109 protein-coding genes, 3 tRNA genes and 1 riboswitch (2 of these 113 only partly in view) are annotated in these 114645 nt (G+C 68.4%); of the genes, 52 read left to right on the forward strand and 60 right to left on the reverse strand.

Annotation, left to right across the window (positions count from 1 at the left end):
- Both FB475_RS18660 and FB475_RS18665 read left to right on the forward strand, forming a co-directional pair.
- On the forward strand, positions 1–55 hold the final stretch of the coding sequence (locus FB475_RS18660; protein ID WP_141857501.1) for a sensor histidine kinase. It extends 1136 nt beyond the left edge of the window; 55 of the gene's 1191 nt are visible here — the last part of the coding sequence; its start codon lies off the left edge, out of view; the stop codon is at positions 53–55.
- Positions 52–708 carry a response regulator gene (locus FB475_RS18665; RefSeq protein WP_141857502.1) on the forward strand — a complete coding sequence of 219 codons (657 nt, stop codon included), beginning with the start codon at positions 52–54 and terminating at the stop codon, positions 706–708. Before FB475_RS18660 ends, FB475_RS18665 begins: the two co-directional genes overlap by 4 nt.
- On the opposite strand, the gene FB475_RS18670 is transcribed toward FB475_RS18665, so the two are convergent.
- From FB475_RS18670 to FB475_RS18680, 3 genes are all read right to left on the reverse strand, one after another.
- On the reverse strand, positions 705–950 hold the full coding sequence (locus FB475_RS18670) for a hypothetical protein (RefSeq protein ID WP_141857503.1): 246 nt from the start codon (positions 948–950) through the stop codon (positions 705–707). The genes FB475_RS18665 and FB475_RS18670 overlap by 4 nt on opposite strands.
- Before the next feature lie 179 nt (positions 951–1129).
- Positions 1130–1981, reverse strand: coding sequence for a C40 family peptidase (locus tag FB475_RS18675; protein WP_141857504.1), 852 nt, complete (start codon positions 1979–1981; stop codon positions 1130–1132).
- Positions 1981–2172, reverse strand: a riboswitch (cyclic di-AMP (ydaO/yuaA leader). (Overlaps the previous gene by 1 nt.)
- 271 nt (positions 2173–2443) lie before the next feature.
- On the reverse strand, positions 2444–3406 hold the full coding sequence (locus FB475_RS18680) for a pyridoxal-phosphate dependent enzyme (protein WP_141857505.1): 963 nt from the start codon (positions 3404–3406) through the stop codon (positions 2444–2446).
- Between the two features lie 95 nt (positions 3407–3501).
- Between FB475_RS18680 and FB475_RS18685 the strand changes: the two genes are divergently transcribed.
- Complete coding sequence (locus FB475_RS18685) at positions 3502–3864, forward strand: YciI family protein (RefSeq protein WP_141857506.1); 363 nt, start codon at positions 3502–3504, stop codon at positions 3862–3864.
- A 63-nt stretch (positions 3865–3927) separates the two neighbouring features.
- On the opposite strand, the gene FB475_RS18690 is transcribed toward FB475_RS18685, so the two are convergent.
- Both FB475_RS18690 and FB475_RS18695 read right to left on the reverse strand, forming a co-directional pair.
- A complete protein-coding gene (locus FB475_RS18690) occupies positions 3928–4113 on the reverse strand; it encodes a YegP family protein (protein WP_141857507.1) in 186 nt (61 codons plus the stop codon).
- A gap of 72 nt (positions 4114–4185) precedes the next feature.
- Positions 4186–4872, reverse strand: coding sequence for a TetR/AcrR family transcriptional regulator (locus tag FB475_RS18695; RefSeq protein WP_141857508.1), 687 nt, complete (start codon positions 4870–4872; stop codon positions 4186–4188).
- Positions 4873–4967: 95 nt separating this feature from the next.
- Between FB475_RS18695 and FB475_RS18700 the strand changes: the two genes are divergently transcribed.
- The 3 genes from FB475_RS18700 to FB475_RS18710 all read left to right on the forward strand — a co-directional run bounded on the left by FB475_RS18700 (position 4968) and on the right by FB475_RS18710 (position 8193).
- A complete protein-coding gene (locus tag FB475_RS18700) occupies positions 4968–6392 on the forward strand; it encodes a DHA2 family efflux MFS transporter permease subunit (RefSeq protein WP_141857509.1) in 1425 nt (474 codons plus the stop codon).
- 207 nt (positions 6393–6599) lie between these two features.
- Positions 6600–7610, forward strand: a complete 1011-nt coding sequence (locus FB475_RS18705) for a serine hydrolase domain-containing protein (RefSeq protein ID WP_238332216.1) — start codon at positions 6600–6602, stop codon at positions 7608–7610.
- Between the two features lie 121 nt (positions 7611–7731).
- The gene (locus FB475_RS18710) at positions 7732–8193 is read left to right on the forward strand and encodes a GNAT family N-acetyltransferase (RefSeq protein WP_141857511.1); all 462 of its coding nucleotides are present in this window, start codon (positions 7732–7734) and stop codon (positions 8191–8193) included.
- On the opposite strand, the gene FB475_RS18715 is transcribed toward FB475_RS18710, so the two are convergent.
- From FB475_RS18715 to FB475_RS18730, 4 genes are all read right to left on the reverse strand, one after another.
- On the reverse strand, positions 8143–9345 hold the full coding sequence (locus tag FB475_RS18715; RefSeq protein WP_141857512.1) for a hypothetical protein: 1203 nt from the start codon (positions 9343–9345) through the stop codon (positions 8143–8145). The two genes, FB475_RS18710 and FB475_RS18715, sit on opposite strands and share 51 nt — an antisense overlap.
- Positions 9342–10469 (reverse strand): helix-turn-helix domain-containing protein, encoded by a 1128-nt coding sequence (locus FB475_RS18720; protein ID WP_185759301.1) that lies wholly within the window; start codon positions 10467–10469, stop codon positions 9342–9344. Before FB475_RS18720 ends, FB475_RS18715 begins: the two co-directional genes overlap by 4 nt.
- Before the next feature lie 258 nt (positions 10470–10727).
- Entirely contained in the window at positions 10728–11354 is a 627-nt protein-coding gene (locus FB475_RS18725) for a LysE family translocator (protein ID WP_141857514.1), read from the reverse strand.
- A gap of 7 nt (positions 11355–11361) precedes the next feature.
- Complete coding sequence (locus tag FB475_RS18730; protein WP_337678210.1) at positions 11362–12312, reverse strand: phosphotransferase family protein; 951 nt, start codon at positions 12310–12312, stop codon at positions 11362–11364.
- An 82-nt stretch (positions 12313–12394) separates the two neighbouring features.
- Here FB475_RS18730 and FB475_RS18735 point away from each other — a divergent pair, with 82 nt between their 5' ends.
- Complete coding sequence (locus FB475_RS18735; RefSeq protein WP_141857515.1) at positions 12395–13405, forward strand: hypothetical protein; 1011 nt, start codon at positions 12395–12397, stop codon at positions 13403–13405.
- Positions 13406–13800: 395 nt separating this feature from the next.
- Here the strand turns inward: FB475_RS18735 and FB475_RS18740 are convergent.
- The 4 genes from FB475_RS18740 to FB475_RS18755 form a co-directional block, all read right to left on the reverse strand.
- Positions 13801–13876: transfer RNA gene (locus FB475_RS18740), tRNA-Phe, on the reverse strand.
- Between the two features lie 45 nt (positions 13877–13921).
- Positions 13922–13998 (reverse strand) — tRNA-Asp (locus tag FB475_RS18745).
- 58 nt (positions 13999–14056) lie between these two features.
- A tRNA-Glu gene (locus tag FB475_RS18750) sits at positions 14057–14129 on the reverse strand.
- Between the two features lie 136 nt (positions 14130–14265).
- Positions 14266–15441 carry a hypothetical protein gene (locus tag FB475_RS18755; protein WP_141857516.1) on the reverse strand — a complete coding sequence of 392 codons (1176 nt, stop codon included), beginning with the start codon at positions 15439–15441 and terminating at the stop codon, positions 14266–14268.
- Positions 15442–15667: 226 nt separating this feature from the next.
- On the opposite strand from FB475_RS18755, the gene FB475_RS18760 reads away from it, so the two are divergent.
- Both FB475_RS18760 and FB475_RS18765 read left to right on the forward strand, forming a co-directional pair.
- Complete coding sequence (locus FB475_RS18760; RefSeq protein WP_141857517.1) at positions 15668–16495, forward strand: LuxR C-terminal-related transcriptional regulator; 828 nt, start codon at positions 15668–15670, stop codon at positions 16493–16495.
- A 39-nt stretch (positions 16496–16534) separates the two neighbouring features.
- The gene (locus FB475_RS18765) at positions 16535–16885 is read left to right on the forward strand and encodes a metallopeptidase family protein (RefSeq protein ID WP_185759302.1); all 351 of its coding nucleotides are present in this window, start codon (positions 16535–16537) and stop codon (positions 16883–16885) included.
- Here FB475_RS18765 and FB475_RS18770 read toward each other — a convergent pair.
- Positions 16882–17607, reverse strand: coding sequence for a polyprenol monophosphomannose synthase (locus FB475_RS18770; protein WP_141857518.1), 726 nt, complete (start codon positions 17605–17607; stop codon positions 16882–16884). The two genes, FB475_RS18765 and FB475_RS18770, sit on opposite strands and share 4 nt — an antisense overlap.
- Positions 17608–17665: 58 nt before the next feature.
- Between FB475_RS18770 and FB475_RS18775 the strand changes: the two genes are divergently transcribed.
- On the forward strand, positions 17666–18997 hold the full coding sequence (locus tag FB475_RS18775) for an FGGY-family carbohydrate kinase (RefSeq protein ID WP_185759303.1): 1332 nt from the start codon (positions 17666–17668) through the stop codon (positions 18995–18997).
- The gene (locus FB475_RS18780; RefSeq protein WP_141857520.1) at positions 18994–19839 is read left to right on the forward strand and encodes a hypothetical protein; all 846 of its coding nucleotides are present in this window, start codon (positions 18994–18996) and stop codon (positions 19837–19839) included. Before FB475_RS18775 ends, FB475_RS18780 begins: the two co-directional genes overlap by 4 nt.
- Before the next feature lie 201 nt (positions 19840–20040).
- Here the strand turns inward: FB475_RS18780 and FB475_RS18785 are convergent, their stop codons facing one another.
- The 11 genes from FB475_RS18785 to FB475_RS18835 all read right to left on the reverse strand — a co-directional run bounded on the left by FB475_RS18785 (position 20041) and on the right by FB475_RS18835 (position 34738).
- The gene (locus FB475_RS18785; protein ID WP_141857521.1) at positions 20041–22461 is read right to left on the reverse strand and encodes a glycoside hydrolase family 2 protein; all 2421 of its coding nucleotides are present in this window, start codon (positions 22459–22461) and stop codon (positions 20041–20043) included.
- Between the two features lies 1 nt (position 22462).
- Positions 22463–24928 (reverse strand): alpha-mannosidase, encoded by a 2466-nt coding sequence (locus tag FB475_RS18790; RefSeq protein ID WP_141857522.1) that lies wholly within the window; start codon positions 24926–24928, stop codon positions 22463–22465.
- Positions 24925–25524, reverse strand: a complete 600-nt coding sequence (locus tag FB475_RS18795; RefSeq protein WP_141857523.1) for a D-sedoheptulose-7-phosphate isomerase — start codon at positions 25522–25524, stop codon at positions 24925–24927. The genes FB475_RS18790 and FB475_RS18795 overlap by 4 nt, the downstream gene beginning before the upstream one ends.
- Positions 25521–26528, reverse strand: a complete 1008-nt coding sequence (locus FB475_RS18800; RefSeq protein ID WP_141857524.1) for an ROK family protein — start codon at positions 26526–26528, stop codon at positions 25521–25523. Before FB475_RS18800 ends, FB475_RS18795 begins: the two co-directional genes overlap by 4 nt.
- A 2-nt stretch (positions 26529–26530) precedes the next feature.
- Positions 26531–27361, reverse strand: coding sequence for a carbohydrate ABC transporter permease (locus FB475_RS18805; RefSeq protein ID WP_141857525.1), 831 nt, complete (start codon positions 27359–27361; stop codon positions 26531–26533).
- Complete coding sequence (locus FB475_RS18810; RefSeq protein WP_141857526.1) at positions 27361–28329, reverse strand: carbohydrate ABC transporter permease; 969 nt, start codon at positions 28327–28329, stop codon at positions 27361–27363. Before FB475_RS18810 ends, FB475_RS18805 begins: the two co-directional genes overlap by 1 nt.
- A gap of 1 nt (position 28330) precedes the next feature.
- The gene (locus FB475_RS18815; RefSeq protein ID WP_141857527.1) at positions 28331–29701 is read right to left on the reverse strand and encodes an ABC transporter substrate-binding protein; all 1371 of its coding nucleotides are present in this window, start codon (positions 29699–29701) and stop codon (positions 28331–28333) included.
- A gap of 132 nt (positions 29702–29833) precedes the next feature.
- Positions 29834–30892: a LacI family DNA-binding transcriptional regulator gene (locus FB475_RS18820; protein WP_141857528.1), complete on the reverse strand. Its 1059-nt coding sequence runs from the start codon at positions 30890–30892 to the stop codon at positions 29834–29836.
- Between the two features lie 10 nt (positions 30893–30902).
- Positions 30903–32552, reverse strand: coding sequence for an alpha-amylase family protein (locus tag FB475_RS18825; RefSeq protein WP_141857529.1), 1650 nt, complete (start codon positions 32550–32552; stop codon positions 30903–30905).
- 22 nt (positions 32553–32574) lie between these two features.
- Positions 32575–34305, reverse strand: a complete 1731-nt coding sequence (locus tag FB475_RS18830; protein WP_141857530.1) for an MBL fold metallo-hydrolase — start codon at positions 34303–34305, stop codon at positions 32575–32577.
- Between the two features lie 52 nt (positions 34306–34357).
- Positions 34358–34738 (reverse strand): STAS domain-containing protein, encoded by a 381-nt coding sequence (locus tag FB475_RS18835; protein WP_141857531.1) that lies wholly within the window; start codon positions 34736–34738, stop codon positions 34358–34360.
- Positions 34739–34933: 195 nt separating this feature from the next.
- Between FB475_RS18835 and FB475_RS18840 the strand changes: the two genes are divergently transcribed.
- Positions 34934–35665 (forward strand): DNA alkylation repair protein, encoded by a 732-nt coding sequence (locus FB475_RS18840; RefSeq protein WP_238332217.1) that lies wholly within the window; start codon positions 34934–34936, stop codon positions 35663–35665.
- Between the two features lie 9 nt (positions 35666–35674).
- On the opposite strand, the gene FB475_RS18845 is transcribed toward FB475_RS18840, so the two are convergent.
- Entirely contained in the window at positions 35675–37147 is a 1473-nt protein-coding gene (locus FB475_RS18845) for an MFS transporter (protein WP_141857533.1), read from the reverse strand.
- Between the two features lie 5 nt (positions 37148–37152).
- Entirely contained in the window at positions 37153–37863 is a 711-nt protein-coding gene (locus FB475_RS18850; protein WP_238332218.1) for a hypothetical protein, read from the reverse strand.
- 220 nt (positions 37864–38083) lie between these two features.
- Between FB475_RS18850 and FB475_RS18855 the strand changes: the two genes are divergently transcribed.
- The 4 genes from FB475_RS18855 to FB475_RS18870 are packed head-to-tail and all read left to right on the forward strand — an operon-like array spanning position 38084 to position 40848.
- A complete protein-coding gene (locus FB475_RS18855) occupies positions 38084–38899 on the forward strand; it encodes a DUF4397 domain-containing protein (protein WP_238332219.1) in 816 nt (271 codons plus the stop codon).
- A 59-nt stretch (positions 38900–38958) separates the two neighbouring features.
- On the forward strand, positions 38959–39546 hold the full coding sequence (locus tag FB475_RS18860; protein ID WP_141857535.1) for a class F sortase: 588 nt from the start codon (positions 38959–38961) through the stop codon (positions 39544–39546).
- Positions 39547–39570: 24 nt separating this feature from the next.
- Positions 39571–40188, forward strand: a complete 618-nt coding sequence (locus FB475_RS18865) for an L-threonylcarbamoyladenylate synthase (protein WP_141857536.1) — start codon at positions 39571–39573, stop codon at positions 40186–40188.
- 12 nt (positions 40189–40200) lie between these two features.
- Positions 40201–40848 carry a nitroreductase family protein gene (locus FB475_RS18870; protein ID WP_202878362.1) on the forward strand — a complete coding sequence of 216 codons (648 nt, stop codon included), beginning with the start codon at positions 40201–40203 and terminating at the stop codon, positions 40846–40848.
- Here the strand turns inward: FB475_RS18870 and FB475_RS18875 are convergent, their stop codons facing one another.
- Positions 40849–41340, reverse strand: a complete 492-nt coding sequence (locus tag FB475_RS18875) for a DNA polymerase ligase N-terminal domain-containing protein (protein ID WP_141857537.1) — start codon at positions 41338–41340, stop codon at positions 40849–40851.
- A 248-nt stretch (positions 41341–41588) separates the two neighbouring features.
- On the opposite strand from FB475_RS18875, the gene FB475_RS18880 reads away from it, so the two are divergent.
- Positions 41589–41765 carry a hypothetical protein gene (locus FB475_RS18880; RefSeq protein ID WP_238332220.1) on the forward strand — a complete coding sequence of 59 codons (177 nt, stop codon included), beginning with the start codon at positions 41589–41591 and terminating at the stop codon, positions 41763–41765.
- Positions 41766–41841: 76 nt separating this feature from the next.
- On the opposite strand, the gene FB475_RS18885 is transcribed toward FB475_RS18880, so the two are convergent.
- Positions 41842–42741 carry a TIGR03564 family F420-dependent LLM class oxidoreductase gene (locus tag FB475_RS18885; RefSeq protein WP_141857538.1) on the reverse strand — a complete coding sequence of 300 codons (900 nt, stop codon included), beginning with the start codon at positions 42739–42741 and terminating at the stop codon, positions 41842–41844.
- An 88-nt stretch (positions 42742–42829) separates the two neighbouring features.
- On the opposite strand from FB475_RS18885, the gene FB475_RS18890 reads away from it, so the two are divergent.
- From FB475_RS18890 to FB475_RS18930, 9 genes are all read left to right on the forward strand, one after another.
- Positions 42830–43681 (forward strand): LysR family transcriptional regulator, encoded by an 852-nt coding sequence (locus tag FB475_RS18890; protein WP_185759304.1) that lies wholly within the window; start codon positions 42830–42832, stop codon positions 43679–43681.
- Between the two features lie 292 nt (positions 43682–43973).
- Complete coding sequence (locus FB475_RS18895) at positions 43974–46304, forward strand: MFS transporter (protein ID WP_141857540.1); 2331 nt, start codon at positions 43974–43976, stop codon at positions 46302–46304.
- Positions 46305–46384: 80 nt separating this feature from the next.
- A complete protein-coding gene (locus FB475_RS18900) occupies positions 46385–47674 on the forward strand; it encodes an SWIM zinc finger family protein (RefSeq protein ID WP_141857541.1) in 1290 nt (429 codons plus the stop codon).
- Positions 47671–49074, forward strand: a complete 1404-nt coding sequence (locus tag FB475_RS18905; protein WP_141857542.1) for a DUF5691 domain-containing protein — start codon at positions 47671–47673, stop codon at positions 49072–49074. Before FB475_RS18900 ends, FB475_RS18905 begins: the two co-directional genes overlap by 4 nt.
- Positions 49071–50150, forward strand: a complete 1080-nt coding sequence (locus FB475_RS18910) for an ATP-binding protein (RefSeq protein WP_141857543.1) — start codon at positions 49071–49073, stop codon at positions 50148–50150. Before FB475_RS18905 ends, FB475_RS18910 begins: the two co-directional genes overlap by 4 nt.
- On the forward strand, positions 50147–52315 hold the full coding sequence (locus tag FB475_RS18915) for a DUF5682 family protein (RefSeq protein WP_141857544.1): 2169 nt from the start codon (positions 50147–50149) through the stop codon (positions 52313–52315). The genes FB475_RS18910 and FB475_RS18915 overlap by 4 nt, the downstream gene beginning before the upstream one ends.
- Complete coding sequence (locus tag FB475_RS18920; protein ID WP_141857545.1) at positions 52312–53457, forward strand: VWA domain-containing protein; 1146 nt, start codon at positions 52312–52314, stop codon at positions 53455–53457. Before FB475_RS18915 ends, FB475_RS18920 begins: the two co-directional genes overlap by 4 nt.
- Before the next feature lie 10 nt (positions 53458–53467).
- Positions 53468–53755 carry a hypothetical protein gene (locus FB475_RS18925; protein ID WP_141857546.1) on the forward strand — a complete coding sequence of 96 codons (288 nt, stop codon included), beginning with the start codon at positions 53468–53470 and terminating at the stop codon, positions 53753–53755.
- A gap of 42 nt (positions 53756–53797) precedes the next feature.
- Complete coding sequence (locus tag FB475_RS18930; protein WP_141857547.1) at positions 53798–54226, forward strand: GNAT family N-acetyltransferase; 429 nt, start codon at positions 53798–53800, stop codon at positions 54224–54226.
- Here FB475_RS18930 and FB475_RS18935 read toward each other — a convergent pair.
- The 3 genes from FB475_RS18935 to FB475_RS18945 are packed head-to-tail and all read right to left on the reverse strand — an operon-like array spanning position 54223 to position 56000.
- A complete protein-coding gene (locus FB475_RS18935; protein ID WP_141857548.1) occupies positions 54223–54567 on the reverse strand; it encodes a YciI family protein in 345 nt (114 codons plus the stop codon). The genes FB475_RS18930 and FB475_RS18935 overlap by 4 nt on opposite strands.
- Positions 54564–55514 (reverse strand): aldo/keto reductase, encoded by a 951-nt coding sequence (locus FB475_RS18940; protein WP_141857549.1) that lies wholly within the window; start codon positions 55512–55514, stop codon positions 54564–54566. Before FB475_RS18940 ends, FB475_RS18935 begins: the two co-directional genes overlap by 4 nt.
- A gap of 33 nt (positions 55515–55547) precedes the next feature.
- Entirely contained in the window at positions 55548–56000 is a 453-nt protein-coding gene (locus FB475_RS18945) for an SRPBCC family protein (protein ID WP_141857550.1), read from the reverse strand.
- A gap of 103 nt (positions 56001–56103) precedes the next feature.
- Between FB475_RS18945 and FB475_RS18950 the strand changes: the two genes are divergently transcribed.
- Complete coding sequence (locus tag FB475_RS18950) at positions 56104–56649, forward strand: TIGR03086 family metal-binding protein (protein ID WP_141857551.1); 546 nt, start codon at positions 56104–56106, stop codon at positions 56647–56649.
- Here the strand turns inward: FB475_RS18950 and FB475_RS18955 are convergent.
- On the reverse strand, positions 56620–57849 hold the full coding sequence (locus FB475_RS18955; protein WP_238332221.1) for a hypothetical protein: 1230 nt from the start codon (positions 57847–57849) through the stop codon (positions 56620–56622). The genes FB475_RS18950 and FB475_RS18955 overlap by 30 nt on opposite strands.
- A complete protein-coding gene (locus FB475_RS18960) occupies positions 57767–58828 on the reverse strand; it encodes a glycosyltransferase family 2 protein (protein WP_141857552.1) in 1062 nt (353 codons plus the stop codon). The genes FB475_RS18955 and FB475_RS18960 overlap by 83 nt, the downstream gene beginning before the upstream one ends.
- A gap of 695 nt (positions 58829–59523) precedes the next feature.
- Here FB475_RS18960 and FB475_RS18965 point away from each other — a divergent pair.
- From FB475_RS18965 to FB475_RS18975, 3 genes are read left to right on the forward strand one after another with little or no spacing between them, the layout of a single operon-like run.
- Positions 59524–62391, forward strand: a complete 2868-nt coding sequence (locus tag FB475_RS18965; RefSeq protein ID WP_238332222.1) for a S8 family serine peptidase — start codon at positions 59524–59526, stop codon at positions 62389–62391.
- A 45-nt stretch (positions 62392–62436) separates the two neighbouring features.
- Complete coding sequence (locus FB475_RS18970; RefSeq protein ID WP_141857553.1) at positions 62437–62994, forward strand: TetR/AcrR family transcriptional regulator; 558 nt, start codon at positions 62437–62439, stop codon at positions 62992–62994.
- Positions 62991–63848 carry an LLM class F420-dependent oxidoreductase gene (locus tag FB475_RS18975; RefSeq protein WP_141857554.1) on the forward strand — a complete coding sequence of 286 codons (858 nt, stop codon included), beginning with the start codon at positions 62991–62993 and terminating at the stop codon, positions 63846–63848. The genes FB475_RS18970 and FB475_RS18975 overlap by 4 nt, the downstream gene beginning before the upstream one ends.
- 29 nt (positions 63849–63877) lie before the next feature.
- Here the strand turns inward: FB475_RS18975 and FB475_RS18980 are convergent, their stop codons facing one another.
- Complete coding sequence (locus FB475_RS18980; RefSeq protein WP_141857555.1) at positions 63878–64882, reverse strand: LacI family DNA-binding transcriptional regulator; 1005 nt, start codon at positions 64880–64882, stop codon at positions 63878–63880.
- Positions 64883–65022: 140 nt separating this feature from the next.
- Between FB475_RS18980 and FB475_RS18985 the strand changes: the two genes are divergently transcribed.
- The 6 genes from FB475_RS18985 to aceB are packed head-to-tail and all read left to right on the forward strand — an operon-like array spanning position 65023 to position 73154.
- Positions 65023–66336 carry an ABC transporter substrate-binding protein gene (locus FB475_RS18985; protein ID WP_185759305.1) on the forward strand — a complete coding sequence of 438 codons (1314 nt, stop codon included), beginning with the start codon at positions 65023–65025 and terminating at the stop codon, positions 66334–66336.
- Between the two features lie 5 nt (positions 66337–66341).
- Positions 66342–67277: a carbohydrate ABC transporter permease gene (locus FB475_RS18990; RefSeq protein ID WP_238332223.1), complete on the forward strand. Its 936-nt coding sequence runs from the start codon at positions 66342–66344 to the stop codon at positions 67275–67277.
- Entirely contained in the window at positions 67274–68089 is an 816-nt protein-coding gene (locus FB475_RS18995) for a carbohydrate ABC transporter permease (RefSeq protein WP_141857557.1), read from the forward strand. Before FB475_RS18990 ends, FB475_RS18995 begins: the two co-directional genes overlap by 4 nt.
- Positions 68086–69549, forward strand: a complete 1464-nt coding sequence (locus FB475_RS19000) for a glycoside hydrolase family protein (RefSeq protein ID WP_141857558.1) — start codon at positions 68086–68088, stop codon at positions 69547–69549. Before FB475_RS18995 ends, FB475_RS19000 begins: the two co-directional genes overlap by 4 nt.
- The gene (locus tag FB475_RS19005) at positions 69546–71579 is read left to right on the forward strand and encodes an alpha-amylase family protein (protein ID WP_238332224.1); all 2034 of its coding nucleotides are present in this window, start codon (positions 69546–69548) and stop codon (positions 71577–71579) included. The genes FB475_RS19000 and FB475_RS19005 overlap by 4 nt, the downstream gene beginning before the upstream one ends.
- A 9-nt stretch (positions 71580–71588) precedes the next feature.
- Positions 71589–73154: a malate synthase A gene (gene aceB, locus FB475_RS19010; protein ID WP_141857560.1), complete on the forward strand. Its 1566-nt coding sequence runs from the start codon at positions 71589–71591 to the stop codon at positions 73152–73154.
- A gap of 4 nt (positions 73155–73158) precedes the next feature.
- Here the strand turns inward: aceB and FB475_RS19015 are convergent, their stop codons facing one another.
- Positions 73159–73527: a cupin domain-containing protein gene (locus FB475_RS19015; RefSeq protein ID WP_141857561.1), complete on the reverse strand. Its 369-nt coding sequence runs from the start codon at positions 73525–73527 to the stop codon at positions 73159–73161.
- A gap of 72 nt (positions 73528–73599) precedes the next feature.
- Between FB475_RS19015 and FB475_RS19020 the strand changes: the two genes are divergently transcribed.
- Positions 73600–73821 carry a hypothetical protein gene (locus FB475_RS19020; protein ID WP_141857562.1) on the forward strand — a complete coding sequence of 74 codons (222 nt, stop codon included), beginning with the start codon at positions 73600–73602 and terminating at the stop codon, positions 73819–73821.
- A gap of 7 nt (positions 73822–73828) precedes the next feature.
- Here FB475_RS19020 and FB475_RS19025 read toward each other — a convergent pair whose 3' ends face one another.
- On the reverse strand, positions 73829–74599 hold the full coding sequence (locus FB475_RS19025) for a S1 family peptidase (RefSeq protein WP_141857563.1): 771 nt from the start codon (positions 74597–74599) through the stop codon (positions 73829–73831).
- Positions 74600–74719: 120 nt separating this feature from the next.
- Between FB475_RS19025 and glgX the strand changes: the two genes are divergently transcribed.
- From glgX to FB475_RS19050, 5 genes are all read left to right on the forward strand, one after another.
- Positions 74720–76837, forward strand: coding sequence for a glycogen debranching protein GlgX (gene glgX, locus FB475_RS19030; protein ID WP_141857564.1), 2118 nt, complete (start codon positions 74720–74722; stop codon positions 76835–76837).
- Positions 76834–79227, forward strand: coding sequence for a malto-oligosyltrehalose synthase (gene treY / locus FB475_RS19035; RefSeq protein ID WP_141857565.1), 2394 nt, complete (start codon positions 76834–76836; stop codon positions 79225–79227). The genes glgX and treY overlap by 4 nt, the downstream gene beginning before the upstream one ends.
- 1 nt (position 79228) lies before the next feature.
- Positions 79229–80950, forward strand: a complete 1722-nt coding sequence (gene treZ, locus FB475_RS19040; RefSeq protein ID WP_141857566.1) for a malto-oligosyltrehalose trehalohydrolase — start codon at positions 79229–79231, stop codon at positions 80948–80950.
- Between the two features lie 160 nt (positions 80951–81110).
- Positions 81111–81317, forward strand: a complete 207-nt coding sequence (locus tag FB475_RS19045) for a hypothetical protein (protein ID WP_141857567.1) — start codon at positions 81111–81113, stop codon at positions 81315–81317.
- Between the two features lie 202 nt (positions 81318–81519).
- Positions 81520–82332 carry an SAM-dependent methyltransferase gene (locus FB475_RS19050; protein ID WP_141857568.1) on the forward strand — a complete coding sequence of 271 codons (813 nt, stop codon included), beginning with the start codon at positions 81520–81522 and terminating at the stop codon, positions 82330–82332.
- On the opposite strand, the gene FB475_RS19055 is transcribed toward FB475_RS19050, so the two are convergent.
- Together FB475_RS19055 and FB475_RS19060 are read right to left on the reverse strand one after the other, a co-directional pair.
- Positions 82322–84901: a GNAT family N-acetyltransferase gene (locus FB475_RS19055; protein WP_238332225.1), complete on the reverse strand. Its 2580-nt coding sequence runs from the start codon at positions 84899–84901 to the stop codon at positions 82322–82324. The two genes, FB475_RS19050 and FB475_RS19055, sit on opposite strands and share 11 nt — an antisense overlap.
- Before the next feature lie 66 nt (positions 84902–84967).
- A complete protein-coding gene (locus FB475_RS19060; RefSeq protein WP_202878363.1) occupies positions 84968–85738 on the reverse strand; it encodes an aspartate/glutamate racemase family protein in 771 nt (256 codons plus the stop codon).
- 77 nt (positions 85739–85815) lie between these two features.
- On the opposite strand from FB475_RS19060, the gene FB475_RS19065 reads away from it, so the two are divergent.
- Both FB475_RS19065 and FB475_RS19070 read left to right on the forward strand, forming a co-directional pair.
- Positions 85816–86688 carry a LysR family transcriptional regulator gene (locus FB475_RS19065; protein WP_141857570.1) on the forward strand — a complete coding sequence of 291 codons (873 nt, stop codon included), beginning with the start codon at positions 85816–85818 and terminating at the stop codon, positions 86686–86688.
- Positions 86689–86708: 20 nt separating this feature from the next.
- Positions 86709–87173 (forward strand): GNAT family N-acetyltransferase, encoded by a 465-nt coding sequence (locus FB475_RS19070; protein WP_141857571.1) that lies wholly within the window; start codon positions 86709–86711, stop codon positions 87171–87173.
- On the opposite strand, the gene FB475_RS19075 is transcribed toward FB475_RS19070, so the two are convergent.
- From FB475_RS19075 to FB475_RS19105, 7 genes are all read right to left on the reverse strand, one after another.
- Complete coding sequence (locus FB475_RS19075) at positions 87148–87792, reverse strand: TMEM175 family protein (protein ID WP_185759306.1); 645 nt, start codon at positions 87790–87792, stop codon at positions 87148–87150. The genes FB475_RS19070 and FB475_RS19075 overlap by 26 nt on opposite strands.
- A 30-nt stretch (positions 87793–87822) precedes the next feature.
- Positions 87823–89316: an arabinosylfuranosidase ArfA gene (gene arfA / locus FB475_RS19080; RefSeq protein WP_141857573.1), complete on the reverse strand. Its 1494-nt coding sequence runs from the start codon at positions 89314–89316 to the stop codon at positions 87823–87825.
- Between the two features lie 24 nt (positions 89317–89340).
- Positions 89341–90231, reverse strand: coding sequence for a carbohydrate ABC transporter permease (locus FB475_RS19085; RefSeq protein WP_141857574.1), 891 nt, complete (start codon positions 90229–90231; stop codon positions 89341–89343).
- Positions 90228–91109 carry a carbohydrate ABC transporter permease gene (locus FB475_RS19090; protein WP_141857575.1) on the reverse strand — a complete coding sequence of 294 codons (882 nt, stop codon included), beginning with the start codon at positions 91107–91109 and terminating at the stop codon, positions 90228–90230. Before FB475_RS19090 ends, FB475_RS19085 begins: the two co-directional genes overlap by 4 nt.
- 15 nt (positions 91110–91124) lie before the next feature.
- On the reverse strand, positions 91125–92402 hold the full coding sequence (locus FB475_RS19095; protein ID WP_141857576.1) for an extracellular solute-binding protein: 1278 nt from the start codon (positions 92400–92402) through the stop codon (positions 91125–91127).
- 91 nt (positions 92403–92493) lie between these two features.
- Positions 92494–93504, reverse strand: coding sequence for a LacI family DNA-binding transcriptional regulator (locus FB475_RS19100; protein ID WP_141857577.1), 1011 nt, complete (start codon positions 93502–93504; stop codon positions 92494–92496).
- A gap of 22 nt (positions 93505–93526) precedes the next feature.
- Entirely contained in the window at positions 93527–93718 is a 192-nt protein-coding gene (locus FB475_RS19105) for a hypothetical protein (RefSeq protein WP_141857578.1), read from the reverse strand.
- A gap of 84 nt (positions 93719–93802) precedes the next feature.
- On the opposite strand from FB475_RS19105, the gene FB475_RS19110 reads away from it, so the two are divergent.
- From FB475_RS19110 to FB475_RS19125, 4 genes are read left to right on the forward strand one after another with little or no spacing between them, the layout of a single operon-like run.
- Positions 93803–94303 (forward strand): MarR family winged helix-turn-helix transcriptional regulator, encoded by a 501-nt coding sequence (locus tag FB475_RS19110; protein WP_141857579.1) that lies wholly within the window; start codon positions 93803–93805, stop codon positions 94301–94303.
- Positions 94300–95463 carry an MFS transporter gene (locus FB475_RS19115; protein ID WP_141857580.1) on the forward strand — a complete coding sequence of 388 codons (1164 nt, stop codon included), beginning with the start codon at positions 94300–94302 and terminating at the stop codon, positions 95461–95463. Before FB475_RS19110 ends, FB475_RS19115 begins: the two co-directional genes overlap by 4 nt.
- A gap of 9 nt (positions 95464–95472) precedes the next feature.
- Positions 95473–96507, forward strand: a complete 1035-nt coding sequence (locus FB475_RS19120) for an aminotransferase class V-fold PLP-dependent enzyme (RefSeq protein ID WP_141857581.1) — start codon at positions 95473–95475, stop codon at positions 96505–96507.
- Positions 96508–96516: 9 nt separating this feature from the next.
- Positions 96517–96942 (forward strand): MerR family transcriptional regulator, encoded by a 426-nt coding sequence (locus FB475_RS19125; protein ID WP_141857582.1) that lies wholly within the window; start codon positions 96517–96519, stop codon positions 96940–96942.
- Here the strand turns inward: FB475_RS19125 and FB475_RS19130 are convergent, their stop codons facing one another.
- The 9 genes from FB475_RS19130 to alr all read right to left on the reverse strand — a co-directional run bounded on the left by FB475_RS19130 (position 96943) and on the right by alr (position 106557).
- Complete coding sequence (locus FB475_RS19130) at positions 96943–97422, reverse strand: SRPBCC family protein (protein ID WP_141857583.1); 480 nt, start codon at positions 97420–97422, stop codon at positions 96943–96945.
- Between the two features lie 40 nt (positions 97423–97462).
- Positions 97463–98671, reverse strand: a complete 1209-nt coding sequence (locus tag FB475_RS19135; RefSeq protein WP_202878364.1) for a molybdopterin molybdotransferase MoeA — start codon at positions 98669–98671, stop codon at positions 97463–97465.
- Between the two features lie 68 nt (positions 98672–98739).
- Positions 98740–98958, reverse strand: coding sequence for a formate dehydrogenase subunit delta (locus FB475_RS19140; protein WP_141857584.1), 219 nt, complete (start codon positions 98956–98958; stop codon positions 98740–98742).
- Positions 98955–101777: a formate dehydrogenase subunit alpha gene (gene fdhF, locus FB475_RS19145; RefSeq protein ID WP_141857585.1), complete on the reverse strand. Its 2823-nt coding sequence runs from the start codon at positions 101775–101777 to the stop codon at positions 98955–98957. Before fdhF ends, FB475_RS19140 begins: the two co-directional genes overlap by 4 nt.
- Entirely contained in the window at positions 101774–103279 is a 1506-nt protein-coding gene (locus tag FB475_RS19150) for a formate dehydrogenase beta subunit (RefSeq protein WP_141857586.1), read from the reverse strand. The genes fdhF and FB475_RS19150 overlap by 4 nt, the downstream gene beginning before the upstream one ends.
- The gene (locus FB475_RS19155; protein ID WP_141857587.1) at positions 103276–103758 is read right to left on the reverse strand and encodes an NAD(P)H-dependent oxidoreductase subunit E; all 483 of its coding nucleotides are present in this window, start codon (positions 103756–103758) and stop codon (positions 103276–103278) included. The genes FB475_RS19150 and FB475_RS19155 overlap by 4 nt, the downstream gene beginning before the upstream one ends.
- 71 nt (positions 103759–103829) lie before the next feature.
- Positions 103830–104450, reverse strand: coding sequence for a M15 family metallopeptidase (locus FB475_RS19160; protein WP_141857588.1), 621 nt, complete (start codon positions 104448–104450; stop codon positions 103830–103832).
- Positions 104447–105403, reverse strand: coding sequence for a D-alanine--D-alanine ligase family protein (locus FB475_RS19165; protein ID WP_141857589.1), 957 nt, complete (start codon positions 105401–105403; stop codon positions 104447–104449). The genes FB475_RS19160 and FB475_RS19165 overlap by 4 nt, the downstream gene beginning before the upstream one ends.
- Complete coding sequence (gene alr, locus FB475_RS19170) at positions 105400–106557, reverse strand: alanine racemase (protein ID WP_141857590.1); 1158 nt, start codon at positions 106555–106557, stop codon at positions 105400–105402. The genes FB475_RS19165 and alr overlap by 4 nt, the downstream gene beginning before the upstream one ends.
- 99 nt (positions 106558–106656) lie before the next feature.
- Between alr and FB475_RS19175 the strand changes: the two genes are divergently transcribed.
- On the forward strand, positions 106657–107244 hold the full coding sequence (locus FB475_RS19175) for a CGNR zinc finger domain-containing protein (RefSeq protein WP_141857591.1): 588 nt from the start codon (positions 106657–106659) through the stop codon (positions 107242–107244).
- Here the strand turns inward: FB475_RS19175 and FB475_RS19180 are convergent.
- From FB475_RS19180 to FB475_RS19190, 3 genes are read right to left on the reverse strand one after another with little or no spacing between them, the layout of a single operon-like run.
- The gene (locus FB475_RS19180; protein ID WP_141857592.1) at positions 107185–107850 is read right to left on the reverse strand and encodes a GNAT family N-acetyltransferase; all 666 of its coding nucleotides are present in this window, start codon (positions 107848–107850) and stop codon (positions 107185–107187) included. The two genes, FB475_RS19175 and FB475_RS19180, sit on opposite strands and share 60 nt — an antisense overlap.
- 35 nt (positions 107851–107885) lie before the next feature.
- Positions 107886–109034 carry an ROK family transcriptional regulator gene (locus FB475_RS19185; RefSeq protein ID WP_141857593.1) on the reverse strand — a complete coding sequence of 383 codons (1149 nt, stop codon included), beginning with the start codon at positions 109032–109034 and terminating at the stop codon, positions 107886–107888.
- Positions 109035–109058: 24 nt separating this feature from the next.
- Positions 109059–109745, reverse strand: coding sequence for a GAF and ANTAR domain-containing protein (locus FB475_RS19190; protein WP_141857594.1), 687 nt, complete (start codon positions 109743–109745; stop codon positions 109059–109061).
- Between the two features lie 109 nt (positions 109746–109854).
- Here FB475_RS19190 and nhaA point away from each other — a divergent pair, with 109 nt between their 5' ends.
- The 3 genes from nhaA to FB475_RS19205 all read left to right on the forward strand — a co-directional run bounded on the left by nhaA (position 109855) and on the right by FB475_RS19205 (position 113185).
- A complete protein-coding gene (gene nhaA, locus FB475_RS19195) occupies positions 109855–111735 on the forward strand; it encodes a Na+/H+ antiporter NhaA (RefSeq protein ID WP_141857595.1) in 1881 nt (626 codons plus the stop codon).
- A 64-nt stretch (positions 111736–111799) separates the two neighbouring features.
- Positions 111800–112237 carry a rhodanese-like domain-containing protein gene (locus FB475_RS19200; RefSeq protein ID WP_141857596.1) on the forward strand — a complete coding sequence of 146 codons (438 nt, stop codon included), beginning with the start codon at positions 111800–111802 and terminating at the stop codon, positions 112235–112237.
- Between the two features lie 105 nt (positions 112238–112342).
- Positions 112343–113185 carry an SAM-dependent methyltransferase gene (locus FB475_RS19205; protein WP_202878365.1) on the forward strand — a complete coding sequence of 281 codons (843 nt, stop codon included), beginning with the start codon at positions 112343–112345 and terminating at the stop codon, positions 113183–113185.
- Between the two features lie 11 nt (positions 113186–113196).
- Here FB475_RS19205 and FB475_RS19210 read toward each other — a convergent pair whose 3' ends face one another.
- Positions 113197–113697, reverse strand: coding sequence for a tetratricopeptide repeat protein (locus FB475_RS19210; protein ID WP_238332226.1), 501 nt, complete (start codon positions 113695–113697; stop codon positions 113197–113199).
- Positions 113694–114645, reverse strand: partial view of an FAD-binding oxidoreductase gene (locus FB475_RS19215; RefSeq protein WP_141857597.1) — the 3' portion only. 329 nt of this gene lie beyond the right edge of the window; only the last 952 of its 1281 coding nucleotides appear in the window; its start codon lies off the right edge, out of view; its stop codon occupies positions 113694–113696. Before FB475_RS19215 ends, FB475_RS19210 begins: the two co-directional genes overlap by 4 nt.

Here is a 114645-nt window from a genome sequence, read left to right on the forward strand (position 1 = left end):
GGACGACCATCGGCAGGACAGCGAGCCAGTGCTCGTGGACGAAGGAGAACGATGACACGGCTGCTGATCGTGGACGACGAGGCGCTGGTGCGGGCCGGGCTGAAGATGATCCTCGAGTCGGATCCCGACCTCGAGGTGGTCGCCGAGGCCGAGGACGGCGCCGACGCGGCGGCGATGGTCAAGGAGTACCACCCGGACGTGGTGCTGATGGACATCCGGATGCCGCGGCTGGACGGGTTGGCCGCGACCCGCGAGGTGCAGGCGCTGCCGGACCCGCCGAAGATCGTCGTCCTGACGACGTTCGACCTGGACGACTACGTGTTCCGGGCGTTGCAGGCGGGGGCGAGCGGGTTCCTGCTGAAAGACACGCCGCCGCGCGAACTGGTGCAGGCGATCAAGGTGGTCGCGGCCGGAGACGCAATGCTGTCGCCGGCGGTGACCCGGCGGCTGATCGGGCACTTCGCCGGCGACCCGCGGGCCGACCGCAAGCGCGCCGCGCAGGAGCGGATCGCCAAGCTGACCGAACGCGAGCGAGAGGTGCTGATCGAGGTCGGCCGCGGCCTGCAGAACGCCGACATCGGCCGGAAGCTGTTCATGAGCGAGGCGACCGTGAAGGCGCACGTCTCCCGGGCCCTGGTGAAACTCGACGCGACGAACCGCGTCCAGGTGGCGATCCTGGCGTACGAAGCAGGGCTGCTCGACGGCTAGGTCCGCTGTTCGCGCGAGAAGACGTACACGGCGGTGAGGGCTCCGGTGAAAACCGTGGTCCCGATCAGCACCGGGTAGTACCACCCCGGGGCGCCGTGCCAGATGAAGAACTCCTGGCCGGAGAAGAGCACGCGCCAGAAAGGTTTCCCGTTCGCCTGTGCCTTGGCGGACATCGCGTGCATCGTGCCGTACGTCTCCAACGCCACCGTGACGACCCAGAACCCCACGGTCAGGCGCTTCACGCCGGTCAGCTTAGTGAGCGGTGCCGGACAAAAGGAAACCGGTCCGGCCGTCGGAGGGGTGGGGGATCGACGGCTCGAACCGGTTTCGGGTCAGCGTGCCGGGGAGGGACGCTGACGACCGCCCGGCGCCCGCTTGGGGACTGCCTGTACAGGCAGAATGGGCGCCGGCCGGTCAGGACTCAGACCCGCCCGAAGGCGATGCTGCTGGTCCAGATCTTCGCCTTCGCGACCGGGCGACCCGGCTTCGAGGCGTGCCACAGCATGTTGCCGCCGGCGTAGATGCCGACGTGGTACACACCGCCGCCACCGTTGCGGAAGAACACCAGGTCGCCGGGCTTCGCGGCGCTGCGGCTGATGTGCTTGGTCGCGGCGTACTGCTGGCGTGCCGTACGCGGCAGCTTCTTGCCGGCGTACTTGTAGACGTAACCGGTGTAGCCGGAGCAGTCGAAGCCGCGGGTCGTCGTGCCGCCGTAACGGTACGGCGTGCCCTTGAGCTTGGCGGCCTCCCGGAGCACCTTGGCCCGGAACGTCGTCGTACCGCTCGAGGCGCCGTGGTTGCCGTAGAGCACCTTGTGCTTCGCGGCCCAGGTCAGCCGGCCCCAGGTCTTCTTGTCCGTGGTACCGGTGGCCTTCAGGCCCCAGGACGCCTGGAACTTCTTCAGCACCCGGACGGTGCTGCTGCCGAAGTACCCGTCCGGACCCAGGTGCAGGGCCTTCTGGACGTACTTGACGGTCGGGCCGGAGTCGCCGAGCCGGAGGAGGGGCCGGCTCGGGATGCTGGTGTGACCGCGCTGCTGGGCGGCGGTCATGGCGGTCGTCGAGGCAGACGCCGGGGCGGCGGTCGTGGTCAGGCTGAGTGCGGCTCCACCACCGACAGCGAGGCCGACCGAGAGGACGGCGGCTGCGGCCCGGGGAGTCCCCGGACGGGAGGAGCGGCGGTGCTTCGCCAGGGTCCGGCCGGTCGGCCGGTCAGTACTGGACTCAGCGTTGACGGCGCGCGAAAGCGGCGTCCGTCGGGCAGTGACGGGCATGGTTGTCTCCCGACGCCTGTGAAGTTAGCTGTCGGGTTCGGGCTGGGATTCATAGCCCGGTCCGCTCCCGCGGACTTCACCCCAGGGTTTCGACCACTCACGGTCGAGACCCAACTTCCTGGGTCCCCCACCTCCGCCATGGTTGTTCGAGGGGAGCACACGAGCCTGGCGGAGCTCGGCGTTGACTCGTGTGCGATTCGTGTTGGTTACCGAACCGCCGACGACTGTATAACAGAACGATCACGACGCAAACCCTCAGCCCCACAATCTCGTTCTCAAATGGCCCTGAAAGGGCCCCTGACGGCTCAACAAGTGTGGGTGAACAGTGGGTGTCGTGAGCGCGTCTGAGCGGGGCTCAGGCGGGAACTGAGGGGTTCGGTGTGACCTCAGTCACATTCGGTGGTGGCTTTCTGTGACAACGGGCACAGAGGGTGGTCAGGGCACCCTAAAGTCCTTGCGTGTTCAGCTAGTTCCGACCAGCTCGCGGAAGCGTTCCAGGCCCACGTTTCCACCGGAAAGCACCACTCCGACGCGCTCCGGCAGCCCGTGGATCCGCCCGGCAAGCAGGGCGGCCAGGGCGCTGGCCCCGCTCGGCTCGAGCACCACCTTGAGCCGCTCGAAGGCGAACGCCATCGCGGCCACGATCTCCGCGTCGCTGACCAGCTCGAACGACTCGACCAGCTTCCGGTTCACCTCGAACGTCAGCTCGCCCGGCGTCGCGACCGCCTGCCCGTCCGCGATCGTCCGCGGTACGGCGATCTGCTGCCGCTCACCCGCCGCCAATGACCGGGCGTGGTCGTCACCCGCCTCCGGCTCGACCCCGATCATCCGGATCCCCGACGACTTCATCGTCGCGGCGGTCGCGCAGCCGGCCATCAATCCACCGCCACCGACCGGAACGAGCAGCGCACCCAGGTGCCCGACCTCCTCGATCAGCTCGAGCGCGACGGTGCCCTGCCCGGCCATCACGTCGTAGTGGTCGTACGGCGGGATCAGCGTCCGCCCGCGTTCGGCGGCCAACTCGTGGGCCAGAGCGGTCCGGTCCTGCGTGTACCGGTCGTACGTCACCACCTCCGCGCCGTACCCGCGGGTCGCGGCCAGCTTCGTCGGCGGTGCGTCCTCCGGCATCAGGATCACCGCCGGCGTACCGACCAGGCGGGCCGCCAGTGCGACCGCCTGCGCGTGGTTCCCCGACGAGTACGCCGCCACGCCCGCCGCGCGCTGCTCCGGGCCGAGTCGGCTGATCGCGTTATACGCGCCGCGGAACTTGAACGCCCCGATCCGCTGGAAGTTCTCCGCCTTGAGGAACACCCGCGCCCCGACCCGTTCGTCGAGCGTCCGCGAGGTGAGTACCGGCGTACGGTGCGCGACTCCGGCGAGCCGGTCGGCGGCGGCCTGGACATCTGTGAGACTCAGCCCGGTCATGGGAGAAAACTAGGGCATGTCAAGAAGCGGCGTCCCGCTCCGTACTGATGGTTGAAGGCACCCGATCGGCGGGCGCCAGCTCCGAAGGAGACATCGTGAAGTACCTACTGATCCTCAACATCAACACCGAGGTGCTCGAGGCGCTGCCCGAGGAGGAGCAGCAGGCCATCGGTGCCGGGCACCAGAAGTTCATGGACACGATCAAGGCGTCCGGTGAGTTCCACAGCACGGTCGCGCTGACCCAGCCGTCGGAGTCCGCGGTGGTCAAGGTGCGCAACGGCGTGCCGGCCGTGACCGACGGGCCGTTCGTGGAGTCGAAGGAGTTCCTCGGCGGCTTCTACCTGATCGACGTCGAGTCCCGGGAGCGGGCCTGCGAGCTGGCCGCGATGATCCCGGACGCGGGTATCGAGGGGCTCGGCGTGGAGATCCGCGGAGTGGTCTTTTCCGAAGGCGTCTGACTGCTTCGAGCGGAAGGGGGTTTCTCCGGTGCCTCGGAGAAACCCCCTTGTTTTCTTGACGTTTCAGTCGGTCTGGTCGTCGACGTTCGCCTCGGCGGCGTTCCGCTTGATCGAGTCGATGCCGTTCAGCGCGCCGGCCTTGGTCTCGTAGCTCTCGCTGCTGGTGGCGATCACCTCGCCGTTACCCGCCTTCAAGCGGAACCGGAACTCGCCGGACTTGTCCTTGTACAGCTCGAACTTCCCCGCCATTCGATGTACCTCCATAGAGAGTGGTATCGGCTCCGCTTCGGAGCGTAGTCCTCTCCGGCAGGTTCGTCCCGCTCAGACACTCGTTCTCAGCGTAGGCTGGTCGACTACGCCGCGAATGCCGGCGACCACCAGGTCGACGCCGATCGCGTAGTACCGATCGCGGGACGACGGGCAGATCAGCGCGCCGGCGGCCGACGTCACCAGCGGGTACTGCGTGGGCGACAGCGCGCTGAGCGAGGCCCGCTTGCGGCGCAGCGACGCCTCGCGCGCCTCCGGATCGCTCACCTCGCGGGCGACCGGGTCCGTGGTGACGAGCGCGATCAGCGAGCAGATCGACTGCCGGCCGATCTCGGCCGCGTCGTCCACCGAGAAGCCGCCCTCGATCAGCAGCTCCAGTGCCCGCTCGGCCAGTGCCAGACCTGGCGTCGCGACCAGGATCCGCGGCAGCGTGAGGTCCGCCAGCCGCGGATGCGCACGCAGTGCGTCGACGAACGCGGTCAGCAGCGCGTGCAGCTGCTTGTCCCACGGCTCGTCGGTCGGCTCGGGCAGTACGACGTCCGCGAGCAGCCGGTCGCCCAGCGCCGCGAGCAGGTCGTCCTTGTCCTTGAAGTGCCGGTACAGCGCCATCGGGGTGACGTCGTGCTGCGCGGCCAGTTTCCGGAACGAGACCGCGGCCGGGCCCTCGTCGTCGGCAATGGCCAGCGCGGTGTCCACGACGCGCTCCGGATCGAGCCGGCGGGAGGTCTCCTTGGTGATCACGTTGACAAGTCTACACCGTAGACCTAGTGTCTACTCCGTAAGCTTACGGCGTATACATACGGCGTAGACCTGACTAACGGTAATGAGGTACGGCGATGCGACGCAGTCCTTGGGCCACCCTGGCCGTGCTGGCTCTCGCGCAGTTCATCGTGGTGCTCGACGTGACGATCGTGAACGTCGCGCTGCCCCACATCCAGGCGGATCTGAAGTTCTCCGCCGACTCCCTGCAGTGGGTGATCAACGCGTACACCCTGCTGTTCGGCGGCTTCCTGCTGCTCGGCGGGCGGATGGCCGATCTGCTCGGCCCGCGCCGCGTCTTCACCGCGGGCCTCGTGCTCTTCGGCGCCACGTCGCTGATCGCGGGTCTGTCCAACTCGCCCGAGTTCCTGATCGGAGCGCGGGCGGTCCAAGGCCTCGGCGGCGCTCTGCTCTCCCCGGCAGCGCTTGCCATCCTGACGATGACCTTCGCCCACGGCCGCGAACGCAACATCGCGATGGGCGTCTGGGGCGGCCTCGCCGGATTGGGCGGCACGCTCGGAGTCGTCGCAGGCGGCGTACTCGTCGACTCGCTGAGCTGGCAGTGGGTCTTCTTCGTCAACGTCCCGATCGTGATCGCTCTTGTCGTCTTGATCCCGTTCTTCGTGCCTGACCTGCGCCACAGCGTCGGCCGGCGCACCTTCGACACGCTCGGGGCAGTGCTTGGTACTGCTGGGCTGATGGCGGTCGTCTACGGCGTAGTGCGCTCGGAGCCCGCGGGTTGGGGTTCTTTCGAGGTGATCGGCGTACTCACTGCAGGCGTGCTGCTGCTGGCGGCGTTCGTTTTCGTGGAATCACGCTCGGCCGCTCCGCTGGTACCGCTGCGGCTGTTCCGGTCGCGGGCGTTGAGTGTCTCCGGTGCTTCGCTGGCATTGAACGGCGCCGGGTTCCTGTCGATGTTCTTCCTGACCGCGATCTACCTGCAGCAGGTCCGCGGCGACAGCGCGCTCCAGGCCGGCGTCCACTTCCTCCCGATGGGCGGCGCGGCGATCATCGGCGCCGTACTCGCGTCACAACTCGTCCAGCGCCTCGGTACTCGCACGGTCCAGCTGGGCGGTGCCGTCCTGAGCCTCGGCGGTCTGCTCCTGCTCTCACAGGCCGATGCGACCGGCAGCTACGCGAGCCAGCTCCTCCCCGGCCTGATCGTCTTCGGCTTCGGCATCATCGGAGTCGGCGTACCGGGCCAGATCAACGCGGTCTCCGAAGTACGGCCCGCTGAAGCCGGCGCCGCGTCCGGCGTGGTCAACGCGATGTACCAGGTGGGCGGCGCACTGGGCCTGGCGATCGTCACCACCCTCTCCATCACCCACACCACCCACCAACTCACCCACGGCGCCACCCAACTACAAGCCCTCCAGTCCGGCTACGAACGAGGCCTCCTGGCCGCCGCCGTGTTCGCCTTGGCCAACGTCCTCCTCACCCTCGCCACCCCCCAACTCCAACCCACCCAAGCCCAACTAACCGAAGCTACCGTCGCCGCCTAATTGCCCCAGGCAACCATGCTGAGCAGCTGTACGACTTCTCGTACAGCTGCTTTGGCGTTGCTGGAGAACTGGGTGGTTTGTGTAGTCGGCTTACCGGGTGATCCCTGATGTTTGAACGAGCTGTGGAAGGGAGGGTGGGGCAACGGACTAGTGAGGGAGAACGGGATGTTGGCGGCATTGGTGACTGTTGGGGCTTTGGTTTTTGGGATGGGGGGTCCGGCGGGGGAATTGCAGCGGGGGCTTGATGGGGTGGTGGGGATCGGGGCGGTGGCTGAGGTGCGTAGTGGTGGGGAGGTTTGGCGGGGGAGCAGTGGGGTCGCGGAGCTCGGGTCTTCGCGGAAGGTGCCGGTGAACGGACGGTTCCGGGCCGGGAGTATTTCGAAGACGTTTGTCGCCACCGTCGTACTGCAACTTGTCGGCGAAGGGCGGTTGCGGCTCGACGATTCCGTCGAACGCTGGTTGCCCGGCGTCGTACCGAACGGCGCGAATATCACCGTGCGCCAATTGCTCAACCACACCAGCGGATTGTTCGACTACAAGAACACATTGTCGATGCCGCCGAATCCCGAGTTCTACACGTACCAGTACCGCACCTGGACCGCCGCCGAGCAGATCCAGCGGGCGCTCGCGCATCCACCCGTCTTCGACAAACCCGGTACGCAGTTCAGCTATTCGAACACCAACTACCTGCTCGCCGGCGAAATCATCCAGAACGTCACCGGCCGGACGTACGGCGAGGAGATCGAACGCCGCCTGATCCGCCCGCTCGGCCTCGGCGGTACGACGATGCCCGGTACGTCGACGTACCTGCGAGGCCCGCACCTGCACGGGTACGTACCGAAGGACGGCGGGCTGATCGACTTCACCGAGATGAACCCGTCACTGTTCGGCGCGTCCGGCGAGCTGATCTCCACCACGCGCGACCTGAACCGGTTCTTCGCCGCGCTGCTCGGCGGCCGGCTGCTCCCGGCGCCGCTGCTGCACGAGATGAAGCAGCCGGGCGTCGAGGGCGGTACGTACGGCCTCGGGCTGTCCTGGCACCGGACCGCGTGCGGGGTCGAGGTCTACGGCAACGACGGCGACGCGCTCGCGTACCAGGCTTACTCGTACGCGACCGAGGACACCCGGCGGCAGGTCACCATCGCGGTCACGCCGAACTTCAGGACGAACCCCGACGAGTCGGTCGAGGCGTTCGTCGACCAGGCGATCTGCGACTGAAACCGGTCACCGCCGGTGACATTGTGCACTGATCGGTTTGGTGATCCGGCGAAACGGCGACACTGGAGTGGATGCACACGCTGTCCATCTCCCGAAGGGGTCCGGGACCTTGGAACTCGCCATGCTCGGTGCCGATGACTGGCCGCTCGCCCGGGAGGTTCGCCTCCGCGCACTGAAGGACTCGCCGACGGCGTACCTCGCCGACTACGAGGACGAGGTGACCGTCGGTGAAGCCGGCTGGCGCGAACGGTTCCGCCGGATGCAGTGGGTCGTCGCCCGGGACGAGGCCCGCGTCGTCGGGCTGGCGAGTTCGGTCCGGGTGGCCGGGCGGCCGACGTACGAACGGCACATCGAGTCGGTCTGGGTCGACCCGCGGTACCGCCGCAACGGCGTACTGCGGGCGATCCTCGGCCGGCTCGCCGACGAGGAGCCGGACGTCACCGAGTGGCGGGTCTGGGTGCTCGACACCAACGCGATCGCACGGCAGGTGTACGAGCGTCTCGGTTTCAGCCCCACCGGAGAACGTCAGCTGCTAGCAGACGGCTCCGGCCGGCGCGAGATCCGCCTGCGATTCGGTCGGTAGGCCGTACCCGCAGGAGATCCAGTTCGGCAGCTGCAGCTCGGCCAGCGCGTCGCGGTCGTTCAGGCCGGTCGGCAGGTGGTGGTACATCTTCTGCCAGCGCTTCTCGTCCTGCTGCCAGCTGTCGATGAAGTCGGCGCACAGGTCCGGAGAGATGCCGGCGGCAACATTCTGCGCGGTCAGCAGCGACGTCCGCATCCGGTCGTACTCGTCGTGCAGCAGCCGGTGCTCCACCTGCTCGAGCCGGGTGATCGTCTGCTCGATCGTGTCGAGGCGGACGTCCTTGTACTCCTTCCAGTGCCCGGCGCTCATCGCCGTGACGAGGTGGTCGTCGAAACCCTGCGGCCCGCTCTCGAGCGCGGCGTACAGGCCCTCGGCCAGCAGGTCGCCGAACTCCTCGCGGGCGGCGCGCAGCGGATCCGCGAACGGATCGTACTGCAGCTGGCTGACCTCGCCGATCTTCGGCAGCGCCCGCTCCGCGGCGTGCCGGGCGAAGAAGAACCAGTCCTCGTTGTACACATCGGCGAAGAACGACAGGTCCGGGGCGCGCAGGTTGACGCCGAGCGTCGCACCGCTGACGAACACGTCCTGCCGGAACCCGACCCGTCGGCGCGCGTGGCAGACGACCGAGTTGTCCGGGAACTGCCGGCTCACCATCGACGCGACCGGATGCCGGTCGAGCTGGCCGGCCAGCCGCCGGACGTCCCAGGACTTGAGCGCCCGGATGTCGTCGTCGATGAACATGATCTTGTGCCACCCGCGCAGCCGGCCCAGCAGCAGCCCGATGTTGCGCTTCGCGCTGAGATCGCTGGTGCGGTTGGCCGAGGCCTCCTGGAACCGCTCCGCCGACGTCAGCGGCGGCGCGCACGGCGGCCGGTAGTTCTCGGGTACGTCGATGACGAGCGCCTGGGCGCCGAACGTCTTCTTCACCCGCCGAACGACCTGCTCGATCTGCGCCTGGCGGCTGCACAGGATGACGAGCGGTACGTCGAGCCGGGCCGCCAGCGAGATCACGGTCTGCAGCTCGGACGCGGGGCGCGCGGCGGGTACGACGATCGCGTCGGGAGCGGCGTTGGCGGAGGCCGGTAGCGCGGCGGAGCCGTCGCAGAGCAGGCCCGCGTGGGACGACTGGATGTGTCTGGACCGGCGGCTCATTCGTCCTCGTCCTCCGGAGACCACTCGAACAACCGGTTCTCCGGAATCTCCAGGTCCGGCGTGACCGCCTCGCCGTTGACCACCGGTACGCGCATCAGCAGGCCGAAGACGCCGCCCGGGAACCTGTTCGCCAGGTAGGCCTCGTTCCGCTCGCGGACCGAGTCGTCGGTCAGCGTACGGACCGCGCCGAGGACGCCGCGGCTGTAGACGCCGTTGCAGATCGTGATGGTCCGGCTGTGGTTGAACGGGTTGGGGAGCCGGGCGAACAGTGCCACGTCCTCGACGAGTTCGCGCGGGGTGTCGCCGCGCCAGGCGTCCTGGGCCTGCTCGGCCTCGAGCTCGGCCTTCGAAGGAGCCTCTTCGACCACCGGCTCCTTGCTCTCTTCCCAGACCGGCCGGTACTCGCGGCCGTCGCGGGACCGGAAGATCTCACCGTCGGCCAGATCCGGGACCGACATCTGCCGGATCGGCAGGTTGTCGAGGACCCGCAGCAGGCGGCTGGTGACGCGGTTCCAGGCGATGCCGCCGATCAGGATCAGATGGCCGGACAGGTGGTCCGCGCTGACCTCCGACGGCAGCCGGTGCCGGACCCGGAGTTCCGGGTTCGAGGCGCGGACGTGTCCCCACATCTCGATCAGCGCGTCGAGGTCGGCGTACTTGTACAGCTTGGTGAAGTTCGGGTTGTTCTCCTGGCCGAGGCTCGAGCGCCCGTCCTCCGGTACCTCCGGACAGATCAGCGTGATCCGGCCGGACTCGAAGTCGAAGGTGTACGAACTGCTGGACTGCGGCCGTCCGGTCTGGTGCTGGCGGATCTCGTCGCGCAGGTTGACCAGCTCGCGGTGCAGCGAATTGAAGCGCTCGCGGTGCGCGGGCGCCAGCTCCTGCTCACGCGGCACCCGTTTCGGCGCCGGGGAGCTGGCGAAGAGCAGCGCGTACGCACGCAACCGCTCCTCCGGCGGGAGCTTCGGGTTCGACTGCGACTCCCACGAGCTGATCGTCGCCACCGCGACCCGGCCGTCGCCGACGCTCAGGGCGTTCGACAACTCCTTCTGCGTGAGTCGCTCGGACTCTCTTAGCTCACGGAGCCGCCTGGCGAGTCGTACGGCCTCTGGAGAGGGCGCCACTGTCACTCCCGTAATGGTCAACCAAGTGTGGGTGCGCCAACACCCAGCTCTACCGACTTCACCGAGCCCTGCTGTACCGCACGCCTCCGAGGGTTACCCGGAAGCCTTTCCGTCGCACGCCTGCTGGGCCCTGCCACGCGGTTCGTCGCCCCATTGCTCCTGACAAACTGGCGATTGACCGTAGTACACCGTAGCTCTACCGTAGTACCGAAGTCGACCTGAAGCCAACTGAAGCCACACGCCACGCCGCTGACGGGTTCAGACCGCGGGGCGTTCGACGGCGAGTCCGACACCGAAGGCCGTCAGGATCGCGCCGCCGGCGCGCAGAATCACGCGCGTTATCCGCGCATCGCGCAAGAGTTTCGTCGCGGCGCTGAAGACCAGGGCGTAGGAGACCAGCGACAGGAAGCCGATCCCTGCGAACACCGCACCGAGAATCAGGGTGTCGACCGGCCGCGCGCCGTGGTGGATGAACTGCGGGATGACGCTGGTGAAGACGATCACGGTCTTCGGGTTGGACAGATCGCTGACCAGACCTTCGCGGAACGCGCGGACGCGGCTTCGCGGTTTGCCGGTCAGTACTGCCGTATCTGGGGACGTGATGGTTCCACGGGTCAGCAGGAGCTTGATGCCGAGGTAGATCAGGTACGCGGCTCCGACGTATCGGACGACGTCGAAGGCGATCTGCGAAGACACGAGTACGGCGGTCAGGCCGGCAACCGACGCCAAGGCCCACACCAGATCGGCCGTCAGGACGCCCAACGCGGTGACGAGCGCCGGGCCGCGGCCACGAGCGACCGCACTCTTGAGAACGAGCATGACCGCGGGTCCCGGAATGATGACGAGAACCACGGACAGCGCAGCGAATCCGAGTATCGATGACATGAGCGCATTATCGCCGCGCCATCAGCTCGTCGAGGGCCCGATGGCCGCGCTCGACGACCCCTGGAACGACACCGTGACGCCCGTGACCGATGGGGAACTCGAGCATCAGGAGGATCTTGGTCGCCGTGAGTACTGCGGCCCCGTGCCAGCCGACCAGGTCGAGGATCGTCTCCCACAGTCGCCTTCGGACTCCGTCCAGCTGTGGATCCTCGAACGTGTGCCACTGCAGGGTGTTGAGATCCGTTGCCCGTGTACCGCTTCCGGCATTCCCGATATCCACGACCGCCACGACGGCCCCGTCGCGGACGACGACATTGTCGGGCTTGAAATCGGCATGAACCATGTCAGGCGCTTCCCTTGGCGGCGAAGCGTCGGCACACATGCCTCGCAGCCGCTCGACGAGCCCTGACACCCCAGATGAATACCCCGAAAGCCCCGCCACAGCCCTCGACAAGCTCGGGGCCAAGTCCTGACCGAATTCCTGCCCGGTAGCGAGCCGCCAGGCATACGCCCAATGATCGTAGGGCTCGGAGGCTTGACCGGCTTGGAGTTCGTTGATCTCCATCAACTGCTCGACGATGGACGGGGTCAGCTCTTTTACGGGATTCCCATCAACAAAGTCGATCAAGTGCCACACATGACTGTCCGTCGCCCCCACCGCGAGCCAGGCCGGTGTGGGATAACCGCGCCCACGCATGTGCTCGACAATTCGCTGCGCTCGCAATGACTCGTCCAACTGGTCGGAACGCACCCGAGGCCATGCTTTCAGTACCGCCTTTGCCTCGCCGTCCAACTGGACCCGGATGGCCCCAACATCGAGGCCTCCCGGTAGTCGACCGAGAAGACTGACCTCTACCCCAACCGCCCTGCCTACATCATCCAGAACCCCGCGCGGCAGCCCTTCACCTCTCACTGCGGCATCACGAGCTACCTCTCTCCGGCCGATCACCACCAACACGGTAGCCGCCTTGGGGACCGCGGCCCTGACCCGAAGCGGTGGTAGTCGTTGAGCGACCCCCGCCGGAAAGACAGGGACGACGATGACCGACGCGCCTTTCGAAAGCTCTCGGCCGTACTACGAGAGTCGCACGTGGCCGAGCATGTACGGGCGATGGACGTACGCCGCGTTGTGGCGCGACGAGTCCGGTGCGTACAACCTGACCCCGGTCGGACCGTCCGTGCGCTCGCGTGACAACGTACCGCGCTTCGACGGCGACCTGCGGTCGATCGGGCAGAGCAGGCCCGACCCGGCCACCATTTTCGACCGCGATACGCGACCGAACCCCGACGTACGGCCGTCTGACCGGATGCCGGAGGACACTTGGGTGCTGGCGGTGATGTCGGAGAACCCCGGAGAGGTTCCGCACTACCGGTTCACCCCGTGCGGACCTGTGCGCTCGGGCGACCCGCTACCGCTCGTCGAGCGGCTGCACTTAGAACGCGCCGAGGGCCCACTGCGCGCAATGGACAACGGGCTCGGCCGGACCTCGCTCCCGGACGAACTGGCAGCCGATGGCACGACCTTCACTCCGCGGAGCGCCTGGGAGCGAACCGGCGCCCAGCCCTCGTCGAGAAACTGGCGGTACGCGGCGTTCTGGACCGACTCGTCCAGCGAGACACGCGGTGAAGTGCTTCGGTATACGCCATTGGGTGAGCCGCAGCAGACCCGCGACGTGCGACCGGTGTGGGACGGCGGCGTGCGCCCGGTCGTGCCGACACCCGCCGGGATGGAACCCCTTAGGCAGCAGGCATGGTCGTCCGATCGGCTCCCCTCGGACGAGTGGGTGCTGGGCGTCGTGTCCGAGACGCCCGGACAGATACCTCCCGTCACCTTCGCCGTCGCAGGAGACACCCGGTACGGCGACCCGCGCCCTGTGGTGCGCGCCCTACTCCACGAGGCCACGACCGCCCGACCAGCCGCAGACACCACCATCGGCCTGACCGGCGTAGCCCGCGCCGCCGACATCGCCCGCCCAGCAACCACCCCAACAGCAACCCAAGACCCAACCCGCAAACCCAGCCCAGCAAAAGACCCCCGCACCCCCATCTAGTCCGGGCGCCCACCAACTCGCGGAGGATCGCCAGACAACATCGCTGGACGAGCAGGAGAATCGGCCAAGAAACCGCAGGTACTAAAGGTTGGCCAGGTACGCCCTCGAACCGCCGACCTTCCGCCGTCAGCTCGACCGCACATCCCACCGGCGGCAACAGATGGCCTGCTGACACAGGGTTTCCGTCGTACGGCGGTTGTGGCTAGCGGCTGGTGTTGCTGGAATCGCTGGACTCCATCGCCAGAAGATAAGCGCATGAACTTCGACACCACGAGTGAGCGCGAGTTCGCGTGAGCTGGTTCACGGTGTGGGAGGTGGCCGGCGGGGCGGTGGAGGCGCGCGCTACGCGCGCAAAACGCGGGCGGTAGCCCGCAGTTCGCCGAGCGCTGGGTGGATGGTGGTCAGGGGCGGTCTCGAACCGCCGACCTTCCGCTTTTCAGGCGGACGCTCTACCAGCTGAGCTACCTGACCGGGGAGAAAGTTCGGCGGCGGTGTTTGGACACCGCCGCCTTCTCCTGGCGACCCAGACGGGACTCGAACCCGCGACCTCCGCCGTGACAGGGCGGCACGCTAACCAACTGCGCCACTGGGCCTTGCGACTCGATGATCTTACAGCATCTTCGAGCTAGGTTTTGCACCGGCCTTCGGCCGTATCCCCAACGGGATTCGAACCCGCGTTACCGCCTTGAAAGGGCAGCGTCCTAGGCCACTAGACGATGGGGACTCGGACCCGCGGGAGCCGAAGCTCCAGGGACAGCCGTAAGCATAGAGGAGACCGCGCCAGCTTCCAAAACGAGTTCCCGGACAGGCGAAAGGGGGGTGCCGTGCGCCGCAGGTGGTCGGCGCACGGCACCCGGGAATCAGCTGGTCGCGTCAGGAGCGATCAGCTGCGGGTAGTACGCCTTGAACAGCCCGGCGAACGTCTGCGCGGGCAGGATGTGGCCGCGGGGCAGGGTGGTTGCCGCCAGGCCGGATCCCCACTCGGCCGACCGCATCCGCTGGTTCGGCGTTCCGTGGTGGCCGGCGCCGGTGAAGCCGCAGTCGCCCAGCTGGTAGAACATCTGGCCGAAGTCGCGCACGCGCTGCCAGTTCATCGCCTCGCCGCGCGCGTGGGTGAGGAAGTACGCGCTGAACGAGTCCGCCATCAGCTCGGCCCACCGCGACGCCTCAGGCGCCGGCAGGTCGGGGCGCATCAGGCCGTCGGCGTACTGCACCTGGTGGCCGTACTCGTGCCCCAGGATCGCGGCCGGTGCCACGTCGTCGAGGCCGACCAGCTTGAACCCGTCGAGTACGCCGTCGCCGTAAGCGATCCGCCGCGGCGACTTCCCGTACCCGGGGATGTCCTCGCCACCAGGAGCGGCGTACGCGTTGAACGTGAACAGCGGGAGGTCGCCGTACCCCAGCGTCGCGCTGTTGAGCTCCCGGGCGACCAGGTCGGCCGAGACCCGCGACGCGGCCGGGTTGGCGCCGTAGAGCACGGTGAACACCCGGTAGTCACGGTCGGCGTCCAGCATCACCCGGCCGTGTGCCGGGACCAGCTCTATGTCGCTGCTGTCGATGTCCCAGAAGCCCTTCAGGTCCTTGAACGTCTTCTCGACCTTGTGAGTGAACTCACCTCGCGCGCCGTAGGTGAACGGCCCGGTCTGCGGGAAGTAGACCGCGTCCATCAGTGCCATGTCGAAAAGCAGTACGTGCAGCACCGCGAGCCGCTGCTCGAACGTCCAGGTGCTCAGGTCGGGCATGATCGCCGCGACGACCGGCGGGGTCGCGGCTGAGCATTCGTACTGCGTGGGGTCGATCGCCGCGAGCAGGGCGTCCCGCACCGGGCTTTCGCCCAGGCCGAGCCTGGCCCGGCCGGCTTCGGCCGCGGCACGCATCGCGGGCAGGTTGTCGACGACCTGCTGGACCTCGGGGGACAGGTTCTGGGGTACGGCGCTCTGCGCCGCAACGGGGGCGGGCGTCGCGGTCGCGGGGATCGCGACACCGAGCGACAGGCCGACGGCGGCGACTGCCGACCAGACGATGCTCTTTCTCATCAAGTGCTCCTAGGGGGACGGACGGGGGAGAGCGGCATCAGTATCGGCAGCCAGGAGCGGCAACTACGAGGCCCGGCGTTGTCAGAATCCGGCATGGCGGGAATCTGTCGCTCGGTGGTACACAGGGGCATGGAACCGCTGCAGGCGCTGGGTCTTTCGCCCGAAGCGGAAGCCCCTCTACCTCGACCTGCTGCACAACCGCGACGGTGATCACAGCCGTCCCGGTGTGCAGGAGCTGCTCGAGCTGGGACTGGTCGAGCAGGACGGCGACAACGTCGTACTCCGCCCGCCCCGGCTGGCGATGGGTGCGCTGGCGGAGCGGTACAGCCAGCAGGCCGAGGTCGCCCGTGAGAGCGCCGACGCGTACTCCGAGCTCTGGAAGGCGGCCGCCGGCCGGCAGGACTACGTCGAGGTGCTGCCGACGTACGCCGCCTCCCAAGCGGTCCTCAACTCCGTGCAGAAGGACGCCCGGGAGCAGGTCCGGGCGATGACGGTGGGCAATCTCGCGGCCCGCGAGCTGCGGATCGTCGACGGCATGTTCGAGGCGCTCGGCCGTGGCGTCCGGTACGACGTGATCTACGGCGCGCACGTACTCCAGGACGCCAACGCGCTGCACATGGTGCAGTCGTGCATCGAGGCCGGTGAGCAGGCCCGGGTGTTCCCGCACGTACCGCTGAACATCACGATCGTCGACGACCGGTGGGCCCTGGTCGGGGCGCGGGCCGAGGTACGCCGGGGGCCCGAGTTCGTCGCGCTGGTGGTGCACGACTCGCCGCTGCTCGGCGGCCTGGAACGTATCTTCGAGGCGCTCTGGCGGATCGCCGTACCGATCACGGGCGGGACCGAGCTGAACGACGTCACGGCCGGGCCCAGCCTGGAGGCGAAGCGGCTGCTGACGTACCTGAGCGCCGGGCTCACGGACGAGTCGATCGCCCGCGAGTTCGGGGTCAGTGAGCGGACGGTCGCGCGCCGGATCGGCCGGTTGCAGGAGGCGCTCGGCGCGCAGACGCGGTTCCAGCTCGGCGTACAGGCATCCCGCCAGGGCTGGTTGTAGCTCACGACGCGGTCACCAGGCGGTTACTAGGCTGGCACCGTGATCGAGATGAGCCGGGCCGACTTCGAGGTGCTGGTGTCCCAGGCGCTGGACGAGGTACCCGAGGAGCTGGCCGCGCTGCTCGACAACGTGGCGATCTTCGTCGAGGACGAGCCGCCGGCCGGTGAGCCGGAGTTGCTCGGGATCTACGAGGGCATCCCGCTGACCGAACGCGGGCACTACTACGGCGGCGTACTCCCGGACCGGATCACGATCTACCGCAATCCGACGCTGCGGATCTGCGACAGCCTCGACGACGTGGTGGACGAGGTGAACATCACCGTCGTGCACGAGATCGCCCACCACTTCGGCATCGACGACGCCCGGCTGCACGAACTCGGCTACGGCTAACGGCCGAAGAGGAGCTTCCAGGGCATCAGGGCCGACTCGAGCTGGACCTTGAGCGACATCTTGGAGACGCCCTCGGTGCGTTCTTCGAAGCGGATCGGGGTTTCGGCGATCTTCAGGCCGCGCTTGACCGTGCGGTAGTTCATCTCGACCTGGAACGAGTAGCCGTTGCTGGCGATCGAAGCGACGTCGATCCAGCGCAGTGTGTCGGCCTTCCAGGCCTTGAACCCGGCCGTGGCGTCCTTCACGTGCAGGCGCAGGATCGCGTTCACGTAGAAGTTCGCCCACGCGGACAGCGCTCGCCGGTGCCAGCCCCACTCCGCGGCGGCCGAGCCGCCCGGGACGTACCGTGAGCCGATCACGACGCCGGCGTCGGTGGTGCGCAGGATGTCGATCATGGTCGGGATGACCGAGGCGGGGTGCGACAGGTCGGCGTCCATCTGGATGACGATGTCGGCACCCTCGTCGAGCGCGCGGGTGATCCCGGCCACGTACGCACGGCCGAGGCCGTCCTTCACGGTCCGGTGCAGTACGCCGACCTTCTCCGGCGAGGCCTTCGCCAGCTCGTCGGCGACGTCGCCCGTGCCGTCGGGGGAGTTGTCGTCGACGACGAGAAGCTCCAGGCCGGGCAGGTTCAGGTCGGACAGCAGCCCGGCCAGCACGGGCAGGTTCTCCCGCTCGTTGTAGGTCGGTACGACGACCACGATCTTGGCTAGCTCACCCATGACTTTCCTTCGTCGGAGACACCGGACGCTATCGCATCGCCGGTTTAGGGTCGTGCAGGTGACAGCTCTCGGTGTCGATGTCGGTACGACGAACCTGAAGGTGTGCCGAGTTCCCGACGGCTCGGTGCGTTCGGTGCGTACGCCGGACGACGCCGAAGCCCTGCAGCACGCCGTACGGCGATTGGTCGCGGAGCTGTCGGTGGGACAGCAGGTCGATGCTATCGGGATCACCGCGATGGCCGAGACCGGCGTACCGCTGGACCGTGACTTCCGCCCGCTCACCAAGCTGATCACCTGGCGTGACCAGCCCGGTGTCGAGCAGGCCAGGGAGCTCGATCCGGTCGAGCTGTACGCCCGTACCGGCCTGCGGCTCAGCCCGAAGCTCCCCGTGGTGACGTGGCGCTGGCTGCGGGACACGCGGCCCGAGCTGCTCGCGCGGACCCGGCTCTGGACCGGTGCGCCCGACCTGGTCCTGGCCGCGCTGACGGGCGTACACGCGATGCACCTCACGCATGCGCAACGCCTCGGGGCGCTCGATCTCCGGAGCCGGCAGTGGAACGAGGAGCTGCTCCGGTACGGCGGTCTGGACCGCTTGCCGGACGTAGTCGAGCCGATGACGGTCGCCGCGACCACTCCGAACGGTGTGCCTGTGGTGCTCTGCGGGCACGACCATCTGGTCGGCGCCTGGTCCGCCGGAGTGCGGCATCCAGGACAGGTCGCGGACTCGCTCGGTACGGCGGAGGCGATCATCACACCGAGCCAGGGCCTCGTACTGGACGACGTACTCCGGCAGCAGGGCATCAGCACCGGCTGGTACGTCGACGGGGTACGCGGGTGCGCGGTGTCCGGCAACGGGGCAGCGGGCGGCCTGGTCGAGCAACGGCTCGCCTCGCTGAACCGCGAGTACGACTGGCTGAACGACGTACTCGAGCCCGTTGGTGCGCCCAGCGAGCTGAGCATCGCCCCTTACCCACAGGGCCGCCAGGCGCCGTCGCCGGATCCCACTCCGACGTACGACGCGACGCGGCCGGTGGACGATCCGGCCGAGGAGATGCGGGCGCTGGTGGACGCGCTGAGTTTCCACGCGCGCTGGATGGCCGAGGAGCAGACGCGGTTGCTCGGGATCGATTGGCAGAGCACGGTCGCATTCGGTGGTCCGGTACGGCTGCGTGGCTGGATGCTGCGCAAGGCCGCCGCGTCCGGTGGGCGCGCCTTCGCCGTCCTCGACAGTCCTGCGACCGCCGCGGAAGGAGCGGCGCTGATGGCGGCGGAGGTGGTCACGGGGCAACCGGCGGAGCCGTTGCAGGCAAGGACTTTCGAGGTTTGTCCACAGCTGACCGAGCAGTGGGATGGCGCATTCTGGCATCGATTCCATAAGGTGGTGCCATGAGCCTGGATGCACTCGCGTACCCCGACGGCACCTTCGCGATGGTGGCGATGGACCAGCGTGAAAGCCTGCGCACGATGCTGGCCGGGCACGGCCGGCCGGACGACGCCGAGGCGATCCGTTCGTTCAAGGCGGCCGTCGCCGAGCACCTCGCGCCGCTGGCGTCCGGCTTCCTGATCGACCAGGGGTACGACGCACCGCCGCGACCGGGCTGGATCCTGGCGGCCGACGCACTCACACAGGACCGTGGCGGTCCGGTGACGGACACCCACCTGGACGAATCGATCGATCCGGCTGCGGCCCGGGAAGCCGGTGCGGTCGCGCTGAAACTCCTCGTGATCTGGAAACGGGACGACCAGCAGACCCGGCGCCTCGAGATGGCCGCGGAGTTCGTCCGCCGTTGCACCGACGCAGGCCTGCTCTCCGTTCTCGAGCCGGTCGCACAACCGGCTGCCGATGAGCACGACTTCGACCTGGACACGGCGATCCTGGAGGCCGCCGAGGCGCTCGCGCCGGTTCGCCCTGATCTCTACAAGGCCCAGGTGCCTAGTCGCGGCCTGGGGGACGAGGCTGCCATCGTCGACACCTGCCGGCAGCTCACCGAAACCGTGCAGGGCCCGTGGGTCGTCCTGTCGAACGGTGTTGCGCGCGACGACTTCCCGCGAGCGGTGGAGCTCGCCTGCCGCGGCGGCGCCTCCGGCACCTTGGCCGGACGGGCGCTGTGGACACCTGCCCTCGAGACCGCCGACCCGTCCGCGGTCCTGGCGACGACCTGCCGCGACCGCCTCGCCCTGATCGCGGACATCGTCCACCGGCACGCGAGGCCCTGGCAGAAGGCGGTGTGACCCGAGGCGTAGTACCTTTCAGCCAGTGCGGGGAACCGTCCGGCGCCGGCACCTCGAAGCGGAGGCGCGCATCGATCGGCTCGGGCCCGTGGTAGCGCACTCTCAGCCGGATGACCTGTTCGTCAGGGTCCCCCGGCCGGACGTGCAATTCCGTGGTCCAGTCGTCCTCGCTCAGCGGCGATCCGTCACCAGCTTCCAGAGTCAGTCGCATCGAACCAATCTTTCGTCGAGACCCAGGCCGTCAACTGCGATCAGCCGGTGACCACCTGCCGCCTCCCACCGCACGTCGAGCACCCGCTCCTCGCCAGGAAGCAGGACGAACCCGCTGTCCGAGACGCGCAACCATCCGGCGGAGTCGTCGGACAGCGGCCGTCCGTCGCGCACCCGGACGAAGGGCGCGACCGGCCCGGCGACATGCCGGACCACCAGGCGATCGTCCACCAGATCGACCTCGATCTCGGGGTGCCAGTCGAGCAGCTCCGCGAAGTCGTCGGAGCCGGTCAGCACATACCGCCTCGACGTCCGTACCTCACCCGCCGTCAGCATCACCTCGACCACGAACGGCCCCGGCGGCGTCGGGGCGATCAGCTCGCCGACGTCCGGTGAATCGACGTCCTTGTAGCTGACCTCGGCAAGCACCGAGCCGTCCGGAGCGATGAGGCGGGCGGTAACTGTGGCCGGCTCGATCGGCTGATCGGCGTGGAACCACAGTGGCAAACGGAGCTCGCCGGACCAGGATTGCCGCGCGCAGGTCGCGCCGACGAGGACAGAACGGTAGGCCGCGGCCACCGCGAAGTACGCGGGCTTGGGTTCCCCGGCGTGAGTGACCGCGGCCGTGCACCAGGCGTTCGGATAGGGCTCGTTGAACTGCCACGGGAGCGTCCCGACGCAGCGCGGCCAGCGGCGGCGATGTGCCTCGACGGCGTACCCGAGACCGTCACGCTGCAGGAACTGACTGGCCAGGCCGAGGGTGTCGACGTCCTGGATGCGGTGGCCGAATGAGGCCTGGACCAAGGATTCGTTGTTCCACCAGCGTCCGAGGTGATCCCACACCGGGCGGCCCCGGGTCGGCAGCCGGCGGTCGGCCTCGGGAATCACCCGGGCGAGCGTGCGCGGCATCGTCATCCCCTCGACGCCGAACTCGCTGAGCAGCTGTGCCGTACCGGCGTCGTACAAGGTGTAGTGGTCCCGCAGACCCTGGTGTTCCCACGGTCCGTGCACGTCGTGCTGGTCGTCCGGTGCGTCGCGGATCAGGTCGAGCCGGTTGAGGAACGCCGGCCCGCTCGGCGAGGTCGGCAGCCACAGCCGCTCGGGATCGAGCCGACGTACGACGTCGCCGAGCGCCGTCAGTACCGGGGCGTCCGCGAGCGGTTCGCCCTCGCCGGCCTGGAGTTCGTTGCCGGCGCCCCAGATCACCAGCGACGGATGATGTTTGCGGGACGGCACGAGCTGCTCCGCCTGTGCCCGCATCAACGCGACGAACTCCAGATCGTCGGACGGTGTCGACGAGATCCCCGAACTGGACTGCGAGAACTCCTGCCACACCATCAGACCGCGCCGATCGCAGGCGGCGTAGAAGTCGGACGTCTCGATCAAACCGCCGCCCCAAACGCGCAACAGGTTCACGCCGGCGTCGACGGCGAGATCGAGAAGATGCGCGAGCCGTTCCGGTCGCGGTACGCCGTAGCTGAGGTCGAGCGGCACCCGGTTCCAGCCCTTGGCGAAGACCTGCGTGCCGTTGATCTCCATCCCGTACGGCGCGGCGTCTCCGGACGCGCCCGCGGCCCGGAAGAACCGCACCGTCCGGAACCCGATGTCGAACTCGCGCCGATCGCTGACGAGTCCGCCCGAGTACGCCGTAGCGGTCAGGTGGTACAGGTACGGCGTACCACTGCCGTTGGGCCACCACAGCTGGGGATGCTCCACCCGCAGCACACGATCGCCGGTCGCAACCACCGCACCGGCGGCGTCGGTCAGCACCAGCTCGACGGTTTCGTTGCCGGAAGCATCGACCGTGACGTGGTCCGGGCCGATGTCGACGCCGGTGATCCGGGCCGGTCCGGTCAGCTCGACGTACACGGACTGCCAGATGCCCTGGTGGACGAGGCGCGGGCAGAAATCCCAGCCGTACGTCATCCGGGACTTGTGCACGCGGACGCTCGACGTGTGCCCGACCTGCGGCTCGCTCACCGGCGCCGGCTCCACGACGATCACCAGCACGTGATCGGACGCGTCCCGGAGCAGCTCCGTGACGTCGAACCGGGTGGCGACGAACATGCCGTCGACCCGTCCGAGCTCCTGACCGTCGAGGTAGACGACCGCGCTGTGGTCAACGCCGTCCAGGCACAGGTGCGCCTGCCGATCGCCCGGTGGATCCAGGTGGAACTCGTGCCGGTACGCCCAGTGCCGATCGGAGACCCACTCGATCGCGCGGGTGTTCAGGCCCGCATACGGATCCGGTACGACGTTCGCGCGCCACAGGTCGTCGACGACGCTGCCCGGGACCCGCGCGGGCAGCCACGCGTCCCGGTCTCGCAGCGGCCCCCAGACGCGATGGTGTTGCCACTCGTCGCCGAGGAACCCCCGGACCCGCCAGGGCGCCCGGTCGAGAGGTATCCGCATCTCATGCGCTCGGGATCGGCGGCGGGCGGCTCGGGTCCCACTCGATCAGGTCGACCTCGGTCGCGACGGCACCGGCGTCCGCGGGAAGTCGTAACGTCTTCACCTCGTGCGGCCCGAACCTGGTCTCGATCGATCGGCCCAGGAACGGTACGTCGATGGTGACCTCGGCCGCCGTCCCCGCCGTCTCGTACGCGCGCAGGATCGTGGCGCCATCGTTGTCCTCGGCACGCTTGAGGACCGCGACGACGATCTGATCGCTGCCGTTGACGCTCAGGTAGGACTCGGACGACGGCAGCGGTCCGTCGTGGAAGCACTCGATCAACGGGGTCGCCGGCTGATTCAGCTCGGCGGCGTGGCGGACCACAGCGGCCGCGCGCCAGTCTCCGGCGTGGGGGAGCAGTCGGTACGTGAAGCGCTGGATTCCCTGGTCGAGGTACTCGTACACGCCGTCGTCGTCCAGCCGTCGCGGATCGTGCCAGGCGTACACCGGCGACCGGACCGCGGTCATCGCCAGCACCGACCGCCCGTCGACCGTCCCGTCGACGGCGAACGAGTACTTGCCGTCGTTCAGCACGGCGACGCCGCCGTCGTTGCCGGAGACATCGACCCACGCGTGCGACGGGACCTCCTCGCGGTTCTGCTCGCGCACGAGCGACCCGTACGGAATCTCGTGCGTCGCGACCGCGTCGGTGACTGCGAACGGAAAGCACAGCTTGAGCGCCTTCAGTCGCTCACGCCAGTCCACTGTCACCCGGACCTCGACCGCGGCCGACTCGGCGTCGAGCACGAATTCCTCGACCAGGCGGGATTCGCCGTACGCCGACTCGACCCGGATCAGCTGCCGCACCGGGCCGTCCGCGAGCCGCCGGACCCGCTGGACCTTGAAGGCACCCTCCGTCTTCCACAGCGACCGCACCCCGTGGCTCCAGGTGTCGGTGTCGTCGTCGATCACCTGCGCGTGCGGAACCCCGGAGGCCAGCAGATTCGGACCGTCACCCGCGGCGAGCTTCTTCAGCCACCCGGTCCGCCGGTCGATCTCCGCGCGCACGATGCCGTTGTCCAGGGTCAGCCGGTCGTCGGCAGCGGCGCCGAGGTGGTACGACGCGTCACCGGGCCGCATCGTGAACAGCTGGTACCCCAGTGGCGGAACGCTGGCCCGGAAGGCGATCCGGCGCCGCCCGTTCGCCGTCGCCGCGGACCGGACCTCCTGTACGTCGAGCTGCCGACCGTCGAGGCCTTCGCGCAGCTCGATCGCGCCTCGCAGCGGGGCCGGGTACCCGAGCTCGAGCTCCACGGTCGTGGACACCGGCCACGCGTGCGGGTTGAACACCGCGACCGGCACCATCGCGGACTCGGCCGGGATGTCGATCTGCCGTGCGATCGACTGGATCGAACGATTCGCCAGCCGGCCTGCGATCGACTTCGCCTCGCCCAGCTGGTCGCGGGCGTCGTCGTACGCCGGCTCGATCGCGGTACCCGCGGCGATGTCGTGGAACTGGTTGAACAGCACCTGCTTCCACGCGTGCCCGAGCTCGCCGGTCGCGTCCGGCATGCCGCTCACCGTCGACGCGATCGTGGACCACTTCTCGGCCGCGAGCAGCGCCTGCTCCGCCAGCCGGTTCTGTCGCTTCACGCCGGAGTGCGCCGCGTAGCAGCCGATCGCGTGTGGTTGCAGCTCGGTCGGGTGCACCGGCAGACCGTCGAAGGTGCGTGCCTCGTCGAAGAACCGGCGCATGGTCGACGGGAACATCTCCGGGTACAGGTCGCGCTGGGCGAGCTGGTTGATCGACTCGATGTTCTCGATCGTCGGGCCGCCGCCGTGGTTGCCGACGCCGTAGAAGACCATCAGTGGTTCGGTGGTCACCGGCAACTGCTGGAGCGCCTTGGTGACGTGACCGGAGATCTCGCCGCCGGGTGAGCAGTACTCGTGCGGGATCCGGTAGGCGAGCACCTGCGAGCCGTCGGCCGACTCCCACCAGAACTTCTGGCCCGGCAGCTCCCGCTCGTGCGCCTGCGGTCGGAGAAACGCATACGAGTCCAGACGCGCCTTGCTGAGCAGTTGGGGGAGGTTGGCGTTGTGGCCGAACGGGTCGACGTTGCACCCGACGGTCGCGATCACGCCGAGGTGCTCGGCCAGCCAGCGCTGCGAGTACAGCGCGTGCCGGGCGAACGCCTCACCGCCCGGGATGTTGCAGTCCGGCTCGACCCACCAGCCGCCGACGATCTCGAACCGGCCCTCGGCCACCCGCTTGCGGATCCGGTCGAACAGCCCCGGATCGTGTTCGGCGATCCAGCTGAAGTACGCGACCGAGTCGGCGGTGAAGACGTAGTCCGGATACTCGTCCATCCGGTCGAGCGCGGACCGGAACGTCGCGCGCACTTCCTGATAGCCCTCCTGCCACTGCCAGAGCCACACTGCGTCGATATGGGCGTTGCCGATCATGTGGAGCGGTCCACGGGGGGTCATGCAGGCTCCTGGGGGTCGGAGTCGGAGGCCCAGCGGTCGACGAGTTCGCTGACCAGGTGGAGGGCGAGAACGTGCATTTCCTGGATCCGGGCCGTCTCGTCGGCCGGTACGACGACCGCCAGGTCGGCGTCCGCCGCGAGGTCCTTGCCGCGCTGCGAGGTGAACGCGACGGTGCAGGCCCCGTTGGCCCGGGCCGCCGCGAGGCCTTTGACCACCGTAGGCGAGGTCCCGGACGTACTGAAACCGACGACCATGTCCTGCGGGCGCACCAGCGCGGTCACCTGCCGGGCGAACACGTCGTCGTAGGCGTAGTCGTTGGCGATGCAGCTGACCACGGCGGCGTCGCCGATCAGCGCGACCGCGGGCAGTGGGCGGCGTTCGCGCAGGTAGCGGCCGATCAGCTCGCCGGCCAGATGCTGCGCGTCCGCTGCGGATCCGCCGTTGCCGAACGTGTAGAGCACGCCGCCGGCGTCCAGGCGCCGGATGAGCTCGTCGGCCACCGCCTGGACCTCGGGCAGTTGGGCCCGCATCGCCGCGGCTACCTCCGAGTGCCGGTCGAGCTGACCGTCGAGGAGTCCCTGCAGGCGGGTGGTCATGATTCTCCCAGTCGTTCGTAGGCGATTGCGGCCGCGCCGAGCACGCCGACCGCCTCGCCGTGCCTGCTCAGGACGACGTCACAGGCCGCCGCGGCCGGCGGCATCGCTTGCCGCAGCGCCGCCTCGCGGACGGGGTCGAGCAGTTGCGCCCCGGCCCGGGTGACGCCACCGCCGAGGACGACGAGCTCGGGTTCGCAGACGTTGATGATCACCGCGACCATTCGCCCGAGCATCGCGGTCGTCTCGTCCCAGACCGCCCGTGCGATCGGGTCGCCGGCGCGCGCGTGGTCCGCGACGTCCTTGGCGGTGATCGCCAGTCCGGCCAGGGTCGAGTCGGAACCTGCCACGGCCTCGGCGGCGCGGCGCGCGATCGACGTACCGGAGACGTAGGCCTCGGCGCAGCCGCGGGCGCCGCAGCCGCATTGCCGGCCTTGCCAGTCGACCACCACGTGGCCCAGCTCGCCGCCCTGCCGGGCGGCGCCCTGGAACAACTTGCCGGAGGCAACGATGCCGCCACCGAAGCCGGTGGACACGGTCAGGTAGACGAGGTTCTCGACACCCCAGCCGCTCCACCGGTACTCGCCGAGCGCGGCCGCGGTCGCGTCGTTCTCCACGTACGTCGGCAGGCCGAACCGCTCCGCGACGAGCGCACCGAGCGGCACCGCGTCCCAGCCGGGCAGGCCGGGCGGTCCGAGGATCACCCCGGTCGCCGGATCAAGCGGCCCGCCACAACCAACCCCAACCGCCGCCAACGGCACCTCGGCAGCTCCCCGGCTGGACCCGCCGGCCTCCACCGCGCCGGCGGACCCCCGGCCCGACCATCCGGCTTCGATGGCTGCCTGTTCGCCGAGGTCGAGCAGACGTTTGACGACCGCGGTCGGGCCTTCGCCGACCGCGGTCTCGATCTGGCAGTAGGACTGGATGGTGCCGTCACGGGCGACGACGCCGGCGGCGAGCTTGGTGCCGCCGACGTCGAGAGCGAGGACGGGCTGTTGCTGGGTCACACTCAACCTTTCTGCGCGGTCGTGGCCACGCCGTCCAGGATGTATCGCTGGCCGAAGGCGAACAGGACGATCATCGGCGCCACGGCGAGAACGCTGGCCGCGATGGCGATCTCCCACTCGTAGTGCCCCGACAGGGCGAAGGAGTCGATGATCTGCTTCAGGCCCCGCGGCATCGTGAAGTAGTCCGGGGTCTGCAGGTAGATCAGCGGTTTCAGCAGGTCCGACCAGCTCGCCTTGAACTCGAAGACGAACACGATCACCAGGGCGGGCTTGCACAGCGGGAACGCGATCCGCCGGAACAGGCTGAAGTACCCGCAGCCGTCGACCCGGGCGGCCTCGAACAGCTCACGCGGGATGCCCAGGAAGAACTGCCGGAGCAGGAACACGTAGAACGCGGAACCGAACAGGTTCTGCGCCCACAGCGGGATCTGGGTGTCGATCATGCCGAGCTTGTTCCAGATCAGGTAGACCGGGATCATCGTCACCGCGCCGGGCAGCATCATCGTCGACAGCAGGATGCCGAACGCGATGTTCCGGCCGCGGAAGCGGAAGTACGCGAAGCCGAACGCGACCAGCGCACTCGACAGCGTCACGGTCGCGGCGGCCATGAAGCCGACGGTCAGCGAGTTCAGCAGCCAGCGCAGCACCGGCGCGGCGTCCCAGACCTTGACGTAGTTCGACGGCTGGAAGATCTCGGGGATCAGCCGGTTGTCGAAGACCTGTGACCGCGGCTTCAGTGACGCGGACACGAGCCACACGAGCGGATACACGAAGGCGAGGGTCGCCAGCGCCAGCAAGACGAAGAACGGTAGACGTCTCCACGGAACGGTCATCAGCGGTCCCCGTGGTAGTACACGTAACGGTTGCCGATCCGGACCTGGATGAACGTGATCAGCATGATGATCACGAACAGCAGCCAGGCCATCGCCGACGCGAAGCCCATCTTGAAGAACTGGAAGGCGTTCTGGAACAGGTAGACCATGTAGACCAGCGACTCGTCCGAGGCGGTCGCCTTCTGCTGCGGGCCGTAGAACATCGTGTAGGCCTGGTCGAACATCTGCATGGCGGCGATCGTGTGCGTGATCACCGTGAAGAACAGCGCCCCGGAGATCATCGGCACGGTGATCCGGAAGAACCGGGTCACCGGACCGGCACCGTCCAGCTCGGCGGCCTCGTAGAGCTGCTTGGGTACGCCGTTGAGCGCGGCCAGGTAGATGATCACGGTGCCGCCGACGGTCCACAGGCTGACGATCGCGAGCGACGGTTTCAGCCAGTTCGGATCGGCGGTCCAGTTCGGTCCGTTGATGCCGAACCAGCCGAGCACCTTGTTGATCAGGCCCTGCTGGCCGTTGAGCAACAGCAGGAACATCGCGCCCGCGGCGACCGCGGGTGTCATCTCCGGCAGGTAGAAGGCGGTCCGGAAGAAGCCGCCGGCCTTGCCGACCCGCTGCAGCATCATTGCCAGCGCCAGCGCGAAGATCGTGCCGAGCGGGACGAACATCGCGGCGTACACGAAGGTGTTGCTGAGCGACTTGAGCACCCGCGGGTCGTCGAACAGCTGGCGGTAGTTGTCCAGCCCGACCGCGTGCGGTGCCTGGATCATCTGGTAGTCGGTGAACGACAGCACCAGGCTGGCGATCATCGGTCCCGCGGTGAAGACCACGAACCCGATCACCCACGGCGAGATGAACAGCCAACCGGCCCGGTCCTCCCGCTTCGCGAGCGGGCTGCGCTTCGGTCGCCGGCGGGGCGCGGGCTGGGTCTGCCCGCTCCCCGCCGAACGCTCGACGGTTGTCGTCATGTCAGCCCTGGCTGACCTTGTCGTAGGCGGCCTTGGCGTCCGCCTGCGCCTGGTCGAGCGCGGCCTGCGGGGTGGCGGAGCCGGCCAGGGCCTTGGCGACCGCGCTCTGCCAGGCCGCGTCGATCTCCGCGCCGGCCGGTGACGGGTTCAGCGGCTTCGCGGTCTCCAGCACGTCGTAGCAGTTCTTGATCGCCGCGTCGAAACCGGCATCGCCGGTGGGCTTCAGGTACTGCGCCTTGATCTCGTCGTCGGCCACCTTGTTGCCGGTGAACAGGCCGGTGAAGAAGGTCTTGTCCTTCGCGACGGTCTGCATCCGCGCCTCGGCCGCCTTGTGCCAGGTCGCGATCGAGGTCATCGTCTTGGCCCACTGGCAGGCGGCGTTCGGGTTCTTCGCGCCCTTCGGCACGACCCAGGCGGAGCCGCCGAGCATGCTGATCGGCTTGCCCTGCCGATCCGTGAACGGCGTCGACTGCAGCTGCAACCCGTTCGGCCGGGAGTCCAGGAGAACGTTCAGGTACCAGTTCTCGATCGGGAAGGCGGCCAGCTGGTCCTTGGTGAACTGGTTCTTGGCGCCGAACAGGTCGAAGGTGTCGCGGAAGGTCTTGAAGTTCGCCCAACCACCCTGGTCGTTGATCAGCTTGATCGTGTATTGCAGGGCCTCGACGGCCTTCGGGTCGTTCAGGTTCGGCGCGCCGCCAGGCTTGACCAGCTCGGCGCCGTTGGCCATCGCCCAGAGCGGGAAGAACTCGGGCATCTTCGGGTCGAAGCCGATCCGCGCGGGCCGGCCGTTCTTCGCCTTGTAGAGCTTCTTCACGGTCTGCTCGAGCTTGTCCCAGTCGGCGGTCTGGATGTCGCTGACCGCGACGCCCGCGGACTTCAGTGCCGGGACGCTGATCAGGTTGGTCGAGACGCCGTAGAACTCCGGGATGCCGTAGGTCTTGTCCTTCAGCTTGACCTCGTTCATCGCCGCTTCGCGATATTGTGTGGTATCGATTCCATTGTTCTTGATGCAGTCGTCCAGCGGCTGGATCGCGCCCTTGGCCGCATACGTGCCGACCAGCTTGCGGTCCATGTACACCACGTCCGGTGGGTTGCCGCTGGACACCGCGGTGAGGAACTGCTGGGCGTCGAAGTCGCCCTTGTTGTTCTGCACGGTGACACCGGGGAAGGCGGTCTTGAACGCGGTGACGCGCGACTGGGCGACCTCGTCGTCACCGCCGAAACCCATCACCTTCAGGGTTCCGGTCGGGGTCGAGCCGGCCGAGCTCTGGTCGCTGCTTCCGCCGCCGGCGTCCTTCTTCCCGACCCCCGCGCAGGCGGTCAGGGCCAGCGCACCGGCCGCGAGCACCACGGGAAGGCGAAGGTGCTTCATTGATTCTCCTCACGTCGACAGGGGGACGAGCGGCGGAAAATGTGGCATCGATGCCACATTTCCGGATTGCACGAACCGTAAGTGCGCGGAGCACACCCCGTCAAGGCGTCGATGAACAGCCTGTGGACAACGTCAGCGAGGAGCCGGACCGGTCGACCCGCGGACGACGAGCCGCGCCGGCACCTTCACGATCCGGCGGCGCGGCGGGAGTTCGCCGCGGATCCGGGCGAGCAGCAGCCGGGCGCAACTGCGGCCCATCTCGACGGTGCTCTGGTCGACCGTGGTCAGGGCCGGCTGGACCAGCGACATCCACGGCACGTCGTCGTACGCGGCCAGGCTGAGCTGGCGCGGGATCTTGATCCTGCGGTCCTTCAGCTCGGCCAGGGCACCCTGCGCGAGCACGTTGTTCGCCGAGATGATCGCGGTGACGTGGTGGTCGTTCAGCAGCTTCCGGGTCGTCCGCCGGGCCGCGTCCGCGTCGAAGCTGGTGTAGGCGATCAGGTCCTCGTCCACCTCGAGGTCGTGCGCGGCGTGCGCAGCCCGGAAGCCGGCCAGCCGCCCGGCGCCCGTGGACCACTTGGTCTCGTCGATGAGCATCCCGATCCGGGTGTGGCCGAGCCCGATCAGATGCTCGGTCAGCTCCTCCGAACCGGTCTTGTTGTCGCTCAGCACGACATCGCTGTTCGACCGTCCCAGCTCCCGGTCCGCGCAGACCACGTGCACGCCGTTGTCCTGCAGCACCTGCGGGCACTTCGCGGTCACCGGTGTCACGATCACGCCGGGCACCCGCATCGCCAGCAACGTCTCGGCGGCCTGCAGCTCCTCGGCGGGGTCACCGTTGTCGTTGACGAGCACCATCTGGTACTCCGCCGCGCGCAGCTCCTCCTCGATGCCGGCCGCGAGGTCGGCGTAGAACGGGTTCCGCAGGTCCGAGATCAGCACGCCGATCGAGGTCGACGTCCGGCTGCGGAGGTTGCGCGCGTTGTGGTCGGTGACGTACCCGATCCGCTCCGCGGCCGCCCGGACCCGCGCCCGTACGGCAGGAGACGCGTACCCCCGGGTGTGCAGGGCCCGGGACACCGTCGACGGTGACACCCCGGCCTCCCGGGCGACGTCCTGCACCGTGGGACGCCGTACCGGTTGCTGTGCCGGCTGTGACACTGCACGCGCGGCCTGCCCCCGGGGACTCATGGTCCGAAGTCTAGATGCTCCGTGCCGCCCTGTACCGGCTCCAGGTGTCGTTGACAGCGTCGAAGTCCGCTGCGCGGAAGTCGTACAGGTCGGTGTCGGTACCGTCCACGTAGTACAGCGCAGGCACGCCCAGCGAGTCCTGAATCTCCAGGTAGGCGAGCCATTCCGCATGGCTGGGCATCATCCAGCCATCGGTGTCCACACCAAGCTCTGGTAGTACGGAACGAACCACACCGGCTCGGTAGCTCATGTGACGAGCCACATATCCCGGCTCGGCCGAGTGGTCGTGCAGTACGTCGTTCAGCCGGATCATGTCCGTCACGTCGCGGAACGCCGGGTTCGGGGTGTGCGTGACCACCAGGGCGTCCGGCTTGACCCGCTTCGCGGTGTCGTAGACCAGGCGGAGCTGCTCGTGCAGCAACGCCGTACCCCAGCGAGGCCCGGCATGCCGCAACGATGAACCGGACGGTGTCCGCGCGGTGAAGTCGATCTTGAACCCGTCGGCGTCCAGACCATCGGCCGACAGCATGTACGTGACCGCGTCGGTGATGAGCTCGATGCAGTCCGGGGCCTCTGGGTCGAGCCCGACAGGTGCACCGGACACATCTGTCACGCAGGCGCTGGCCGGGGCGCCCTCCTCGTCCCAGGCCTTCCACCACAGCAGTACCCGCTGCCCGGCCGCGTGCCGAGCCGCAATCCAGCCCTTCAGATCGGTCCACTTCGACGGGTCGGGCCGGCAGGTCGCGTACGACGCCTGCCATTTGTCGTCGATCACTACGGTCTCCGGGACGATCCCCTGCTTGGCCAGAGTCGCCAGGAAGGTGTCGTAGTTGGCCTGAGTCGCCAGCGGTTGCGGCGGCTGATCCGTCCGAACCCCCAACGCACACTGAGCACCCCAGCCGCAGAAGATCGTCCCGGACCACCACTCCGGTCGCTCAGCCGGACGTGGGGGCACGGCGCCTGCCTCGTCCAGCAACGCGCGGTGCCGCACCAGCACGTCCTCCGGCGAGCTACCACCCAGCTGGACGACGAGCAGCGGCGTCGTGAACGTACCGTCGACCGCGGTCTGGCCCTCGTAGTCCAGCTGCAGACTGAACCCCGCAGTCACCGGCCGGTAGTGGTAGCTGGTGAAGTTCTGTTCCGCGATCGGAGCGACCAGGCTGAAGCCGATCCACTCCGCGGCGTCGGCCGTCGCCGCGAAGCACCACGGAGCCGGAGTGAACAACCAGCGCTCGATCCCCGGCTCGCCACCCTCACCGCAGACACTGATCGTCGCCGGCTCGACCGCCTCCCGGACGACCCGGGTCGGATGGTCCGGATTGGGCGAGTACACCTTCTGCAGCCCCGAGCCGCTCGGCAGAAACCCACGAGGAGTACGGCGGCCGCCCAGCAGATGGACGTCGGTCAACCGGCCCTGACCGGTCACCGTCGTCTGCGTCTCGATCCGGTCCGGCAGGAACCGCGTGGTCGTCACCCTGCTCTCCCAGGCCGAACTGCGGGCGGTCGCTGTCCACACGCCGGCAGCCGGCGACTCGACCACCAGCGAGGCGCTCTCGTCGAGCCCGCCGATCGTGTCGAGGGACGCGAACAGCCGCAGCCGGAACAGCTCCTGTCCGTGCCGGCTGACGGTGGCGAACGCCTTCTGGAGGTCAACGTCCACGGAGTAGTCCACAGGGTTCCTCTCAGGAAAGGTGTACGTCGATGAGCGCCTCGGCCAGCTGACCGAGGTAGAGGCCGTCCCGCGTGATCCCGGCCGCGATGCGCGCCCGGCGTACCGGTTGATCCACCCGCGGGATCACCACGAACTCTCTGGCGTCGACGCGGCGGCACTCCCACCCCGCCGGCACCACGAGATCGGCCGGCACGCTGACCTGCACGGTGAACGGCTGCCCGTTCACCGCGTCGATCCGGTACGGCGAGATCCGCACGGGACCCGTGAAGACCGGGTCGGACGGTGGCAGCAGTGCCCGGTGCGCCCGGGCGACCTCGTCTCCCAGCCGGGTCAACTCGTCGAGGTACGGCGGAGTCACGGGCAGCGGGTCCCAGTGCCCGGAGATCATCAGCTCGGGCTGCAGCCGCTGGTAGAGCGCAGCGGACGCCGCGTAGTCGTCCGCGGCGAAGGCGTTCGCGTACTGGAAGTTCGGGATCTCGGCGACACCGTCAGGTGACCAGGTGCCGGTCTGCTGATCGCCGGTCGCCAGTACTCGTCGACCGTCCGCTTCGAACTCGATGGCGGAGGCGTAGAGCGTGTGACCGGGCAACGCATGCATGGACAGCTCGTACTCGCGCCAGCGGATCCCGGCGCCGTTCTCGATGTGTCGCGCGCACGGGATCGGCTCGTACCAGAGACAGGGCAGGTCGTAGTGCGTCGGGTTCTCCAGGACGTGTGCGACCGGAGCAGAGGCCCACACCTCGGTGCCGTGTACCTCGCGCAGCAGGTTGAAGGCGGCGACGTGGTCGTCGTGGTAGTGCGTCGGGATCGCGACCTCGACGCGCTCGATGCCGTAGTCCCGGTGCAGTGCGCGCAGACTCGGCAGCCACGGCCGGACGACGTGGCGCGGACCACCGGTCGGGATGTTGGTGGTCAGGTCGTAGCCGTAGTCGATCAGCAGTGCCGTACCGGAGTCGCTCAGCAGCGCGTAGCTCCGAGACTCGCTGGTGCGGTTCATCAGCAGGTGCGGGCTGAGCGCGACGTACGGATCCTCGAGCTTGTCGAGCAGCCCGTACGGTGTCCCGAGCCGTACGGTCATCAGGTCCTGCAGCGCCGCACAGGTCGACTTCACGGCGGTCGACGGATCGTCCATCCGGATGCCGTGGCTGGGCAACAAAGCCCGTGGCTGGTGGTCCAGCAGTTGTACGAGCGACGCCATCGTCATCGCTGCGCCCTCGAGACCGACGTACGACCACTGCAGCGCCGCGGCCGACCACACCTTCCCCGGACTGTGGATGAGGTCACCGGTGAACGCGTAGCCGTCGATGAGATAGCTCACGCTGCCCGGGGTGTGGCCAGGTGTCGGCAGTGTCTGCACCGACAGATGGCCGATCTCCGAGGTGCTGTAGTCCTTCATCACACCGGCGACCGGGACCGACGAGAGTAAAGAGAAGCGGTCCGTGTGCAGATCGTAGTTGTTGGTGAGATTCCGTCGCTGCCAGTGATGGTCGGCGTCCGCGATCAGCTCGGCCTCGTTCTCCGGCACCCAGATCCGTGTCCCGCTGGCTGCCAGCAACGGCAGTCCCTCGACCTGGTCACGGTGGTGATGGGTGACGAGTACGTCGGTCACCACGTCCACGCCGTACGACGCCAACTGCTCGAGCCAGCGCCCGCTGCCGGCGTCGATCGCCACGGCGGACCGGGTCGCCGGGTCGGCCAGGAGGTACACCAGGCAGGTGTCCTCGATGGTGTGCACAATCACGGAGGCACCCTACGTGCACACCTGGAATCGATTCCACTCCGGCCGGAGCCGGTCACCGATCGGCGAGCGCCTCCGTGACCGTGCCGTAGATCCGGAACTGCCCGCCGAGACCGGTGACGGTGAGCGGGCGGTCGACCGGGCGGCCGACGCCGACCAGGGCCAGCGTGATGTTGTGCCGGCCCGCCAGGTTGCGGGCCTCGACCAGGTTGCCGAGGCCGGCCGAGCTGCAGAACGTGACGGCGGACACGTCGATCAGCACCAGCCGGGCCGGCGGTGCGACCGCGGCCCGGATCGCCTCGGCGGCGAACTCGGTGCTGGCGATGTCGATCTCACCGGACATCCGGATCAGCAGTACGCCGGGCTCGAGTTCGTCGGTGACCGCGTCGAACGTGGTCTTGATCATGCCGTCCCGCGGCTCGGGAATGCTGGTCACGCGGGTTTCTCCCCCGGGTAGCGCCACGAACGCGGGTCCTGGCGGAACGGAACTGCCCTGCCCCCACACCGTATGCCTGATCGCGCAGGCGTCACAACGGTTCCGTTAACGATGACCCCGGAGCGTGACCTCGCCCGGATGTAAGCGCTGTCAGCGATGTCGGAGTCAAGCAAACCGATGATAGACAAGGCGCTTGTGGACACGAAGCAACTGCTCGCCGAGGTTGACGCGGCGGCCGACCCGACGACGGCGGTGATCCTCTCGCGCTACTTCAAGCTCGGGCCGGGTGAGTACGGTCACGGCGACCGGATGATCGGCGTGAAGCTGTCCACGATCCGCGGCATCCTCAAGCCGTACCTGCGCGCCGGGCTCCCGCTCGACGAGCTCGAGCAGGCGCTGACCAGCCCGATCCACGAGCACCGCCTGACCGTCCTGTGCCTGCTGGCCGACCGCGCGACACAAGCCCTCAAGCCTCGTACGGCGAACCCGGCCGAGCTGCACGCGTTGTACGAGATCTACCTGCGCGGTACGCCGTACATCAACAACTGGGACCTCGTCGACTGCAGCGCACCGCAGATCGTCGGCGGGTACCTTCTCGACAAGCCGCGCGACCCGCTCTACGAGCTCGTCCGCTCGACGTCGCTGTGGGAACGGCGGATCGCCCTGGTCGCCACGCAGTACCTGATCAACCGCGACCAGACTGCCGACACGTACAAGCTGTCCGCCGAGGTGCTCGGGGACCGGGAGGACCTGATCCACAAGGCGTCCGGGTGGATGCTCCGCGAGGCCGGCAAGCGCGTCGACGAGGCCGAGCTGCGCGCGTTCCTCGACGAGTACGCCACCCGGATGCCGCGCACGATGCTGCGGTACGCGATCGAACGACTGGACCCGGACAGCCGCAAGCACTACCTGGCCTTGCGGCGATAAGTCGACAAATCAGTTCGATGTCCGGCTGTACGGCGGAGCCTCGAGCGCGCAGTGCACGTGATGGTCGACACGATGGACCCGCCGCGGCGTGCCGCGCTCGCCGAGGGTGAACCAGGCGATCGCGCCACCGGCCGCGGCCAGCACCGCGGAGATGATCAGCGCGTTGCCGAATCCGTTGTGGAAGGCAACGGGATTGCGGTACGAGTCCCCGGTGATGCCGGCCGCCATCGGGATCGCCGCGACCGCCATCAGCTGGGCCGACCGCGCGACCGCGTTGTTCACGCCGGACGCGATCCCGGCGTGATGGTCCTCGACCGAGGACAGCACGGTCGCGGTCAGCGGCGCGACGGTTGCGACGAGTCCGAGCCCGAGGAGTACGACGCCGGGCAGTACGGCGGTGACGTAGCTCGAATCGGCGTCGATCCGCAGCATCAACAGGAAGCCTCCGGCCATCAGCACCGGGCCGACCGTCATCGGGATCCGCGCGCCGATCCGGTCCGCCAGGCCGCCGGCGTACCCGGACAGGAAGAACATCAGGAACGTCATCGGCAGCAACGACGCGCCTGCCCAGAGCGCCGAGTAATGCAGTGCGGTCTGCAGATAGACCACGACCAGGAAGGTCGCCGTACCGAGTGCGCCGTACACGACGACCGTGACCAGGTTCGCGCCGGTGAAGCGGCGGTTGGCGAAGATGTTCAGCGGCAGCATCGGATGCGTGCCGCGCCGTTCGGCCACGACGAAGGCGGCGAACGCGACAACCCCGATCGCCAGACTGGTGACGACCATCGGGTCGCCGAAGCCGTGGTCGCCCGCGCTGATCAGGCCGTACGTGAGCCCCGCCAGGCCGACCGTGGCCAGGATCGCGCCGTTGAAGTCGAGCTTGCCGGCGGCCTCCTCGTCGCGAGTCTCGGGGACGTGTCGCAGCGTGACCAGGACGGTGACGAGTGCGATCGGTGCGTTGATCAGGAAGATCAGCTGCCAGTACCCGCTGTCGACCAGCGTGCCGCCGACGAACGGGCCGACCGCGGCGGCCACCGAGGTCAGCCCGGACCAGGTGCCGACCGCTTTGCCGCGATCGGAGTGCTGGAACGTGGTCTGCAGGATCGCCAGGCTGCCCGGCGTCAGCAGCGCACCGCCGATGCCCTGCAGGACGCGGCCCGCGATCATCACCTCCAGGTTCGGCGCGAACGCGCAGACGACCGACGCGGCCGCGAACCAGATCACCCCGACCACGAACGTCCGCCGCCGTCCGAGCCGGTCGCCGAGCGAACCGCTGAGCAGGACCAGCGAGGCGAGCATCAGCATGTACCCGTTCACGATCCACTGAAGGCCGGCCATGCCCGCGTCGAGGTCCCGGCCCATCGCCGGCAGCGCGACGTTGACGACCGTGCCGTCGAGGAACGCCATGCCCGACCCGAGCGCCGTCGCGGCCAGCACCCACCGGCCGCGGGGCGTACCCAGGGCAATCCGCTCATCACTCATGTAGGTCAGCGTGGCAGATCGAGTTGCAGTACCACGAGGGCCTTGGCGGCCGGGATGTCCGGCCTGACCATCAGGTGGGGTGGATCGCCCACCGCGCAGCGCGGTTCGCTCAGCAGCGGGCAGACCGCGTTGAGCAGGCCGCTGGTCACGGTGATGGTTGTCGGCAGCGAGCCGTCGGTGTTCGCGGTCAGCGGCCGGATCGCCGCGCCGGCGCGGTTCGTCGCCGACGGCGAGGCGAACACCGTGGAGCCGGACAGCCGGTACGTCAGTTGGAGTTCGGCGGCCGCCACGGTCAAGGGGATCAGGTCGGCCCCGGGCACGCTGGTGGTCTCGAGCGGTACGGACTGGTCGTCGGCGACCACCTTGAGGTTGGTCACCTGCGGCTTGGTCGGCGCCATCATCCCGGGCAGTTGGTCACCGGAGGCGGGCAGCTGCAACTGCAACATGTCGGTCGGGCGCGGCAGCAGCACCCGCTCGGTGATGTCGAACGACCCGTCGCTGTGCGGTACGACGGTCAACTCGACGCCCGGCTTCGTCTGCGGGCTCGTAGTGGTCCCGGACGCAGGCCCGGTCGGGCGCACGGTGCCCAGACCGGGACTCGGTGCGGTCGGTCCGGGCGTGTTCGCTGAACAGGCCACGGTCGCGCTGTACCCCAGCACCAGCGCGACCGTGGCCAGGTACCAGGCCCGCTCGTGCACCCCCGATGTCACCCCCACGTAGACGGACCGGGGCCACCTTTTGCAAGATCGATTCGTCCTCTGGCGGCCGGGTCGAGCAGGTGTTTAGGATACGCCTGAATTCGTGGGTACGGACAATTATGGCGGTATTTTCCGGTGCACGAAGAGGGGGAGACAAATGCGGAGACGGAGTGTGTCCGAGCAATTCCGCGCGGTATGCGGGAATTTATCGAGAATTCCCGGTCCGGTAATTCGAAGAGTGCTGCCGCTGCTACTCGCGGCGATGGTCGCGGCGGCACCCGTGATGTTCAGCGCGCCCGCGGAGGCGGCCGCCGGCGCCAATCTGTACTTCGTCCAGGGCCTGCCCGGGAAGACGTTGGACATCAGCGTGGACGGGCGTCAGGTCGCTGCCGGTGTGGCGGGTGGCAAGCTGGTCGGGCCGTTCGCGGTGGCGGCCGGGAAACGGATGATCACCGCGAAGCAGGGCAGCCAGACGGTGATCCAGCGGGAAGTGACGGCCGCGGCCGGGGCGAGCCTGGACGTGGTCATTCATCAGCCGGTGTCGCCGAGTGGCGCGCCGCTGTTGACGACGTACCCGAACAAACTCACCGCGGTACCGAAGGACAAGGCCGGTTTGCGGGTCGCGCATGACGCGGCGGTAGGTCCGGCCGACATCCGGGTGAACGGAAAGGTCCTTTTCCAGAACGTCGCGAACGGGGAATCACTCGACGTGGTGGTTCCGGCCGCGACCTACAAGGTGGAGATCGTGCCGACCGGCGCGACCTCGCCGGTGGTGCTCGGGCCGCTCGACCTGCCGGTGAAGGCCGGTTACCTGACCCGGGTGTTCGCGATCGGTGCGCCGAGCCAGAAGACGATGACGGTCGCGCTCGGCACGATCAAGGTGCCGGCGTCCGGGTCGGACAAGCCCGGTGTGGTGAACACCGGAACCGGTGGACAGGCGGCAGGGCTCAACCAGGTGCAGAGCCCCGCTGATCAGTCCGGACTGTGGATCCTGGCATTCCTCGCGCTGCTCGGGATCGTGGTCGTGACGGGGCGGAAGGTGGTACGTCGCTGAAGCAAGGGCTCCTGGGTACGGCGCTGTGCTGTCTCGCCCTGGCCGGGTGCTCGGCCGGGGTGGGCAGCGCCGCGCCCGCACCCACGACCACGTTCGGCTTCGCGACCACCGGTACGCCGTCCGTCCCGCAGCCGAGTACGCCGCGCACCGCGCCGCCGGGCGGGATCGGTACACCCGCGCCCAGCCAGCGGATCCGGTTCGTACCGGAGCAGGTCGTGCTGCCCGGTGGCGCGAACGCATCGGTGCTCACGGCAACTACCGTGAACGGTCAGCTGCAGGTGCCGGCGAAGGCGCAGAACGTCGGCTGGTGGGACGGCGGCGCCGAGGCCGGAGATCCGTACGGCTCGGTCGTGCTGGCCGGTCACATCGACACGAAGACCCAGGGCCTCGGGTTCTTCGCCCGGTTGCTCGACGTACGAGTCGGTGAGGTCGTCGTACTACGCGGCTCCGGCCACGTGGCGTCGTACCGGGTCACCTCGATCGCCTCCGTGCGCAAGGACGCCCTCGCCACGAAGAGCGGCGCCTTCGACCAGACGACCGCCCACCGCCTCGTCCTGATCACCTGCACCGGCGCCTACAACCGCTCCCAAGGCGGCTACCAGGACAACCTGGTGGTGACCGCCGCACCGATCGGCCTGGCGCAGTGAGGGCATGCCCTAAGCTCGGCCGTCATGGCCAGGTATTTCGATATCCATCCGGAGAACCCTCAGCGGCGGTCGATCGGGCAGGTGGTGGAGCTGCTGCGGGCGGACGGGTTGATCGCGTACCCGACCGACTCCTGCTACGCGCTCGGCTGCCAGCTGGGGAACCGGGACGGGATCGACCGGATCCGGACGATCCGGCAGCTGGACGACCGGCACCACTTCACGCTGGTGTGCGAGAACTTCGCGCAACTCGGGCAGTTCGTGCACATCAGCAACGCGGTGTTCCGGTCGATCAAGGCGGCCACGCCGGGCAGCTACACGTTCATCCTGCCGGCCACCAAGGAGGTGCCGCGGCGACTGCTGCACCCGAAGAAGAAGACGGTCGGCGTGCGCATCCCGGACCACGTCGTCACCCAGGCGCTGGTCGCCGAGCTCGGTGAGCCGCTGGTCTCCAGCACGCTGCTGCTCCCCGGCCACGAGGAGCCGATGACGCAGGGCTGGGAGATCAAGGAAGAGCTCGACAACCAGATCGACGCCGTCATCGAGGGCGACGTCGGCATCGAACCCACGACCGTGATCGACTTCTCCGACGATGCCCCCGAGGTGGTCCGCGTCGGCGCGGGCGACCCGGCTCCGTTCGAATGAGAGCATCGACCGGTGACGTACACACTCGACCTGAACCCCGATGAGCTGCTGACCACCACCCGGACCGTTCGGAAGCGACTGGATCTCGAGCGGGCGGTACCGCTGGAGGTGGTCAAGGAATGCATCGAGATCGCGCTGCAGGCGCCGTCGGGGAGCAATCGGCAGACGTGGCACTGGGTGGTGATCACGGACGCCGAGAAGCGTGCCGCGGTCGGGGAGTACTACCGGCGGGCTGTGGAGAAGTACCTCGAGGGCCCCGGCGCGGCCGGGAAGCTGTACGCCGACGACCCGGTCCGCGGGCCGATCCAGCGCCGCATCGGAGACGGCGTCGCGTACCTGGGTGAGCGGATGGGCCAGGTGCCCGTGCTGGTCATCCCGTGCCTGCAGGCGGCCAAGCTGTCCGCCGGGAACCAGTCCGGGTTGTGGGGCTCGATCTTGCCGTCCGCGTGGAGCTACATGCTCGCGGCCCGCGCCCGCGGCCTCGGTACCGCGTGGACGACGCTGCACCTCACGTACGAACAGGAAGTCCAGGAGCTGCTCGGGCTGCCCGAGGACATCCGCCAGACGGTGCTGATCCCCACCGCGTACTCGATCGGGACCGATTTCAAGCCGGCACCGCGCCAGCCGCTGGACGACGTACTGCACATCGACGGCTGGTGATCAGGAGGCGGCCATCTCCTCGATGGTGAGGCCGCTCAGCACGGACCGCGGCTCGGTGACGGTCAGGTCGAGTCCGGGATCGGCGTCCGCGTCCTTCACCTTGACCAGCAGCCAGTCGCCGTTGGTCCGGGTGAACGCCCAGGCGCCGTTCAACTTGACGCCGTGCAGTTGCACCTTCAAGTGTCCGCGTTCGATCGCCTCCGCCGGGTCGATGAGCCGGCGCCGGTCGTCGCGGGTGAGGTTCGTGTAGACGCCGGCGTCCCAGACGATCACCGCACCGCTGCCGTACTGCGCGTCCCGGTGCACGCCCTCGTACGACGCGTACTCGAGATCGTGGTCGGTGGTGAACACAGCCAGCCGCTTCACGATCGGATCCAGCGAGGGCCCCCGCGGCACCGCCCACGACTTGAGCACCCCATCCACCTCCAACCGCACGTCGTAATGCAACCGCCTGGCATCGTGCAGTTGCACCACGAAGATGGGACTGGTCACGTGGCCTCCCGTCCTGGACTGAGGAGCGCAGGGAGCGTAGCGACTGGAGCGACGAGGGAAGGACGGGAGTCACAGCCACGTGACCCGCCGCGACGGAGTCGCGGCATCAGTGCAGACATGAGGCTCCGTACGATTTCGAGTTACGGCTAACGGTCGGTCATCTTGCGGTTGTAGGCTTGCGTCTGGTTGGGAAGCCAGCCCCTCAAACCTCCTCTTCCATCATCCGCCCCTGTCCCGAAGCAGGTGCCATGCCCGTAGCCCCTTCCCCGGCGCGGCCGATCGCCGTGCAGATCCTGATCGGCGGCCGCTGGATCGCCGGCCAGGAGCTGGGCCGCCGGACCGGGACGGCCGGGACCGACGAAGTTCTCGTCAGTCACCACGGCCATCTCGTCTGGGTCGACCACAGCTCGGTCCGCTCCTCCTGACCGCTGAAAACCCTTTCCCTAAAGGGTTTCAGCAAAAGCTTTCGCAACCAGGTTACCGATCACGACGCCCGGTCAGTTACACGTAGTCGAGCGCGAACCTGACGGTGCGCCGCAGCTCCGCGTCGGTGCCGACCGGGCAGAAGAGGAACTCCGTCGTACCCGCGTCCTTGTACTGCTGGAGCTGCCTGGCCACCGCCTCCTCGTCGCCGACCACCGCGGTGTCCTCCGGCCCCGCGTTGCCGCCACGATCAAGGATGGCGCGGTACGCCGGCATCGAACCGGCGGCGCCGTAGTGGTCCCGGATCCAGCCGCGGGTGGCGTCCGGGTCGTCGGTGACCGCGACGCAGGTGCCCGCGACGACCTGCGGCTCCGGGCGGCCCGCGGCGGCTGCGGCCCGGTCGAGCGTGGGGCGGATGAAGCCCTCGATCACCTGCGGGGTTGCCCAGCTGGTCGTCGTACCGGCGGTCAGCTCGCCGGCGGTCCTGAGCATCCGCGGGCCGAGGGCCGCCAGGATGAGTTCGGGTGCCTCCGTTCCGGGGATGGTGACCTGGCCGCGGGCGGTCACCCGCTCACCCGCGTACTCGGCCGGCTCACCCGTGAGCAGCGGGCCGAGCGCTTCGACGTACTCGCGGACGTACGCAGCGGGGCGGTCCATCGACAGGCCGAGCATGCCCTCGACCAGGTGCGGGTGGCCCGAGCCGAGCCCGACCGTCAGCCGGTTGCCGATCAGCGCCTGCACACTGAGCGCCTGCGCAGCGAGCGCGAGTGGATGCCGCGGGTACACCGGCGCGACGCCGACCGCGTACCCGATCGTCGTGGTGTACGGCGCGACGCCCGCGATCAGCGTCAGCGCGTCCCAGCCGAGCCGCTGGCTGAACCAGATCCGGTCGATGCCGGCGTCCTCGGCGGCCTTCGCGGCGGCGCCGAGCTCGTCGATGGTCTTGCCTTCTTCGTCGATCCACAGTCCGATCCTCATGTCGACCAGTGAACGGTTGATCGGACCGCCGACCCAGACGCAGTTACGCTGTGCAGCGATAAGGAATCGTGATCGCCGGGGGTGCCCGATGGAGCTGCGGCAACTGCGGTACTTCGTCACGGTCGCCGAGGAACTGCACTTCGGCCGGGCTGCCGAACGACTGAACATCGTCCAGCCCGCGGTCAGCCAGCAGGTCGCCCGGCTGGAACGCGAACTCGGCCTGCAACTCCTCGACCGCTCCTCTCGCCACGTCCGCCTCACCGGCGACGGCGAACGCATGCTGCACGAAGCGCGCGCGGTCCTGGCCGCCGCCGACCGGGCGACAGAAGTAGCCGCCGCCCTGGCCGCCGGCACATCCGGCGTCCTGCGCATCGGCACCGCTCCCGGCCTCCGCGACCGCCTGGAACGAGGCCTGACCGGCCTTCGAAAGCAAACGCCGGACCTTGCCGTCCAACTCAGTTCTGGGACCACGGCTGAGCATCTGGCCGCGCTGCGTTCGGGGGAGTTGGACGTCGCGTTCGTCCGCGGCGAGGTGGTGGCCGCCGACGTACAGGTGACCGAGCTGTGGCGCGACCCGCTCTCGGTGCTGGTACCAACCGCGTACCGCGCGGACGACGGGGTGAAGCTGATCGACCTCGCCGCCCTGCCGCTGCGGTTGCCCGACGACGCGTGGCTGCGCGACCACCTGGTGGCCGCATGCCGGGACGCCGGGTTCGAGCCGGTCCTCGGGCGGCCGATCGACGACTTCGAGGCGGCGGTCGTGGAGATGTCGACCGGCTCGCCGGCCTGGACGGTCGTGTACGGGACTGCCTGTGAAGCCGCTGAAGGTGCCTTGTGGATGGGACTGCTCAATCCACCCAGAACTGCCCCGGGGAATCTGCTGACCTTGGCGGGCCGGTCCCCGGAGTGCCTGCGGGAGCTGATCGAGGCGTTCAGGTGAGAAGGTCTCCGGCGGGCCCTGACAGCTCCGCCGGAGACCGGGGGGTGTTGATTACTCAACAAGCACCGGATCGTACGGCGGAAATCGCCTTCCGAGGAGCCCTCGTCTCATAATTCATCCGACAAGCATTTGATGCCTCCCGGTGACGAGTTGCTGACGGCGCGGGATTAAAGTTGGGAGTTGCAACCAAATATCGGGCTGGGTGAGGATCCCAAGTCAGCCGTTTCCGCCCCGGGACAGTGCGTACCGCGCTGCCCCGGTCGACGCGTCCCGCCGTACGAAACGGAAGCTGATGTCTGCCACCCAGACCACGCACTACCGCTCCAGGTTCGCCGATCCGGAGGAGCCTGCACCGGCCGCGCCACCGGCTGCCGCGGCCGGCAATCCCGAGCTCTCGCACCGGGAGATCCTGGAGATCCTCGCCGGGCTGCTCGCGGCGCTGTTCACCGCGGTGCTCAGCTCGACGATCGTCAGCAATGCGCTGCCGACGATCATCGCGGACCTGGAAGGAACCCAGACGCAGTACACCTGGGTCGTCACCGCCAGCCTGCTCGCGATGACCGTCTCCACGCCGGTGTGGGGCAAGCTGTCCGACCTGATCAGCAAGAAGCTGCTGGTCCAGCTCGCGATCGTCACGTTCGTGATCGGCTCGATGCTGGCCGGCGCCTCGCAGAACGTACCGTTCCTGATCGGCGCCCGGGTCCTGCAGGGCCTCGCGATGGGCGGGCTGATGGCGCTCGCGCAGGCGATCGTCGGTGCGGCGATCCCGCCCCGCTCACGCGGCCGGTACTCCGGCTACATGGGCGCGGTGATGGCGCTGGCCACGGTGAGTGGTCCGCTCGTCGGCGGTGTCATCGTCGACACCTCGTGGCTGGGGTGGCGCTGGTGTTTCTACGTCTGCGTACCGCTCGCCGTGGTGTCGCTGATCGTGCTGCAGAAGTTCCTGCACCTGCCGGTCGTGAAGCGGCGCGTCCGGATGGACTACCTCGGAGCGATCCTGATCGCGGGCGCGGCCAGCCTGCCGCTGATCTGGGTGTCGTTCGCGGGCGAGCACTTCCCGTGGTGGTCGTGGCAGACCGGTGCGTACCTCGGCGGTACGGCGGTGCTCGCGATCCTGGCCGTCGTCGTCGAGACGCGCGCGGCCGAGCCACTGGTACCGGTACGGGTCGTGCGCGAGCGGACGACAGCGCTGGCGATCCTCGCGAGCCTCTCGGTGGGACTCGCGATGTTCGGCAGCGCGGTGTTCCTCGGCCAGTACTTCCAGGTCGCCCGCGGGTACAGCGCGACCGAAGCGGGGTTGCTGACGATCCCGATGATGTTCGGGTCGTTCCTCGGGTCGGTGGGGTCGGGTCAGCTGATCACCCGGTTCGGGAAGTGGAAGCGGTACCTGGTCATCGGCGGGCTGTTCCTGACCGCGGGCCTCGGCGTACTCGGCACGATCGACCACGAGTCGCCGTACTGGTACGTCGGGCTGGGGATGCTCGGGATGGGCATCGGCATGGGCATGACGATGCAGAACCTGGTACTCGCGGTGCAGAACACCGTCGACGTCAGCGAGGTCGGGGCGGCCTCGGCGACGGTCACGTTCTTCCGCAGCCTGGGTGGTGCGGTCGGGGTGTCGGTGCTCGGCGCGGTCCTGGCGACACGGGTGACCGACCTGATCACCGAGCACCTTCGCGCCCTCGGCCCGGCCGCTGTCGCCGCTGCCCAGGGCGGGTCGGGCAGCGTCCTCGACGTGAACGCGCTGCCGGCTCCGGTGCAGGAGATCGTGCGGCACGCGTACGGCGACGCCACCGGACGGATCTTCATCATCGCCGCCGGCGCCGCCGTGGTCAGCCTGCTCGCTATGTTGTTCATCCGTGAGGTCCCGCTGCGCCGTACGGTCGCGATAGGGGCATCGGAGGAAGCCTCGTCGGAGGGGCCGGTGCGCGAAACCGTTCCGGACGACCCTGCTGAGCGGGCGGCCGTGATCGCGCTGGACGTGATCACGTCGGCCGAACGTACGGCCCGGGAACGTGAGCGCGAGGCCAGCGAGCGGGTACAGGCCGCGGCGAACACGATCCGGCAGATGCGGACCGACGTCGCGGACCTGTTCACCCGGGTCGACCAGCAGATCGCGGAGCTCGAGAGCAGCCTGCCTGTTGCGGAGATCCCGCAGCCGGTCGCCACGATCCTGGACGCGCAGCGCCCGGCGGGTGAGCTGGTCGACGAGCTGCGCAGGTACGAACTGAGCGTCCTCAGTGCCAGCCAACGCACAGCCGACCACCTCCGCGAAACGGCACGCAACGACGCCGAGGCCGTCCGCTCGACTGCCCAGGCCGACGCCGAGAACTTCCGTACGGCAGCCCGCACCGAGGCCGAGAACCTGCTGGCCGAGGCTCGCGCCGAGGAACAGGAGATCCGCAGCCGCATCGCCGAGCTCGAAGCCGTCGAACGCCGCCTGCTCGGCACCATCCGCGACAACCTCTCCGACACTCCCGCTCCGCCTGCCGCTCCGGCGCCATCGGCCCACCCGGACGGGCGGCCCGCGCACGCACCCAGCACCCACCAGACCCATGCCCCCACCCACACCACCGGCAACGGTTACCCGGAAGAACACCAGCACCGCCAGCCCTTCGGCTGATCAGCCTGTTCTCGCCACCCACCCAGCGGCTGTCGGGGGTGGGTGGCAGGATTTGGGTACTGCCGGGTGTGAGGAGTGGTGTGGGTTCGTGGGACGTGGAACAGGTGCTTGGTCTGGCGTCTGATCCTGCGTCCGCGAAGGCCGGTCAGGGGCTGGCCCGCCCGGAGAAGTGGTCGTCCACCGGCGCGACCGACCGCGCCCTGTGGGGCCTGTGTCAGGGCAGCGGCAAACAGCCGTACCAAACAGCGGTCGAACTGGCCGGACCGGCGTACAAGTGTTCTTGTCCTTCGCGGAAGTTCCCGTGCAAGCATGCGCTCGGGTTGATGGTGTTGTGGGCGCGGGACGGGGTGCCGGCGGGGGAAGAGCCGGAGTGGGTGTCGGGGTGGATCGATCAGCGGGCGGCGCGGACGGAGCGGAAGCCGGGCGAGGTGGTGGATCCGGTGGCGGCGCAGGAGCGGGCGGCGCGGCGAGCGGATCGGGTTTCGGCGGGGCTGGCGGAGTTGGCGGGGTGGTTGGACGACCAGGTGCGCCAAGGGCTCGGCGCGTTCGACCAGCGCGCGTACGGCGAACTGAACCGGCTCGCCGCGCGCATGGTCGACGCACAGGCCCCCGGCGTGGCAGGCGCCGTACGCCGAGCGGCAAACGTCGTCGGACGCGGCCACGGCTGGCCGGGTGAACTACTCGAGGAGCTCTCGCTCATCCACCTGATCGTCTCGGCGCACGCGCACCTGCCCGACCTGCCACCGTCTCTCGCCGACACCGTGCAGACCCGCATCGGCTGGCCGACCGAAACCGCCCGGGTACTCGCGAACGGCGAGAAACTCCACGACGACTGGCTGATGCTCGGCCGCGTCGTCGAACCCGACGACCGGCTCACCGTCCGCCGCGTATGGTTGCGCGGAGCAACTACCGGGCGGATCGGGCTGATCCTCACCTTCGCCGCCGCCGGTCGCCCGCTCGACCCGCTCCCGGCCCGCCCCGGCGAGTACGTCCCCGGCGACCTCTCGTTCTACCCCGGCGCGCTCCCGATGCGCGCGCTCCTCACCCAGACCGATCCGCGGACCCCGGCCCCGCGCCCTACCGGTCGCACCGTCCGCCAGGCGTTGGCGTCGTACGTCGAAGCCCTCGCCGCCGATCCGTGGAACGAACGCTGGCCGCTCGTCCTGCAAGACGTCCGCCCCGCGCGCCACGGCGAGGGCTGGGCGCTGGTGGACGAAGCCGGCGACGGACTGGAGATCCAGGCCGGCTGGGATCCGCTGAAACTGCTCGCGGTGTCCGCCGGCGACCCGATCACCGTCGCCGCCGAGTGGAACCGCGCCGGCCTGCGGCCGATGACCTGCTGGCATCTCGACCGGCCGGTGACGCTGTGAAGGGCTGGGACGGGCTGGTCAGCTCGATGCTGCTGGGCACGGACCGGCGCCCGGCGGACTTCGACGAGCTGCCGGAGCCGGTACGCGAACGCTTGGGCGACGGTGGTCTGCTCGATGCAGCCGCGCTCGCGACCCTGTACAAGCGGGCGGGGCGGAAACCGCTGCGCGACCTCAAGCCCTTGGAGGCGGCGGGTGGCGAGGACCGGCCGTTGCCGCGGTCCGGGGCGGTGCGGCGGTTGGCGGCGATGCTCGGCGGGTTCCAGACCGCGGCGCTGGGCGAATGGTTGCGGACGGCCGACGCGAACGGGTGGGGCGTACCGCCGGAGCAGTTGCCGGCGCTGGCGGACTTTGCGCGCAACAGGCCCGAGTACCGTCCGCTGGTGATCGCGGCGGCCGGCCGGCGGGCGCGCTGGTTGGCGGAACTGAACCCGGAGTGGCGGTTCCTGTACGCGGCGGATGTCGAGAGCAACGATCCGGAGTTGTGGACGCACGGCAACGCGGTCCAGCGGCGTACCTGGTTGCGCGCGTTGCGTTGGCGGGATCCGGCGGCTGCGCGCGAGGCGCTCGCCGAGGTGTGGCCGAGCGAGTCGGCGCTGACGCGGACCGAGTTCCTCGGGTTGTTCGCCGAGGAGCTATCGGCGGCGGACGAGGAGTTCCTGGAGGCGGCGCTCGACGATCGGTCGCGGGAGGTACGCCGGGTCGCGGCGCGGCTGCTCGCGCGGTTGCCGGGGTCGCAGTACGGCGTACGGATGGCGGCTCGTTTGCATGCGCATCTCACGGCGACGCAGGGTGTGCTGGCGGTGGAGCTGCCGCGGACGCTGACGCAGTCGATGGAGCGCGACGGCATCGACTCCCAGAACCCGGAAGGCATTGGCAAACGGGCCTGGTGGTTCCACCAGATCGTTGCCAACACACCCCTTTCGGAGATGGATCTCACCTGGCTGCAACTGCCGGTCGAGGGTTGCGCCCCTGAGTTACTGCAGTCAGCCTGGACCGAAGCCACAATCCGCGAAGGCGCGGCGCAGTGGGCGCGGGAGCTGTTGGTGGCGAATGCCGACACGGGGAGTAGGAATCCGGCTGAGCTCCTGCGGCTGCTGCCGCGGGAGGAGTGGGCGCAGGCCGTCGAGGCGTTGCGGAGCACCGTGGATGTGACGGAGTTGGTGGGCGGATTGACGGTGCCGTGGCCGCCGGCGCTCGGCGCGATGATTCTTGACCAGCTGGCAAAGGTCGGCACCAACCGGGCCTGGGCGCGGCTTGCGAGTATTGCCGCGCGGGCCGTACCACCCGACGTACTCGACCATCCGATCACCCGCGAACCCACCGGCGACGAGGACACCTGGCGCCGCCGCCTCGTGGAAACCCTGGCCTTCCGCCGTGAAATGTACGAGGAGCTGACATGACCGAGGTACTGCGCCCGCATGCGGAAGTCGAGTATGCCGACGAGTTGCGGGCTCTGCGTGCGAACGATGACAAACCACGCCCGCCCGCGTGGGAGCTGTCGCCGAGTGCGGTCGTCACGTATCTGCTCGGCGGGAAGGCGGGCGACACCGAGGTCTCCCCGAAGTACGTCGGTCCGCGCCGGCTGATCGAGGTCGCCGTCGCCACCCTCGCGACCGACCGCGCGCTGCTGCTCCTCGGCGTACCGGGCACCGCGAAGACCTGGGTCAGCGAGCACCTGGCCGCGGCGATCAGCGGCGACTCCACCCTGCTCGTGCAAGGCACCGCGGGCACCGCCGAGGAAGCGATCCGCTACGGCTGGAACTACGCCCAGTTGATTGCCCAAGGCCCCAGTGAGGCGGCGTTGGTACCGAGCCCGGTGCAGCGCGCGATGACCGAGGCGAAGATCGCCCGGATCGAGGAACTGACCCGGATGCCGTCCGACGTGCAGGACGCGCTGATCACGATCCTGTCCGAGAAGACGCTGCCGATCGCCGAGCTGGCCACCGAAGTCCAAGCCCGCAAGGGTTTCAATGTCATTGCCACCGCCAACGATCGGGACAAAGGCATCAACGAACTGTCCAGCGCACTGCGCCGCCGGTTCAACACGGTCGTCCTGCCGCTGCCCGATTCCGCCGAGGACGAGGTGGAGATCGTCTCCCGCCGGGTCGCGCAGCTCGGTTCCGCGCTCGAGCTGCCGCAGCCCGACGACGCGCTCGACGAGATCCGCCGGGTGGTGACGATCTTCCGCGAGCTCCGCTCCGGCCGCACCGAGGACGGCCGGACGGCGGTCAAGTCCCCGTCCGGCACGCTCTCCACCGCCGAGGCGATCAGCGTCGTCACCGGCGGCATCGCGCTCGCAGCGCACTTCGGCGACGGCGTACTGCGCCCCACTGACGTCGCCGGCGGCATCCTCGGCGCGGTGGTCAAGGACCCGTCGGCCGATCGTGTGGTCTGGTCGGAGTACCTCGAAACCGTCGTCCGGGAACGCGACGACTGGGCACCGTTCTACCGGGCCTGCCGAGAGATCTCCGGATGACCGTTCACCTCCTCGGGATCCGCCACCACGGGCCGGGCTCGGCGCGCGCCGTCGCCACCGCGCTGGCCGAGCTCGCGCCGGACATCGTGCTGATCGAGGGGCCGCCGGAGGCGGACAAGCTGGTCGAGTTGGCCGCGTCGGAGGAGATGGAACCGCCGGTCGCGCTGCTCGCGTACGCCGTCGACGATTCGACCCGGGCGGCGTTCTGGCCGTTCGCCGTCTTCAGCCCGGAGTGGCAGGCGATCAAGTACGGGCTGGCCGCGGGGGTGCCGGTGCGGTTCTGCGACCTGCCCGCGGCGCAGCAGTTCGCGTCGTCGGGCGGGCGGTCCTCGTCGATGGACCCGATCGGCACGCTGGCCGCGGCCGGTGGGTACGACGACCCGGAACGCTGGTGGGACGACGTGATCGAGTCCCGCCGCGACGGCGCCGAACCGTTCACGGTGATCGCCGACGCGATGCGCGAACTCCGCCACGGCGAGGAGGCAACGGGCCGGGAAGCCCAGCGCGAGGCGTACATGCGGACCGTGATCCGCAAGGCCCAGCGCGAAGGGTTCGAGCGGATCGCCGTGGTCTGCGGCGCCTGGCACGTACCCGCCCTGGAGCTACCGTTGCCTCCGGCAACACATGACCAACGGATCCTGAAAGGCCTGCCCAAGCGGAAGATCGCCTGCACTTGGGTCCCGTGGACGCACGGCCGGCTCGCGGCGACGAGCGGGTACGGCGCCGGCATCACCTCGCCTGGTTGGTACCACCATCTGTTCACCGCCCCTGACCAGATCACCACGCGCTGGCTGACGAAGGTAGCTCAGGTACTGCGTGCCGAGGACCTGCCCGTGTCGAGCGCGCACGTGATCGAAGCGGTCCGGCTCGCCGACACGCTCGCCGCCATGCGCGAACGTCCGCTCGCGGGCCTCAGCGAGGTCACCGAAGCCACGCGCGCAGTCCTCTGCGGCGGGAACGACGTACTTCTCGACCTCGTCACCCGCGAGGCGGTCGTGGGTGAACTGCTCGGATCGGTTCCCGGTGAGACGCCGCAGGCGCCGGTCGCGGCGGACTTCGCGGCGCACGCGCGGCGGTTGCGGATGAAACGGGACGCGACCGAGCGGGTGATCGAGCTCGACCTGCGGAAGCCGAACGACCTCGACAAGTCCAGACTCCTGCACCGGTTGCGTATCCTCGGGGTGCACTGGGGCGTACCGGCCACGGACGAGCGCCGGGCCCAGGGCACGTTCCGCGAGATGTGGCGGTTGGCATGGGACCCCGGCCTGGAGGTGGAGCTCGTCGCGGCCGGTGCCCATGGTACGACCGTGCTCGGCGCCGCAACGACCGTGATGCTCAAGGCCGCCGACTCGACCACGCTGGCCGACGTCACTGCCGCGCTCGAGAAGTCGCTGCTCGCGGACCTCGCCGACGCGCTACCGCCTTTGCTGCAAGGCATCGACACCCGCGCCGCGGCCGACGCCGACGTCGGGCACCTGATGGCGGCGCTCCCGTCGCTGGCACGGGCTTCGCGGTACGGCGACGTACGCGGAACCGATACGGCCGGACTGGCCGCGGTCGCCGGGCGGATGGTGTCGCGGGTGTGTGCGGGCCTCGCACGGACCGTCCACGGACTCGATCCGGACGCCGCTGCCGCCGTACAGGAGCTGATCGACGGCGTCCAGGACGCGACCGCGTTGCTCGCCGAGGAGGTGCGGGCGGAGTGGCTGGACACCTTGCAGGGGTTGAGCGATCGCGCCTCGGTACCGCCGCTGATCCGCGGGCGGTTGACGCGGTTGATGCTGGACACGTCGCGGTTGCCGGATCATGAGGTAGAGCTTCGGCTTGGCAGGTCGCTGTCGCCCGGTACGCCGACGGCGGACGCGGCCGGGTACGTCGAGGGCTTCCTCGCCGGTGGCGGGTTGTTGCTGGTGCACGACGAGCGGTTGCTCGCGTTGGTCGACGCGTGGCTGGGTGGAATTCCGGACGACGCGTTCGTCGAGGTGTTGCCGTTGTTGCGGCGTACGTTCGGTACGTTCGCGGCGCCGGAACGCCGATCGATCGGCGCCCGGGCGCGGGTGCTGGCCGACCCGTCGTCCGTTGTTGTTGCTGACGACAACGACCTGGACGCCGAGCTGGCGGTTGCGCCGTTGCCGGTGGTGGCGCGCTTGCTGGGGGTCGGATGAACGACGAGCGAATGCGCCGCTGGCGGCTGGTGCTCGGCTCCGAGGCGGAGGAGGAGACCGGTACGACGCTGTCGTCCCAGGACCGTTCCGTCGACGCCGCGTTGGCCGCGTTGTACGACGCCGGCGAGAGTTCCGGGACGCAGCGGGCCTCCGGGTTGGGGTCGTCCGCGCCGCGGGTGGCCCGATGGCTCGGCGACATCCGGCAGTACTTCCCGAGCACTGTCGTCCAGGTCATGCAGCGGGACGCCGTCGAGCGGCTCGGCATCACCCGGATGCTGATGGAGCCGGAGCTGCTCGGCGCGGTCGAGCCCGACGTCCACCTGGTGACCACGCTGCTGGCGTTGAACGAGGTGATGCCGGAGGAGACCAAGCAGACCGCGCGCGAGGTGGTCGGCCGGGTCGTCGCCGAGCTCGAGGCGCGGCTGGCGGAGCGGACCCGCGCGGCCGTGACCGGCGCGCTCGACCGGGCCGGGCGGACGGCCCGGCCGCGGCATTCCGACATCGACTGGGACCGGACGATCCGGGCGAACCTCAAGCACTTCTCGCCGGCACTCGGGACGATCGTGCCGGATCGGCTGGTCGGGTACGCGCGGCGCAACCACAGCGTGCAGCGGGACATCGTGCTCGCGATCGACCAGTCCGGGTCGATGGCGGAGTCGGTCGTGTATGCGTCGCTGTTCGGCGCGGTGCTCGGGTCGATCCGGACCTTGCGGACGTCGCTGGTCGTCTTCGACACGGCCGTCGTCGACCTGACCGATCAGCTGGAGGATCCGGTCGACGTGCTGTTCGGGACCCAGCTCGGCGGTGGGACGGACATCAACCGGGCGCTCGCGTACTGCGAGGCGCTGATCACCAAGCCCGCGGACACGGTACTGGTGCTGATCTCGGACCTGTACGAGGGCGGCGTCCGGGAAGAGATGCTGCGGCGGACGCGTTCCTTGGTGGAGTCCGGCGTACAAGTGATCGCGCTGCTGGCGCTCGCGGACTCGGGTTCACCGTCGTACGACGCCGAGAACGCGGCCGCGCTGGCGGACCTCGGCGTACCGGCGTTCGCGTGTACTCCGGACAAGTTCCCCGACCTGATGGCCGCCGCCATCCGCCACGAGGACATCGGCGGCTGGGCGGCCACCAACATCACTTGAGAGGATCTCGATGTCGACCGTCGAACTGACCCGTTTCCGCGTCCTGCCGGCCAACACGGCCGAGCTGCTCGAAGCACGCGCGGACATGCTGAAGGACTTCGAGGCGGACCGGGCCGGCTTCCTCGGCGCGCGCCTCGTGCAGCTGCCGGACAACGAATGGCTGGACATCGTCGACTGGGCGACCCCGGAGGACTTCGCCGCCTCTCGGGAGAAGGGCGCGAACCTGCCGGGTATCGCCCGGTTCTTCGCCGCGATCGACTCGCTGGTGGTCGCCGAGGAAGGCGTCAGCGCGCCGTAATTCGCCTGACAGGCCGGGGCGGGCGGTGCGACCGTGAGCGGCATGGAGATCACCGAGATCGGGCCGGACGAGTACGACCGGGCCGCCGAGTTGTGGGAGGCGTCGGTGCGGGCGACGCACGCGTTCGTCACCGAGGCGGACCTGGACGTCTTCCGGCCGCTCGTCCGCGCGTCGTTCGGTGAGATCGCGCAGCTCGCCGGCCTCCGGGACGGCGAGCGGCTGGTCGGGTTCATCGGGGTCGAGGACGGGAACGTCGAGATGCTGTTCCTCGACCCGTCGTTTCGCGGTCGCGGCGGCGGGAGCCTGCTGCTGCGGCACGCGTTCACGTCCTTCGCGGCAACCACAGTCGACGTCAACGAGCAGAACCCGCAGGCCATCGGCTTCTACGAACACCACGGCTTCCGTGTCGTGTCACGCAGTACCCACGACTCCACCGGCAAGCCCTACCCGATTTTGCATATGAAGGTCTAGTCAGCGACCTCGAGGATGTCGATCGGGGTGTAGGGATCGGCCTCGGCGAAGCGGAGTGCCCAGCGGACCGCTTCCTCCTTGGAGTCGACGCGGATGATCGAGACGCCCGCGACCAGCTCCTTGGTCTCCGCGAACGGCCCGTCGATCACCCGAGGCTGCCCCGGCACCGGGAACGTCACCCGCGCCCCACGGGAGCTCGGCATCAGCCCCTCGCCGAGCACCAGCACCCCGGCCTGACGCATCTCCTCGAGCACCGCGTCCGCGCGCTCCAGGATCTCCGGATCCGGCGGCTTCCCGGCCTCCAGATTGTCGTTGGTCTTGTGCAGCAGCATGTACCTCATAGCGCTGACCTTAGTGCGCTCCAGAACGCCGGCGGGATCTCGAGCGCATGCCACGCCACCGCGTCGGCGATCTCGCGCGGGCTGCGTGCACCCACGAGGACGGCCGGTACGGCGGGATGCGTCAGCGGGAACTGCAGCGCAGCGGCCAGCAGGGGTACGTCGTACCGTCGGCAGAGGTCACGCAGTACGTCGATCCGCCGCAGTACGTCCCGCGGGACCCGCGCGTACCCGTCGGGCGTGCCGTGTGCGGTTTCCGCGAGTACCCCGCCCTGGAACACGCCGGCCGCCAGCACCGCGACGCCGTACTTCTCGCACAACGGCAGCAGTTCGTCGGCGCCGGTCTGGTCGAGCAGCGTGTACCGCCCGGCGAGCAGGACGAGGTCCGGGCCGCCGTCGGTCTCGCGCAGGAACCGCGCGGCGACGTCGGCGTGGTTGACGCCCAGCGAGATCGCCCGGATCGTGCCGCGCCCGCGCAGTTCGCAGAGCGCCCGGAACGCCTCGGTCGCCGCACGTGGGAAGTCCAACTCCGGATCGTGGACGTGGAGCACGTCGACGCGATCGATCCCCATCCGCTCCAGGCTCGCTTCGAACGAGCGGATCGTCGCGGCGTACGAGTAATCGAGCCGCGGTCCGACCCTGGGCGGTGGCTCCGCCCAGATCGGCTGCCCGTCCGGGCCGCCCGGCTCGATCAGCCGGCCGACCTTCGTACACAGGACGAACTCGTGCCGCGGCCGCCCGCGGAGCGCGAGCCCGGCGCGCTGCTCGGACAGGCCGTACCCGTACAGGGGCGCGGTGTCGAAGAGCCGCACGCCGAGCTCCCAGGCGCGATCGATCGTCGCCACCGCCTGCCGCTGCGGAACGGGTGCGAACATCCCGCCGACGGACGCGAGCCCCAGGCCCAGCTCACTGACCCGCAACCCCGTCCGCCCCAGCTCCACCGTCCGCATACCTCCAGACGGTAGAAGGCGCCACCGACAAGATCAGCGCGGTACGTCTCCGCGCCACGCGCCCGTCTCGCCGGGACGCTCCTCGATGAACTTCTTGAACCGCTCCAGGTCACCCTTCACGCGTCCCTCGATCACACCGAACCGGTCCGCGACCTTTTCGACGAACCCCTCGGGGTCGATCTCCATCTGCGCGGTGACGCGGGTGCGCTGCGGTGTCAGCTCGTGGAAGGTGATCACGCCGGCGTGCTGCGGCCCGGAGTCGGATCGCCAGGCCACCCGTTCGTCCGGGTGCTGCTCGGTGATCGTCGCGTCGAACTCCCGCTGCGCGCCGCCCACCTTCGTCACCCAGTGGGTGTGCGTGTCGTCGAGCTGGCGAACCTCTTCGACACCCTCCATGAACTGCGGGAACGACTCGAACTGGGTCCACTGGTTGTAGGCCGTCGTGATCGGTACGTCGACGTCGACGGACTGGGTGATGCCACTCATCGTGCGTTCCTCCTCGTTCGTTCGTGGAACGATCCCGGTACCCGGTCGGCACTGTCATATGCCCGGTCTTCCGTGCGGCCTGGTCAGGCGTCACCATGCGGGGATGGGTGAGATCGCGGAGCGGTACCGCCGGCGGGCCGACGCCTTCGAGCGGAAGGTCGCCGCGGTCAGGGCGGACCAGTGGGCGAACCAGTCGCCCTGCGCCGGCTGGACGGCGCGGGACGTGGTCGAGCACGTGGTGTCGCTGCACGCCACGATGCTGCCGCCGGTCGCGCGCAAGCTGGAGCCCGCCGACCACCCACTGACCGCATTCCAGGAGGCGCGCGCCGCGATCGAGGACGTGCTCGACGACCCGATCGCCGCGCTGACCGAGACCGACACCCCGACCGGCCGGATGACGACCGAGCAGCACATCGACTCGGTGGTCTCCGACGACTTGGTGGTGCACGGCTGGGACCTCGCCCGCGCGACCGGCCAGGACGAGCTGATGGACCCGGTCGACATCGAAAGGCTCTGGGCGATCGCGGTCGCGATCCCGCCGGAGCTGATGGAGAAGTACCGCGAGAGTGTCTACGGCGCTGAAGTACCGGTTGCGGCGGACGCGCCGCTCCAGGACCGTCTACTCGGGTTGCTGGGCCGTGAGCCGTGAGAGGTCGCTGGGCGCGTAGTAGCTGCCGGGGTCGTCGCACAGCGGCGCCTGGGTGAGCTGCGCGGGGTCGTGCATCAGTAGAGCGTGGCCCTTGGCGACAGCGGGCTCCAGGTACTCGTGGCCGGGGAGGTGCGCCACCGCCGTACGGCAGCCAAGCGCCATGCCCTCGAAGAGTGCTGTGGTCGAGACGCCGACCTGGTAGGTCGCGGTCGCTAGCAGGTCGAGTGTGCTGCCGCCTGTGGACAGCTGGACGTTGTCGGGAATCGTGTAGTCGTCAGAGCGTTCGCTCGGGTGCAGCCGGTACAGGACCTCGATGTCCGGGTGCTGCTTGGCGACAGCCTCCGCGGTGTGGATCAGTTCCGCACCGATCGTGCCTTGGGAGAGGAACACGGCCTGGTTCTTCTTGAGGCCTGGCTTCGGTAGGAACGCGGCGCCCATCACCTCGGTGCGCATGCCCGCGGGGAGATCCGCGACGTCGGTCCAGTACGAGCCGAAGCACCACAGCTCGTCCGGCTGATCCGCGACTGCCGGGCGTCCCGGGTAGCTGTAGCCGAGATGGAACGGGCTGATCGCGCCGTGCTGCAGCTCGACCACGCGGATCCCGAGGTCGCGGGCAGCGCCGACGATGTGCTGGTGGAAGTACGCGACGACCAGGTACACCGTCTTGATCCGGTGCTTCTTCAGCAGCGCCCGGTAGAGCACTCGCAGTCTTGCGTGCTTCGGTATTTCGCGGGCTAGAAGCGCACCGATCGGGACTCGGACACCGGTCAGTTTCTGCAGCGCTTCCTGGATGCCGCGGTCGTCGACGGTCCGGCGATGCAGTGCGCCGGCGGCCGAGGTGAAGAAGTCGAGGTTCTTGCTGCCGTCGAGTGGTACGCCGTTGATGCCGGAGTCGAGGATCAGGGCGTTGTCGCCGAGGATCGCGCGGAGCTCGTCGGTGTAGATCTCGACACCGTTCGGTTTCCGCGGGTGCGGTACGACGAGCGCGTCGTACCGGCCGGGGAACGGGCTGCGGGTGACGATGCCGCTGACGTGTTTGCCGACCAGGGCGGCCTTGTCGTACGGCGTACGACGTACCGGATGGGGTGCGCCGTGGATGCGCGCGCGGCGGGTCAGCTCATGGAAGACGCGCATCCGGATGATCGGCCAGGGATGCATCCCCTTCAGCTGCCAGCTCAGCAGCTCCAGGTCGCGCTCCACCGTCCAGATCGCGCGGCACAACTCCGCCACCGTCGGCGGAGTGCTCGGCACCGTGCCGTTCCCGGTACTCGTCATGGTTGATCCCAACTATCCCGGCGAGACTACCGACGCCCGAGAAGAACCGGCGGACTGCCTTCAGCAGGTGCGTCTTCCGCCCGAGCAGCAGCCCGGCGAGGGCGAGCCCGAACGCCGAGATCACCCGGGCCGAAGCATAGGCCAGCACGAGGACGTAGCTGATCACGCCCGGGCGGATCAGCAGCCGGCTGATCGTGTCGCCGCTGCCGGAGCGGAAAGCACGCCGTACCAGCCAGCGCAGTGTCGTCCGGGCCTCCGGGACGTCCTCGGCGATGCACGCCTCCTCGCACCACACGATCCGGAACCCGGCGCGGTGCACGCGGAGGAAGAAGTGCAGATCGCTGGAGCCGGTGTACCGGAACGCGGGGTGGAAGCCGGGCGTGACAGCGTGGTAGACCCTGCGGCTGACCAGCGTGTTGTTGGTGTACGCCTTCCGCAGTTCCTCGCCGGTGGTGTGCCGGCCGGTGGAGTCGTGCACGTCGCTGTACGCGTTCCACTGGGGCGCGCCCGGGGGCAGGTTGCCCTTCACGGGGCCCGTGACCACGTCGGCGCCGGTGGTCTCCCACGCCTGGAGCAGCGTCTGCAGCCAACCCGGCGGCGCGACCTCGTCGTCGTCCACGAAAATCAGCGCGTCGTCGTTCCAGCAGAGCTCCACGGAGCGCTCGCGGGCGAAGGGGATCCCCGGCTCCGGTTCCACCACCGATTCGATCGGGTACGGCGTACCGCGCCCGAACTCCCGTAGCACCTGAGCCGCCGACCCCTCCGCGTCGTTGTCCACCACGACGATCCGGACCGAGTAATCCGACCCCGGCGCCAACTCCTGCGCCTGCAAACTCGTCAACAACCCCCGCAACAGAGCAGGTCGCCTGAAGGTAATCACCGCAATGGCGACGCAGGTGCTCATGGCGCCCGAGACTATCGGTCCCACCCAGCAACCGCCCATCCACCAGGTGTGACATCCCTCCAACCCCCCGCAAAAAGGACGCCGCTCCGCGGCGGTAGTTCTTTGCGCCTTCGGCGGCCGTGGAGGTGGTTGCGGTGTGCCGCGCCGCCGCGAGGTGGTGTGGTGGGTGGGTGCTGCTGGTGTCTCCGGAGCGGACGCCGCTTCGCGGCGGCTGTCTTTTGCGCCTTCGGCAGTACGGGGAGGTGGTGGCGGGGTGCTGCGGTGCCGCGAGGTGCTGTGGTAGGGGGGCAGGGGGGCGTGGTGCGGCGTACGGGGGTCGGGGCTGTTCAGTGGAAGTGGGTGGGAGCCGGCAGGGCCGCCCACATGGCGGCTTGTGTGACTGCTGGCGGGTTGTAAAGCGCTAGCGATGAAGTAACCCGGCAGCCGCGCCCACCGCGCCGCCGCCGTGAGGGGGTGGTAGGACGAGCGGGTGCGGGGGCACGAGGAGTCGTGGGCGCGCGAGGTCGGTACGCGCGCCCGCGCGCACCTGTTGATGCGGATCCGGCCCGGTCACGTTGGGCTGGCGCTCGGACATCTCGGTCCGGACACGGTTGCCGACGGGCCGCGCGATCCTGTAACGCCGAGGTGCCTCCCAACGATTGAGGACTGGACCGAATGTGGTCTTTTCCGCCCTGTCGAAGCCCTTGGGGGTTGTGGTGTTCAGTAAGCGTTTGCTGCGGCTGGTCGTGCCCGCGGCGATGATCGCGGGGGGCGTGGTTGTCGTCACCGGGTCGGGCGGGTCGGCGGCCGAGCCGAAGCCGTACCGGCCGGCCTTCGCCGCCGGGCACCACGGTGCCAAGTCGGAGTTCGAGCCGAATTCGGTGTTGATCAAGTTCAAGCCGAAGGCGTCCTCGTCGGCGCGGAAGGCCGCGGTGTCGAAGTACGGCGCGACGGCCGAAGACTCGGTGGCGTCGAAGGTCGTGAAGCTCAAGAGCGACGTACCGGCGCCGGAGCTGCTCAAGAAGGTCAAGGCCGACCCGACGGTCGAGCTCGCCTCGCTGAACTACAAGCGCTACGTCTCGGCCGTTCCGAACGACGAGTACTACGCCACTGATCAGAAGACGTACCTCAACACCGTCCGCATGCCGCAGGCGTGGGATCTGTCGAAGTCCACCGGCAGCCAGATCGTCGCCGTCCTCGACACCGGCGTCGACGCCGGTCATCCGGATCTGGTAGGTCACCTGGTCCCGGGTTACAACGCCGTCTCCAGCACTCGGCCGAACCCGGTCGACGACAACGGCCACGGCACGATGACGCTCGGCATCATTGCCGCCGCCGCGAACAACGGCGTCGGCGTCGCCGGCGTCGGCTGGAACGTCAAGGCAATGCCGGTCAAGGTGATGGGCGCCGACGGCAGCGGCTACGACTCCGACATCGCCGAAGGCATCGACTGGGCCGTCGCCCACGGCGCCAAGGTCATCAACATGTCCCTCGGCGGCCCCGACAACGACCCGGTCCTGTACGACGCGATCAAGCGTGCGTACGCCAGCGGTGTCGTGACCGTGGTCGCTGCTGGGAACGACGGTAGCGGCGACCGCCAATACCCGGCCGTGTACCCCGAGGTGATCGCGGTCGCGGCGACCGATGCGACGGGTTCGCTGACCGACTTCAGCTCGTTCGGCTACTGGTTGGACATCGCGGCACCTGGCGTGGACATCCTGAGCACCGGACCGCGGAACCTGACTCCCGCGGGCTACGAGCCTTACTGGTACTGCACCGGCACCTCCTGCTCGACGCCGATCGTCGCCGGCGTCGCGGCGCTGGTACGGAACAAGTGGCCGTCGCTCACGCCGGCACAGGTCGCGCAGCGCCTCGAAGGGTCCTCCCGGGACGCAGGGCCGCGCGGCATCGACGACTACTACGGTTACGGCAACCTCGACGCGTACGCCGCGCTCGGCGGCCGCTTCGCCCCGGACTTCCCGACGGCGGTCGCGGATGGTAACGACCAGCCGATCCGCGCGCAGAAGCTGACCGGCTTCGGCTCGACCACGGGTGCGCTCGACTCCGAGGGTGACGTGGACTGGTACTCGATCGACCTCGCCGCGGCCCAGGACGTGCATGTCGCGGTCACCGGGCCCAGCTACGACGAGCGCACCACCTACTCGAACGTCGGTCCGGTCGTCGATGTCTACGACACAGATCTGCAGTTCCTTGGCCATGCGGAGAACGAGTTCCCGGTGGTGGACCCGGTCAAGGGTCCGCTCTGGGGTCCGCTGACCGCGGCGGTCGACGTCAAGTCGGGCGCGGGTACGACGTACGTTGCCGTCCGCAACTACAACGGTTCGAAGGTGACCCGGCCGTACAGGCTGACGCTGGCGAGCAGCACTTCGGGCGTGACCGCCACTGGCTGGGCGTACGGGCTCCGGGACGTGTCCCCGGCGAACCGGGCGTCCGGTGTGCCGGCGTCGGTGACCCCCAAGGTGACGTTCGCGCGGGACATGGACGCGGCCTCCGTGACCGGGTCCATGGAGCTACGCGACGCCGGCAACAACACGTATGTCAGCGCGTCCACCACCTACGACGCTGCAACGCGGACGGCCACGATCACCCCGCAGCAGCCGCTCCTCGACAACCACTCGTACGTGATCGAGTGCACGTTGTACCTCATGGACGCGAACCGCACGCAGGTGCAACCGTTCCACACGGTCTTCACCACGGCTGACCTCGCGCCGAAGGCGTTGACCACGTTCACCGGTAGTGGTGCGTACCTGGCCGCCAGCCTGGCCTGGACGATTCCGCCGACGAACGACCTTGACGAGGTGATCGTTCGGCGGAACGTTGGGAGTAAGGCGCCGACGGCTACGACCGGGACGCTCGTGTATGCGGGTATGGGTTCTTCGGTGAAGAACACCGGGCTCGCGCAGAACACGACGTACACGTATGGGGCCTGGGTGCTTGACCGGACCGGGCACTACAGCCCGATCGCGGTGAAGCAGTTGCTGGGGATGAAGTCGGGGATTGCGGTCACGTCGACGTTGGTCACGTATGGCGGGGCGGTCACCATAAAGGGCAGTACGTTGCGGATCGACAACAGGGCGTACGCCGGGCTGCCGGTGAACGTGTACGTCCGTCCGAAGACGTCGTCGAAGTTCACGTTGCTCGCGGCGTTGAAGACGTCGTCCACCGGGACCCTGGCGGTCACCGCGAAGCCGACGGTGTCGTCGGTGTACATGCTGACCTTCCCGGGTAACGCCGACCTGATGGGCACCCGGACCGCCGACGTCACCGTCCAGGTGCGCCCGGCCATCTCGGCTGTGCTGTCGCCGACCGCCATCAAGCTGGGCAAGACCACCGCGTTCAGCGGCTACGTCGCCCCGGCGCACGCCGGCAAGCTCGTCTACCTCCAGCAGTACGGCAACAAGGTCTGGAAGTCGATCGCGTCGGTGAAGCTCAGCACCTCCGGCAAGTACGCCTTCGGCATCAAGCCGGCCGTCCGCGGCCAGATCGCCTACCGCGTCTGGTTCCCGGCCGACGCGGACCACGCCACCAACTACAGCCCGACCAAGATCGTCACCGTCAGCTGAGACAGGCGGCCACCTCCTCGCTGTACCTCTGGGTACAGTGAGGGGGTGGAGACGGTCGAGCGGTTGATTCGTAGTACGCAGGAGCTGTTGTGGGAACGCGGGTACGTCGGTACCTCGCCGAAGGCTATTCAGCGGGAGGCGGGGGCCGGGCAGGGGAGCATGTATCACCACTTCGCCGGGAAGGCGGAGTTGGCGAAGGTGGCGATCGAGCGGTCGGCGGAGGAACTGCGCGCGGCCGCAGCGGAACAGCTCGCCGGTGACGGTACGGCGGGGGAGCGGATCGGTGCGTACCTGAGTCGCGAGCGGGACGTTCTGAAGGGGTGCCGGGTCGGTCGGCTGACCGCGGACCCCGAAGTCGTCGCCGATCCGGAACTCCGGAAACCGCTCGCGGAAACCTTTGCCTGGTTGCGGGAACGGATCGCCGAAGTGGTTGCTGAAGGCAAGCAGAACGGAGAGTACCCGGAAACGCTCGACCCGGAGCGGATCGCGGCGACGATCGCCGCCGTCCTGCAGGGCGGGTACGTACTCGCCCGCGCGGCCGACTCCACCGAACCGTTCGACCTCGCGGTGAACGGCCTGATCGACCTGCTGGAGGCGATGTGAAGATCGGCGCGGTGTTTCCGCAGCTCGAGATCGGCGCGGACCCGGCCGTGGTCCGGGACTGGACGACGACGGTCGAGGCGGCCGGGTACAACCACGTGCTCGCCTACGACCACGTGCTCGGCGCGGACCCGGCGAACCGGCCCGGCTGGACCGGGTATACCGACAAGTCCTTGTTCCACGAGGTTTTCGTGCTGTTCGGGTACCTGGCGGCGATCACGACGACGCTCGAGCTCGTCACCGGCGTACTCGTCCTGCCGCAGCGGCAGACCGCCCTGGTCGCGAAGCAGGCGGCCGAGGTCGACGTACTGAGCGGCGGCCGGTTGCGGCTCGGTGTGGGCATCGGCTGGAACCAGGTCGAGTACGACGCGCTCGGCGTACCTTTCGAGAAGCGCGGCGCCAGGCTCACCCAACAGGTCGACCTGCTCCGCAAGCTCTGGGCCGACCCGGTGATCTCGTACGACGGCAGGTTCGACCACGTCGACGAGGCCGGTCTGAACCCGCTGCCCGGCCGCGAGATCCCGATCTGGTTCGGCGGTACCGCGGACGCGGTACTTCGCCGTACCGGCCGCATCGGCGACGGTTGGATGCCGCAGTCCGCCCCGGACGAGAACGCCCGCCGTCAGATCGCCCTGATGCGGCAATCGGCCGAGGCTGCGGGCCGCGACCCGGCCACCATCGGCATCGAGGCCCGCCTCACCCTCGGCGCCGTACCCGAAGAGGACTGGCGCTCCTTCGCCGACGGGTGGCGCGACCTCGGCGCGACCCACCTCTGCGTCAACACGATGAACCTGGGGCTGACGCGCCCGGAAGACCACGCCCAGGTACTCCGCGAGGTACTCCCGAAACTCGGTTAGTGTCCTGAGCCGGCAGTTCGCCCCAGGACCTAGTGGCGGTTCGCGGTCGAGCCGCGGATCGCCAGCGGGCAGGGCAGCGTCACCACCTCGGTCGGGCGGTCCGGGTCGTTGATCCGGTCGCGGAGCAGCTGGATGCCGGTCTCGACGATGCCGTGCACCGGCTGATCCACGGTGGTCAGGTCGAACGCCTCCCACGCGGCCATCTCGGTGTTGTCGAAGCCGACCACCCAGACGTCGTCGGGCACCCGAGCGCCGCGCGCCCGTGCGCCGTCGAGGACGCCGAACGCGAGCAGGTCCGTGACCGCGTAGATGGCGGTCGGTGGCTTCTTCCGGGAGAGCAGCTTGATCGCCGCGGCGTGCCCAGCGGAGTGCGGTACGTCGACCGAGACGACGTTGCCCGGCTTGATCTTCACACCGGCGTCGGCGAGCGCCGCGCGGAAGCCGAGGTCGCGGTCGCGGGAGGTGTTTCCGGTGTGGGTCAGCGTCACCAGGCCGATGTCGGTGTGCCCGTGGTCGACCAGGTACCGGCCGGCGTCGTACGCGCCCTGCCAGTTGTCGCCGACCACTTGGTCGCAGTCCAGCCCGTCGATGCCGCGGTGCAGTAGCACCGTCGGCGTTCCGGAGGCGAGCGCCATCGTGTGCAGCTTCGAGTCGTACGTCGCCGACGTCAGCAGGAACCCGTCGACGAAACGTTGCTGCAGCACCTCCGCGATGGTCTCCTCCTGGTCGTGCTCGATGTTCCAGAGGATCATGTGCAGACCCATCGAGCTGAGCACCCGGCCGATCTCGTCGAGCAGCTCTGCGTGGAACGGGCTGGTCACGCGGGTCATGAAGACACCGATGGTGTCGGTCCGGCCGGTCTTCATCGCGCGGGCCAGCGCGTTCGGTGTGTAGTTCGCGTCCTTCAGGACCTGCAGGACCCGCTCGCGGGTCTCCGCGGTGACCTTCGGGCTGTTGGTCAGCACCCGTGACACGGTCGCCTGCGACACCCCGGCCATACGTGCCAGATCGCGGCTGGTTGGTGGTCGTGACATCTGTCGCCTCCGTGGATTCCAGGATGTGAACCCTACTCAAGAGTCTGCGCTCGAGCCGTTGACCGGGCCGATCGAGCTGTGTATACGTATTCATTGGTCGAATGTATACGTATTCATCCCTACGTGGATGGGAGATTCCGGTGCAGACACAACTCCCTGACCTGAACCGCCGCAGGTTTCTCGCCGGACTGACGGGACTGACCGCGGGAATCACGGCCGCCGGACTGCTGGCCGGCTGTGGTGGCAACGGCAACGCGAGCAGTGGTGGCAAGAAGGGCCTGACGTTCCTCAACTGGGAGCAGGTCAAGGGCAACCCGCTGGAGCAGGCGATCCAGGCGTTCGAGAAACAGTCCGGAACGCAGGTCACGATCCAGCCGGCGGTGACCCAGGAGTACGACACCAAGATGCGCACGCTGATCGCGGGCGGCAGCCCGCCGGACGTGATGCGGATCAACGACGACTTCGTCCGCGGCTTCTCCCAGCAGGGCGCGCTCCTGGACCTGAAGCCGTACATCGAGAAGGACAAACTGGACACGTCTCAGTTCGCCAAGGAGACGTTCGACTTCCCGGTGCAGCCGGACGGCTCGCACACCGCGTGGGTGCTCGGGTACGAGCCGCGGCTGATCTTCTACAACGTCGATCTGTTCAAGGCGGCCGGCGTACCGCTGCCGCCGACGACCTGGTCGTCCGACGGCTGGACGTGGTCCGACTTCGAGGACCGGGCGAAGAAGCTCACCGACCCGGCGAAGAAGCAGTACGGCGCGCTCGTCTACCTGGACACCGGCTACGAGCAGACGTTCACGGTGAACCACGGCGGCCAGACCGGCATCTTCTCCAAGGACGGCACGCAGTTCACGCTGGCCGGGTCGAAGGAGACCGAGGCGCTGCAGTGGGCGACCGACCTCACCTGCAAGGACAAGGTCCAGCCGCCGTGGTCGGCGTTGCAGCAGGACAACGTGCAGAACCAGATGTTCGCCCAAGGCAAGATCGCGATGATGTTCGCGACCTTCGGCACGGTGCCGTACATGCGCCAGACCATCAAGGACTTCACCTGGGACGTGGCTCCGCCGCCTGCCGACGTGGAGCAGAAGACCGAGTCGAGCGTGATCGTGTTCTGCATCCCGAAGAAGGCGAAGAACCCGGACGCGGCCTGGGACCTGTTGAAGTACCTGGCGAGCGAGGAGGGCGGCAAGATCCTGCTCCAGGGCGGAGCGTTCACGCCGATCAACCTGCAGGCCGCGGCGCAACTCGCGCCGAACGGTAAGGCGCCCGCGCACATCGGGTTGTTCGCCGAGGCGGCGAAGCACCTGACCGCGACGAACCAGACCAAGAACACGATCGGCGCCCGCGAGCTGTACCGGCCCGCGCTGGACCCGGCGTACAACTGCGAGAAGCCGGTCGCCGAGGTTCTGCAGCAGGTCAAGCCACAGGTGGAGAACGCCTTGAAGGGTTGATGTCGATGGCAACCATCACGATGGCCCGCGACACCGCCGGCCCGATCCGTCGGGCCGAGATCCGCCGGGCGCGACGCAAGCAGAACCTCACCGGCTGGCTGTTCATCAGCCCGATCGTGGTCGGGGTGGTGGCGTTCCAGTTCTTCCCGATCCTGGTCTCGATCGGCGCCTCGCTGACCGACTGGAACGGTATCTCCGCACCGAGGTTCGTCGGCCTGCACAACTTCGCCGACCTGTTCGGCAACGATCCGCTGTTCGTGCAGACGTTCAAGAACACGGTGTACTTCACGCTGGCGAGCATTCCGCTGACGATCGGCATCGGGCTGGTACTGGCGTTGTTGTGTGCCCGCCCGATCCGTGGCGTTGCGTTCTTCCGGACGGCCTACTTCGCGCCGTACGTGACGAACGTGGTGGCGATCGGGTTCGTCTGGTTCTGGTTCTTCCAGCCGGACGACGGCGTGATCAACGGACTGCTCAACCAGCTCGGGATCCACGGCCCGCAATGGCTGTCGAGCTCGAGCTGGGCAATGCCCGCGGTGATCATGGTCAGCGTCTGGCAGGGCATCGGCTACCCGATGATCATCCTGCTGGCCGGCCTGCAGGGTTTGCCGAGCGAGTTCTACGAGTCCGCGAAGCTCGACGGCGCGAGCGCGGGGCAACGGCTGCGGTTCATCACGTTGCCGTTGCTGACACCGCACTTCCTGTTCCTGCTGATCACGCAGTTCATCTCGTCGTTCCAGGTGTTCGGGCTGATCTACGTGATGACCAAGGGCGGTCCCGGCCATGCCACCAGCGTCTACATCTTCAACATCTACCAGAACGCGTTCAGCTACGGGAAGGTCGGCTACGCCTCGGCGATGGCCTGGATCCTGTTCGTGGTGATCGCGGCCGTCACCTACCTGCAGTGGAAGCTGCAGAAGAGGTGGGTGTTCTACACATGAGAATCGTCTCCAAGACATCGCAGTACGTCGTGATGTCCTTGTTCGCCGTCGTTTTCCTCGCGCCGCTGGTGTGGATGATCAGTGCGTCGCTCAGGCCGGAGGCCAAGGTGCTGAGCGTGCCGCCGAAGTTCCTGCCGACGGACGCGCACTGGGACAACTACCGGCAGGTGTTCGAGCTGATCCCGGTGTTCCTCTGGAACAGCGTGAAGCTCGCCGGGCTGAACGTCATCGGGATCCTGATCGTCGCGTCGATGGCCGGCTACGCGTTCGCGCGGCTCAGGTTCGCCGGCCGGGACGCCGCGTTCATGGTGCTGCTGGCGACCTCGATCATCCCCGGTATCGCGTACCTGATCCCGCAGTACATCGTCTTCCGCCAGATCGGGTGGGTGGACACCCAGTACCCGCTGTGGGTGCCGAAGGTGCTCACACCGGTCTTCGCGACGTTCCTGATGCGGCAGTCGTTCCTGACCGTGCCGGAGGAGCTCGAGGACGCCGGCAAGATCGACGGTGCCTCCACGTTCGGCATCTACTGGCGGATCATGCTGCCGCAGACCAAACCGGCACTGGCCGCGATCGGGGTGTTCACGTTCCTCGAGTCGTGGAACGACCTGTTCGGGCCGCTGATCTACATCAACTCCGAGAACCTGCAGACGCTGCCGGTGGCGCTCGCCCAGTTCCAGGGCGAGTACTTCACCCAGGTCAGTCTGCTGATGTGCGGTGCGACGGTGTCCGTCGTACCGGTGATCGCTGTCTTCCTCTTTGCGCAGCGCTATTTCATCCAGGGCATCACGATGACAGGAATGAAGGGGTGAGCACCGTGCCGGATCGGCTCGTTGCCATGCAGATCGGAGCCATCTCGTTCGTCGACGAAGGCGTCGACCGGACACTCGACATCCTGGCCGAACGCGGCGCGGTGAACGCGCTGTTCCTGGCCACGCCGACCTGGACCCGGGGAACCGGTGGCCGGCAGATCCCGGGGCACCCGATCCCGGACCACGGTGTCCAGGAGTACGACCTCGGCTGGGTCGGCGGGAACTACGCGACGCCGCACCCGCAGTACTACGGAAACACCGTGCTCGGCGCGGCCGGAAAAGCGCCCGAACATCCGGAATTCGACCTGCTCGGCGACGTCATCCCGAAGGCGCGCGAGCGTGGCATGCAGTCGTTCGCGTGGATGGAGGAGAGCGGCGGTGCCCGCGAACTGCGGACGTATCCTAACTTCGCCAAGGTGCTCGAGGTGGACGCCTGGGGCCGGCCGGGACGGCGACCGTGCTTCAACAACCCCGACTACCGCAACTGGCACCTGGGTTTCGTCGAGGATTATGTGCAGAGCTACGAGCTCGACGGTCTCGCGTGGTGCTCGGAGCGGCCGGGGCCGTTGAACATGCTGATGCAGGGCACGGTCGACGTGTCCGAGATCGGCTGCTTCTGTCCGCACTGCCGGGCCGTCGGCCGTGAGCGCGGCATCGACGTGAACCGGGCGATGCAGGGGTACCGCGAGCTGGTCGACTGGAACCAGCGGGTCGGGGCCGGCGAGCGGCCGGTGGACGGCGCTTTCGTGACGTTCTGGCGGATCCTGCTGAACTTCCCCGAAGTACTGGCCTGGCAGACGTTGTGGACCGAGAGCCAGCGGCAGCTCTACCGGGACATCTACGGGGTGGCGAAGGCGATTTCCGCCGAGGTGCAGGTGGGTTGGCATGTCTACCACAACATCTCGTTCAGCCCGTTCTATCGCGCCGACCAGGACTACACCGAGATGGCGAAGTTCTCGGACTTCATCAAGGTGGTGATCTACAACAACTGCGCCGGGCCGCGGTTCTTCACCTGGGTGAAGAGCATCTGCGGCGCCCTGTTCGCCGACGCCGAGCCGGAAGACGTGTACCCGTTGATGATGAAGCTGCTGCAGCTCGACGAGGGTTCGTACGAGAAACTGCCCCAGACAGGCTTCACCGCGGACTACGTGCGGCGGGAGACCGAACGAGCCGTCGCCGGCGTCGGTGGTCAGAGCAAGATCTACCCGGGCATCGACATCGACATCCCGGTCGGGGTCGCCCGGCAGCGCGGGCTGGAGACGCCGCGCGACGTCGGTACCAAGATCAACTGGGACGACAACGAGGGTGAGCTGACCCGGTGCACCCGGGAGTCGGTCCGGGACGCGACGCTCGCCGCGTTCGCCGGCGGCGCTGAAGGCGTCGTACTGAGCCGGAAATACTCGGAAATGCTGCTGGACAACCTTTCCGGCGCGGGAGACGCGGTCCGGGGACTGTCGTGAAACCCTGGTACCGAAGGACTTTCCGGTGGGCACAGACGAACCTGACCGAGAAGGACCCGGCCCGGTACGACGCCGAGTGGTGGCGGGAGCAGTGGCGCCGGACGAAGGTACAAGGGGTGATCGTCAACGCGGGCGGCATCGTCGCGTACTACCCGAGCAAGTTCGAGCTGCAGCACCGGGCGGAGTACCTCGGCGACCGCGACCTGTACGGCGAGATCGTCGAGCTGGCGCGCGCGGACGGGCTGACGGTGCTGGCGCGGATGGACTCCAACCGGGCGCACCAGCCGTTGTACGAAGCCCATCCGGACTGGTTCGCGATCGATGCCCAGGGCAACCCTTATCGAGCCGGTGAGCTGTACGTCGCCTGCGTGACCGGGCCGTACTACAAGGAGTTCCTGACCGGCATCCTCGAGGAGATCATCGAACGGACCGCTCCGGACGGAATCACCGACAACAGCTGGAGCGGTCTCGGCCGGGACTCGATCTGCTACTGCCCGAACTGCCGGGAAAGCTTCGGCGAGGATCTGCCGCGGGCGGTCGACTGGGCTGATCCGGTCTACAAGCAGTGGATCCGGTGGAGCTACGGCCGGCGGCTCGAGGTGTGGGACCTGAACAACGCGGTGACGACCAGGACAGGTGGTCCGGACTGCCTGTGGATCGGGATGAACGGCGGCGATGTCGTTGCCCAGAGCAAGCGGTTGCGGGACGACGAGGAGATCTGCCGGCGGGCGCGCATCTTCCTGCTGGACTCACAGTGGCGGCACGACGAGTCCGGGTTCCAGGCGAACGCGGATTCCGGAAAACGGCTGCACGGCTTGCTCGGGTGGGACACGCTGATCCCGGAGAGTACGGCGATGTACGACGCGGGGACACCGACGTTCCGGCTTGGAAGCAAACCTGAGCCGGAGGCGCGGCTGTGGGCGATCGAGGGCTGGGCCGGTGGGATCCAGCCGTGGTGGCACCACATCGGGTCGGTGCACGAGGACCGGCGGCAGTACGCGACCGCCCAACCGTTGTTCGAGTGGCACGCGGAGCACGAGGAGTACCTGATCGACCGGGAGCCCGTTGCTACGGTCGGGTTGCTGTGGAGCCAGTTGAGTGTGGATTTCCACGGCAAGGACGCGCCGGTCGAGGTCAGTCAACTGCCGTACCGGGGTTGGGTGGACGCACTGGTCAGAGCGCGGATCCCGTACCTGCCTACGCACGTGGTGAATGACAGGTTCGACGTACTCGTGGTGCCGAACGTGGGTGTGCTGACCGATGAGCAGTGCGCTCAGCTGGCGGCGTATGTGGCGGGCGGTGGAAAGCTCGTCGTGACTGGGGAATCCGGGCTCTACGACGAGTGGGGTGATCGGCGGGACCGTTGGGCGCTGGGTGAACTGCTGGGCGTCCGGCATCAGGGAAAACGGTTCGGTGACGGCTCGGTCGGCGACTGGGAGACGTACGACTCGCACAGCTACCTGCGGATCGAGGATCGCGCCGTTTTCGACGGAGACACCGACATCCTGCCGTTCGGTGGGCAGCTCGAGGTGGTGGAGACGGACGCCAGGAAAGCGCTGACCTGGATTCCGCCGTTCCCGATCTACCCGCCGGAGAAATCGTGGATGGCGGAGCCGCGGACCGCCGTACCGGCGCTGGTCCTCGGTGAGCGGACGGCGTACCTGGCGGCGGATCTCGACCGGCTGTACGCGAAGCACCATCATCCGGACCACGGCCGGCTGCTCGCGAACCTGGTACGTCACGACGGCATCCCGCTGCGCGTCGACGGCGCCGGCGTACTGGACTGCCAGCTGTACCGGCAGGGCGACCGGCACATCCTGCACCTGGTCAACCTCGACCAGGGCGGTGCCTGGCGCGGCCGTCTCGAGGAGCTCACGCCCGCGGGACCGTTCGCGGTCTCGGTCAGGGTGAAGGCGTCCCGGGCGCAGCTGCTCGTCTCACGAGAGCAGGCGGACGTGCAGCAGCGCGACGGCTGGATTACGGTGTTGGTATACCGGATAACGGATCACGAGATCGTCGTTCTCAGTTAGGAGTCCCCTGTGTCAGTCGACGTCACCGGCCCGATGCACGAGCGGTACGACGAGATCCTCAGTGAGCGTGCGCTCGGGTTGATCGAGACGCTGCACCGGGCGTACGACGGGCGTCGGCGGGAGCTGCTCGAGCGGCGGGCCGAGCGGGTCGCGGCGATCGCGGCCGGGACGGAGCTCGGGTTCCTGCCGGAGACGAAGGACATCCGGGACGATCCGGACTGGCGCGTCGCGCCGCCGGCTCCGGGGCTGGTCGACCGGCGGGTGGAGATCACCGGGCCGACCGATCGGAAGATGACGATCAATGCGCTGAACTCGGGCGCCAAGGTGTGGCTGGCCGACCAGGAGGACGCGAACACCCCGACCTGGGAGAACGTCGTCGGCGGCCAGCTGAACCTGCTCGACGCGATCACCCGGAAGATCGACTTCAGCACCGACACCAAGACCTACGCACTGAAGCCGGACGACGAGCTCGCGACGATCGTCGTCCGGCCGCGCGGCTGGCACCTGCCGGAGAAGCACATCCTGGTCGACGGTGAGCAGACGTCCGGCTCGCTGGTGGACTTCGCGCTGTACTTCGCAGCCTGCGCGCAGCTGCAGCTCGACCGCGGCCAGGGACCGTACTTCTACCTGCCGAAGATGGAGTCGCACCTCGAGGCGCGGCTGTGGAACGACGTGTTCGTGACCGCGCAGGAGGCACTCGGGATCCCGCGTGGGACGATCCGCGCGACTGTGCTGATCGAGACGTACCCGGCGGCGTTCGAGATGGAGGAGATCCTCTACGAGCTCCGCGAGCACTCCGCCGGCCTGAACGCGGGCCGCTGGGACTACATGTTCAGCGTGATCAAGACGCATCGCACCAGCGGCAAGGCGTTCCAGCTGCCCGACCGCAACAGCGTGACGATGACCGTGCCGTTCATGCGCGCGTACACCGAGCTCCTGGTCCGGACCTGCCACAAGCGTGGGGCGCACGCGATCGGCGGCATGGCGGCGTTCATCCCGAGCAAGGACCCGGCGGTCAACGAGGTCGCGTTCGCGAAGGTCGAGGCCGACAAGACCCGCGAGGCCGGCGACGGCTTCGACGGTTCGTGGGTCGCACATCCGGGCATGGTGGAGACCTGTAAGGCCGTCTTCGACAAGGTCCTCGGCTCCGAACCCAACCAGCTCGACAAGCTCCGTGAGGATGTCTCGGTGACCGCCGAGCAGCTGCTGGACGTCGCGGCCACGCCCGGCGAGGTGACCGAGGAGGGCCTGCGCAACAACGTCAGCGTCGCGATCCAGTACCTCGCCGCGTGGCTCGAGGGCACCGGCGCGGTCGGCATCTTCAACCTGATGGAGGACGCCGCGACCGCGGAGATCTCCCGCTCACAGATCTGGCAGTGGCGCCGCAACGAAGTCGTCCTCGACACCGGCGACACCGTCACCACCGAACTCGTCGAACGAATCGCCGACGAGGAAATCGCCAAACTAGGCACCCCCGACCACTACACCGCGGCCCGCTCCCTCTTCCTCGAAGTAGCCCTAGCCGACGACTACGTCGACTTCCTGACCCAACCCGCCTACGAACGCTTCAACTGAGGGCTTAGCGCGGTGCGTCGACGTTGACGGTGGGGATTCCGCCGCCTGCTCTTGCGATGACGGCGAGGGACGGGGTGCGGCCTGGGTTGCTTTCGCGGTGGATGGTGAAGGCGGGGACGTGGACGAAGTCGCCGGCGACCGCGTCCAGGTAGTTGTCGGAGCCTTCGAATTCGAGGCGTAGGACGCCGGAGACGATGTAGAGGCTGCTCTCGTTCTTGTCGTGGTGGTGCCAGCCGGAGATCGCGCCGGGCTCGGTGACGACCTGGCCGGCCCACAGGATCGGCAGTTCGAAGGCCCGCATCCGGAGCATGCCGGACGTCGGGTCGGCGGCGACCAGGTCGCCGGCCTTGATCACACGAACAGGTTCAGCCATACCGTCAGTCTGCCGTGGCGGCGCTCCGGCGAGAAGGCCGGTGTGCAGAGGTCGAGGCCCTAGGCTGCTGAGATGGCACATATCGTGTTGCGGGTTCGGCTCGTCAGCGGTGACCAGCTTGATGTCACCTACGAGGAGGCCGATGTGGCGGATGACGAGGTGGTCGAGCGCGCCGTGGCAGCGCTGGCGAGCGATGCCGGTGTGCTCCGGTGCAGACATGGTGACCGGCTTCTCGTGTTGTTCGCGCGGGGAGTCGCCGGGTTGGAGCTCGCGCCGCGAGGCGCGGTCTTGTGACTCGGGCTCAACGATCCTGCCGAAGCTGCGCCTCGAGTGCTTTGGCGACGGGTGCGATCTCGGCGTAGACGCCGGGGTTGCCTGGTTGGGCGCAGCCTTCGCCCCAGGACACTACTGCCAGCAGCCGGCCGTTGAGGACCAGCGGTCCACCGGAGTCGCCCTGGCACGCGTCGGTGCCGCCTTGCAGATACCCGGCGCAGACGTTCGTCGCAGCGGCGTACCCGTTCGCGACGTAGCTCTTGTTCGCCAAGCAGGTCTTGTCGCCAAGGTCCGGTACGGCGGCCTTCTGCAGCGTCTCGTCCGGCCCGGTGTCCTGCGTCTCGCCCCAGCCGTAGACGGTCGGTACGGCGCCCGCCGCGTCAGCCCGGGCCCGCGTCTCCAAGGGCAGCACCGGCACCCCGGTGAACGGCTTCGCCAGCGTCAGTACGGCGATGTCGTATCGGTTGTTCTTCGTGTTGTACCCGGGGTGGATCCACACCTTGCTGATCGCCGACACCCGTCCGACCGTGGGGTCTCCGAGGTCGGCCCGGCCCTGCACCGCGTAGTACGTCGAGGTCGCCTCGTCCATGCAGTGGGCAGCCGTGACGATCTTGTCCGGCTTCACGAGCGCAGCGCCGCAGTACCGCCCGCTGGACGAGTTGGACTGCGTGGTGTTGAGCGCGATCACCCATGGCGCCTCGGTGACACTGGTCACCGTCCCGCCCACGATGCACGGCTTCGCGCCGGACGTCAGCGTCAGCAGTCCAGCGACAACAAGTACTCCGCGTGAGATTCTCATCGCCGTAGGTTAGCGAATCCTGCGCCCGCAGACTTCCGTACGACCCGTATCTGACGAATTCTCAGAACTGAAACCGACCGCCATGCGGTGCCTGGGGGTCCGGGTGGCTACTGTCGTCAGGTGCAGAAATGGCCTGGTCGTCCTTACCCCCTCGGCGCCACGTACGACGGCGCCGGGACGAACTTCGCAGTGTTCTCGGAGGTTGCCGAACGAGTTGACCTGTCGCTGCTCGGCGACGACGGAACCGAACAGCTGGTTCCGCTGACCGAGGTGGATGGGTTCGTCTTCCACGCCTACCTACCGGGTGTGCAGCCCGGACAGCGGTACGGCTTCCGTGTGCACGGTCCGTACAGCCCGGCCGACGGGCACCGCTGCAATCCCTCCAAGCTTCTCCTGGACCCGTATGCGAAGGCCGTCGACGGCCAGATCGACGGTGACGAGTCGCTGTTCAGCTACCGGTTCGAGAAGCCGGACGAGCTGAACACCATGGACAACCGCGAGCACACCATGCTCTCGGTGGTCACCAACCCGTTCTTCGACTGGGGCAACGACCGCCCGCCGGGCCACGCGTACCACGAGACGGTCATCTACGAGGCACACGTCAAGGGCCTCACCAAGACCCACCCCGGGCTGCCGGAGAACATCCGCGGTACGTACGCCGGCATCGGGCACCCCGCGATCATCGAGCACCTCCGGGAGCTCGGGGTCTCCGCGATCGAGCTGATGCCGGTGCATCAGTTCGCCCAGGACGGGCACCTACAGGAGATCGGGCTGTCGAACTACTGGGGGTACAACACGATCGGGTTCTTCGCACCGCACAACGCCTACGCGTCCACCGGGACCCGCGGGCAGCAGGTGACCGAGTTCAAGGCGATGGTGAAAGCGCTGCACGAGGCCGACATCGAGGTGATCCTCGACGTCGTCTACAACCACACCGCCGAGGGGAACGAGTTCGGTCCGACGCTGTCCTTCAAGGGCATCGACAACGCGGCGTACTACCGGTTGGTGGACGAGGACAAGCAGCACTACTACGACACCACCGGTACCGGGAACAGCCTGCTGATGCGTCACCCGCACGTACTGCAGCTGATCATGGACTCGCTGCGCTACTGGGTCACCGAGATGCATGTGGACGGCTTCCGCTTCGACCTGGCGGCCACGCTGGCCCGCCAGTTCCACGAGGTCGACCGGCTGTCGGCGTTCTTCGACCTGGTCCAGCAGGACCCGGTGGTGAGCCAGGTGAAGCTGATCGCGGAGCCGTGGGACATCGGCGACGGCGGCTACCAGGTCGGCAACTTCCCACCGCTGTGGACCGAGTGGAACGGCAAGTACCGCGACACCGTCCGCGACTACTGGCGCGGCGAGAAGTCCACGCTGGCCGAGTTCGCGTCCCGGCTCACCGGCTCGTCGGACCTGTACCAGGACGACGGCCGCCGGCCGCTGGCGAGCATCAACTTCATCACCGCCCATGACGGCTTCACCATGCGCGACCTCGTCTCGTACAACGAGAAGCACAACGAGGCCAACGGCGAGGGCGGCAACGACGGCGAGAGCTTCAACCGCTCCTGGAACTGCGGTGTCGAGGGTCCGACCGACGACCCCGAGGTACTGCGGCTGCGCGCCAAGCAGGAGCGCAACTTCCTGACCACCCTGCTGATCTCGCAGGGCGTACCGATGATCGCGCACGGCGACGAGCTCGGGCGGACCCAGCAGGGCAACAACAACGTCTACTGCCAGGACAACGAGCTGTCCTGGATCGACTGGGACCTGCAGGAACCGCAGAAGCACCTGCTGGAGTTCACCCGGGCACTGGTGCGGCTGCGCAACAACCACCCGGTACTGCGTCGGCGCCGGTTCTTCCACGGCGACACCGGGATCGACGGGCTCGGCGACCTGGTCTGGTTCACGCCGAACGGCAAAGAGATGCAGAACGGCGACTGGCAGCGCGACGACGCCCGCGCGATCGCGGTGTTCCTGAACGGCGACGCGATCTCGGAGCCGGACTCGCGGGGTGAGCCGGTGGTCGACGACTCGTTCCTGGTGCTGCTGAACGGCAACTTCGAGCCGGTCGACTTCCTGCTCCCACCGGAGGAGTACGGCGAGAGCTGGACGGTCGTGGTGGACACGACCACGCCGACCGGCACCGGGGACGCCGACGCGCACGCCGCCGGCTCGACGGTCGAGTTGGACGCCCGCAGCATGCTGGTGATGACCCGCCCGCGGCAGGCCGCCGGATGAACCAGGTCCCGCAGGCCACCTACCGGTTTCAGCTCCGCGCGGAGTTCGGCTTCGACGATGCCGCCGCGATGGTCCCGTACCTGTCGAGCCTGGGGATCTCGCACGCCTACCTGTCGCCGATCCTGCAAGCGGCACCCGGCTCCGCCCACGGGTACGACGTGGTGGACCACAGCCGGCTGTCCGAGCCGATGGGCGGCCGGCCCGCTTTCGACCGGCTCTCCGAACGGCTGGCCCAGTACCGGCTCGGCGCGGTCGCGGACGTCGTACCGAACCACGTCGCCGTACCGACGCCGGAAAGCCTGAACAAGGCCCTGTGGTCGGTGCTGCGGCTCGGGCCCGGTTCGCCGTACGCGGACTGGTTCGACGTGGACTGGGGCGCCGGGAACCAGCCCCTGCTGATGGCCGTACTAGGGCAGCGGATCGGCAAGGTGCTGGCGGACAACGAGCTGTCGGTCGACGGCGACGTACTGCGGTACTACGACCACGAGTACCCGCTACGCCCGGGCACCGAGGGACTGCCGATCGAAGAGCTCGTCACCGAGCAGTGGTACCGGCTGGCGCACTGGCGGGTCGCGGACGAGGAGCTGAACTACAGGCGCTTCTTCGACGTGGACACGCTCGCCGCAGTACGGCAGGAGACGCAGGAGGTCTTCGACGCAACGCACCAACTGCTGCTGGAGCTCCTGCACGAAGGGAAGCTCAACGGCTACCGCATCGACCACCCGGACGGCTTGGCCGACCCCCGTGGGTACCTCCGCCGCCTGGCAGAGCGCACCGGTGGCGCGTGGGTCGTGGTCGAGAAGATCCTCGAAGGCGACGAGGAGCTCCCACGAGACTGGCCCTGCGCGGGCACCACCGGGTACGACGCTCTGCTGAGAGTCGGCGGTCTGTTCATCGACCCTGCCGGCGCGGCACCGCTGGCGGCACTCCACTCCGAGCTCACAGGTGCACCGGCCGATTTCGGGCAGGTTGTGGAGCAGGCGAAGCGGGAGATCGTCCAGCACGGTCAGTACGCCGAGGTGCACCGCCTGGTCGAGCTGCTCGCTCGCATCTGCCAGGACGACGTCCGGCTGCGCGACCACACCCGACGGGCGTTCCACGAGGTCGTGGCAGAGCTGCTCGTCCAGTTCGACATCTACCGCGCGTACGTCGTCCCTGGTGAGGAGGCGCCCGCTACGGCTGTGGCCGCCATGGAGCGGGCGGCCGAGAAGGCCCGGGCGAATCTCGACGAGGACCGTCAGGAGACGCTGGACGTCGTACTGCATCTACTGCTCGGGCGGGAGAGCAGCACGATCGACGAGAAGGCCCGGGCCGAGCTGGTCGTCCGGTTCCAGCAGACGTGTGGTCCAGTGATGGCCAAGGGCGTCGAGGACACCGCGTTCTACCGGTGGCTGCGGCTCTCGTCGCTCAACGAGGTCGGTGGCGATCCGGAGCACTTCGGTGTCTCGCCGGAGGAGTTCCACGCGTACGCGTCCCGGCTGAACACGCACTGGCCGAAGACGATGACCACGCTGTCCACGCACGACACCAAGCGCTCTGAGGACGTACGTGCGCGGCTGGGTGTCCTGTCCGAGCAGCCGGCCGCTTGGGCGGAGGCCGTGCGCGAGTGGCGCCGCCTGTCGGAGGACCACCGCAGTCCGTTGCTGGACGGCAGTACGGAGTACCTCTTCTGGCAGACCCTCTTCGGCACGTGGGACAACGGTCCGCTTGCTGAGGACCGTATGCAGGGCTATCTGCAGAAGGCGATGCGAGAGGCCAAGCAGCTCACCTCGTGGACCTCCCCGGACGAGGAGTACGAGCAGACCGTCGCAGCGTTCGCTACGGCGGTCCTCCGCGACAACACGGTTCTTGAAGCAGTACGGCGTTTTGCGGACGAGCAGACGGACTTCGTGAGAGCGGCGACGCTCGGGCAGAAGCTCGTACAGCTGACGATGCCCGGCGTACCTGACGTGTACCAAGGGACCGAACTGGTCGACCTGTCGCTGGTGGACCCTGACAACCGGCGGCCCGTGGACTACGAGCGTCGCATCGAGCGGCTGCAGCACCTGGATGCAGGAGGTAAGCCCGTCGACCTGTCCGACGAGAAGCTGCTCGTCACGTCCAGGGCGCTCCGCCTCCGCCGGCAGTACCCGGACGCTTTCGCAGGCAGTTACACGCCATTGCCTACGTCCAACGGACATGCGGTCGCGTTCGCACGTGGCGACGCCGTGATCACGGTGGCGACCCGGTTGCCCGCAGCGCTGCAGCGGTTAGGCGGCTGGGGCGACAGTACAGTCGTACTGCCGAGCGGACGGTGGAAGAACGTGCTGACCGGGCGGGAAGTCGAGGGCGCAGCCGTCATCGCCGACCTGCTGACCGACCTGCCCGTCGCCTTGCTCGTCAGGAGCTGACATGCATACGTTCCGCGTTTGGGTGCCCGAAGCAACAAATGTCGACCTGGTGCTGCGGGACGGCGTACTGCCGATGCGCTCGGTCGACGACGGCTGGTGGGAACGCCAGGTGGCCGAGGCGCACCACGGCACCGACTACGCATACTCCGTGGACGGCAGCGATCCTCTGCCCGATCCACGCAGCCCCTGGCAGCCGGACGGGGTGCACGGGTTCAGCAGGGTCTTCGAGGCGGCCCGCTTCGAATGGAGCGACGACAGCTGGACCGGCCGTGACATCCGCGGATCGGTCTTCTACGAGCTGCACATCGGCACGTTCACCCTGGAAGGCACCCTGGACGCCGCGGCCGAGCACCTGGACTACCTGGCCGTGCTGGGCGTGGAGGTGGTCTCGCTGATGCCGGTGGCCGCGTTCCCCGGCGTCCATGGCTGGGGGTACGACGGCGTCGACCTGTACGCCGTACACGCACCGTACGGCGGACCGGAATCGCTGCAGCGTTTCGTGGACCGCTGCCACGACGCGGGACTCGCTGTCTGCTTGGACGTGGTCTACAACCACCTGGGCCCGAGCGGGAACTACCTCTCCAGCTTCGGCCCGTACTTCACCAGCAAGCACGACACGCCCTGGGGCCCGGCGGTGAACCTCGACGACACCGGGAGCAACGAGGTACGCCGGTGGATCTGCGACAACGCCCTGCGCTGGTTTCGCGAGTTCCACATCGACGCGCTGAGGCTGGACGCCGTACATGCGCTGGTGGACGACAGCCCGGTCCACGTGCTTCAGCAGCTCTCCACTGAAACCGCAGCACTGTCCGCGCAGCTCGGACGACCCCTAGGCCTGGTGGCCGAGTCCGACCTCAACGACCCGCGCACGGTCGACCCGGTGTCGGAGGGCGGGAAGGGGATGACAGCGCAGTGGAACGACGACTTCCACCACGCGCTGCATTCGCTGCTGACCGGAGAGCGGTTCGGGTACTACGTGGACTTCGGCGAGCCCGCGGCGTTCGCGAAGACACTGACCAAGGTGTTCATGCACGACGGGACGTACTCGACCTTTCGGCACAAGGTGTGGGGGCATCCGGTCGATCCGCGGACGCACCGCGGCGGCCAGTACCTCGCGTACACCGCGACCCACGACCAGATCGGGAACCGCGCGCTCGGCGACCGGCCGAAGCTGACGCCGGGACAGGTCGCGATCGGCGCCGCGCTCGTGCTCACATCGCCGTACACGCCAATGATCTTCATGGGGGAGGAGTGGGGTGCTTCGACGCCCTGGCGCTTCTTCACCGACTTCGAGGAGCCGGAGCTTGCGGACGCGGTCCGGACCGGGCGGCGGCGGGAGTTCGCGGAGTTCGGGTGGGACGCGGAGGACATTCCGGACCCGCAGGACCCGGAGACCTGGCGGAGCTCGGTGCTGGACTGGTCCGAGCCGGACGAGGCGCCGCACCGGGAGCTGCTGGAGTGGTACCGGCATCTGCTGAAGTTCCGGGCGCGGATGCCGGAGTTGCGAGACGACTCGCTGACCTCGGTCGAGATCGAGTACGAGCAGAACTATCTGGTGGTGAAGCGCGGCAGCCTGCGCGTGGTGGCCAATTTGGCTGCCACGGAGGCGGTGGTTCCGCTCGAGACGGCCGAGGGTTACCTGGTGATGTCCTTCGGCGAAGCCGACCTCGGGATCGGTGGCGTCTGGTTGCCGGGTCACGGCGTGGCGATCGTCGCCGTCTGAGATTTACCGGACAAACCGCACGTTTGTGGGTCATTCCAACAGAACCCGGCGTTCGAGCATGTTGATCCGTGGTGATTTCCGGAATCACTTGTCTTGCTGGTCTTTCGTGACCGACTGTGGATTGGCCAGCAGGGGACGGGGGGTTAGACGGGAGGACCGGATGACAGTCGGAGGAGTAGACACCTACTACGACTACGAAGAAAAGCAGTGGAAGAGCCGGAAGCTGGGCGGTGGTCCGATCCACCGCGGCCCCGTCTGCCCGGCGCCACGCACCCCGGACCACACGGTGCACGAGACGACCACCTCGACCACTCACGAGCGCCGTCCGTCCGGCCACCAAGCGGTACCGAAACACACACTGAACTGAGTCCACACGTCCAGCAGCCGGCGACGGCCGACGTCGCCGGCCAGTGGTTCCTGTGCGTCGGCCGGTGGGTTTTGCGGTGCCGGCCGGTGGCTTTTGGGCGCCGGCCAGGGGGCGCTGCGCGAGACAGGCCGGGGTCGGGGGCGAGGTAGTTCCTGGGTCGCATAGAGTGACAGCAGTCACGACCAGGAAGGACCCCCGCGCGATGGCCGACGCAGAAGACAAGCCGCCGTTCCCCGGTTTCGACACGACCAAGCCGAGTATCGCCCGGACCTACGACTACCTGCTCGGTGGCAAGGACAACTTCGCCGTCGACCGCGCCTTCGGCGACCGGTTCATCAACGAGCTGCCCGGCTCGCGGGTGATCGCGTACGACAACCGCGGCGCGCTGGTCCGCGCGGTCGACCAGATCGTCCGGACGACGCCGATCCGCCAGTTCATCGACCTCGGCAGCGGGCTGCCGACCGCGGACAACGTCCACCAGGTCGCCCAGCGGTACGCGCCCGAGACCAAGATCGTGTACGTCGACAACGACCCGATCGTGCTCGCCCACGGCCGCGCGCTGCTGGCCGAGAACGACAACACCACCGTCATCCAGGCCGACCTGCGCGACCCGAAGACCATCATCGAGAACGAGGACACGCTCCGGCTGATCGACTTCGGCAAGCCGGTGGGCGTGATCTTCAGCGCGGTGCTCCACCACGTCAACGACGAGGAGGACCCGGCCGCGATCGTCGCGTTCTGGCGCGACCGGATCGCCTCCGGCAGTCACGTCTTCATCAGCCACTTCCGCAGCGAGAACGACCCCCGCAGCCAGGAACTCGAGAAGGTCCTCCAGGGCTCGCTGGGTCGCGGCCGCTGGCGTACCGACGAGGAGATCCTCGCGCTGTACGGCGACGGCTTCACCGTGCTGGAGCCCGGGCTGGTTCCCGCGATCGAGTGGCGCAACGACGACGAGCCCGACGACCTGACCGACTACCAGCGCCTGATCGCCGCGGTGCTCGCGGTCAAGGACTGACCTTCCTGGTCGTCCTGGTCGTCCTGGTCAGGAAGGCGAACTGTGCCGCCTTCGTGGTGCCGTCGGGGTAGCTGATCTTCGACTCGGGGCCGAGCGTGAAGCCGCTGCGGCGGAGGCGGTTGACGGCGGCGGCGTTGCGCGCATCCGGTTCGACGACGATGCGCGGGTGGCCGAGGTGGTCGAAGACGAAGGTCGCCAGCGCGTCGATCAAGTGGCCGGTGAAGCCGGGGCGCCGGTCGCCCGAGGCGATCAGCAGCTGTACGCCGAGATCGCCCGGCTCGATGTCGTACGCCGCCCCGGCCGGATCCGCCTGCGGGTCGTACGTCTGCAGCAACGCCACCGGCGCGCCGTCGAGCCGTATGACGTACACGTGATGCGTGGGCACCGAGTCCAGGAACCGGTACGTCGCGGCGATCTCGTCCCGCGACAGCGACTGCATGCCCCAGAAGACCGCGCGGTCCGCCGTGACCCATTCGTGGATCAGGTCCAGGTCGCGCTCAGGATCTGCCTCGCCGATGTGGACTGTGCCGAAGTTGTCGACGTTGAGGTGGAAGCCTGAGTTCTCCCGCGTCGTTGGCCCGAGGGCGGGCGCCAGCGACCCGTTCAGCCAGAGCGGGAGTTGGTCGTGGTGGTGCGGATCGCCGAGTACGCCGGAGGCGCCGAGCGGGACGATCCAGCGGCTGGCTGAGCGGTCCGCGAGATCCCAGGCGTACCGGGCCGCCGACGCGCGGATGCACACGTCGGTCAGCCCCGGCAGGCTCGACGTCGACATCACGCAGTGGTGGTCGCCGGACAGGCCGAGGTCGATCGGTTCCTCGGCCGGCGCGAACAGTGGACCGCGCAGAGCGTGCAAGGGCGCGAGTTGGTGCGTCTCGCCCCAGGGCGGTCGCGGGCCGTTCGCGGCGACCTCCTCCAGTGCCTCGCGGGCGAGCCAGCTGACGTTGATCTGCGGGAGGAGATCCGTCGCGATGAGGTTCTCCAGTGCGTACGAGACGTGCGTGAGCGGGTCCATCCACGGCGTGAAGATGTCCGCGACGTCGGCGTTCTCCAGTACCGTGAAGTGGTCGGTGAGCCGTGATATCAGCGCCTTGCGCAGAGCGGCGTACGACGAGGCCGTCGTACTGTCGGCGTCCATCCGCCGGTCCCATGCGAACAGTTCGTTGCGGAGGGCAATGGCCTGTGCGGAGAGGTCGGTGAGGCCGGTGAGCAGGTCGAGGACGGAGCCGGCCGAGCCGAGGTAGGTGTCGCGGTGGATGGTGGGCATGTCGTCGACGGACCAGTCGTCGCGGGCGTTCACCAGTTCGCGGATGCGGTCTGCGCGATACGGTGCCGCGAACTCCACGCCCAGCGGCGCCGCCAGCTCGCGCGCATTGGCCATCACCGCCGGCCCGTGCACGTCCGCCCGCGGCAGGTCCAGCCAACCGTTCCACTCATGCCCGGCGTCCCAGGCCGGTACGACCCGCAACATGTTCGCCCGGTCCCGGCGCGGCACGACGCCCGCGGTCCGGTGCAGCAGACCGCCGGCGGTATCAGCGGCCAGTACGACGTTGACCGGCTCCACCCAGCCGTCGAACGCCGCGTCCACGTCGGCGACACTAGTTGCCCGAAGCAACCTCTCCATCGCCTCGAAGCCAAGCCGGCCGCTGACGCGCGCCGGATACCGCAACGAAACAGCCCCCTCGGCTCCGTCCTCGCCGGCGCCGCTCATGATGACCGGGCCGCGGTCCGTCTCGATCACCTCGATCTCGATCGGGTCCGCTCCCGCGACCTCCACCATCTCCGCGTGTGCGGTGGCGGGTTTCCATCCGCCGGGGCCGAGCGCCTCTACACGAGTGGACGTCCGGCGAAGCCGCTCGGCGTACAGGTCCTGGTAATCGGCCATCGCGTTGGTGATCGACCACGCGACCGTCCCGGTATGCCCGAAGTGCGCGAGCCCCGGAATTCCCGGCACTGCCAGCCCGAGTACGTCGTACTCCGGACATGTCAGCCGGATCTGCTGATAGACGCCCGGGCTCTCGACGTACCTGTGTGGATCACCCGCAACGATCGCCGCCCCGGAAGCGGTGTGCGAACCAGGGATCAGCCAACCGTTGCTCCCGGCACCATGCGGACCCTCCGACGAGAACAACTCGAGCGCCTCGTCGCCCAGCAGCGAGGCGACATGCGTCCGCCAGAGCTTCGACGGGAACCCCGCGAAGAGGATATGTACCGCCAGCCAGATCCCGAGCGGTGTCCACGGCTCCCACTTCTCCAACGTCAACCCGGTCTCAGCGAACTCCGGGGCCCGCCGCGCTCCGCCCGGCAGCGCGTGGTTCACCCCGTCGACGTACGCCGACACCCACTCCTGGGTCGCCGCGTCGAGCGCCTCGAAGCATCGCCGTGCGGTGTCCGCCAACCGCGCCTGCCGCGCGAACACGTCCCACCCGACCGCCTCCACCCCGAGGAACGCAGCAGTCGTCCCAAGACACCGCCGCCGTTCCAACTCAATCTGCCAGGCGCGGTCCCGGGCCGCGTTCACCCCCTGCAAATACACCAGCGCGAGCGGGTCCCCGGCCTCCAACTGCGGCACGCCGTACGCATCCCGAAACACCCTCGCGCTCAAAAGATCCCCACTTCAATCAGACAGATCCCCAACCTACGGCACCCACCCCCAATCCCAACCCCAATTCTCGCTGGCTGGTGAGTCAGTGTGCGGTGTGCGCCGGTGCGGGGGTGTTGGTCTGGAGGGCGGCGTCGACGGCTGTTTGGGCGTGGAGTTGCATTGAGTCGAGGAGGGGGAGGGGGAGTCCGCGGGGCTGATCAGGAGTTCGATCTCGGTGCAGGCGAGGATGATTGCTTCGGCGCCTTGGGTGGCGAGGTGGTTGATGATGGTGGTGTATGCGACTCGTGAGCGGTCCACGATCAGGCCTTGGGTGAGTTCGTCGAAGATGATTCGGTCTGCCAGCTCTCGGTCGGCCGGCTCGGGGACGACGACCTCGAGGCCCGCGGACCGCAGGTGGGCGAGGTAGAAGTCCTCCTCCATCACCCAGCAGCTGCCGAGCAGTCCGACCTTTGTGAGTCCGTCTGTCACCGCGCGACGTGCGACGGCGTCCGCGACGTGCAGCAGCGGTACGTCGACCGCGGTGGCGACGGCCTCGGCGTTCTTGTGCATGAGGTTCGAGCAGATCAGGATCATGTCGGCGCCGGCCAACTGACAGCGACGGCCCGCCTCGGCCAGGAGCCGTCCGGCCCCGGCCCAGTCGCCGAGTTGCTGATAGCGCCGGACCTCGGCGAAATCGAGTGATTGCAGCGCGATCTTCGCCGAGGCGTGCCCACCGAGCCGGCGCTGCGTCTCCTCGTTGATCACCCGGTAGTACTCCACGGTCGAGTACCAGCTCAGCCCGCCGATCAGCCCAATGGTCATCATGCGTCGATTCTCGGAGCGACCGAGCTTGAAGAGAATCCCTGTTGTTCCTGGGTCACCTCAAAGCCAGACTTATGGCTGTGGATCTACGTCGAGTGATGATCTTCCGGTCGGTGGCCAGAGCCGGCTCGATCAGCGCCGCCGCGCGCGAGCTCGGGTGGACCCAGCCGGCGGTCAGCCAGCACCTGGCTGCGTTGGAGCGTGAGGTCGGTACGCCGCTGTTGCTGCGCGGGCCCCGCGGGGTCGAGATCACCGAGGCCGGTCGCCTGCTCCTGGCCCGCGCCGACACGGTCGCCGGCCAGCTACACCTGGCAGACGAGGAACTGGCCGCCATCGCCCAACTGCGACGAGGAAGCGTACGACTGGCGGCGTACCCGTCCGCGCTCGCAACCATCGTTCCTAAAGCCGTCGCCGCTGTGCACCACCGGTACCCGGACATCGACGTGACGCTCGTCGACGCCGAGCCACCGGAAGCGTTGGCACTCCTCGAACGAGGCGACATCGACCTGGCCCTGGTCTTCGGCTACGACCGATCGACGGACCTCGGCCTCGGGCTGCGCCGCCGATCCGTCGGAGCCGAGCCGGTGCATCTGATCGTGCCCCCGACGAGCCCGTACGCGGCCGGGCCGGTCAGCCTGGTCGACCTCTCCGGTGAGCCCTGGATCGTCGGCTGCGAACGCTGCCGATCACACCTGCTGGAGCTGTGTCGCGAGGCCGGCTTCGCCCCGATCGAGCGGCACACGACCGACGACTACGTGGTCCGGCAGAACCTGGTCGCCGCAGGTCTCGGCGTCACGCTGCTTCCGGAGGCCGCTCTCACCGCCTTCCGCCATCCCGGTGTCGTCGTACGTCCCGACGACCGCTTCGGCCGGCGGAGCATCAGCATCTGTTACCGCGACGGCGCCGACCTCGTACCGGCCTGCGCCGCCTTGCTCGGCGAACTCCACCCCTGACGCCGGGTAGGGTTCCGGCCGTGCCTCGTCAACTCATCACCGCGCTCGACGTCACCGATCACGAACTCGCGACCCGGCTGCTCGAGATCCAGCACGCCGCGTACGCCGTGGAGGCCGAACTGATCGGGTTCGACGGAATCCCACCGCTGCAGGAGGATCTACACGAGTTGATGGCCTCGACCGAGCACTGGCTCGGCCGGTACGACGGGTCGCACCTCGTCGGCGCGGTCGCGTACGAACTGCCCGACGAGCGCACCGTCGAGATCTCCCGGCTGATCGTGGACCCGAAGCACGCCCGGCGCGGTCACGGCCGGGCGCTGCTCGACCACCTGGACGAGCTCGAGCCGCGCCCGGTCAGCGAGGTCTCCACCGGAGCCGCCAACACCCCGGCCGTCAACCTCTACCTGTCCCGCGGCTACACGAAGACCGCGGACGTCGAAGTTGCCCCGGGCATCTACATCACGCGGTTCCGCCGCGGGTCCTGACCTGCTCGAACCCGTAGTACAGCGCCAGCAGGAACACGACGATCAACGTGAGCTGCGCGGAAACGAACGAGATCCCGATCGTCGCCGCATAGATCACCGTGCCGACCGAGTAGCGGACCAGCGACCGACGGATCTCCGCCTTCGACATGGTGTGGTCGACCAGATGGTGGCGGAGTACGTACCACCAGATCAGGCTGAAGGCGATCGCCGCGAGGGTCAGGTTGGTGCTGTAGACCGCGCCGGCGACGTGCCCGTTGTCGTCCTCGAGGTGCTCGGCGAACAAGCTGGTCGGGAACGGCAGCAGCGTCACCCACAGCAGCAGCAACAGGTTCAGGAACATCAGCCCGCGGTCGGCGCGCCGGATCTGCCGGAACATCGAGTGGTGGTTGACCCACATAATGCCGAGGATCGCGAAGCTGGCCAGGTACGCCGCGAACTGCGGCCACTCGTCCAGCAGTGCCGGCCACAACCGCTGACCCTCCTCGAGCTTGGGTGCGTGCAGTTCGAGCACGAGGAGGGTGATGGCGATCGCGAAAACGCCGTCACTGAACGCTTCGAGCCGATTCGTCTCCGCGAGATCGGACGGGCCGGACGAGGGCTGGTCGGACTGGGTGCTCACGGGCACCCAGTCTGAACCAATCAGCCCTGGTCAGCGCAGAGAAAGCGCTGTCCAGCTGATCGCCGGTAGCGTAATCGTCAATCGCCCGTCGACGAGCCCCGCGTCGGCCGGTTGTGCGGTAACGCGGTCCGGCTGGGCGGCGGAGTTCGTGGCCAGCGGATCGGCGTCGTGCACGATCAAGGCCTCGTCGATCGAGGTCACCCCGGTCCGGCTGACATCGATCGTGACCTCGACCGGCCCCTCGGTCGAGCGGTTCACGGCGAACAGCGCGACCTTGCCGTCGTCGTACGTCGCCACCGCGTCCACCGCGGACACTTCGCCGTACCGGGCGGTGTGGACGGTCGGCGAGTCGGGCGAGATCCGCAGTACCTGGCCGGCCGCGAGCCGGGAGGTGATCGCGAACGGGTGGAACGTCGGCTGCCGCCACGCCGCGCCGCCGGGCTCGGTCATGATCGGCGCGATCACGTTCGCGAGCTGCGCGAGGCACGCCACGCCGACCCGGTCGCTGTGCCGCAGCAACGAGATCAGAAGGTTGCCGACCACAACCGCATCGGTGACGTTGTACTCGTCCTCGATCCGCCGCGGTGCCACCTCCCACTGGTCGCCGGGGCCGTCGGTACGGCGGGAGCGTTCGCCGTACCAGACGTTCCACTCGTCGAACGAGATGCCGATCTTCTTGCTGCTCTTGAGTTCTGCGCCGACGTGGTCCGCGGTGGCGACAACCGCGTCGATGAAGTGGTCCATGTCGACCGCCGAGGCCAGGAACGACGCGGTGTCACCGTCGTCGTTGCCGTAGTACGCGTGGCACGAGATGTAGTCGACGAACTCGTACGTCTCCCGCAGTACGTCCCGCTCCCAGGTCCCGAACAGCGGCATCTTCGAGGAGGACGAACCGCACGCGACCAGTTGCAGATCCGGCTCGATCATCCGCATCGCCCGCGCGGTCTCCGCCGCGAGGCGGCCGTACTCGGTCGGCGTCTTGTGCCCGACCTGCCACGGCCCGTCCATCTCGTTGCCGAGGCACCACAGCTTGATCCCGTACGGCGACGCGCCGTGTGACTCGCGGAGATCCGAGATGGCCGTGCCGCCGGGGTGGTTGGTGTACTCGAGTAGATCGAGCGCCTCCTGGACGCCGCGCGTACCAAGGTTGATCGCCATCATCGGCTCGACACCGGCCTTGGCACACCACTGGTTGAACTCGTCCAGCCCGAACTCGTTGGTCTCGATGCTGTGCCAGGCGAGATCAAGACGCCGCGGCCGGGACGAGCGCGGCCCGACGCCGTCCTCCCAGCGGTAGTTGGAGACGAAGTTTCCGCCGGGATACCGGACCACGGAAACACCGAGCTCCCGGGTCAGTTCCAGGACGTCTTTACGGAAACCGTTCTCGTCGGCGGTCGCGTGGCCGGGTTCGTAGATGCCGGTGTACACGCACCGGCCCATGTGCTCGACGAACGTCCCGAAGGTCCGCCGGTTCACCGGCGCGATCGTGAACGCCGGGTCGATGGTCAGAGTGGCAGAGGGCACCGGATGGCTCCTGTCATCAGGTGTCTAGCCCTTGATCCCCGCGTCGCCGACACCGCGGACGACGTTGCGCTGGAACAAGGCGTAGACGATCAGCAAGGGCAGACCGCCCAGCACGGCCGAGGCCATGATCTGGGCGTAGCGCAGGCCGTACGAGCCCTGCACGTTGGCGAGGCCGACCGGGATCGTCATCATTGACGGGTCGGTGGTCACGATGAAGGGCCAGAGGAAGTTGTTCCAGGCCCCGATGAAGGTGAAGATGCCGACGGCAACCAGGATCGGCCGGGACATCGGCACCATCACGCTCCAGACGATCCGCCACCGGGACGCGCCGTCGACCCGGGCGGCGTCCTCGTAGTCGCGGGAGATGCCGTCGAAGAACTTCTTCAGCACGAACACCATCACCGGCGCGACCACCTGCGGCAGCACGATGCCGAAGTACGTGTCGACCAGGCCGAGCCGGGTCATCTCCTGGAACAACGGCACGATCAGCACCTGCGGCGGTACCAGGATGCCGGCGATGATGATCCCGAACAGCACCCGCCGTCCGGGAAACGTCGTGCGGGAGAAGCCGTAGGCCGCGAGCACCGACACGACCAGGGTCAGCGCGGTCACGAGGATCGACACGATCGTGCTGTTCAGGAACCAGCGGATCAGGTCGCCCTGGTCGATGACACTGCGGTACGCACCGATGGTCGGCGACTGCGGGAACCAGGTGATCGGCGCGCGGGTGGTTTCCGGCTCCGGCTTCAGCGACGTATCGAGGGCCCAGAGCAACGGCACCAGCCAGACGATCGCGAGGATCACCGCGCCGACGGTGGTCGCCGTACCGGCGAAGGTCCAGCGTGGTTTCACCGGTCCGCTGCGCGCGGGCCTGGTCGTCGGCGAGACCGACGTCGACTCCAGCAAGGCGGTCATGCCGACTCCCCCCGTCCGGAGAACAGTTTGAACTGCGCCACGGCGACGATCACGATGATCGCGAAGAACAGGTACGAGATCGCCGACGCGTAGCCGATCCGGTAGCTGGTGAAGCCGGACTCGTAGATGTACTGGATGATCGGCCGGGTCGCGTAGTTCGGCCCGCCGTTGGTCATCAGGTAGATCTGGTCGAAGATCTTCAGCGACGCCACCAGCTGCAGTACGGCGATCAGCCCGGTCGTCCGGCTCAGCAACGGCAGCGTGATCCGGAACAACTGCTGAAGTCCGTTCGCGCCGTCGATCCGGGCCGCCTCGTACACCTGCTCCGGAATCCCTTGCAGGGCAGCCAGATAGAGCAGGAAGTTGAACCCGACCGTCCACCAGACGGTCGTGATCACCACCGCGAGCATCGCGCGGTTGTCCGTGTTCAGCCAGTCGATCTCGGCGAAGCCGCCGGCCGTCAGCAGCCCGTTCACCAGGCCGAACCCGGGCTGGTAGATCCACACCCAGATCAGCGTCACGACGGTGGCCGGGAGGACAAATGGAGCGAAGTACGAGAACCGCAGCAGCCAGCCGAGCAGGCCTTTGCGGTTGGCGAGCAGAGCCATCACGAGCGCCACGATCACCAGTGGTGGCGTACTCATCGCGGTGAAGACCAGCGTGTTCTTCAGCGACGACCAGACGGCCGGGTCACCGAACAAATCGCGCCAGTTCTGCAGGCCGAGGAACTCGTGCTTGACGCCGGCCAGGCTGGTGTTGAAGAAGCTGTTCCAGAAGCCGGAGATGACCGGCCACAGCATGAAGACGACGAACAGCAGCAGGAACGGTGCCACGAAGAACAGCCCGCCCCAGCGCTGTTTCCAGTCCGCTTTTTCCATCAGAGGGTCCTCCTGTCAGACCGGGGACGGGGTGTCGAGGAGCTTCTGGGTGGCGGCCTTGAACTGCGCGAGGGCGGCCTTCGGGGTGGCCTGTCCGCTCGCGATCCCGCTGAACGCGGCCGCCGCCTCGTTCTCCAGTTGGGCTCCCGAGCCGCTGAACCACGCGTCCGGGTCGTACAGCACGTTCGGCGCCACGCTGCGGTACTCCGCCTGCGGCTTCAGGTTCAGGTACTCCGTACTCTTCACCACCGGCTGGTACGCCGGGATGTGGCCGCCGGCGGCCCACTCGGCGCTGTGCTTCAGCATCCAGGCGATGTACTCGATGGTCGCCTTCGTGTCGTCGGCGTTCCGGTGCGACTGGTGCGGCAGGACGAACGTGTGCGAGTCGCCCTGGAACTTCGGTACGTCGTACACGACCGGGAACGGCGCCATGCTGAACGGCAGCTTCGCGGTCTGGTAGGTCGTGACCTCCCACTCGCCGTTGAAGCTCATCCCCGCGTCGCCGTTGCTGAACTGGGCAACCAGCGCCGCGTAGTTCGCGGACCGCGGCGTGAGCCCTTCACTGGCGAGCTTCGCGATCAGGTCCAGCGCCTCGAGCGCCTTGGCGTCGTCGAGCACCAGTTGGGTGCTGTCCTCGTTGAAGAACTTGCCTTCGAGCTGGCCGTACAGCGTGTACCAGAGCCGCCACGGGCTGGTCGTGTCGACCGAGACCGCGTACTTGCCGGTGACGGACTTGACCGCCCGGAGCATGTCGAGGAACGCCGTCACGCCCTTGACCGGCTTGATCTTCCCGTCCGGCCCGAGCAACCCGGCTTTCTTGCAGATCTCGGTGTTGTAGTAGAGCACGAACGGGTGCTGGTCGAGCGGTACGGCGTACAACTTGCCGTCGACCACGCAGCGGTCCCAGGTCGCGGGCAGGAAGTCGGACTGCTGGATGCCGGCGGCGTTCAGCAGCTCGACCGGGATCGGGTCGAGCATCGTGGTCGGGCTGAAGCCCTTGATCCGCGACATGTGCATGGTCGCGACCTCGGGCGCCCGGCCGCCGGCCGCGGACATCGCGAGCTTGGTGTAGAACGGCGGACCCCAGGCCAGCGTGTGGGCCTGGAACGCGACGTCCGGGTGCTCGGCGACGTACTGCTGATGGATCTGCAGCAGGCGGGCGCCGTCGCCGCCGCCGAAGAGGTTCCATTCCCGGACCTTGGGCTTGCCGCGGAGGGTTCCGCAGCCGGTCAGAGCGAACGCGCCGAGCAGGCCACCAAGTACTGCTCGACGCCCAGGGGAGTAAGGGGGCATTTGTCCTCCAGGCGGAGTGGAGCACGCTTCTACACCGATGTACTACATCGGTGTAGAAAGATTGCACGGCCGCCTGAGGACCGTCAAGACGTCAGTTGGTGCCGGTGGTGGATTCGCGGATGTGCAGCTCGTGCCGGGCGGCGATCTCCTGGTGTTCGGAGTCGTCACCGGCCATCCGGCGGACCAGCAGGTCAACCGCCGTCCGGGCGATCTCGGTGCGCCCCGGATCGACCGTGGTCAGGCTCGGATTGCTGTAGCTGGCCTCGTCGATGTTGTCGAACCCGGCCACCGCGACGTCGTCGGGGACCCGGATGCCGTGCTGGGCGAGCACCCGCAGCGCACCCAGCGCGAGCGTGTCGTTCAGCGCGAGGACCGCGTCGAACGTGCGGCCGGACGCGAGCAGCCGCTCGGTCGCCTCGGCGCCGGTCGCGCGGTGCCAACGGCCGGCCGGGAACGCCAGCTCGGACGGTACCTCGAGGCCGTGCTCGGTCAGCGTCTCGGCATACGCGCCGTACCGGATCGCGGCCGTGCCGATCTTCTCGCCGGGATGGACGCCGAGGACCGCGATCCGCCGGCGGCCGATCGCCAGCAGGTGCTCGACGGCGGCCTTCGTACCGCTGACGTTGTCGATCATCACGTGGTCGACCGGGCTGTGGAAGATCCGCTCGCCGAGCAGCACCAGCGGCGTGTTCGACTTCAGTTGATCGATGTCCTCCTGGCCGAGGCCGAGCGGGCTGTAGAGCAGGCCGTCGACCAGGTGGCCGCGGGGCCGGGCCAGTACGGTCAGCTCGCGGTCGCGGTCCGCGCCGGTCTGCTCGATCATCACCGTCAGGCCGTGTTCGTCGGCGGCCTCGATGACCTGGTCGGCGAGCTCCCCGAAGTACGGCAGGCTCAGCTCGGGAATCGCCAGCCCGATCACCCCGGTCCGCCCGGACTTGAGGTTCCGGGCGGAGATGTTCATCCGGTAGCCCAGTTGGTCGATCGCCGCGAGCACCTTGGTCCGGGTCTCCTCGCGGATGTACGGGTACCCGTTCATCACGTTCGAGACGGTCTTCGGAGACACGCCGGCCTCACGCGCGACGTCGCGCATCGTCACCGCCATGGCGTCACGGTAACTGAGGAGGTCAGCCCTGGGGGTCGTGCGGTGGGCGGCGTGGCGGGTTGGGCTGGGGGCCGAGGGACCTGCTGCCCGGGTGGTCGGGAATGTCGGGCTCGTCGTCCTTGTCGAGTTCGAGGCCCTCCTCGCGGAGGGTGTCCTCGACTGCGGGATCCATCTCGTGACCGGGGTGTGGCAGTCCGGGCCTGTCGAAGCTCATGGCACCTCCGTGCCGCTCGTCGTTGTCCCCACGGTACGACTCCAGGGCCTTGCGCGATACATGATCCAGTCATATGAATGGATCATGTCCGAAGCGAACGTCTGGGCCGCCTGGACCCTGCGCAGTCATGACGCGTTGACCGCCGCCGTGGCCGAGGTGATGCCGCCGGGCCTGGGCCCGCGCGACCTCGCCGCGCTGACCCTGCTCGCCGCGCACGAAGGCTGCTCGGCGGACTGGCTGTTCGCGCGGATCGGGCTCACACAGTCCGGCACGGTCCGGCTGATCGACCGGCTGGAGCGCCTCGGGTACGTCGATCGTGCGCGCCGCGGACGGGTGCTCGCGCTCGGGCTGACGGCCGCGGGGCGTGAGCTGCTCGCGGCGTGGACCGCGGCCCGGGACTCTGCGGGGGAGGAGGTGCTGGATGCGCTGACGGCGGATGAGCGGCGGCAGTTGACCGAGTTGCTGTCGACGGCCCTGCGTCGTACGCCGCGGGCTCGTTCGGTCGCCGATGCGACCTGCCGATTCTGCGACTGGCCGGCCTGCTCGGCCTGCCCGGTGGATGAGTCCGTGGAGGCGTCACCGTGAGCCGGCCGGTCGCTGGGCTTGCGGTTGCCTGGACGCTGGCCTCGACGGCGGACAACTTCGTGATGTTCGTGCTGTTGTGGATCGCCGGTCCGCAGGGCTGGACCGGTGCGGAGACCGCGCTGCTGGTCGTGGCTGCTCGGGTCCCGACGGTTGCCGGCGGCATCCTCGGTGGCCGCGCGGTCGATCGGTTCGGTCCGGTCCCGATGCTGATCGCCGACGGGGGCGCGCGGGTCGTCCTGATGGGCGCGTTGGCGGTCGCGGGCTGGGGTCAGCACCCGTCGCTCTGGGTCGTGATCGGGCTGTGCGCGGCCGCCGGTACGACGCCACCGTTGGCCTACTCGGCTTCCCGAACGCTGACTCCACTACTGGTCGACGACGAGTCGCTGCCGCGCGTCAACGCGTGGCTGGGGATCGGTGATCAGCTGCCGATGGTGCTCGGCGCCGTGCTGGCAGGGCCGGCGCTCGGCCTGCTGGGCCCGGGACGCGCGTTCCTGGTGCCGTTCGCGATGATGCTGATCGTCGCCGGGATCGCCATCCGCCTACCGCGCCGTCGTACGACCAGTCCTGAGACCGCCGAGGTGCCGCGCGTGCGTTGGTCGAAGGGACCGGTGGTGGGCTTGATCGCCTTGTCCGCCGTGTACTACTTCACGTACGGACCGTTCGAGAGCGTCCTGCCGCACTTCACCCGCGACCAGCTGCGCAGTGGGGTGTCGGGCTACACCGTGTTGTGGGTGGCCTTCGGGGTGGCGGCGTTGTCGACCGTACCGCTCGCGTCCTGGCTCGGTCGGCGCCGACCGGGGTTGGTGAACGCGATCGGTGCGCTGGTGTGGGGTCTGGTCACCCTGCCGATCGTCTCGATGTACACGCTGCCACCCGCGGTGGCGATCTTCGTTGTGTCGGGGGCGGTCTGGGGCCCGTACTCCGCGATCGAGACGACCGCGCTCCAGCGGTGGGTCGATCCGGCGGCGCACGGAGCGATGTTCGGGACCCAGCGGGCGCTGCTGGCCATCGCCTCTCCACTCGGCGCCGCGGCAGGAGCGCTGGCGCTGGACCACACCAGCCCCGCAAGCATCCTTGCCATCTCGGCCTTGAGTTGCAGCGCCGCCGGTGCGATCGCCGCGTGGCCACTGCGGGCCGTCGGCGCCCGGCGAGGTCCGTAGGGTGGGCCTGTGGACATCGAAGGGTTGTGGGATGCGGAGCCGGGCTGGTTGAACACTGCGTCGTACGGGTTGCCGCCGCGAGTGGCATGGGACGCGTTGCAGGCTGCCTTGGCGGACTGGCGAGTCGGTGCGACCAGTTGGGAACCGTGGGACGAGTCGACGGCGCGGGCTAGGGAGTCGTTCGCGCGGCTGGTCGGTGCGGACGTCGCGGACGTGTTCGTCGGGAGTACGGTGTCCGCGGCGATGGCGCCGATCGCGAATGCGTTGCCGGACGGCGCGAAGGTGCTCACCGACAGCGTGGAATTCACGTCGAACGTCTTCCCGTGGCAGGTGCACGCGGACCGCGGCGTCCAGGTGGTCGCCGTACCGTCGGAAGACCTGGTCGCAGCCATCACGCCCGGGATCGACCTGGTCGCGGTGTCCGCGGTGCAGTCGTCGACCGGTGCCGTCCTCGACCTGCCGGCAGTAGTTGCCGCAAGCAAGGAGATTGGCGCGCTCGTGGTGATCGACGGGAGCCAGGCCGTGGGCTGGCTGCCGCTGCGCGTCGACGGTATCGATGCCTTGATCACCCACACCTACAAGTGGTTGATGTCGCCACGCGGCGCGACGCTCGGATACCTGTCACCACGGTTGCAGGAGCGCTGCCGACCGTCCGCAGCCGGTTGGTACGCCGCGCGTGACGTGCACAGTTCGTACTACGGCCCGGTGATGGAGCTCGATCCGGGCGCACGCCGCTTCGACCAGTCGCCCGCGTGGTTCAGCTTCGTCGGCGCCGCGCCGGCGCTCGAGTTGGTCGAGCAGCTCGGTGTCGACAGCATCAACCAGCACAACGTGGAGCTCGCGAACGAGTTCCGCGCCGGCCTCGGTCTCGAACCGTCAGACAGCGCGATCGTCAGCACGAACCTGCCCGGCGCGCAGGAGGCCTTCGCCGCGGCCGGTATCCGCGCGGCGGTCCGCGACGGCAAGCTCCGCGCGTCGTTCCACATCTACACGACGCGGGCCGACGTACAGAAAGCCCTCTCGGCGCTGAAGCCCTTCATCTAAGCTGCTGATATGGCTGGCTTGAGTATCGGGCAGGTGGCGGAGCGGACCGGGTTGAGTGTGCACGCGCTGCGGTTCTACGAGCGTGAGGGGTTGTTGGCGGACGCGGTACGGCGGGAATCGAACGGGCGGCGGGTCTACACCGAGGACGATGTGGACTGGCTGAACATGTGCATCAAGTTCCGCTCGTCCGGGATGCCCTTGGACACGATCCGCAAGTACACGGACCTGGTCCGGCAGGGCCCCGGGAACGAGGCCGACCGGCTCGCGCTGCTGAAGAGCCACCAGGACTACGTGAGCGAGCAGATCGCGGCGCTCAACGAATGCCTGAACGTGATCACCTGGAAGGTCGGCTGCTACCAGGAGGCGCTCGATGCAGGCCAGGCCGACTGCCTGTGGACGGCTGCGCCCGCACAGGCAGCCAGCGAGGCGTCGTAATCAGCTCAGCGCGGTCTCCATCGCGGCGAGCGTGCTGCGCATGTTCGCCGCCAGTTCGTCGAGACGTCCCTGAATGATCTCGGCGGCCCGGTCGGGGTACTTCGTGACACCCATCCGGAGCCCGCTCTCGCCCGGACCGTGCGAGAACGTCTGCTGTACGAGGGTCTGTGCGCCTCGGTCCGCCAGCGCGTACTCCCAGTGCGCGAACGGGACGTCCTCATCGCCGTACACGTCCCAGCCGAACCGGGTCGGCTCCTGGAAAACGGTGACTGTGCAGGTCACGTACGTTTCCAAACCGTCCGCGAACCGGTTCCGCGCCTCGAAACGGGCACCCGGTTCCAGCCAGGCGCCGTAGTAGCACTCGGGGCTCCACTCGCCGTACCGCTCGATCGCGGTGATCCCCGACCACAGCTCGTGGATCGGCAGGTTCATCAGTACTCCGACGCCGGTGGTCGCACCGGTCACTCCGTAGTCGTTCATACCCGGGACATCGGAGGCAGCCCGGACACCTCGACATTTCTCAGCTGAGTTGCCACCTGGCGCCGGGGTCGATCGGGAGCAACCGGGCGGCGATGGCCTCCGACGGGCCGGGGGCGACGACGGCTAGGGCGTCGGCGATCGCCGGGCCGCGGAGCATGGCCGCGCCGCCGTGGCCGACCGGTACGGCGCCTTGCGGGGTGAGGAGGACCGGCACGAGCCGGGTGTTCGTCGGGTGGCAGGTGATGCCGCCGGGGACGGAGATGTTCGCGAGGCTCGGGAGCGGGAGGCCGCGCATGCGGGTGATGGCCGCGACGCCCAGCGTCAGGAACGCGACGAGCGCGGCGTGCGGGTTTCCGGGGAGGCCGAGGACGAGGCGGCCATCGGGGAGTTGCGCGAGTGCTTGCGGGTGACCGGGACGGCAGGCGACACCGTCGACGATCAGCTCTGCCTCCAACTCGCGAAGTACGGCCCGGAGGTGGTCGGCCGGTCCCGAGGCCGACGATCCGGAAACCAGGACCACGTTGGCCTTCGATTCCTTGATCGCGGCGACCAGTTCGTCGCGGTCGTCCCGGAGGTGCTTTAGTACGCCGTTCTGCGCGCCGGCGCGGGTGATCAGGCCGGGCAGCATCGGGCCGATCGCGTCCCGGACGCGACCAGGCGCGGACGGCCCGCGGTGGACGAGCTCGTCGCCGGTGACGAGGGCGTCGACGGTCGGCTTCGGGATGACGGTGAGACGGTTGAGGCCGACGGTCGCGGCCAGCCCGAGCACGGCCGGGTCGACCACGATGCCGGCGGGGAGCAGCTGGTCGCCGGGGCGGCATTCCTCACCGGCGCGGCGGATGTGCCGGCCTTCCTTGACGGGTCCTTCCAGCCGGTCGCCGGTGACGGTCGCGTCCTCGGTCCGTACGACGGACGTCGCGCCTTCCGGAACGGTCGCACCCGTGACGATCCCGGCCGCCTCGCCGTCGGCGAGCGTGCCGGGATCCGTGGCGCCGGCCGTGACGTGGCCGATGATCCGCCACGGTCCGTCGCCGCGGACGGCGTACCCGTCCATCGCCGACCGGTCTACCGGCGGTACCGCGACCGGCGCGACCAACGGCGTACCGAGCACGCAGCCGTCCGCGTCGTGCAGCGGTTTGGAGACGACCACGCCCGGTCGCGCCACCGCGTGCGCGAGCCGTCGAGCCACGTCCCACTCGACTGCTTCCCGCTGCCGATGGGCGCGCGTCACCCCGGGCCTGTCGTCCACACCACAACCCTCTCCAACCAGACCCGCGTTGTCGACCCGGCGCCGCCCGGCGGCGGGCGTGCCGCCGGTCACAATGCCTGGAGCTTCTTCGCGGCCAGGGCGGCGGCCGGGTCGAGGTCGGTGGCGCCGGAGTTCGCGTGGTCGATCAGGGCCTGTTTCATCCGCGGGTCCCAGACCGCCTTCAGATGGTTGGCGATCGCGGTGGCGGCGTCGGTGGGGGAGCGGTGCGCGAACTGGGCAGCGATCTCGTTCGCCAGTCGCACGTACGGCGGCACACCTGCGCTCATCGCTTGCCTCCAGCAACCGCCGGCTCGCGGGCCGCGTCGGTGACGGTCGATGCCGGAACGAGGTCGACCTGGACCGCGGTGACCTTGTACTCGGGGCAGTTCGTGGCCCAATCCGAGTTGTCCGTGGTGACCACGTTCGCACCGCTGACCGGATGGTGGAAGGTGGTGTAGCAGACGCCGACCGGCATCCGGTCCGAGATCCGCGCCCGTAGCTCGGTCCGCCCGACCCGGCTCGACAGCGCGACCAGGTCCCCGTCCGTCACCCCGCGGACCTCCGCGTCGTGCGGATGCAGTTCCAGCACGTCCTCGGCATGCCAGGCGACGTTCGCGGTACGCCGGGTCTGCGCGCCGACGTTGTACTGCGAGAGGATCCGCCCGGTCGTCAGGATCAACGGGTACTTCCGCGTGGACCGCTCCGACGTCGGCACGTACACGGTCTCCATGAACCGGCCCTTGCCGCGGGTGAACTCGTCCTCGTGCATGATCGGCGTACCGGACGGATGGTCCACGTTGCACGGCCACTGGATCGACCCGAGCTCGTCGAGCTTCCCGAACGAGACACCGGCGAACGTCGGCGTGGTGATCGCGATCTCGTCCATGATCTGCGCCGCCGAGTCGTAGTGCATCGGGTACCCCATCGCCTGCGCGAGGTCGCAGACGATCTCCCACTCCTGCTTCCCGGTCCGCGGCGCCATGATCGGCCGCACCCGGTTGATCCGTCGCTCCGCGTTCGTGAACGTACCGTCCTTCTCCAGGAACGACGTCCCCGGCAACAGGACGTGCGCGAACTTCGCGGTTTCGTTGACGAACAGGTCCTGGACGACGAGCAGATCGAGCGCCGCCAGTGCCGCGTGGACGTGCTGCGTGTTCGGGTCCGACTGGGCGATGTCCTCGCCCTGCACGAACAGTGCCCTGAACGAGCCGTCGATCGCCGCGTCGAACATGTTCGGGATCCGCAGCCCCGGCTCGTCGAGGATCGGCGTACCCCAGAGCTTCTCGTAGATGTCGCGGACGTCGTCGTCGGAGACGTGCCGGTAGCCGGGCAGCTCGTGCGGGAACGAGCCCATGTCACACGAGCCCTGCACGTTGTTCTGGCCGCGCATCGGGTTCACGCCGACACCCGGCCGGCCGATGTTTCCGGTCGCCATCGCCAGGTTGGCCATGCCCATCACCATCGTCGAGCCCTGGCTGTGCTCGGTGACGCCGAGACCGTAGTAGATCGCCGCGTTTCCGCCGGTCGCGTACAGCCTGGCCGCCGCGCGGATCTTCTCCGCCGGTACGCCGGAAATCTCCGACACCGCTTCCGGGCTGTGTTCGGGCTGCGCGATGAAGGTTTCCCAGGCCTCGAAATCCTCGCACCTGCTGCTCACGAACTCCCGGTCCACCAGCCCCTCGGTGACGACCACGTGGGCGAGGGCGTTGATGATCGCGACGTTCGTCCCGGGGGCGAGCTCGAGGTGGTACGCCGCCTCGACGTGCGGCGAACGCACCAGGTCGATCCGTCGCGGGTCGATCACGATCAGCTTCGCGCCGTTGCGCAGCCGTTGCTTCATCCGCGAGCCGAACACCGGGTGCGCGTCGGTCGGATTGGAGCCGATCAGCAGGATCACGTCGCACTCGTCGACGGAACGGAAGTCCTGCGTTCCGGCGGATTCCCCGAAGGTCTGCTTCAGCCCGTACCCGGTCGGCGAGTGGCAGACCCGGGCGCAGGTGTCGACGTTGTTGTTCCCGAAAACGGCACGCACCATTTTCTGGACCGCGTACACCTCTTCGTTGGTGGTCCGCGACGAGGTGATCGCGCCGATCGACCCTTGACCGTGCTCGGCCTGGATCTCGCGCAGCCGGCGGGCGGTGAAGGAGATCGCCTCGTCCCAGGAAACTTTCCGCCACGGCTCCGACACCGTGTTCCGGACCATCGGCTCGAGCACTCGGTCGGGGTGGCTCGCGTACCCGAACGCGAACCGGCCCTTCACACATGAATGCCCTTCGTTCGCGCCGCCGTTCTTGTACGGAACCATCCGGACCAGCTCGTCACCACGCAGCTCGGCCTTGAACGAGCAGCCGACACCGCAGTACGCGCACGTCGTCAGCACGGTTCGCGTCGGCATGCCGAGCTCGATCACCGACTTCTCCTGCAGCGTCGCGGTCGGGCACGCCTGGACGCACGCCCCGCAGGACACGCAATCCGACTCGAAGAACGACACCCCGGCGCCGGCGGCGACCTTCGAGTCGAATCCTCGTCCCTCGATGGTCAGCGCGAGCGTTCCCTGTACTTCGTCGCACGCGCGGACGCAGCGCGAGCAGGCGATGCACTTCGACGCCTCGAAGTCGAAGTACGGGTTCGAGGTATCGGTCGGTGCGTCCAGGTGGTTCGCACCTGCCTCCACTCCGGAGCCGTACCGGACCTCGCGCAGGCCGGTGACGCCGGCCATGTCCTGGAGCTCGCAGTCGCCGTTCGCGGAACAGGTGAGGCAGTCGAGCGGGTGGTCGGAGATGTACAGCTCCATCACGCCGCGGCGGAGTTTGCCGAGTCGCTCGTTCTGCGTCCGGACGATCATGCCGTCGGCGACCGGCGTCGTACAGGAGGCCGGAGTACCTCTCACACCGTCGATCTCGACCACACACAACCGGCACGACCCGAACGCCTCCAGGTTGTCGGTCGCGCACAGCTTCGGTACGTCGACGCCCGCCTGCTTGGCTGCGCGCATCACCGACGTACCGGGTGGAACGGTGACGGGCACGCCGTCGACGGTCAGGTTGACGGTCGCGGCGCCGGGACGTTCCGGCGTTCCGAAATCGGCTTCTTTCAGCAAGGTCATGCGTTGAAGTCCTCTCCGAAGTGGCGGACGGCGCTGCGTACTGGCATCGGAGTGAGGCCGCCCATCGCACAGAGCGAGCCGTCGGTCATCAGATCGCACAGGTCCTCGAGCACGACGAGGTTCTTCTGCCGGTCGTCGTTCGCGACGATCCGATCGATGGTCTCGATGCCGCGGACCGCGCCGACGCGGCACGGCGTACATTTCCCGCACGATTCCGCGGCGCAGAACTCGAACGCGAAGCGCGCCATCGCGGCCATGTCCACGGTGTCGTCGAACACCACGATCCCGCCGTGCCCGACCATCGCACCGGCCTGCGCGAACGCCTCGTAGTCCATCGGCAAGTCGAACTGCTCGACCGGCAGGTACGCGCCGAGTGGGCCGCCGACCTGGACCGCCCGGACCGGACGGCCGGACGCCGTACCGCCGCCGAAGTCGTTCACCAGTTCGCCGAGGGTGATTCCGAAGGCGGTTTCGACGATTCCGCCGCGGGCGATGTTTCCGCCGAGCTGGAAAACGCTGGTACCGCGGGAACGTCCGGTGCCGAGCGCCGCGTAGGCCTCGGGGCCGTGCGCGAGAATCGCCGGAACGGTTGCCAACGACAACACGTTGTTGACGACCGTCGGACGGCCGAAAAGTCCTTGGAGAGCAGGGATCGGAGGCTTGGCGCGCACCATGCCGCGTTTTCCCTCGAGGCTTTCCAGCATCGAGGTTTCCTCGCCACAGATGTACGCGCCGGCGCCGACCCGGACGTGCAGGTCGAAGCCGAACCCTGAGCCGAGCACGTCCGGCCCCGACCAGCCCGCCTCCCGCGCCCGGTCGATCGCGGCCGTCAGCGTCGCGACGGCGTCCGGGTACTCCGATCGCAGATAGACGTACCCTTCCGCGGCGCCGACGGCGTACGCGGCGATCGTCATACCTTCGATCAGCGTGAACGGATCGCCCTCGATGAGCATCCGGTCCGCGTACGTGCCGGAGTCGCCCTCGTCCGCGTTGCAGCACACGAACTTGAGGTCAGCATCAGCGTTGAGGACCGTCCGCCACTTGATCCCGGTCGGAAAACCTGCCCCGCCCCGTCCGCGCAACCCGGACTCGACCACGCGCTCGACCACGGCACCCGGTTCCAGCGCCAACGCGTTCCGCAGCCCGGCCAGCCCACCGTGCGCCATGTAGTCGGCCGTCGACAGCGGATCAACCACCCCGACCCGAGCAAACGTCACCCGCTCCTGCCGCCGCATCCACGGCAGCTCCTCCACCACCCCAAGACTTTCCCCAGCCCCCTGCAGCATCCCCGCCGCGACCAACCCATCCACATCCTCCGCGGCCACCGCCGCATACCCCACGCGCCCCCGCGAAGTCTCCACCTCCACCAGCGGCTCCAACCACAACATCCCCCGAGACCCCGTCCGTACGACCTCTACATCCCCGACGGCCGCAATCCGCTCGGCAGCCTCATCCGCTCCCACTGAGCGAGCTGCCGAGTCCTTCGGTACGTAGATCTTCATCGGGCCTCCCCGAGGAGGGCGTTCAGGCGGGTAGGGGTTACCCGGCCGTGGAGTTTGCCGGCGATCTGGACTGCGGGGCCCAGGGCGCAGTTGCCGAGGCAGTAGGTTTCTTCGAGGGTTATCCGGCCGTCGCCAGTGGTCTCGCCGAAGGTGCAACCCGTGGACTGTTGGGCATACTCGGCGAGGGCGACCGCACCGACGGCGCGGCACGCCTCGGCTTGGCAGATGGTGACGGTGGTGCGGCCGGGCGGAGTGCGCCGGAAGTCCTTGTAGAACGTGACGACGCCGTGGACCTCGGCGACGGCGAGGTTCAGTACGTCGGCGATCACCGGGACATCGGGCTGATCGACGTACCCGAGTTCCTCCTGCACCGCATGCAGGATCGGCATCAGTGCCCCGCGCAGACCACTCAGCTCCGTGGCGATCTCGCGAACACGCTGGGCCCGGACCGGGGCACCGACCACGACCTCGCTCGTCATGTATACAGCATTCCGTCGCCAGTAGTCATCGGTCAAGACCATGCTGGCTATTAGTCGATAGGCGGCGGCTCTCAACCAGGGATGGCAGCGGGCCCGTACACAGCGCTCGGCCGGTCCTCCACGAACGCCCAGTACCGGTCGCCGTAGGACCAGTGCCACCATTCGGTCGGGTAGTTCACCAGGCCGGCCGCTGTGAGTACGTCGGCCAGGAGCGACCGGTTCTTGCGGGCCTCGCCGGTGACGTTCGGGGCGGCGAAGAAGCAGGCGCCGTCGCTCTGCTCGGGCGTCGCGTCGATGGGTGTGCCGAGATCCAGCGGGCCGTACGCACCGATCAGCGTCAGGTCCACAGCCGCACCGGCGACGTGCGGGGCGACCTCGATCGGGGATACGAACCGGCTGGCCAGGACATGGGCGTCACGGTCGGAGATGCCTGGGTGCAGCCGCTCGAGTTCGGCGCGGTATCCGTCGTAGATCTTCTGCTGGCTCACTGCCGGCCGCAGGCCTTCGACGATGTGAAGCCGGATCCCGGCAGGCAGGAACGCGTCGGCGATCGCGAGCCGGTCCGCGACACCTTCGCGCGCGAACTGCCGTCCGGTCGTCGACAATCCTCTGCTGAACAAATCGACCAGCGGTTCGCCGTTCTCGATCGCGGGAATCGTCGTGATTCGCTCGTCGCTGAGCAGTACGGTCATCCGCGCGCCACCGCCGTACGGATCAGGTTGTCGACGATCTCGACGTACGACATGCCGGCCGCGGCCCACATCCGCGGGAACTGCGACGCGGGCGTGAATCCCGGGGACGTGTTGATTTCGTTGACCACCGGCACGCCGTCAGCCGGTACGAAGAAGTCCACCCGCGCCAATCCGGCGCAGCCCAGAACCTCGAACACTTCGATCGCCGCACTGCGCAATCGTTCGGCGAGCTCCGGATCGAGTGGAGCTGGTACGACGAAACGCGTGGCGCTACTGTCGTACTTCGCGGTCGCGTTGAAGAACGGCTGCTCCGGGTCGGCGTGGATCTCCAACGCAGGTGCGGTGTCGACGCGTCCGTCCGGAAACTCCATCACCGCAAGGTCGATCTCGCGCCCGACCAGCTCCTGCTCCACAAGGACGTCCGGTGCGGCGTCGGCGATCGCGGTCAGCAAGGTCGGGAGATTCGTGGCGCGGGTGACGCCGAAGCTCGAGCCGCCGCTCGCCGGCTTGACGAACAGTGGGAAGTCCAGGGCGGACACCTTCAGCTTCTGCAGGATCGCCTCGGTGTCGGTCAGGTCGGTCCCGCGCAGCGTGATTCCCGGCGTGACGGGAATGCCGTGTGCGCGCAGGAGCGCCTTGGTCAGCTGTTTGTCCAGACCGATCGCGCTGGCGGCGATACCGCTGCCGACGTACGGAATGCGCAGCTGCTCGAGGAACCCTTGCAGACGGCCGTCCTCGCCGCCCTCGCCGTGCAGCGCCGGGATCGTGATGTCGCAAGCCTGCAGGATCTCGATCGCCTCGTGTTGCCCGTCCATCCAGTTGCCTTCGGCATCGATCACCATCGGGATCGCGGTGTGACCGAGTAGATCGACGGCCTTCAGGATTCCTTTGCCGCTGGCAAGCGATACCTCGTGCTCGGGGCTGGCCCCACCCATCACGACCACGACTCTCATCGACGTCCTTCCTCGTAGCGGCGCGGAACCCGGTGTCCTATTCCGCAGTAGATGTCGTGCGGGATCGTGCCCGCCCAGTCGGCCCAGTCCTGTGCGGAGGGTTCGCCCGCGGAGCCGTCGCCGAAGATCGTGACCGGGTCGCCGGGTTCGACCGCGACCGCATCCGCGTCGACGACGAACTGGTCCATCGCGATCCGGCCTATCACCGGCATTCGCACACCGCGACACAACACACTCGCCCGCACCGGCGGTGCGAGCGGAACCGTTTGGTGTGGGCCGATCCGGGGGATGCCGTCGGCGTAGCCGAGGGGGATCAGGGCGATGGTCGTGTCGTGGGAGGCGATGAAGTCGTGGTTGTACGAGACACCTTCGCCGGCTCGGATTCGGCGTACCTGGGCCAGTTTGCTCTGTAGCCGCATCGCCGGACGCAGCCCGATCCCCAGCTCGTCGATCCCATACAACCCGGCGCCGATCCGGATCAGGTCCGTGTCCGGCGCGTCGAGTGTGATTGCTCCGGCGGAGTTGACCAGGTGCACGACGCTCGGCCGCAAACCGGCCTGCCGGGCGAGCCGCACCCCGGCGCGCAGGATCTCGAGCTGCCTTCGGCTCTGCACGGCATCGCGCGCCGAGCCGTGCGAGAGGTGTGACCAGATTCCGCGCACGGTGACAGCACCGAGCGCCTCGTAGTGCGCCGCCGTTCGCGTGAGTTCGATCCACTGGTCAGGCGTACTCCCGGCCCGATGTAAACCGGTGTCCAGCTTGAGGTGCACCTGATGAACGGAGGGCGTTGAGGCGACTCGCTGCAGCTCCGCGACAGTGGAGACGCTGACGTCCACATCGCCGAGCAACATGAGCTCCGCCGCGTCGTACAGCCAGGTCAGGATCGGCACACGGAGACCGGCCGCGCGCAGTTCCAGCGCTTCGGCAGCATGCGCGACACCGAGCCAGGACGCACCGGCTTCGACCGCGGCCCGGGCGACCGGTACGGCGCCGTGGCCGAACGCATCGGCCTTGACGACCGCCATCAGCTGCTGCGGAACACGTTGCCGGAAACTGCGGACATTGTCACGGACCGCGGACAGGTCGACGACCGCTTCCGACAACCCGGTGGTCCCACGGGTGATCGGGCGGCGGCGGGACTGGACCAGATGCATGCCAGTCATTGTTGTTTCCGGCAACGATTCGCATCATCGGAGCGCGGACGGATGTCTACCGGCCCCGGCTACGACCGTGGTATGACCCGCCTCATCCCGATGAATGAATTCGATCGGTACGCCGAACTTTCCCCGATACTGGACATCGTGGAAGCCACCGACCATCTGAAGGACTCGCTCACGGCCGCGATCGCGCTCGCGAACACCTTCGGAGCTCCCCAGCGTCGCGGCCGCCCGGCGACCGCCCCGACCGCCGCCGCTGTCGAAGAAGTCCTCCGGCTGACCACCAAGCGCGCTCCGACGACGGATCCCAGCGACTACGCAGCCGACGGAAAGATCTTGTACGACGCGCTGAGCCTCCTGCCCGACGTCGACGGCGCCGCCTCGCTCGTGAACGAACTGCTCGCGAAGACCAAGGCAGCTCCCCACCTGACCCGCACCGCAGGCGAGCCCTGGCACCTGCACTTCGGCTCGCCGGACGAGGCGAACGGCTGGCTCGCCGAGTTCGCCACCGCCGTGGCGATGCTGCTCGGCAGCGACCAACTCGAGCGGGTTCGCCGCTGCGAGGCCGTCCGCTGCGACGAACTGTTCCTCGACGCGACCCGCAACCGCACCCAGCGGTTCTGCTCAACGGCCTGTCAGAACCGGACCAAGGTCGCCGCCCACCGGGCCAAGGCGAGCACCTGACGCGGTCACCATCGTCGCCTCGGCGACCCAGCCGAGCTTCGTGTAGAGGTGGAAGCCGTCGGTCGTGGCCATCAACAACCCGGTCTCCGCGCCGAGCTCGATCGCCCGCGCCGCCAGCGCGCCCATGACCACGCTGCCGAGCCCGCGCCGCCGATGCGCCGGATCGGTCTGGATGTCGTGCATCACCGCAGCTGTCCCGACGACCGCCATCATCCCGTGGGCCGCGACGCTGCCGTCCGGTGCGAGCAGGCGAACGAACGACAACGGACCATCGGTGAACCGGGTCAGCTCGTACCCCCCGACCGAAGGCTGCGGATGGCACGACAGCTCGATCGACATCAAGGTCTTGTGCTCGTCGAACGGGATCGCACCGGCCGCCAGAAGCTGTGCGGCCACCTCGTCGCCGGTGTGCGTCGTAACAGTCAGCCAGGTGCCTAGGGGCAGCTGGTCGGCCAGCCGCGCCACGATCGCGGGCTCATCGGTACGGCTGAACAGTTCACGCTCACGCCCCGGAAGTCGCAGGACTACGCCATACGCATCGTCGTACTCGACTACCGGCTCCAGCCCGCGGCACAGCCGCCAGCCCTCCAACCATCGCCTCATCATGAGAGCACTGTAACTGACAATAATGAAATAGGCAGTTACGAAGAGGTTCCCAGCACGAAGGTCTGGATCGCCACCACCGCAGCGCCGCGCGCCCATTCGCTGAAGTCGGCCGGCTGCTGCACCATCGGCAGCTCGGCCGCCGACGGGTGCCGGTCGGCATGCAGCCCGGCCAGCAGCTCCTCGTGCGCAACCTCGGCCAGCCGAACGCCTTCGCCGCCGAGCACGACCAACTCCGGCATGGTGAAGTTGGCCGCCGCCGCGATCAGCTTGCCCAAGGCGCGACCGGCCCGCCCGACGACCGCACGGGCGGCCGGATCACCCTTCGCCGCGAGATCGAGCGCCTCGTCGTACCCGACGTCCCGGCCGAGCGCCGTACCGAGCTGTGACGTGATCGCGCCGACCGTCAGCAGACTGAGCGCGCAACCCCGGTGGCCGCGGTCGCACAACGGCCCGTCCGGGATCAGCGGATAGTGGCCGATCAACCCGAGCGTGACGTCCGGGCTGTCGACGACCTTGTTGTGCACGACGAGCCCGTAGCCGACGCCGGCGCCGATGGTGAGCAGTACGAAGCGGTCCGAGTTCCGGCCGGCACCGAACCAGTGCGTGGCCTCGGTCAGCGAGGTCAGGTCGTTCGCCAGCACGATCGGCACGCTGGTGTGCGCGGCGAGGATCTCGCCGAACGGTACGTCGACCCAGTTCAGGTACGGGCCCCACCGGACCTCGGAGTGGTTCGCGACCCGCCCGCCGAGCGAGACTCCGAGCCCGGTGAGCGGTCGTCCGCCGGGGACCTGGACCTGCAGTTCGTCCATGATCTCGAGGACCAGCTCAGCGACGGCGGACGGCGTGGCGTCGGTGATCGGCCGCTCGACGGTGGCCAGCACGTCCGCGCGCAGGGTGGTCAGAACGCCGATCGCGGAGTCGCCGGTGAGCTTGATACCGACGAAGTGGTGTGCGTCCGCGTCCAGGTCCAGCGGCTGCGACGGACGCCCGACCCGGGCATCGGTCGGACCACCCTCGACCTCGACGAGCAGACCGGATTCGACCATCGGCTTGGTCAGCCGGGTCAGGCTGCCGGGGGACAGGCCCACGCGGCGGGACAGCTCGGCGCGCGACAACGGCCCGTCCAGCAGGATCTCCAGCGCCACCTGCCGCGAGGGGCCCGCCAACGGCTGCCACTCACCCATTGCGCCAGCGTAGCGGTGGCCCCCTCAGTGCGGGAGTTTGCGCGTATCGATGAGCTGCTGCGCGACGTCGCGCAGTTTGGTGTTGGTGTCCTGCGAATACCGCTTGAGGATCGCGAACGCCCGGTCGCCGTCCACGTCGAACCGCTCCATCAGGATCCCCATCGCCTGCCCGACCAGCTTCCGCGCGTCGACCGCCTGCGCCATCGTCTCCTCGTGCCGCGCTGACGCCACCGCGACCGACGCGTGCCGCGCCAGGATGTGCGCGATCGCCTCGTCGTCGGTCGTGAACGCGTCCGGCTGGTCGCTGTACACCCCGAGCACGCCGACCGTATGGCGGGTGGTGTCGCGGGTGGCCAGTGGTACGTCGAGAACGGTCCGGATGCCGGTGTTCACGAGGTCCGGCCAGCGGTCGTCGGTGCTGGTGTCGCGGATCAGGACGGTACTGCGTTCCCGCAGCGCGGTGATCAGCGGACCACTGTCCGTGGCGATCTGCAGTTCGTAGTACTGCGTCACGACCGGGTCGGTCACGGCGGCGATCTCCGCCCGCGAACCGCGGGTGTGCAGCGCGACCCCGGCGTAGGTACAGCTCAACGCCTGCAGCGCGAACTGCACCACCGCCTCGATCGTCTCCTCGACTCCAGGGGCGTCGTGCAGCTCGATCGCCAGCCGGGCGAACGTGTCCGCCGAGGTGGCGAGATCGGGCTCAGTCACTGGGGTCTCCAGGGCATGGTCTGCAATCGGGCAACGCACATCATGCAGTCCGGACGCCACAGCGTGGAAGCCGACCCAGGAATCGGCTCACTCCCTCTACAGTGTGCCTATGGCGGACGTGGCTGGTCTGTTGGGCGGGCGGACCGACTGGCGGCGGGAGTTCGCTGCGCCGTTGCGGTCGTTCCTGCGGACCGAGGCGGGAAGCTCGGGCGTGCTGGCGGCCGGCATCGTGGTCGCGGTGGTCTGGGCCAACGTCGCGCCGGGGACGTACGACGACTTCTGGCGGACCGAGTTGTCGATCGGGATCGGGCACCGCGAGCTCGGGCTGGATCTGCGCGAGTGGATCAACAGCGGGCTGATGACGCTGTTCTTCCTCGTCGTCGGCCTGGAGGCCCGGCGGGAGTTCGACCTCGGGGATCTCCGCGACCGGTCGCGGTTCGTCCTGCCGATGCTCGCCGGGATCACCGGGATGGTGACACCGGTTCTGATCTATCTGGCGTTCAACGCGGGCGGCGCCGGCGCGCACGGCTGGGGGGTCGCGATGTCGACCGACACCGCGCTCGCCCTCGGGTTGCTGGCGCTGGTCGGGCGCGGCGTACCGGATCGGGTGCGGGTGTTCCTGCTGACCGTGTTCGTGGTCGACGATCTGCTCGCGCTGGTCGTGATCGCGGTCGTGTACAGCGAAGACGTCAAGGTGATGCCGCTCGTCCTGGCGATCGTCGCGTTCGCGGTCGTGCTGACGCTCGCGCTGCTCAAAGTCCGCAAGCCTTGGGTGTACGTCGTACTCGGCGTACTCATGTGGGCGGCCCTCCTGAAGAGCGGCGTCGACCCGGTCGTCGCCGGGCTGGCGATCGGCCTGACCGCCTCGGCGTACTCGCCCGGACGTGAGGAGCTCGAGGAGGCGACCGGCCTGTTCCGGCTGTTCCGCGAGCAGCCGACGCCCGAGCTGGCGCGGTCCGCGACCGTCGGCCTGACCACGACGATCTCGCCGAACGAGCGCCTCCAGTACCTGTACCACCCGTGGACCAGCTACCTGATCGTCCCGCTGTTCGGGCTCGCGAACGCCGGTGTCACGATCGACGCGAACTTCCTCGGCCGCGCGTTCACCTCGCCGATCACGCTCGGCATCCTGCTCGGGTACGTGGTCGGCAAACCGGTCGCGGTGACCACCGTGTCCTGGCTGCTCGAACGGGTCACCGGTGGCCGGATCCGGCCGGGCGTCGGCTGGGCCGCGGTGCTCGGCAGCGGCACGATCGCCGGCATCGGCTTCACCGTGTCGTTGCTGATCGCAACCATCGCGTTCGACGGGCCGCAGCTGGCCGAGGCGAAGGTCGGCCTGCTGTCCGCGGTGGTCGTGGCGTCCGCGTTGACCTGGGCGGTGTTCCGCGCCGCCAAGCTGTTGTCCCCGCCGAAGAAGGCGCTCGCGCTGCTCGGCAACGCGGAGCAGTTGCAGGACCTGACGGACCCGGTCGACCCGGAGCGGGATCACATCCGCGGGCCCGAGAACGCGTCGGTGACACTGGTCGAGTACGGCGACTTCGAGTGCCCGTACTGCGGCCGCGCGGAACCGATCGTCCGCTCCGTCCTGCAGGACGACGACCTGCGCTTCGTCTGGCGCCACCTGCCGCTGTCCGACGTACACCCGAGGGCGCAGATCGCGGCGGAGGTATCGGAGGCGGCGGCCGCGCAGGGGCGGTTCTGGGAGATGCACGACCTGCTGCTCGCGAACCAGGACCACCTGCAGCCGAAGGACCTGATCGGGTACGCGGAGCAGCTCGGCCTGGACACCGATCGGTTGCACGACGACGTCAAGCGGCACGTGGCGGCGGCGCGGGTCGCGCAGGACGTCGAGTCCGCCGACACCAGCGGCGTGTCCGGTACGCCGACCTTCTTCATCAACGGCCAGCGCCACTACGGCGCGTACGACGTCGAGACGCTCAAGCAGGCGATCAAGGTGGCCCGGGCGCGGGCCAAGATCAGTCGTGGCTGAATTTTGATGTACTAGGACATTTCTGCCACTGTCATCGTCGCAACGAATCGCCGAGGCTGGGGGCATGACCAAGCAGATTGATCACGCCGCCGTTGCGCACTTCGCCGGACGGCTGGCGTACGAGACGGATGTGTCCGATGTCGCCGCGGACATCGGTGCCGGGGTGCAGGGCTGGGTGCTGATCGACAGCCGGAGCCAGGAGAGCTGGGACCAGGGCCACGTGCCGGCGGCCGTCCATCTGCCGACGCGGGAGATCGCGGCCCGGGCGGCGAGCGTCGTACCGGAGGGCGCCGCGGTCGTGACGTACTGCTGGGGACCCGGCTGCAACGGCGCCACCCGCGCGGCGCTGGAGTTCGCGAAGCTCGGGTATCCGGTCAAGGAGATGATCGGCGGGTACGAGTACTGGGTCCGCGAAGGCCTGCCGGTCGAGACCGCGGACGGGATCGAGCGGCGCGAAGCCGACCCGCTGACCGCACCGCGCGGCATCGCGTGTGCGTGCTGAAACGCCTGTGCGCGTTGAGGTTTTACACGCCTTGAACACGCCGTGGTGAAACGCTGACTCTCCGTGCGTTAGGCTCGTACCAGCCCCTTGACGCGAGGAGACGGTGTGACCGATCAGCCGGTGTACGACAGTGGGCTGATCGCGCACGGGATCGACACCACCAGGCCGAGTGTCGCGCGGGTGTACGACTACTTCCTGGGCGGCAAGGACAACTACGAGTCCGACCGGGAGCTGTACCGGCAGATCATGAAGGTCGCGCCGGAGGCTCCCGAGTGGGCGCGGGCGAACCGGCGCTGGCTCAAGGAAGTCGTCACCTGGCTCGCCGAGGACCGCGGGGTCCGGCGTTTCATCGACGCCGGCTCCGGCCTGCCGACCGTGGAGAACACCCACCAGATCGCGCAACGGGCCAATCCCGCATGCTCGGTGGTGTACGTCGACAATGACCCGTCCGTGGTCGCGCACGGGCGGGCGTTGCTGCTGGACAACGATCGGACGCAGTTCGTCGCGGCGGACCTCACCGAACCGGACGACGTGCTGGCGGACCAGGCGATCGCCGACCTACTCGCGCCCGGCGAACCGGTCGCGCTGGTGATGGCGCTGATGCTGCACCACATCGCCGACTACGACGAGACGCTGCGGATCGCCGAGCGGTACGTCGACGCGCTGCCGCCGGGGTCGTACCTGGCGATCACGCACGCGTGCAACCCGGGCGACGGCGGCGCGGTCGACGTACTGGTGACCGAGCTGATGGAGAAGGTCAAGCACGCGTTCCCGACGCTGGCCTTCCGGTCGGTCGCGGAGATCTCGTCGCTGTTCGGCGGGATGGAGATTCTCGACCCGGGCGTGGTCCGGCTGGTCGACTGGCACGTTCCGGGCGGCCGCGTCGACGAGGAGCCGGAGCCGGGCGTCCGCGACGCGATCTACGGCGGCGTCGCGCGCAAGATCTAGGGTCCTGAGCCCTAGAGGTTGGCCAGGTAGTCGGCGTTTCCGCGGATCGCGGCTTCGTAGCGCTTGATGTCCGCGGTGTCGACCTTGTCCGCGATCACCAGCAGCAGCGTGGCGAGGGCCTTGTCGTGGAGCCCGGCCGCGTGCAGCGTGAGCGCCTTGAACACGCGCAGCGAGTCCGATTCCGGGTATTCCGCACAGGCCTTCTTGAAGACCGCCAGCGACTCGTCGAAGCGGTTGAGGTTCCGGAGGGTGCTGCCGTACTGCAGGAGGCACTTCCGGCGGGTCTCCCCGCTGAGCCCCGGGAGAGCGCGCTCGTAGTAACCGACCGCGGCCTCTTCGTCCCCGGCGGTGTCGTAGGACCCGCCGACCTCGTACAGCACGTACGGGTTGTCCGGATGCTCGGCCAGCAGCTTCTCGAAGTACGCGATCGTCGGACCCATGTTCGATCGATCCCGCTTCGAGAACCCGTCCTCGATCGCCGCGGCCAGCTCCGGCGTCAACTCTGTAGTCACACCACCATCATGCCGCGTGCCGGCTTGATGTTCTGGTTCAGGTGGAAAACGTTCTCGGGGTCGTACGCCGTCTTGAGCGCGATCAGGCGCTCCAGTTTCGCGGGCGGGAAGGCGCGCTGGATCGGGTCCTCGTTGAGCGTGTTCAGGTACGCGCCGTCGGCGTACGGCGCCAGCGTCGCGGCGTACTCGCGCAGCATGCCGATCTTGGCCGCATCCTCGGAGGGGTCCTCCCAGCGCGTCGCGGTGACGAATTCGAAGAGCGTGTCGCGGTGGCTGAACGCCGCGTCGGCGTCCGGGACATCGGCGATCGCCCCGCCGTACGCCTGCAGGCTCGCACCGACACCCGGGTTGGCCAGCAGCGCGCGCAGCGCCTCGTCCGGCAACGACTTGAAGTAGTGCCCCTTCCAGTACCGCCGGTACCGGTGACCCTGGACGCTGTCGTCCCGCGTCTGCAGCTTCAGGTACGTCGTCTCCTCGACGAGTTCGTCCGTCACCGGCCCGAGCGCACGGAACGCGGGCAGCAGGTCGAAGCCGCCCTCGCCGACCCACACGTAGCCGACCGTCACGGAACCGTTGGCGATGCTCGCCGTGAACGTCGCCTCCCGCGGCGCCTGCGCATTCAGCTCACGCCAACCTCGCAGGACCTCGAAACCGGCCGACATCGGGTAGGTGAACTCGACGATCAGCGCTCGCGTGCCGATCTCGTGCAGCTGGAACTCGAACGACGTGACGATGCCGAAGTTCCCGCCACCGCCCCGCAGACCCCAGAACAACTCGGCGTTCTCGTCGGCGCTTGCAGTCACGACATCGCCGTCCGCGGTCACGACCTGATAGGAGATGACGTTGTCGCAGGCCAGGCCGAACCGCCGCGCCAGCCAGCCCATCCCGCCGCCGAGCGTCAGCCCGCCGACGCCGGTGTGCGAGACGTTCCCGGCTGTTGTGGCCAAG

Origin of the sequence: Kribbella jejuensis, from assembly GCF_006715085.1 — a bacterium.
GTDB lineage: Bacteria > Actinomycetota > Actinomycetes > Propionibacteriales > Kribbellaceae > Kribbella > Kribbella jejuensis.

Coding starts and splice junctions, on each gene's coding strand:
- FB475_RS18665 (WP_141857502.1), top strand. CDS start 52: ATGACACGGCTGCTGATCGTGGACGACGAGGCGCTGGTGCGGGCCGGG.
- FB475_RS18675 (WP_141857504.1), bottom strand. CDS start 1,981: ATGCCCGTCACTGCCCGACGGACGCCGCTTTCGCGCGCCGTCAACGCT.
- FB475_RS18680 (WP_141857505.1), bottom strand. CDS start 3,406: ATGACCGGGCTGAGTCTCACAGATGTCCAGGCCGCCGCCGACCGGCTC.
- FB475_RS18690 (WP_141857507.1), bottom strand. CDS start 4,113: ATGGCGGGGAAGTTCGAGCTGTACAAGGACAAGTCCGGCGAGTTCCGG.
- FB475_RS18700 (WP_141857509.1), top strand. CDS start 4,968: ATGCGACGCAGTCCTTGGGCCACCCTGGCCGTGCTGGCTCTCGCGCAG.
- FB475_RS18705 (WP_238332216.1), top strand. CDS start 6,600: ATGGGGGGTCCGGCGGGGGAATTGCAGCGGGGGCTTGATGGGGTGGTG.
- FB475_RS18710 (WP_141857511.1), top strand. CDS start 7,732: ATGCTCGGTGCCGATGACTGGCCGCTCGCCCGGGAGGTTCGCCTCCGC.
- FB475_RS18715 (WP_141857512.1), bottom strand. CDS start 9,345: ATGAGCCGCCGGTCCAGACACATCCAGTCGTCCCACGCGGGCCTGCTC.
- FB475_RS18725 (WP_141857514.1), bottom strand. CDS start 11,354: ATGTCATCGATACTCGGATTCGCTGCGCTGTCCGTGGTTCTCGTCATC.
- FB475_RS18735 (WP_141857515.1), top strand. CDS start 12,395: ATGACCGACGCGCCTTTCGAAAGCTCTCGGCCGTACTACGAGAGTCGC.
- FB475_RS18755 (WP_141857516.1), bottom strand. CDS start 15,441: ATGAGAAAGAGCATCGTCTGGTCGGCAGTCGCCGCCGTCGGCCTGTCG.
- FB475_RS18770 (WP_141857518.1), bottom strand. CDS start 17,607: ATGGGTGAGCTAGCCAAGATCGTGGTCGTCGTACCGACCTACAACGAG.
- FB475_RS18780 (WP_141857520.1), top strand. CDS start 18,994: ATGAGCCTGGATGCACTCGCGTACCCCGACGGCACCTTCGCGATGGTG.
- FB475_RS18785 (WP_141857521.1), bottom strand. CDS start 22,461: ATGCGGATACCTCTCGACCGGGCGCCCTGGCGGGTCCGGGGGTTCCTC.
- FB475_RS18790 (WP_141857522.1), bottom strand. CDS start 24,928: ATGACCCCCCGTGGACCGCTCCACATGATCGGCAACGCCCATATCGAC.
- FB475_RS18795 (WP_141857523.1), bottom strand. CDS start 25,524: ATGACCACCCGCCTGCAGGGACTCCTCGACGGTCAGCTCGACCGGCAC.
- FB475_RS18805 (WP_141857525.1), bottom strand. CDS start 27,361: ATGACCGTTCCGTGGAGACGTCTACCGTTCTTCGTCTTGCTGGCGCTG.
- FB475_RS18810 (WP_141857526.1), bottom strand. CDS start 28,329: ATGACGACAACCGTCGAGCGTTCGGCGGGGAGCGGGCAGACCCAGCCC.
- FB475_RS18815 (WP_141857527.1), bottom strand. CDS start 29,701: ATGAAGCACCTTCGCCTTCCCGTGGTGCTCGCGGCCGGTGCGCTGGCC.
- FB475_RS18820 (WP_141857528.1), bottom strand. CDS start 30,892: ATGAGTCCCCGGGGGCAGGCCGCGCGTGCAGTGTCACAGCCGGCACAG.
- FB475_RS18845 (WP_141857533.1), bottom strand. CDS start 37,147: ATGAGTGATGAGCGGATTGCCCTGGGTACGCCCCGCGGCCGGTGGGTG.
- FB475_RS18865 (WP_141857536.1), top strand. CDS start 39,571: ATGGCCAGGTATTTCGATATCCATCCGGAGAACCCTCAGCGGCGGTCG.
- FB475_RS18880 (WP_238332220.1), top strand. CDS start 41,589: ATGCCCGTAGCCCCTTCCCCGGCGCGGCCGATCGCCGTGCAGATCCTG.
- FB475_RS18885 (WP_141857538.1), bottom strand. CDS start 42,741: ATGAGGATCGGACTGTGGATCGACGAAGAAGGCAAGACCATCGACGAG.
- FB475_RS18890 (WP_185759304.1), top strand. CDS start 42,830: ATGGAGCTGCGGCAACTGCGGTACTTCGTCACGGTCGCCGAGGAACTG.
- FB475_RS18895 (WP_141857540.1), top strand. CDS start 43,974: ATGTCTGCCACCCAGACCACGCACTACCGCTCCAGGTTCGCCGATCCG.
- FB475_RS18910 (WP_141857543.1), top strand. CDS start 49,071: ATGACCGAGGTACTGCGCCCGCATGCGGAAGTCGAGTATGCCGACGAG.
- FB475_RS18915 (WP_141857544.1), top strand. CDS start 50,147: ATGACCGTTCACCTCCTCGGGATCCGCCACCACGGGCCGGGCTCGGCG.
- FB475_RS18920 (WP_141857545.1), top strand. CDS start 52,312: ATGAACGACGAGCGAATGCGCCGCTGGCGGCTGGTGCTCGGCTCCGAG.
- FB475_RS18925 (WP_141857546.1), top strand. CDS start 53,468: ATGTCGACCGTCGAACTGACCCGTTTCCGCGTCCTGCCGGCCAACACG.
- FB475_RS18930 (WP_141857547.1), top strand. CDS start 53,798: ATGGAGATCACCGAGATCGGGCCGGACGAGTACGACCGGGCCGCCGAG.
- FB475_RS18935 (WP_141857548.1), bottom strand. CDS start 54,567: ATGAGGTACATGCTGCTGCACAAGACCAACGACAATCTGGAGGCCGGG.
- FB475_RS18940 (WP_141857549.1), bottom strand. CDS start 55,514: ATGCGGACGGTGGAGCTGGGGCGGACGGGGTTGCGGGTCAGTGAGCTG.
- FB475_RS18945 (WP_141857550.1), bottom strand. CDS start 56,000: ATGAGTGGCATCACCCAGTCCGTCGACGTCGACGTACCGATCACGACG.
- FB475_RS18950 (WP_141857551.1), top strand. CDS start 56,104: ATGGGTGAGATCGCGGAGCGGTACCGCCGGCGGGCCGACGCCTTCGAG.
- FB475_RS18960 (WP_141857552.1), bottom strand. CDS start 58,828: ATGAGCACCTGCGTCGCCATTGCGGTGATTACCTTCAGGCGACCTGCT.
- FB475_RS18980 (WP_141857555.1), bottom strand. CDS start 64,882: ATGTCACGACCACCAACCAGCCGCGATCTGGCACGTATGGCCGGGGTG.
- FB475_RS18990 (WP_238332223.1), top strand. CDS start 66,342: ATGGCAACCATCACGATGGCCCGCGACACCGCCGGCCCGATCCGTCGG.
- FB475_RS18995 (WP_141857557.1), top strand. CDS start 67,274: ATGAGAATCGTCTCCAAGACATCGCAGTACGTCGTGATGTCCTTGTTC.
- FB475_RS19015 (WP_141857561.1), bottom strand. CDS start 73,527: ATGGCTGAACCTGTTCGTGTGATCAAGGCCGGCGACCTGGTCGCCGCC.
- FB475_RS19020 (WP_141857562.1), top strand. CDS start 73,600: ATGGCACATATCGTGTTGCGGGTTCGGCTCGTCAGCGGTGACCAGCTT.
- FB475_RS19025 (WP_141857563.1), bottom strand. CDS start 74,599: ATGAGAATCTCACGCGGAGTACTTGTTGTCGCTGGACTGCTGACGCTG.
- treY (WP_141857565.1), top strand. CDS start 76,834: ATGAACCAGGTCCCGCAGGCCACCTACCGGTTTCAGCTCCGCGCGGAG.
- treZ (WP_141857566.1), top strand. CDS start 79,229: ATGCATACGTTCCGCGTTTGGGTGCCCGAAGCAACAAATGTCGACCTG.
- FB475_RS19045 (WP_141857567.1), top strand. CDS start 81,111: ATGACAGTCGGAGGAGTAGACACCTACTACGACTACGAAGAAAAGCAG.
- FB475_RS19050 (WP_141857568.1), top strand. CDS start 81,520: ATGGCCGACGCAGAAGACAAGCCGCCGTTCCCCGGTTTCGACACGACC.
- FB475_RS19060 (WP_202878363.1), bottom strand. CDS start 85,738: ATGATGACCATTGGGCTGATCGGCGGGCTGAGCTGGTACTCGACCGTG.
- FB475_RS19085 (WP_141857574.1), bottom strand. CDS start 90,231: ATGACCGCCTTGCTGGAGTCGACGTCGGTCTCGCCGACGACCAGGCCC.
- FB475_RS19090 (WP_141857575.1), bottom strand. CDS start 91,109: ATGGAAAAAGCGGACTGGAAACAGCGCTGGGGCGGGCTGTTCTTCGTG.
- FB475_RS19095 (WP_141857576.1), bottom strand. CDS start 92,402: ATGCCCCCTTACTCCCCTGGGCGTCGAGCAGTACTTGGTGGCCTGCTC.
- FB475_RS19100 (WP_141857577.1), bottom strand. CDS start 93,504: ATGGCGGTGACGATGCGCGACGTCGCGCGTGAGGCCGGCGTGTCTCCG.
- FB475_RS19105 (WP_141857578.1), bottom strand. CDS start 93,718: ATGAGCTTCGACAGGCCCGGACTGCCACACCCCGGTCACGAGATGGAT.
- FB475_RS19110 (WP_141857579.1), top strand. CDS start 93,803: ATGTCCGAAGCGAACGTCTGGGCCGCCTGGACCCTGCGCAGTCATGAC.
- FB475_RS19125 (WP_141857582.1), top strand. CDS start 96,517: ATGGCTGGCTTGAGTATCGGGCAGGTGGCGGAGCGGACCGGGTTGAGT.
- FB475_RS19130 (WP_141857583.1), bottom strand. CDS start 97,422: ATGAACGACTACGGAGTGACCGGTGCGACCACCGGCGTCGGAGTACTG.
- FB475_RS19140 (WP_141857584.1), bottom strand. CDS start 98,958: ATGAGCGCAGGTGTGCCGCCGTACGTGCGACTGGCGAACGAGATCGCT.
- fdhF (WP_141857585.1), bottom strand. CDS start 101,777: ATGACCTTGCTGAAAGAAGCCGATTTCGGAACGCCGGAACGTCCCGGC.
- FB475_RS19150 (WP_141857586.1), bottom strand. CDS start 103,279: ATGAAGATCTACGTACCGAAGGACTCGGCAGCTCGCTCAGTGGGAGCG.
- FB475_RS19155 (WP_141857587.1), bottom strand. CDS start 103,758: ATGACGAGCGAGGTCGTGGTCGGTGCCCCGGTCCGGGCCCAGCGTGTT.
- FB475_RS19160 (WP_141857588.1), bottom strand. CDS start 104,450: ATGACCGTACTGCTCAGCGACGAGCGAATCACGACGATTCCCGCGATC.
- FB475_RS19165 (WP_141857589.1), bottom strand. CDS start 105,403: ATGAGAGTCGTGGTCGTGATGGGTGGGGCCAGCCCCGAGCACGAGGTA.
- alr (WP_141857590.1), bottom strand. CDS start 106,557: ATGCATCTGGTCCAGTCCCGCCGCCGCCCGATCACCCGTGGGACCACC.
- FB475_RS19175 (WP_141857591.1), top strand. CDS start 106,657: ATGAATGAATTCGATCGGTACGCCGAACTTTCCCCGATACTGGACATC.
- FB475_RS19180 (WP_141857592.1), bottom strand. CDS start 107,850: ATGATGAGGCGATGGTTGGAGGGCTGGCGGCTGTGCCGCGGGCTGGAG.
- FB475_RS19185 (WP_141857593.1), bottom strand. CDS start 109,034: ATGGGTGAGTGGCAGCCGTTGGCGGGCCCCTCGCGGCAGGTGGCGCTG.
- nhaA (WP_141857595.1), top strand. CDS start 109,855: ATGGCGGACGTGGCTGGTCTGTTGGGCGGGCGGACCGACTGGCGGCGG.
- FB475_RS19200 (WP_141857596.1), top strand. CDS start 111,800: ATGACCAAGCAGATTGATCACGCCGCCGTTGCGCACTTCGCCGGACGG.